At 62.8% G+C, this 115,343-nt stretch carries 99 protein-coding genes, 1 tRNA gene and 2 pseudogenes (1 of these 102 cut by a window edge); 86 read left to right on the top strand and 16 right to left on the bottom strand.

Going from position 1 to position 115,343, the window contains the following annotated elements; genetic code table 11:
• The 8 genes from leuS to XALGPE39_RS11440 form a co-directional block, all read left to right on the top strand.
• On the top strand, positions 1 to 1,433 hold the 3' portion of the coding sequence (gene leuS, locus XALGPE39_RS11475) for a leucine--tRNA ligase (RefSeq protein WP_045728299.1). It extends 1,210 nt beyond the left edge of the window; the window shows 1,433 of its 2,643 coding nt (coding positions 1,211-2,643); its start codon lies beyond the left edge, outside the window; the stop codon is at positions 1,431 to 1,433.
• A gap of 146 nt (positions 1,434 to 1,579) precedes the next feature.
• Positions 1,580 to 2,164 (top strand): LPS assembly lipoprotein LptE, encoded by a 585-nt coding sequence (lptE, locus tag XALGPE39_RS11470; protein WP_045728298.1) that lies wholly within the window; start codon positions 1,580 to 1,582, stop codon positions 2,162 to 2,164.
• A gap of 107 nt (positions 2,165 to 2,271) precedes the next feature.
• Complete coding sequence (holA, locus tag XALGPE39_RS11465; protein ID WP_045728297.1) at positions 2,272 to 3,306, top strand: DNA polymerase III subunit delta; 1,035 nt, start codon at positions 2,272 to 2,274, stop codon at positions 3,304 to 3,306.
• Positions 3,303 to 4,124: a nicotinate-nucleotide adenylyltransferase gene (gene nadD / locus XALGPE39_RS11460; protein WP_082061893.1), complete on the top strand. Its 822-nt coding sequence runs from the start codon at positions 3,303 to 3,305 to the stop codon at positions 4,122 to 4,124. Before holA ends, nadD begins: the two co-directional genes overlap by 4 nt.
• Before the next feature lie 55 nt (positions 4,125 to 4,179).
• Positions 4,180 to 4,596 carry a ribosome silencing factor gene (rsfS, locus tag XALGPE39_RS11455; protein WP_045729166.1) on the top strand — a complete coding sequence of 139 codons (417 nt, stop codon included), beginning with the start codon at positions 4,180 to 4,182 and terminating at the stop codon, positions 4,594 to 4,596.
• A complete protein-coding gene (locus tag XALGPE39_RS11450; protein ID WP_045729165.1) occupies positions 4,589 to 5,749 on the top strand; it encodes a molecular chaperone DnaJ in 1,161 nt (386 codons plus the stop codon). The genes rsfS and XALGPE39_RS11450 overlap by 8 nt, the downstream gene beginning before the upstream one ends.
• Before the next feature lie 25 nt (positions 5,750 to 5,774).
• Entirely contained in the window at positions 5,775 to 6,245 is a 471-nt protein-coding gene (gene rlmH, locus XALGPE39_RS11445) for a 23S rRNA (pseudouridine(1915)-N(3))-methyltransferase RlmH (protein ID WP_045728295.1), read from the top strand.
• Between the two features lie 502 nt (positions 6,246 to 6,747).
• Positions 6,748 to 9,777, top strand: a complete 3,030-nt coding sequence (locus XALGPE39_RS11440) for a TonB-dependent receptor plug domain-containing protein (protein ID WP_045728294.1) — start codon at positions 6,748 to 6,750, stop codon at positions 9,775 to 9,777.
• Positions 9,778 to 9,972: 195 nt separating this feature from the next.
• Here XALGPE39_RS11440 and XALGPE39_RS11435 read toward each other — a convergent pair whose 3' ends face one another.
• A complete protein-coding gene (locus XALGPE39_RS11435) occupies positions 9,973 to 10,713 on the bottom strand; it encodes an SIMPL domain-containing protein (RefSeq protein WP_045728293.1) in 741 nt (246 codons plus the stop codon).
• A gap of 132 nt (positions 10,714 to 10,845) precedes the next feature.
• Between XALGPE39_RS11435 and XALGPE39_RS11430 the strand changes: the two genes are divergently transcribed.
• From XALGPE39_RS11430 to tldD, 4 genes are all read left to right on the top strand, one after another.
• Positions 10,846 to 11,412, top strand: a complete 567-nt coding sequence (locus XALGPE39_RS11430) for a Maf family nucleotide pyrophosphatase (RefSeq protein ID WP_045728292.1) — start codon at positions 10,846 to 10,848, stop codon at positions 11,410 to 11,412.
• The gene (gene rng, locus XALGPE39_RS11425) at positions 11,412 to 12,902 is read left to right on the top strand and encodes a ribonuclease G (RefSeq protein WP_045728291.1); all 1,491 of its coding nucleotides are present in this window, start codon (positions 11,412 to 11,414) and stop codon (positions 12,900 to 12,902) included. Before XALGPE39_RS11430 ends, rng begins: the two co-directional genes overlap by 1 nt.
• 112 nt (positions 12,903 to 13,014) lie before the next feature.
• Entirely contained in the window at positions 13,015 to 16,881 is a 3,867-nt protein-coding gene (locus XALGPE39_RS11420; RefSeq protein WP_045728290.1) for a YhdP family protein, read from the top strand.
• Positions 16,882 to 16,935: 54 nt separating this feature from the next.
• Entirely contained in the window at positions 16,936 to 18,378 is a 1,443-nt protein-coding gene (gene tldD / locus XALGPE39_RS11415; RefSeq protein ID WP_045728289.1) for a metalloprotease TldD, read from the top strand.
• A gap of 161 nt (positions 18,379 to 18,539) precedes the next feature.
• Here tldD and yjgA read toward each other — a convergent pair whose 3' ends face one another.
• The gene (yjgA, locus tag XALGPE39_RS11410) at positions 18,540 to 19,127 is read right to left on the bottom strand and encodes a ribosome biogenesis factor YjgA (RefSeq protein WP_045728288.1); all 588 of its coding nucleotides are present in this window, start codon (positions 19,125 to 19,127) and stop codon (positions 18,540 to 18,542) included.
• Between the two features lie 97 nt (positions 19,128 to 19,224).
• Here yjgA and pmbA point away from each other — a divergent pair, with 97 nt between their 5' ends.
• On the top strand, positions 19,225 to 20,592 hold the full coding sequence (gene pmbA, locus XALGPE39_RS11405) for a metalloprotease PmbA (RefSeq protein ID WP_045728287.1): 1,368 nt from the start codon (positions 19,225 to 19,227) through the stop codon (positions 20,590 to 20,592).
• Positions 20,593 to 20,706: 114 nt separating this feature from the next.
• A complete protein-coding gene (locus XALGPE39_RS11400) occupies positions 20,707 to 21,087 on the top strand; it encodes a DUF4870 domain-containing protein (protein WP_045728286.1) in 381 nt (126 codons plus the stop codon).
• Between the two features lie 192 nt (positions 21,088 to 21,279).
• On the opposite strand, the gene XALGPE39_RS11395 is transcribed toward XALGPE39_RS11400, so the two are convergent.
• The 3 genes from XALGPE39_RS11395 to tilS are packed head-to-tail and all read right to left on the bottom strand — an operon-like array spanning position 21,280 to position 23,783.
• Positions 21,280 to 22,161: a farnesyl diphosphate synthase gene (locus XALGPE39_RS11395; protein ID WP_045728285.1), complete on the bottom strand. Its 882-nt coding sequence runs from the start codon at positions 22,159 to 22,161 to the stop codon at positions 21,280 to 21,282.
• On the bottom strand, positions 22,151 to 22,417 hold the full coding sequence (locus XALGPE39_RS11390; protein WP_045728284.1) for an exodeoxyribonuclease VII small subunit: 267 nt from the start codon (positions 22,415 to 22,417) through the stop codon (positions 22,151 to 22,153). Before XALGPE39_RS11390 ends, XALGPE39_RS11395 begins: the two co-directional genes overlap by 11 nt.
• 31 nt (positions 22,418 to 22,448) lie before the next feature.
• On the bottom strand, positions 22,449 to 23,783 hold the full coding sequence (gene tilS, locus XALGPE39_RS11385) for a tRNA lysidine(34) synthetase TilS (RefSeq protein ID WP_082061892.1): 1,335 nt from the start codon (positions 23,781 to 23,783) through the stop codon (positions 22,449 to 22,451).
• A gap of 193 nt (positions 23,784 to 23,976) precedes the next feature.
• Between tilS and XALGPE39_RS11380 the strand changes: the two genes are divergently transcribed.
• The gene (locus tag XALGPE39_RS11380; protein WP_045728283.1) at positions 23,977 to 25,308 is read left to right on the top strand and encodes a dicarboxylate/amino acid:cation symporter; all 1,332 of its coding nucleotides are present in this window, start codon (positions 23,977 to 23,979) and stop codon (positions 25,306 to 25,308) included.
• Positions 25,309 to 25,507: 199 nt separating this feature from the next.
• Positions 25,508 to 25,987, top strand: a complete 480-nt coding sequence (locus XALGPE39_RS11375) for an acyl-CoA thioesterase (RefSeq protein ID WP_045728282.1) — start codon at positions 25,508 to 25,510, stop codon at positions 25,985 to 25,987.
• 326 nt (positions 25,988 to 26,313) lie between these two features.
• Here the strand turns inward: XALGPE39_RS11375 and XALGPE39_RS11370 are convergent, their stop codons facing one another.
• Entirely contained in the window at positions 26,314 to 27,165 is an 852-nt protein-coding gene (locus XALGPE39_RS11370; protein WP_045728281.1) for a C40 family peptidase, read from the bottom strand.
• Positions 27,166 to 27,282: 117 nt separating this feature from the next.
• Positions 27,283 to 27,825, bottom strand: a complete 543-nt coding sequence (locus tag XALGPE39_RS11365) for a C40 family peptidase (RefSeq protein WP_045728280.1) — start codon at positions 27,823 to 27,825, stop codon at positions 27,283 to 27,285.
• A gap of 109 nt (positions 27,826 to 27,934) precedes the next feature.
• On the opposite strand from XALGPE39_RS11365, the gene XALGPE39_RS11360 reads away from it, so the two are divergent.
• The 4 genes from XALGPE39_RS11360 to XALGPE39_RS11345 all read left to right on the top strand — a co-directional run bounded on the left by XALGPE39_RS11360 (position 27,935) and on the right by XALGPE39_RS11345 (position 30,984).
• Positions 27,935 to 28,420, top strand: a complete 486-nt coding sequence (locus tag XALGPE39_RS11360) for a peptidylprolyl isomerase (RefSeq protein WP_045728279.1) — start codon at positions 27,935 to 27,937, stop codon at positions 28,418 to 28,420.
• A 157-nt stretch (positions 28,421 to 28,577) separates the two neighbouring features.
• Entirely contained in the window at positions 28,578 to 29,801 is a 1,224-nt protein-coding gene (locus tag XALGPE39_RS11355) for a DUF418 domain-containing protein (protein WP_045728278.1), read from the top strand.
• 114 nt (positions 29,802 to 29,915) lie between these two features.
• Positions 29,916 to 30,287 carry an MGMT family protein gene (locus tag XALGPE39_RS11350; protein WP_045728277.1) on the top strand — a complete coding sequence of 124 codons (372 nt, stop codon included), beginning with the start codon at positions 29,916 to 29,918 and terminating at the stop codon, positions 30,285 to 30,287.
• A gap of 40 nt (positions 30,288 to 30,327) precedes the next feature.
• Positions 30,328 to 30,984 carry a rhomboid family intramembrane serine protease gene (locus XALGPE39_RS11345; protein WP_045728276.1) on the top strand — a complete coding sequence of 219 codons (657 nt, stop codon included), beginning with the start codon at positions 30,328 to 30,330 and terminating at the stop codon, positions 30,982 to 30,984.
• Positions 30,985 to 31,130: 146 nt separating this feature from the next.
• On the opposite strand, the gene XALGPE39_RS11340 is transcribed toward XALGPE39_RS11345, so the two are convergent.
• A complete protein-coding gene (locus XALGPE39_RS11340; protein ID WP_045728275.1) occupies positions 31,131 to 33,521 on the bottom strand; it encodes a TonB-dependent receptor in 2,391 nt (796 codons plus the stop codon).
• 246 nt (positions 33,522 to 33,767) lie between these two features.
• Between XALGPE39_RS11340 and XALGPE39_RS11335 the strand changes: the two genes are divergently transcribed.
• The gene (locus XALGPE39_RS11335; RefSeq protein ID WP_045728274.1) at positions 33,768 to 35,627 is read left to right on the top strand and encodes an ABC-F family ATP-binding cassette domain-containing protein; all 1,860 of its coding nucleotides are present in this window, start codon (positions 33,768 to 33,770) and stop codon (positions 35,625 to 35,627) included.
• A 150-nt stretch (positions 35,628 to 35,777) separates the two neighbouring features.
• On the opposite strand, the gene XALGPE39_RS11330 is transcribed toward XALGPE39_RS11335, so the two are convergent.
• Positions 35,778 to 36,656 (bottom strand): LysR substrate-binding domain-containing protein, encoded by an 879-nt coding sequence (locus tag XALGPE39_RS11330; RefSeq protein ID WP_045728273.1) that lies wholly within the window; start codon positions 36,654 to 36,656, stop codon positions 35,778 to 35,780.
• A gap of 98 nt (positions 36,657 to 36,754) precedes the next feature.
• Between XALGPE39_RS11330 and bla the strand changes: the two genes are divergently transcribed.
• Positions 36,755 to 37,645, top strand: a complete 891-nt coding sequence (bla, locus tag XALGPE39_RS11325) for a class A beta-lactamase (RefSeq protein ID WP_045728272.1) — start codon at positions 36,755 to 36,757, stop codon at positions 37,643 to 37,645.
• A gap of 107 nt (positions 37,646 to 37,752) precedes the next feature.
• On the opposite strand, the gene XALGPE39_RS11320 is transcribed toward bla, so the two are convergent.
• Entirely contained in the window at positions 37,753 to 39,900 is a 2,148-nt protein-coding gene (locus XALGPE39_RS11320) for a phospholipase C, phosphocholine-specific (protein ID WP_045728271.1), read from the bottom strand.
• 438 nt (positions 39,901 to 40,338) lie between these two features.
• On the opposite strand from XALGPE39_RS11320, the gene XALGPE39_RS11310 reads away from it, so the two are divergent.
• From XALGPE39_RS11310 to XALGPE39_RS11175, 28 genes are all read left to right on the top strand, one after another.
• Positions 40,339 to 41,628: a cation:proton antiporter gene (locus XALGPE39_RS11310; protein WP_082061891.1), complete on the top strand. Its 1,290-nt coding sequence runs from the start codon at positions 40,339 to 40,341 to the stop codon at positions 41,626 to 41,628.
• A 70-nt stretch (positions 41,629 to 41,698) separates the two neighbouring features.
• The gene (locus XALGPE39_RS11305) at positions 41,699 to 42,028 is read left to right on the top strand and encodes a zinc ribbon domain-containing protein (protein ID WP_045728269.1); all 330 of its coding nucleotides are present in this window, start codon (positions 41,699 to 41,701) and stop codon (positions 42,026 to 42,028) included.
• Between the two features lie 195 nt (positions 42,029 to 42,223).
• Positions 42,224 to 43,975, top strand: a complete 1,752-nt coding sequence (gene aspS / locus XALGPE39_RS11300; protein WP_045728268.1) for an aspartate--tRNA ligase — start codon at positions 42,224 to 42,226, stop codon at positions 43,973 to 43,975.
• A 40-nt stretch (positions 43,976 to 44,015) separates the two neighbouring features.
• Positions 44,016 to 44,339: a hypothetical protein gene (locus tag XALGPE39_RS11295; protein ID WP_045728267.1), complete on the top strand. Its 324-nt coding sequence runs from the start codon at positions 44,016 to 44,018 to the stop codon at positions 44,337 to 44,339.
• A 3-nt stretch (positions 44,340 to 44,342) separates the two neighbouring features.
• Positions 44,343 to 44,861, top strand: a complete 519-nt coding sequence (locus XALGPE39_RS11290) for a GNAT family N-acetyltransferase (protein ID WP_045728266.1) — start codon at positions 44,343 to 44,345, stop codon at positions 44,859 to 44,861.
• A 157-nt stretch (positions 44,862 to 45,018) separates the two neighbouring features.
• Complete coding sequence (locus XALGPE39_RS11285) at positions 45,019 to 45,639, top strand: alpha/beta fold hydrolase (RefSeq protein ID WP_045728265.1); 621 nt, start codon at positions 45,019 to 45,021, stop codon at positions 45,637 to 45,639.
• A 78-nt stretch (positions 45,640 to 45,717) separates the two neighbouring features.
• Positions 45,718 to 46,452, top strand: a complete 735-nt coding sequence (locus XALGPE39_RS11280; RefSeq protein WP_045728264.1) for a YebC/PmpR family DNA-binding transcriptional regulator — start codon at positions 45,718 to 45,720, stop codon at positions 46,450 to 46,452.
• Between the two features lie 167 nt (positions 46,453 to 46,619).
• Positions 46,620 to 47,132 carry a crossover junction endodeoxyribonuclease RuvC gene (gene ruvC / locus XALGPE39_RS11275; protein WP_082061960.1) on the top strand — a complete coding sequence of 171 codons (513 nt, stop codon included), beginning with the start codon at positions 46,620 to 46,622 and terminating at the stop codon, positions 47,130 to 47,132.
• 163 nt (positions 47,133 to 47,295) lie between these two features.
• On the top strand, positions 47,296 to 47,880 hold the full coding sequence (gene ruvA / locus XALGPE39_RS11270) for a Holliday junction branch migration protein RuvA (RefSeq protein WP_045728262.1): 585 nt from the start codon (positions 47,296 to 47,298) through the stop codon (positions 47,878 to 47,880).
• 133 nt (positions 47,881 to 48,013) lie between these two features.
• Entirely contained in the window at positions 48,014 to 49,855 is a 1,842-nt protein-coding gene (locus tag XALGPE39_RS11265; RefSeq protein WP_235429904.1) for a potassium transporter Kup, read from the top strand.
• 160 nt (positions 49,856 to 50,015) lie between these two features.
• A complete protein-coding gene (gene ruvB, locus XALGPE39_RS11260; protein WP_045728260.1) occupies positions 50,016 to 51,050 on the top strand; it encodes a Holliday junction branch migration DNA helicase RuvB in 1,035 nt (344 codons plus the stop codon).
• A gap of 61 nt (positions 51,051 to 51,111) precedes the next feature.
• The gene (gene ybgC / locus XALGPE39_RS11255) at positions 51,112 to 51,585 is read left to right on the top strand and encodes a tol-pal system-associated acyl-CoA thioesterase (RefSeq protein WP_045728259.1); all 474 of its coding nucleotides are present in this window, start codon (positions 51,112 to 51,114) and stop codon (positions 51,583 to 51,585) included.
• On the top strand, positions 51,582 to 52,358 hold the full coding sequence (tolQ, locus tag XALGPE39_RS11250; protein WP_045728258.1) for a protein TolQ: 777 nt from the start codon (positions 51,582 to 51,584) through the stop codon (positions 52,356 to 52,358). The genes ybgC and tolQ overlap by 4 nt, the downstream gene beginning before the upstream one ends.
• A gap of 37 nt (positions 52,359 to 52,395) precedes the next feature.
• Positions 52,396 to 52,833 carry a protein TolR gene (tolR, locus tag XALGPE39_RS11245; protein WP_045728257.1) on the top strand — a complete coding sequence of 146 codons (438 nt, stop codon included), beginning with the start codon at positions 52,396 to 52,398 and terminating at the stop codon, positions 52,831 to 52,833.
• Positions 52,823 to 53,824, top strand: a complete 1,002-nt coding sequence (tolA, locus tag XALGPE39_RS11240) for a cell envelope integrity protein TolA (protein ID WP_045728256.1) — start codon at positions 52,823 to 52,825, stop codon at positions 53,822 to 53,824. Before tolR ends, tolA begins: the two co-directional genes overlap by 11 nt.
• A 178-nt stretch (positions 53,825 to 54,002) precedes the next feature.
• A complete protein-coding gene (gene tolB, locus XALGPE39_RS11235) occupies positions 54,003 to 55,322 on the top strand; it encodes a Tol-Pal system beta propeller repeat protein TolB (RefSeq protein ID WP_045728255.1) in 1,320 nt (439 codons plus the stop codon).
• Between the two features lie 69 nt (positions 55,323 to 55,391).
• Entirely contained in the window at positions 55,392 to 55,910 is a 519-nt protein-coding gene (pal, locus tag XALGPE39_RS11230; protein ID WP_045728254.1) for a peptidoglycan-associated lipoprotein Pal, read from the top strand.
• Between the two features lie 3 nt (positions 55,911 to 55,913).
• Complete coding sequence (gene ybgF / locus XALGPE39_RS11225; protein WP_045728253.1) at positions 55,914 to 56,726, top strand: tol-pal system protein YbgF; 813 nt, start codon at positions 55,914 to 55,916, stop codon at positions 56,724 to 56,726.
• A 49-nt stretch (positions 56,727 to 56,775) separates the two neighbouring features.
• A complete protein-coding gene (gene queE, locus XALGPE39_RS11220; RefSeq protein WP_045728252.1) occupies positions 56,776 to 57,453 on the top strand; it encodes a 7-carboxy-7-deazaguanine synthase QueE in 678 nt (225 codons plus the stop codon).
• A gap of 106 nt (positions 57,454 to 57,559) precedes the next feature.
• Positions 57,560 to 58,225: a 7-cyano-7-deazaguanine synthase QueC gene (gene queC / locus XALGPE39_RS11215; protein ID WP_045728251.1), complete on the top strand. Its 666-nt coding sequence runs from the start codon at positions 57,560 to 57,562 to the stop codon at positions 58,223 to 58,225.
• Between the two features lie 64 nt (positions 58,226 to 58,289).
• Positions 58,290 to 58,365, top strand: a tRNA-Lys gene (locus XALGPE39_RS11210).
• Between the two features lie 177 nt (positions 58,366 to 58,542).
• Positions 58,543 to 59,805, top strand: coding sequence for an integrase arm-type DNA-binding domain-containing protein (locus XALGPE39_RS11205; RefSeq protein ID WP_045728250.1), 1,263 nt, complete (start codon positions 58,543 to 58,545; stop codon positions 59,803 to 59,805).
• Between the two features lie 117 nt (positions 59,806 to 59,922).
• Entirely contained in the window at positions 59,923 to 60,261 is a 339-nt protein-coding gene (locus XALGPE39_RS11200; RefSeq protein ID WP_152624891.1) for a hypothetical protein, read from the top strand.
• A 562-nt stretch (positions 60,262 to 60,823) separates the two neighbouring features.
• Positions 60,824 to 61,411, top strand: coding sequence for a hypothetical protein (locus XALGPE39_RS11195; protein ID WP_045728248.1), 588 nt, complete (start codon positions 60,824 to 60,826; stop codon positions 61,409 to 61,411).
• A 25-nt stretch (positions 61,412 to 61,436) separates the two neighbouring features.
• Positions 61,437 to 63,938: a DUF2235 domain-containing protein gene (locus tag XALGPE39_RS15265; RefSeq protein WP_235429797.1), complete on the top strand. Its 2,502-nt coding sequence runs from the start codon at positions 61,437 to 61,439 to the stop codon at positions 63,936 to 63,938.
• A 143-nt stretch (positions 63,939 to 64,081) separates the two neighbouring features.
• Positions 64,082 to 65,791 carry a type IV secretory system conjugative DNA transfer family protein gene (locus XALGPE39_RS11185; RefSeq protein WP_045728247.1) on the top strand — a complete coding sequence of 570 codons (1,710 nt, stop codon included), beginning with the start codon at positions 64,082 to 64,084 and terminating at the stop codon, positions 65,789 to 65,791.
• 4 nt (positions 65,792 to 65,795) lie between these two features.
• Positions 65,796 to 66,164, top strand: coding sequence for a hypothetical protein (locus XALGPE39_RS11180; RefSeq protein ID WP_045728246.1), 369 nt, complete (start codon positions 65,796 to 65,798; stop codon positions 66,162 to 66,164).
• Between the two features lie 1,150 nt (positions 66,165 to 67,314).
• Complete coding sequence (locus XALGPE39_RS11175; protein ID WP_235429796.1) at positions 67,315 to 68,130, top strand: C1 family peptidase; 816 nt, start codon at positions 67,315 to 67,317, stop codon at positions 68,128 to 68,130.
• 401 nt (positions 68,131 to 68,531) lie between these two features.
• Here XALGPE39_RS11175 and XALGPE39_RS11170 read toward each other — a convergent pair whose 3' ends face one another.
• On the bottom strand, positions 68,532 to 69,464 hold the full coding sequence (locus XALGPE39_RS11170; RefSeq protein WP_045728245.1) for a carbohydrate kinase family protein: 933 nt from the start codon (positions 69,462 to 69,464) through the stop codon (positions 68,532 to 68,534).
• A 259-nt stretch (positions 69,465 to 69,723) separates the two neighbouring features.
• On the opposite strand from XALGPE39_RS11170, the gene XALGPE39_RS11165 reads away from it, so the two are divergent.
• From XALGPE39_RS11165 to XALGPE39_RS11100, 14 genes and pseudogenes are all read left to right on the top strand, one after another.
• Positions 69,724 to 70,770: a rod shape-determining protein gene (locus XALGPE39_RS11165; RefSeq protein WP_045728244.1), complete on the top strand. Its 1,047-nt coding sequence runs from the start codon at positions 69,724 to 69,726 to the stop codon at positions 70,768 to 70,770.
• 186 nt (positions 70,771 to 70,956) lie between these two features.
• Positions 70,957 to 72,111, top strand: a complete 1,155-nt coding sequence (gene mreC, locus XALGPE39_RS11160; RefSeq protein ID WP_045728243.1) for a rod shape-determining protein MreC — start codon at positions 70,957 to 70,959, stop codon at positions 72,109 to 72,111.
• The gene (mreD, locus tag XALGPE39_RS11155) at positions 72,108 to 72,593 is read left to right on the top strand and encodes a rod shape-determining protein MreD (protein ID WP_045728242.1); all 486 of its coding nucleotides are present in this window, start codon (positions 72,108 to 72,110) and stop codon (positions 72,591 to 72,593) included. Before mreC ends, mreD begins: the two co-directional genes overlap by 4 nt.
• A 1-nt stretch (position 72,594) precedes the next feature.
• Positions 72,595 to 74,655: a penicillin-binding protein 2 gene (gene mrdA, locus XALGPE39_RS11150; protein ID WP_045728241.1), complete on the top strand. Its 2,061-nt coding sequence runs from the start codon at positions 72,595 to 72,597 to the stop codon at positions 74,653 to 74,655.
• On the top strand, positions 74,652 to 75,758 hold the full coding sequence (gene rodA / locus XALGPE39_RS11145; protein ID WP_045728240.1) for a rod shape-determining protein RodA: 1,107 nt from the start codon (positions 74,652 to 74,654) through the stop codon (positions 75,756 to 75,758). Before mrdA ends, rodA begins: the two co-directional genes overlap by 4 nt.
• Positions 75,759 to 76,091: 333 nt before the next feature.
• Positions 76,092 to 77,426 carry an AcvB/VirJ family lysyl-phosphatidylglycerol hydrolase gene (locus XALGPE39_RS11140; protein WP_082061958.1) on the top strand — a complete coding sequence of 445 codons (1,335 nt, stop codon included), beginning with the start codon at positions 76,092 to 76,094 and terminating at the stop codon, positions 77,424 to 77,426.
• Positions 77,427 to 77,678: 252 nt separating this feature from the next.
• Positions 77,679 to 77,786: pseudogene (locus XALGPE39_RS16490) on the top strand (polygalacturonase); the annotation flags it as partial.
• A gap of 240 nt (positions 77,787 to 78,026) precedes the next feature.
• Positions 78,027 to 79,160: a lytic murein transglycosylase B gene (mltB, locus tag XALGPE39_RS11130; protein WP_045728238.1), complete on the top strand. Its 1,134-nt coding sequence runs from the start codon at positions 78,027 to 78,029 to the stop codon at positions 79,158 to 79,160.
• Complete coding sequence (locus tag XALGPE39_RS11125; RefSeq protein WP_045728237.1) at positions 79,157 to 80,584, top strand: septal ring lytic transglycosylase RlpA family protein; 1,428 nt, start codon at positions 79,157 to 79,159, stop codon at positions 80,582 to 80,584. The genes mltB and XALGPE39_RS11125 overlap by 4 nt, the downstream gene beginning before the upstream one ends.
• A 153-nt stretch (positions 80,585 to 80,737) precedes the next feature.
• Positions 80,738 to 81,946 (top strand): D-alanyl-D-alanine carboxypeptidase family protein, encoded by a 1,209-nt coding sequence (locus XALGPE39_RS11120; protein ID WP_045728236.1) that lies wholly within the window; start codon positions 80,738 to 80,740, stop codon positions 81,944 to 81,946.
• A 276-nt stretch (positions 81,947 to 82,222) separates the two neighbouring features.
• Complete coding sequence (locus XALGPE39_RS11115) at positions 82,223 to 82,498, top strand: DUF493 family protein (RefSeq protein WP_045729159.1); 276 nt, start codon at positions 82,223 to 82,225, stop codon at positions 82,496 to 82,498.
• A complete protein-coding gene (gene lipB / locus XALGPE39_RS11110) occupies positions 82,486 to 83,178 on the top strand; it encodes a lipoyl(octanoyl) transferase LipB (RefSeq protein WP_045728235.1) in 693 nt (230 codons plus the stop codon). The genes XALGPE39_RS11115 and lipB overlap by 13 nt, the downstream gene beginning before the upstream one ends.
• A gap of 14 nt (positions 83,179 to 83,192) precedes the next feature.
• The gene (gene lipA / locus XALGPE39_RS11105) at positions 83,193 to 84,203 is read left to right on the top strand and encodes a lipoyl synthase (RefSeq protein ID WP_045728234.1); all 1,011 of its coding nucleotides are present in this window, start codon (positions 83,193 to 83,195) and stop codon (positions 84,201 to 84,203) included.
• Between the two features lie 245 nt (positions 84,204 to 84,448).
• Positions 84,449 to 86,626, top strand: a complete 2,178-nt coding sequence (locus XALGPE39_RS11100; RefSeq protein ID WP_045728233.1) for a carboxy terminal-processing peptidase — start codon at positions 84,449 to 84,451, stop codon at positions 86,624 to 86,626.
• Between the two features lie 134 nt (positions 86,627 to 86,760).
• Here XALGPE39_RS11100 and XALGPE39_RS11095 read toward each other — a convergent pair whose 3' ends face one another.
• Positions 86,761 to 87,594 carry an endonuclease/exonuclease/phosphatase family protein gene (locus tag XALGPE39_RS11095; protein ID WP_235429903.1) on the bottom strand — a complete coding sequence of 278 codons (834 nt, stop codon included), beginning with the start codon at positions 87,592 to 87,594 and terminating at the stop codon, positions 86,761 to 86,763.
• Positions 87,485 to 87,811, bottom strand: coding sequence for a hypothetical protein (locus XALGPE39_RS16485; protein ID WP_235429925.1), 327 nt, complete (start codon positions 87,809 to 87,811; stop codon positions 87,485 to 87,487). Before XALGPE39_RS16485 ends, XALGPE39_RS11095 begins: the two co-directional genes overlap by 110 nt.
• Positions 87,812 to 87,872: 61 nt before the next feature.
• Between XALGPE39_RS16485 and XALGPE39_RS11090 the strand changes: the two genes are divergently transcribed.
• The 4 genes from XALGPE39_RS11090 (at position 87,873) to XALGPE39_RS11075 (ending at position 91,882) form a co-directional block, all read left to right on the top strand.
• Positions 87,873 to 88,928: a bifunctional nicotinamide-nucleotide adenylyltransferase/Nudix hydroxylase gene (locus XALGPE39_RS11090; RefSeq protein ID WP_045728231.1), complete on the top strand. Its 1,056-nt coding sequence runs from the start codon at positions 87,873 to 87,875 to the stop codon at positions 88,926 to 88,928.
• Between the two features lie 61 nt (positions 88,929 to 88,989).
• On the top strand, positions 88,990 to 90,414 hold the full coding sequence (locus tag XALGPE39_RS11085) for a nicotinate phosphoribosyltransferase (RefSeq protein WP_045728230.1): 1,425 nt from the start codon (positions 88,990 to 88,992) through the stop codon (positions 90,412 to 90,414).
• A 231-nt stretch (positions 90,415 to 90,645) separates the two neighbouring features.
• Complete coding sequence (locus tag XALGPE39_RS11080) at positions 90,646 to 91,365, top strand: DUF2242 domain-containing protein (RefSeq protein ID WP_045729158.1); 720 nt, start codon at positions 90,646 to 90,648, stop codon at positions 91,363 to 91,365.
• A 148-nt stretch (positions 91,366 to 91,513) separates the two neighbouring features.
• Positions 91,514 to 91,882 (top strand): glycine zipper 2TM domain-containing protein, encoded by a 369-nt coding sequence (locus XALGPE39_RS11075; protein WP_045728229.1) that lies wholly within the window; start codon positions 91,514 to 91,516, stop codon positions 91,880 to 91,882.
• A 109-nt stretch (positions 91,883 to 91,991) separates the two neighbouring features.
• Here XALGPE39_RS11075 and XALGPE39_RS11070 read toward each other — a convergent pair whose 3' ends face one another.
• Positions 91,992 to 92,879: a TIGR01777 family oxidoreductase gene (locus XALGPE39_RS11070; protein WP_045728228.1), complete on the bottom strand. Its 888-nt coding sequence runs from the start codon at positions 92,877 to 92,879 to the stop codon at positions 91,992 to 91,994.
• 185 nt (positions 92,880 to 93,064) lie between these two features.
• On the opposite strand from XALGPE39_RS11070, the gene XALGPE39_RS11065 reads away from it, so the two are divergent.
• Positions 93,065 to 94,363, top strand: coding sequence for a hypothetical protein (locus tag XALGPE39_RS11065; protein WP_235429795.1), 1,299 nt, complete (start codon positions 93,065 to 93,067; stop codon positions 94,361 to 94,363).
• Positions 94,364 to 94,492: 129 nt separating this feature from the next.
• On the top strand, positions 94,493 to 95,401 hold the full coding sequence (gnd, locus tag XALGPE39_RS11060; RefSeq protein WP_045728226.1) for a phosphogluconate dehydrogenase (NAD(+)-dependent, decarboxylating): 909 nt from the start codon (positions 94,493 to 94,495) through the stop codon (positions 95,399 to 95,401).
• Between the two features lie 47 nt (positions 95,402 to 95,448).
• On the opposite strand, the gene XALGPE39_RS11055 is transcribed toward gnd, so the two are convergent.
• Complete coding sequence (locus tag XALGPE39_RS11055) at positions 95,449 to 96,492, bottom strand: oxidoreductase (RefSeq protein WP_045728225.1); 1,044 nt, start codon at positions 96,490 to 96,492, stop codon at positions 95,449 to 95,451.
• A gap of 705 nt (positions 96,493 to 97,197) precedes the next feature.
• On the opposite strand from XALGPE39_RS11055, the gene XALGPE39_RS16480 reads away from it, so the two are divergent.
• The 5 genes from XALGPE39_RS16480 to folK all read left to right on the top strand — a co-directional run bounded on the left by XALGPE39_RS16480 (position 97,198) and on the right by folK (position 102,532).
• Positions 97,198 to 97,524, top strand: coding sequence for a hypothetical protein (locus XALGPE39_RS16480; RefSeq protein WP_045728224.1), 327 nt, complete (start codon positions 97,198 to 97,200; stop codon positions 97,522 to 97,524).
• A 215-nt stretch (positions 97,525 to 97,739) separates the two neighbouring features.
• On the top strand, positions 97,740 to 99,551 hold the full coding sequence (locus XALGPE39_RS11045; RefSeq protein WP_045728223.1) for an ATP-binding protein: 1,812 nt from the start codon (positions 97,740 to 97,742) through the stop codon (positions 99,549 to 99,551).
• On the top strand, positions 99,548 to 99,988 hold the full coding sequence (locus XALGPE39_RS11040; protein WP_012915358.1) for a response regulator: 441 nt from the start codon (positions 99,548 to 99,550) through the stop codon (positions 99,986 to 99,988). Before XALGPE39_RS11045 ends, XALGPE39_RS11040 begins: the two co-directional genes overlap by 4 nt.
• 6 nt (positions 99,989 to 99,994) lie before the next feature.
• Complete coding sequence (locus tag XALGPE39_RS11035; protein ID WP_045728222.1) at positions 99,995 to 101,509, top strand: hybrid sensor histidine kinase/response regulator; 1,515 nt, start codon at positions 99,995 to 99,997, stop codon at positions 101,507 to 101,509.
• A gap of 501 nt (positions 101,510 to 102,010) precedes the next feature.
• A complete protein-coding gene (gene folK, locus XALGPE39_RS11030; RefSeq protein ID WP_045729157.1) occupies positions 102,011 to 102,532 on the top strand; it encodes a 2-amino-4-hydroxy-6-hydroxymethyldihydropteridine diphosphokinase in 522 nt (173 codons plus the stop codon).
• Between the two features lie 206 nt (positions 102,533 to 102,738).
• Here folK and XALGPE39_RS11025 read toward each other — a convergent pair whose 3' ends face one another.
• Positions 102,739 to 103,473, bottom strand: coding sequence for a pteridine reductase (locus XALGPE39_RS11025; RefSeq protein ID WP_045728221.1), 735 nt, complete (start codon positions 103,471 to 103,473; stop codon positions 102,739 to 102,741).
• A 54-nt stretch (positions 103,474 to 103,527) separates the two neighbouring features.
• Between XALGPE39_RS11025 and XALGPE39_RS11020 the strand changes: the two genes are divergently transcribed.
• From XALGPE39_RS11020 to XALGPE39_RS15260, 11 genes and pseudogenes are all read left to right on the top strand, one after another.
• Positions 103,528 to 104,712: an SAM-dependent methyltransferase gene (locus XALGPE39_RS11020; protein WP_045729156.1), complete on the top strand. Its 1,185-nt coding sequence runs from the start codon at positions 103,528 to 103,530 to the stop codon at positions 104,710 to 104,712.
• On the top strand, positions 104,700 to 105,110 hold the full coding sequence (locus XALGPE39_RS11015; protein ID WP_200893879.1) for a VanZ family protein: 411 nt from the start codon (positions 104,700 to 104,702) through the stop codon (positions 105,108 to 105,110). The genes XALGPE39_RS11020 and XALGPE39_RS11015 overlap by 13 nt, the downstream gene beginning before the upstream one ends.
• Before the next feature lie 363 nt (positions 105,111 to 105,473).
• Positions 105,474 to 106,094: pseudogene (locus tag XALGPE39_RS11010) on the top strand (expansin EXLX1 family cellulose-binding protein); the annotation flags it as partial.
• Between the two features lie 554 nt (positions 106,095 to 106,648).
• The gene (locus XALGPE39_RS11005; protein ID WP_045729155.1) at positions 106,649 to 107,404 is read left to right on the top strand and encodes a GntR family transcriptional regulator; all 756 of its coding nucleotides are present in this window, start codon (positions 106,649 to 106,651) and stop codon (positions 107,402 to 107,404) included.
• Between the two features lie 35 nt (positions 107,405 to 107,439).
• Positions 107,440 to 108,720 carry a sugar MFS transporter gene (locus XALGPE39_RS11000; RefSeq protein WP_045728218.1) on the top strand — a complete coding sequence of 427 codons (1,281 nt, stop codon included), beginning with the start codon at positions 107,440 to 107,442 and terminating at the stop codon, positions 108,718 to 108,720.
• A 42-nt stretch (positions 108,721 to 108,762) separates the two neighbouring features.
• A complete protein-coding gene (locus XALGPE39_RS10995) occupies positions 108,763 to 109,830 on the top strand; it encodes a LacI family DNA-binding transcriptional regulator (RefSeq protein ID WP_045728217.1) in 1,068 nt (355 codons plus the stop codon).
• A gap of 8 nt (positions 109,831 to 109,838) precedes the next feature.
• The gene (locus XALGPE39_RS10990; RefSeq protein WP_045728216.1) at positions 109,839 to 110,867 is read left to right on the top strand and encodes an SIS domain-containing protein; all 1,029 of its coding nucleotides are present in this window, start codon (positions 109,839 to 109,841) and stop codon (positions 110,865 to 110,867) included.
• Positions 110,867 to 112,012, top strand: coding sequence for an N-acetylglucosamine-6-phosphate deacetylase (gene nagA, locus XALGPE39_RS10985; protein WP_045728215.1), 1,146 nt, complete (start codon positions 110,867 to 110,869; stop codon positions 112,010 to 112,012). The genes XALGPE39_RS10990 and nagA overlap by 1 nt, the downstream gene beginning before the upstream one ends.
• A 295-nt stretch (positions 112,013 to 112,307) precedes the next feature.
• Positions 112,308 to 114,101 carry a type IV secretory system conjugative DNA transfer family protein gene (locus XALGPE39_RS10980; RefSeq protein WP_045728214.1) on the top strand — a complete coding sequence of 598 codons (1,794 nt, stop codon included), beginning with the start codon at positions 112,308 to 112,310 and terminating at the stop codon, positions 114,099 to 114,101.
• A 24-nt stretch (positions 114,102 to 114,125) separates the two neighbouring features.
• On the top strand, positions 114,126 to 114,698 hold the full coding sequence (locus XALGPE39_RS15735; RefSeq protein ID WP_152624889.1) for a hypothetical protein: 573 nt from the start codon (positions 114,126 to 114,128) through the stop codon (positions 114,696 to 114,698).
• A gap of 57 nt (positions 114,699 to 114,755) precedes the next feature.
• A partial coding sequence (locus tag XALGPE39_RS15260) for a lysozyme inhibitor LprI family protein (RefSeq protein WP_161795342.1) occupies positions 114,756 to 115,343 on the top strand: 588 nt, incomplete at its 3' end.

The raw sequence follows: 115,343 nt of genomic DNA, 5'->3' as shown, positions 1-115,343 counted from the left end.
AGTTCGACGGGCTGGATTTCCAGGGCGCTTTCGAAGCCCTGGCAGAGCGCTTCGAGCGCAAGGGGCAAGGCCAGCGGCGCGTCAATTATCGCCTGCGCGACTGGGGCGTGAGCCGCCAGCGTTACTGGGGCTGCCCGATCCCGGTGATTTATTGCCCCAGTTGCGGCGCGGTGCCGGTGCCGGAGGATCAGTTGCCGGTGTTGTTGCCGGAGAACGTGGCCCTGAGCGGCACTGGTTCGCCTTTGAAGACCGACCCGCAATGGCGCAAGACCACCTGCCCGCAATGCGGCGGCGCGGCCGAGCGCGAGACCGATACGTTTGATACCTTCATGGAGTCGAGCTGGTACTACGCGCGTTACACCTCGCCCGGCGCCAAGGACATGGTCGATAAGCGCGGCAATTATTGGCTGCCGGTGGATCAGTACATCGGCGGCATCGAGCACGCGATTTTGCACCTGATGTACTTCCGTTTCTTCCACAAGCTGTTGCGCGATGCGCGCCTGGTGGACAGCGACGAGCCCGCGACCAATCTGCTGACCCAAGGCATGGTGATCGCCGAGACGTTCTATCGGCAGAATCCGGACGGTTCCAAGGACTGGATCAACCCCGCCGATGTGGAGGTGCAGCGCGACGACAAGGCGCGGATGATCGGTGCGATCCACAAGGGCGACGGTCTGCCGGTGTTGATCGGTGGTACCGAAAAGATGTCCAAGTCCAAGAACAACGGCGTGGACCCGCAGGCGATGGTCGGCAAGTACGGCGCCGATACGGTGCGCCTGTTCTCGATGTTCGCCGCGCCGCCGGAGCAGTCGTTGGAGTGGAACGAGGCCGGTGTGGACGGCATGGCGCGGTTCCTGCGCCGGCTGTGGGCGCAGGTACACAGGCATGCCGCCGATGGCGCGGCCCCTGCGTTGGACCCGGCCGCGCTGGGAGGCGAGCACAAGGCGCTGCGGCGCAAGACCCACGAGACCATCGACAAGGTCGCCGACGACTATGGTCGCCGCCACAGCTTCAACACCGCGATCGCGGCGGTGATGGAGCTGACCAATGCGCTGGCCAAGTTCGACGATGCCAGTGCGCAGGGCCGCGCAGTGCGTCAGGAGGCGTTGGAGGCGGCGGTGCTGCTGCTCAATCCGATCACTCCGCACACCAGCCATGCCTTGTGGCAGGTGCTGGGCCACGCGCCGACGTTGTTGGAAAATGTGCCGTTCCCCCACGCCGACCCGGCTGCGCTGGTGCGCGATGCGGTGACCTTGGCGGTCCAGGTCAACGGCAAGTTGCGCGGCACGATCGACGTGGCAGCGGACACCGCACGCGAGCAGATTGAGGCGCTGGCGCAAGCCGAGCCCAATACGGCCAAGTTTCTGCAAGGTCTGAGCATCCGCAAGATCATCATCGTGCCCGGCAAGATCGTGAATCTGGTGGTGGCATGAGTCCGCGCGGCGCGGGCGCTGTCGCGCTAGGTTTGCGTGCCTTGGCCGCATTCGCGTGGCGCGGCGTGTCTCAACCCGCGTTCACGCGCCATCGGGCAGGCTAGTCGCCTGTTGCCGCGCCCCATCAGCTCCTCCAGACTGTGTCCATGACCCGACTCCTGCTTGCCCTTGTCTTCGTAGTCTCCCTGGCGGCCTGCGGCTTCCACCTGCGCGACAAGCTGACCCTGCCGGCGGATACGCACGCAGTCAAAGTGGTGTCCTCGGCGCCCTACAGCGAGTTGGCCAAACTGCTCCAGCGCGGCCTGCGCGCAGCCGGTGCGCAGATCGCGCCGAAGGACGTCGACACGGACGTGGCGCGGTTGGAAGTGCTGTCCGAGCGCTGGGGCGACTTACCGATCGCGCTTGACGCCCAAGGCCGTGCGCAGGAGTTCAGTCTGCGCTATGCGGCGATCTTCCTGTTCCGTCGGGCCGACGGCAGCGTGCTGGTGCCGCAGCAGGTGATCGAGTTGTCGCGCGACTACGTGGCACCGCCTGCCGATGCCACCGGCACCACCACCGAGCGCGAGATCCTTGCCGACGAGTTGCGTCGGGAGATGTCGGCCTCGATGTTGCGCCGGATCGACAGCGTGGTGCGTGCGGAAGTGCGCGCGGGCAAGAACATCAACGCTGCGCCGCCAGCCGCCACCGGTACACCGGTCGAAGGCAAGCCGGCGCCTTCGCCGCAGCCTTGAGCGTCTGCCGGCTGTCGCCGCTGCGCGCGGTGCAGGCATTGTCTGGCGTCGTCGCCGTGCCGATGATCGGTTGCGTGCGCCACACCGCTACGGCGTAGGCTGTCGTCATGGAACTGCGTCCCGAACAACTGCTCACCCAGCCTGCCACGCAGCCGCTGCATCCGGTCTACCTGATCGCCGGCCCGGAGACCTTGCGCGTGCTGGAGGCCGCCGATGCGGTGCGTGCCCGTGCGCGCGCCGCCGGCATCGGCGAGCGCGAGGTGTTCGATGCCGATGGACGCGACTTCGACTGGGACCAACTCTATTCCAGCTTCAATTCTCCCAGCCTGTTCAGCCCGCGACGGCTGATCGAGTTGCGCTTGCCCAGCGGCAAGCCCGGCAAGGAGGGGAGCGAGGTGATCGCCGCGTTCTGCGCCGATCCGCCGCCGGACGTAGTGTTGCTGATCACCTGCAACGAGTGGAGCAAGGCGCACCAGGGTAAATGGGCTGACGCGGTCGGGCGCATCGGCGTGATCGCGGTGGCTTGGGCGATCAAACCGCACGAATTGGGCGATTGGATCGAGCGGCGCTTGCGCGGCAAGGGCCTGCGTGCCGATGCCGGCGCGGTGCAGCGGCTGGCCGAGCGGGTCGAGGGCAATCTGCTGGCGGCGGCGCAGGAAATCGACAAACTGGCTTTGTTGAGTGATGGACAGGGGCTGGACGTGGCGGCGATGGAGTTGCTGGTCGCCGATGCGGCGCGCTACGACGTATTCCGGCTGGCCGAGGCCACCTTGGGCGGTCAGGCGTCGGCGCTGCGGCGCATGCTCGCCGGTCTGCGCGCCGAAGGCGAGGCGGTGGCGGCGTTGCTACCGATTCTGATCAAGGAACTGCTGCGCACGGCGGTGCTGGCCAAGGTGCAGGCGGCCGGTGGCAATCTGGCGGCGGAGATGAAGGCGCAGGGCATTTGGGAAGCGCGGCAGGCGCCGTTCAAGCGCGCTTTGCAACGCCATGGCGCGCCGCGCCGCTGGGAGCGCTTCGTCGTCGAGGCTGGACGTATCGACCGCATCGCCAAGGGGCGTGCCGATGGCGATGCCTGGGTCGCGCTGGAACGCCTGTTGCTGGCGGTCGCCGAGGCGCCTGCGGTGCGGTTGTTGGTGGTATGAAAGCCGGGCCCCGGGACCCGGCACCGCAGACCCGGGAGAGCGGGACTCCCGAAAGCACGAACATCGCTGGCGCCGACACCACAGGTGCCGTGCCCCGCGCATCGCCGGGTCGCTGTGCGGAAGGCGTATCGGGCTCTGCCACGCAGGGGTTGCACCTCATCTATGGCGGCACGTTCGATCCGGTCCACAACGGACATTTGGCGATCGCCCGTGCGGCGCGCGATGCGCTTGGCGTCCCCGTGCGGATGATGCCGGCCGCCGATCCGCCACATCGCCCCGCGCCGGGCGCCACTGCGCAGCAACGCTGTGCGATGTTGGCACTGGCGATCGCCGATGAGCCGCAGGTGCTGCTGGATCTGCGCGAAGTGCGCCGCGCCTTGGCTCAGCCCGGCGTGGCGTCCTACAGTATCGAGACGGTGCGCGAACTACGTGCTCAACTCGGCGCCGACGCACCGCTGGCTTTGCTGATCGGTGCCGACAGCCTGGTCGGCTTCACCGGATGGCGCGAATGGCGCGTGCTGCTCGATGCGGCCCATCTGGTGGTTGCCGACCGTGCTGGTACTGGCTGGGAGCAGGCACTGCCGGCAGCGCTGACGCAGGCGTTGGCTGGGCGTTGGGCTGCTTCGCCGCAGGCGTTGGCCGCTGCGCCGGGTGGCCTGTTGTGGTGTCTGCGGCAGCCGCTGCGTAGCGAATCGGCCAGCCAAGTGCGCGCATGCCTGGCCGCTGGCGGTGATTGGCAGGCATTGCTGCCGGCGTCGGTTGCCGATTACATCCGCACTCACCGTTTGTATGCGGCAGATGCCGCCACAGTCGGCTGAATACGCTTCGTCGCAGGCTCCCCTATACTTTTCCCATTCCATCGAGTTCGCCGCTTTGTCCAGTCAAGCCCACGTTATCAAGACCCAAGTCCCGAACCCACCGCCACCGCTGCCGGTCCTGCTTGCCCACGTTCGCGAGGCAGTGGAGGAACTCAAAGCCAAAGACGTGGTGGAAATCGATGTGCGCGGCAAGTCCAGCGTCACCGATTACCTGGTGATCGTCTCCGGCACCTCCACGCGCCACGTCAAGTCGATCGCCGATGAAGTCGTCAAGTACGCCAAGCGTCTGGAGCTGATGCCGCTGGGCGTGGAAGGCGAGCGCGAAGCCGAATGGGTGTTGGTCGATCTCGGCGATGTGGTGGTACATGTGATGCTGCCGCGCGTGCGCGAATTCTATGCGTTGGAACGGCTATGGACGGTTGGCGACCAGCCGCCGAGCGATGCCGACGAGAATGCGGCCGGCGATGCCTAAACGCCAGGACGGCTTGCATGCCGCTGGCGGCCAGATACTGCCCGTTGTGCGGCTACGCGCGAGCGAGGGCGAGCCACGCTCGACCCCGGCGCGCAAGCGCTTCAATACGCTGGTCGAACGTCTTGAAAAAACCCGCCTGCAATTGCGTGCCTGGCACGAGGCGTTGCCGCGTTGGGAGCAGCGCTATCACGAACAGGTCGAGCCATTGCTGCAAGCGCGCGATGCGGCGCAGGCGCAACTGGTGCTGGAACTGGATGCAGCCCATGTCGCCTACAAGCTGAGCAAACGCGACCGGGCCGATCTGTCCGATGCGATCTGCGAACTCGCCGTTTTGCTCATCGAGGAAGGTGGTTTCGACGATCTGAAATCGGTCTATGACCGCCACAGTGAGGTGGCTTTCGATCAGCCAGTGGCCGAGTCCGATGCGAGGTTGAAGTCGTTGATCGGCGCACAGTTCGGCCTGACCGAGGAGGAGCTGGAGTATGTCCAGTCTCCCGAGGCTCTGTACGCGCAAATCCAGCAACGCGTTCAGGAGCAGCAGGCGCATGCGGCCGGGCGCGCGCAGCAGCGCGCCAAGGCACGTCGTGCCGGTGTGCGCAAGGCATCGGCGGCGGGCCCGCTGCTCGATCCGCAACAGACCCTGCGCGTGCTGTACCGCAATCTGGTCGCCGCGCTGCATCCGGATCGTGAGCCGGACCCGCAGCAGCGCGAACGCAAGACCGCGCTGATGCAGCGGCTCAACGGCGCCTATCGCGATGACGATCTGCTGGCCCTGCTGGAATTGCAACTGCAGATTGGTCAACTCGATCAAGCCGGAGTCGCTGCCATGGCTGAGCAACAGATTCGCGACTACAACAGCATGCTGGCCGCGCAGTTGAAGCAAATCGAACAGGAATTGGCGCAGTTGGTCGATGCCTTCATGGGCCGCTATGGCCTGGCCGAAGCGCTCCGACCACAACCGCAACGTCTGGACGCCTTGATGGCGCAGATCAAGCGCCAGTTGCAGCAGGAGTGCCGCGACTATGCCGACGAATGTGCCGCTGTTCGGCAGCCTGCCACGTTCAAGCAATGGCTCAAATGGCAGCGTGCGCACATGCAGGAACAGGCACGCGCCGCAGCCATGCTGGATGCGATGTTCGCGTGCGAACGCTGATGGTGTGCATGGTCGGCTTGCGGCGATGAAGGCGCGCCTCATCGCCACCGGTGAACGTGCCCCGGCCTGGGTAGCCCAGGGGTTTGCCGAATACCGCAAGCGTCTGTCGCACTGGCTGCCGCTGGAGTTGGTGGAAATCGAGCCAGGACTGCGCGGCAAGGGCCGCGATGCGCAACGCGCGATCGAGGACGAAGGGCGCCGTGTGCTCGCAGCATTGCCCAAGAGTGCGTTGGTGGTTGCTCTGGATGTGCCCGGCAAGCAGCACAGTTCCGAACAATTGGCGCAGCGGATGGAGCACTGGCGTGGGCAGGGCCGCGATCTGGCGTTGCTGATCGGTGGCCCCGAGGGCCATTGCAGCAAGGTGCTGGCGGCTGCCGATGAATCCTGGTCGCTGGGGCCGCTGACCCTGCCGCACATGCTGGTGCGGCTGATCGTGGCCGAGCAGTTGTACCGTGCCGCGGCGATGCTGGCCAACCATCCCTACCATCGCGCCTGAGCGCACCATCATGGTGAGTGTGTGTCTTGCCGCGAGCCATGCGCGGCAAAAATGCACGCGGCTTTCGTGTGCCCGGTTTCGTCAGCAGATTGTCCGCTCTGCCGGATTCCGCTAGCGCATGATCTAGGCGCTATCGCTACACCCTGTAGTGCTGCGTGCGTGCATCCGCGCTGCATCCTGTGTTGCTCACCTTGGGCTTGCCGTGGCCGTCGCTCCCATCCCATGGCCGAGCCCACTCCACGTATTCATCAATTAATGCTTCGCGGTGGTGCGAAATGTCGCTTGCTGCTGCGTTCTGCACCTTTATGGGTCTGGCTGATTTTTGTTCGGAAGTCATGAGATAGGAGTTGCAAATTTGTCTAGATTTTGCTCTAAATTAATCACCTATTAATGAAAGTTTTTCTTGAAACAAATTTGTCGGTAAAACGTCAGCTTCTTGCCCCTCGCTGCTGCGCGGCTGAGGTTTTTCTAGGTTTCCTTACTTACTCTGGGAGAGAGATAGATGTCCAAGCACCATCCGCGTTGTGTCGTGCGTCCAAGCGTATTGGCGGTGTTTCTGGCAGCGGCCCTGACGCAAGGGGTTGTTCATGCGCAGAGTACGACGGGTTCCATCTATGGCGCGGCGCCGTCGGGTGACACCATTACCGTCCAGAGTGATTCCGGACTCACGCGCACCGTCCCGGTGGATAGTGCCGGCCGCTTCAATATCGGCTCGCTGCCAGTAGGAACCTATACCGTCACCTTGAACAAGGATGGTCATGCCATCGATACGCGCAAGGGCATCGGTTTGCGGGTGAATTCGGGAACTGAAGTCTCCTTCGCTAAAGCAGATGGCACCTCCACGCTGGATGCGGTGACGGTCAACGCCAGCAACGTGGCGCCGGTGGACGTCACCACGGTCGACTCGCGCACGGTCATCACCGCTGAGCAGTTGCAGCGTCTGCCGTTGGCGCGCTCGGCAGAAGCGATTGCTTTGCTGGCACCCGGTGCCGTTTCTGGTAGCGGCTATTTTGGCAACGCCGTGTCCTTCGGTGGTGCTGGCGTGTCGGAGAACGCTTACTACGTCAACGGCTTCTCCACCGGCAATCCGCTCAATAACATCGGCGGCGTGAGTTTGCCCTATGGTGCGATCGACCAGCAGGAGGTCTATACCGGCGGCTATAGTGCGCGCTATGGTCGCTCCGATGGTGGCGTGATCAACCAGATCGGTAAGCGCGGTACCAATGAATGGCACTTTGGCGGGCAGGTGCTGTGGCGTCCACGCGGAACCTCCGAGTCGCCGAAGGACGTGTACTACCCCAATGACAACCTGCCCAGCGGCTATGCGTATCAGAAACCCGGATTGGCCGGTACGCTGTATCGCTCGGGCAAGGACAATCCGACCTGGAGCAACGTATACAGCGCCTACGCTGGCGGCCCGTTGATTGAGGATCGTCTGTTCCTGTTCGCTGCGGTCGAGCAGGAAAAGATCAATGGTGTCGGGACCAATTCGTCCGACAGTGGCGTCTTAGCCCGCAACCATTCCGACGAGAGCAAACCCAAGGTCTACACGAAGATCGACTGGAACATCAACGACAGTAACCTCCTCGAACTGACCGGGATCAAGAGTAACGACCGCACCGGCGGTTACTACAATGCCTTCGACTACGCCACGCTATCCGAGGGCGCGCGCAATTCGACGGTCGCGCCGAATATCGTCAAGCAGGACAGCACCTATTACATCGGCAAGTACACCAGCTATTTGACCGACGATCTGACCTTCAATGCGACCTACGGCAAGAGCACCTTCGAGAATAAGGATTATCCTGGCATCGTCAGTTCGGATCCCTATCTGAGCGGTCAGGTCTTCCAGGATTCCTCGATCACCGGCGGTCAGCCGATCTATAACAACCAGGGTTCGCGCAACAAGCGCGATGGTCAGGACAAGACCCGCGGTCTGCGTCTGGACTTCGATTACCGCTTGGGTAACCACGATCTTGCCTTCGGCCTCGACAATATCTACTACTCCGCCAAGAACGAAGGTCAGGCCATGACTGGCCCAGGGTATTCCTGGTATTACGCGAAATCGTCCCAGCCAGCCCTGCCGATCAATTCTGCGCTCGGCGTCGGTGCCCCCGGTGGTAACGGTTATTATGTGCGCAAGCTGATTTTCAGCACTGCTACATCGATGTCGGTCAAGCAAAAAGCCTACTTCCTCGAAGATCGCTGGCAGGTCAGTGACAAGGTGTTGTTGTCGCTGGGTTTGCGCAACGATAAGTTCGTCAACAGCAACAGCGACGCCAAACCCTACGTCGATAGCGGTAATCAGTGGGCGCCACGTCTCGGTGCCACCTGGGACGTGCATGGCGATTCCTCGTTGAAGGTCTATGCGAACCTGGGTCGCTATTTTCTGGCGTTGCCCAACAGCGTCGCGATCCGTGGCGCTTCGGCGTCGACCTACACCAGCGAGTACTTCGCCTATAGCGGCATCGATGCCAAGGGCAACCCGACCGGCCTGCGTGCGTTGGGGCCTGGCCCGGTTTCCTCAAACGGCGAGTACGGTGTTGCGCCGGATCCACGTACCTTCACCCCCACCGATTTGAAGTCGATGTACCAGGACGAGCTGATCGTGGGCTTCGATCAGGCGTTCGCCGAGAAGTGGGCTTTCGGTGCCAAGGCGACCTACCGCAAACTGGAGTCGGCCATCGACGACGTGTGTGATCCGGATCGCATGCGCACCAAGCTGCAATCGCTGGGTGTGGATCCCAGTACCGTCACGATCCCGGGCTGCATCCTGTTCAATCCGGGCAAGACGAACACCTACAGTCTTGCCAATAGCAATGGTGGACGCACCCAGTTCAGCATGAGCAAATCCGACTGGGGCTTCGATAGTTCGGCCAAGCGCAACTACGCCTCGGTCAACCTGTATCTGGAGCGTCCGTTCGATGGCAAGTGGAGCACGCGTGTCGACTACACCTGGTCGCGCAACTTCGGCAACACCGAAGGTCAGTTGAAGTCCAATATCGGTCAAACCGATGTGTCCAAGACCCAGGACTGGGACGCGGCGGCGTTGATGTCATGGGCTGGCGGTTATCTGGCGAATGATCGCCGTCATCAGTTGAAGGTCTACGGGGCATATCAGGTTGCACCGGAATGGATGGTGTCGGCCAACCTGCGTATCCAGTCCGGTACGCCGCGCGATTGCCTGGGTTACTTCAGTGCCAATGGCACCGACGAGAGCTCGACGGCGGGTGATCCGATCGGTTACGGCTCGGCTTATCACACCTGCGCCGGCAGCCCCTCGCGTCCTGGCGATGCGGGCCGCACACCATGGACCAAGCAGGTCGATCTGGGTCTGATCTACCGTCCGGCGTTCGCGGACCAGAAGCTGGCGTTCGGGTTGCAGGTGTTCAACCTGTTGAACGAGCGCAAGCCGACCCAGCAGTACGCCACATGGGAGTCTGGCCCGTACACGGTGCTCAATACGTATGGCATGGGCAATTACTTCCAGGCACCGCGTTACCTGCTGTTGTCGCTGTCCTACGACTATTGATCCAGGCATCGCGCCGTTCGCGGTTCGACGTCGATCTGTCAGGCCCGCTCCCAGTAATGGGGGCGGGCGTTTTCGTTTGCTCTATCTGCCATGGCGTGCATCCTGCGTTGCGACGGACTGCTCCCGGAGTGCTTGCAGACACGATGACGGCGCCCGCAGGCGCCGTCGCGATCTGGCATGCACTGAGTCAGTAGCTTACTTACCCAGTTCGAACACCACGTCCAGGTTGACCGAGACGCTGCTCTCGCCCGGCGCCACCGGCGTTTCGGTTCTCGCATTCATTGTCACAGCGCGCAGCATCGGCATTGGCAGGCGCACGCCGCCGCTGTTGCTTTCGGAGATGCTGACGATACGGCGCACGCGCAGCCCAAGCGTTTTGGCGTAGTTCTGCGCGCGGGTCTGGGCTTTCTTCAGCGCATCGCCGCGGGCCTGGTCGTAGAGCGGTTCCGGGTTGTCGATCTCGAAACTCGGACCGTTGAGCTGATTGGCACCCTGTGCGGCCAGGGCATCCAGTACTTTGCCCAGCTTGGCGATATCGTGCACCTTGAGGTTGACCGAGTTGTTCGCCTGGTAACCGATGATCTGCGGTGCCCGGTTCTCGGCGTACTTGTACTGCGGGTTGAGGCTGACGCCGCTGGTTTGCACGTCCTTGTCGGGGATGCCAGCGGCGTGGATCGCGGCCAGAACCTTGGTCATCTGTGCGGCGTTCTGGTGCATTGCGGTGCCGCTGTCGGCGGCCTGGCTGACCACACCGGCCGACAACGTGGCCATGTCCGGCGCGTGCTTGGCCTCGGCTTGCGAGGTGATGTTGAGTAAGGTGCCGTCGGCGGGCACGGCATAGCCGGGCGTAGCCGGTTGCGCATGGGCGGCGGTGATCGTGCCTGCAAGCGGCAGCGACAGAGCCAACAGCAGCGGGCGAAGGGGTAGGGGGCGCATCGGTGTTCTCCTTGAAGGATGGGCTGAGAGTGTTGCTGTGACGATGAACGCGTGATGATCTTCCATGGCGGTCAGGCGATGGCTCTGCAATCGTAGATCGTTCAGTCATGCCTGTCGGGTTATCCTTCAGACATGTTGTATCTCGCTTCCCGCTCTGCACGTAGAAACGAACTGCTGACCCGCCTCGGTGCGACATTCCGGATCCTCGACTTGGAGGTGCCGGAGGTGCGTGCGGTCGAGGAGTCGGCAGAAGCCTACGTGCGCCGGGTTGCGCTTGACAAGGCGCGTGCCGGGCTCAGGCAGACGGCGGGCGAGGTCGATGCCGTAGTGCTCGGTGCCGATACCGAAGTGGTGCTGGAGGATCGGGTGTTCGGCAAGCCTGCCGACGCCGATGACGCCGCCGCGATGCTGGCGGCGCTGTCCGGGCGCACCCACCATGCGTTGACCGTGGTGGCGCTGGTCGGCGCCGGCCGCGAGGAGTTGGTGTCGGTAACGACCGCAGTGACTTTCGCTCCGCTGTCGGCGCGCGACATCGCCGATTACGTCGCCAGTGGTGAGCCGATGGGGTGTGCCGGCGCATACGCGATCCAAGGCGGTGCCGAACGTTTTGTCAGTCGCCTGGACGGCAGTTACTCCGCCGTGATGGGCCTGCCGCTGCACCAAACCTTCCACCTGCTGCGCACCTTCGGAGTGCTCTGATGTCGCAAGAGATCCTGGTCAACGTCACGCCGCGCGAGACCCGGGTGGCCGTCATCGAGAACGGCATGCTGCAGGAGCTACACATCGAACGCGGTTGGCGGCGGGGTGTGGTGGGCAACATCTACAAGGGCCAGGTGCAGCGGGTCATGCCGGGGATGCAGGCGGCCTTCGTCGAGGTGGGGCTGGAGCGTGCGGCGTTTCTGCACGCCAACGACGTGGTACGACCGGCGCCAGTCTGCAATGGCGACACCGACGAGGCACCACCGTTGCCGGTCCCGGCGGCGGTACCGATCGTGGAGCTGCTGCGCGACGGTCAGGAGATCGTGGTGCAAGTGGTCAAGGATCCGATTGGCAGCAAGGGGGCGCGGCTGACCACGCAGATCAGCATTCCCTCGCGTTATCTGGTGTTGCTGCCGCAGTCGCGGGTGATCGGAGTATCGGCGCGGATTGAGGACGAGGCCGAACGGCTGCGGCTCAAGACGCTGGTCGCCGATCTGGCGGCCAGTCACGGCGGCTTCGGCTACATCATCCGCACCAATGCCGAGGGGCAGCCGGCCGAGGCGCTGGCCGAGGACATCGCCTATCTGTCGCGGGTCTGGAACGTGGTCGAGCGCCGTGGTCGCGACGGCAACCCGGCCAGCATCATCTACGAGGATCTCAGTCTGCCGCTACGTGCGGTACGCGATCTGATCCGCAAGGACGTGGAAAAGGTCAAGGTCGATTCGAACGAGACCTTCGAGCGTCTGCAGGCCTTCGTCGCCAAATACATGCCGGTGTTGGCCGAGCACATCGAGCTGTACACCGGCGACCGCCCGATCTTCGATCTGTACGGCGTCGAGGACGAGATCGCGCGTGCCTTGGACAAACAGGTGCCGTTGAAGTCCGGTGGTTACCTGGTCATCGACCAAACCGAGGCGATGACCACCATCGACGTCAATACCGGCTCGTTCTTGGGTCAGCGCAACCTCGAAGAGACGGTATTTCGCACCAACCTGGAGGCCGCGCAAGCAGTGGCGCGGCAATTACGTCTGCGCAATCTCGGTGGCATCATCATCATCGACTTCATCGACATGAGCGATGCCGAGCATCGCCGTCAGGTGCTGCGCACGTTGGAAAAGGCGCTGTCGCGTGATCATGCCAAGACCACGGTCTACGATTTCTCGCCGCTGGGGCTGGTGGAGATGACCCGCAAGCGCACGGTGGAAAGCCTGGAGCGGCAATTGTCCGAGCCATGTCCGCAATGCGGCGGGCGCGGCTCGATCAAGACCGCCGAGACCGTCACCTACGAAATCTTCCGCGAAATCACGCGCGCGGTGCGCCAGTTCGATGCTGCAAGGCTATTGGTGATCGCCTCGACCAAGGTGGTGGCGCGGATCACCGATGAGGAATCCTCGGCGGTGGCCGAACTGGAGGAGTTCCTCGGCAAGACGATTCGTTTCCAGGCCGACGAACAATATCTCCAAGAGCAATTCGACGTGGTGTTGCTGTGATGCAGGCCGGACCCGGGACTCGGGACCCGGGACCCGGTAAGCCAGAGCGCTGCTGGGTGTGCATCCATTGGCGTGGCCGTGGTGTAAGGGCGCTGACGGATTCCGGCTGCTGATGCACACACCGTTGCGTCGCCGCTTGCGTCTGGCATGCCGTTCCGCGTTCTACGCGATGGCGATCGGGCTGGTGTGTGTGGCTCTGGTGGTGGGCGCGTTGAGCCAGGCGTTACCGTTGGTGGAACAGCATCCGCAGCAGGTGGCCGCGTGGTTGAGCGCACGCGCCGGTCACCCCATCCGTTTTGATCGGCTGGAAACCGCTTGGACCCGGCGTGGTCCGTTGTTACGCCTGGATGGCTTGCGCATCGGGGGCGGCGACGGTGTGCGTATCGGTCAGGCAGAGATCCTGGTGTCGATGTATTCCGGCATGTTGCCCGGTCGCTCGTTCACCGAGTTGCGTCTGCGCGGTTTGACCTTGACCTTGCTGCGCGGCAGCGACGGCAACTGGTCGGTGCAGGGGTTGCCGACTTCCGGGCAGGGCGGCGATCCGCTGGATAGCGTGCAGGGCTTGGGCGAATTGCAGGTGATCGGTGGGCGCTTGGCAGTCAGTGCGCCGAGTCTGGGCGTGGCGGTGCAAGTGCCGAAGATCGACATGCGTCTGCGTGTCAACGGCGATCGCCTGCGCGTCGGTGTGCAGGGTTGGAGTGATCTGCGGCAGACGCCACTGACCGCAGTGCTGAACATCGACCGCCAGCGCGGCAGCGGTCGTCTTTATGTCGCCGTGAAGCCGACCGACCTTGCAGTTTGGTCGGGCCTGTTGCACGTTGCCGGGATCCAGGTACAAGGCGGCACTGGCGAGATCCAGGCATGGCTGCAACTGCAGCAGCATCGCGTCGCCGCTCTGACGGTACAGGCCGCCTTGCGCGACCTGCGCCTGCGTGGTGCCGCGTTGGCCGATGGGCGCACACGCCCGCAATTGGTGTTCGCCACCTTGCGGACAACGGCGCGGTGGCGCCAGATCGACGGTACCGACGGCTGGCGTTTGGATGTGCCGACATTGCAAATCGATCAAGCCGGCTTGCCGCCGCAGCGCCTGGATGGGTTCACCCTCGCCATCGGGCGGCGTTTCTCCGTGCTGGGCGATCATCTCGATGCCGCGCCGCTGATTGCCGTGGCGGCACTCAGCGACCGTCTCTCACCCGGCCTGCGGACCTGGCTGCAACTGGCGCGACCGCGCGTGCAACTGACCCAGCTCGCACTGACCGGAACTCCAGGCGGTGCGCTGTACGGACAGGGTCAACTGGCCGAGTTGGCGTTCGCACCGGCTGGGCAGTCTCCAGGCCTTAGCGGCCTGCGCGGTCGCTTCCAAGGCGACGCGCAGGGCGGCGAGCTGGTCCTCGATGCCAGCAGCCCGGTGCGTGTGGACTGGCCCAGTGGGTTCGGCGTGGTGCACCAAGTGCAATTGGCTGGTCGTATTGTCGCTTTCCGCGATCACGATGGCGTGCGCGTGGCGACTCCGGGCCTGCGCGTGCAGGGCAGCGACTACGGCGCCGATGTGCGCGGCGGGCTGTACTTTCAGAACGACGGCTCGCGACCGTGGATCGATCTGGCCGCCGACACCCAGGATGCCCCGGTGGTGGTGGCGAAGAAGTTCTGGATCCATTCGAAGATGCCCGCTGCCCTCACCGATTGGTTGGACGCCGCGCTGCAAGGCGGGCGCGTGCACGATGGACACGTGCTGATTTCTGGCGATCTCGACGATTGGCCCTTCGTCGAACACGATGGCCGTTTCGAGGCGACCGCGCGAGTGGAAGACGCCAAATTGCGCTTTCACCAGGACTGGCCGGCAGTGGAGCATGTGGACGCCAATGTCGCCTTCATCGGCAACGGCTTCCAGGTGCATGGTCGCGGCATGATGGGCGGCGTGGCGGTGGAGCAAATGTCGGCGACCCTGCCCGATTACAGGGAAGGCCAGCTCAGCGTGTTGGCCAGCACCCGCGCCGACACGGGCAAGCTGCTGGCGATGTTGCGGCAGAGTCCGCTGCGCACACATTACGGCGACACCTTGGACGCGCTCAGCGCGTCGGGGCCGGCCGATGTCACCTTCGATCTATTGCAACCGCTGCATGCCGATGTGGGCGGCTATCATCTGCGCGGTACGGTGGACCTGCTCGGCGCGCACATCGGCGACAAGCGCTGGGACGTGGCGTTCGACGACATGCACGGCAGTGCCACCTACAGCGATACCGGCTTCGCCGCGCAGAAGCTGAGCGTGGTCCACGAGGGCCGCCCAGCCGAACTTGCGCTGCGCGCCGGCGATGGTGTGCTGGACCGGCAACAGGCCTTCGAGGCTGCGCTGAGCGCATCGCTGGATGTGGACGAATTGCTCGATCGTGTGCCGGAGATGGCCTGGATCAAGGCCTATGTGCAAGGACGCTCGCGCTGGGATATCGCGGTCGGTTTGCCCAAGGCCGCCGATGGCGGTGTGCAGCCGCCGACCCGGCTACAACTGCATTCGGATCTGGTCGGCACGGATTTACTGATGCCGGCACCGATGGACAAGGATGCCTCGACACCACTGGCGACCTCGGTCAACGTGCCGTTGCCGGTCGGCAGCGGGCGTATCGAGGTGGCGTTCGGCAAGTTGATGGCGCTGGCCGCGCGTAGCGAGCGCGGCAAGACCGGGGTCAGGGTGGTGATGGGCAGCGACCACGTCACCGACGAGCCGCCCAGCAGCGGCCTGGTGGTGAGCGGGCATGCCGCGTCGCTGAACGCGATCGACTGGATCAGCCTGGTCAGCCGCCCCGATCCGAAGGCCACCGCCGTCGCGGGGGGCGAAGATCCCATGCCGCTGCGTCGGATCGACCTGCTTGCCGATCATCTGCTGCTGCTTGGCGGCGTGTTCGAGAACACGCGCCTGCATCTGCAGCCGCAGGCCGATAGCATCGACGTGCGCCTGGACGGCCCGGCGCTGTCGGGCGAGCTCAGCGTCCCCAGCAAGGAGGGCGGTGTCGTCGGTGGGCGTTTGGCGCGGGTGTATTGGCGTGCGGCGACCCCGCCTGCGCCGGAGGGCAGCGTGCCCGCAGCGCCGAGCGGGCCGCTTGCCGACAGCATGGATCCAGCGGCGATCCCGGCGCTGGCGTTGGATGTGGACGATCTCCGCTTCGGCGCGATGAATCTCGGTGCGGCCTCGCTGCGCACGCACAAGCTGGCCGATGGGATGCAGGTGGACCAATTACACCTGCGCTCGGACCAACAGCAGATCGACATCAGTGGCGATTGGCGTGGCAAGGGCGCGGCGGCGCAGACCCAACTCAGCGCCAGCGTGGAGAGCCAGGATCTGGGGGCGCTGATGCAGAGCCTGGATTTCGGCGGTCAGTTGCGCGGTGGCGAGGGGCGCCTGAATCTGCGTGCGGCCTGGCCGGGCAATCCGGAAGCGGTGCAGTTGTCTGCTATGCAGGGGCAGCTCGACGTGGCCGTGCGCAATGGCCAGTTGCTGGAGTTGAATCCCGGTGCCGGGCGCGTGCTCGGCTTGCTCAGCGTGGCGCAGTTGCCGCGCCGGCTGATGTTCGATTTTCGCGATTTCTTTTCCAAGGGGTTCGCGTTCAACCGTATCGACGGTCAGGTCCGCTTTGGCGATGGCCTCGCGCGCAGCGATGACTTGGTCATCGACGGACCCGCAGCGGAGATCAAGGTGCGTGGCCAGGCGGACCTGCGCGCGCAGCAGTTTGACCAGACCATCGACGTCAATCCCAAGTCCGGCAACTTGTTGGCCGTGGTCGGCGCGGTGGCCGGCGGCCCGCTCGGTGCGGCGGTTGGCGCTGCCGCCAATGCGGTGCTGAGCAAGCCGTTGGACATGATCGGGGCACGCACCTACCGCGTCACCGGGCCATGGAAAGACCCGAAGGTGGAGGTGATCGAGCGCGAATCCGCGCGTCCTCCCGCTCCGGCAAGCGTTCCGCCTGGGTCCTCTGCCACACCGTGACGCGCGGTACTTTTCGCCCTTGCACTCCGCACTTCTGTCCCTCATGTTGAGACTATGAACGATCACACCCTCCAGCTTGCCGAAACCCGCCTGTTGCTTCCCGCCGGCCTTGATGCCGCCAACCTGGAGCGTGCCTTCGGCACATTGCTCGGCCCCGGTGTGGATTTCGGCGATCTGTATTTCCAGCATTCGCGCCGCGAGAACTGGAGCGTGGAGGACGGTATCGTCAAGGATGGCGCGCACTCCATCGAGCAAGGGGTGGGCGTGCGCGCGATCTCCGGCGAGAAGACCGGCTTCGCCTATTCCGACGATATCCACCACGATGCGTTACTGGCCGCGGCACGGTCGGCGCGGGCTATTTCCCGCGATGGCGGTGCGCAAGCGACGCAGGCGCTGCAGCGCGGTGGCGCGCGCGCGCTGTACCCGGCGCTGGATCCGGTGGATAGCATGGACCATGCGCGTAAGCTCGAATTGTTGCGTCACCTGGACCAGTTCGTGCGCGCCGCCGATCCGCGCGTGCAGCAGGTCATGGTGAGCCTGACCGGCAGTGTGGACACCGTGTTGGTGGCGCGTAGCGACGGCGTGCTCGCTGCCGACGTGCGTCCGTTGGTGCGACTGAATGTGCAGGTGATCGTCGAGCAGCAAGGGCGCCGTGAATCCGGCTATGCCGGCGGCGGTGGTCGCTACGACTACGCGGTGCTGTTCGCCGATGGTCGCCCGGAAGCCTATGCCAAAGAAGCGCTGCGCCAGGCGTTGGTGAACCTGGAGGCGGTGCCGGCCCCGGCCGGGGTGATGCAGGTGGTGCTGGGGCCGGGATGGCCCGGCGTGCTGCTGCACGAGGCGGTCGGACACGGACTGGAGGGCGATTTCAACCGCAAAGGCACCAGCGTTTATGCCGGTCGCATCGGCCAGCGTGTGGCTTCGCCCGGGGTGAGCATCGTCGACGATGGCACCTTGGATGGCCGTCGCGGCTCGTTGAACGTGGACGACGAAGGCACCCAGACCCATTGCACCTCGTTGATCGAGGACGGCGTGTTGGTCGGCTATATGCAAGACACCTTGAATGCGCGGCTGATGGGCGTGGCCCCAACTGGCAATGGCCGCCGCGAATCGTTCGCCCATCTGCCGATGCCACGCATGACCAACACCTACATGCGCGCTGGCCAGCACGATCCGCAGGAGATGATCCGCTCGGTGAAGAAAGGCCTGTACGCGGTGAACTTCGGTGGCGGTCAGGTCGATATCACCAGCGGCAAATACGTGTTTTCGGCCACCGAGGCCTACTTGATCGAGGACGGCAAAATCACCGCGCCGGTCAAGGGCGCGACGCTGATCGGCAACGGCCCGGAGACCATGCAGAAGGTCAGCATGATCGGCAACGATTTAGCCTTGGACGAAGGCGTCGGCGTGTGCGGCAAGGATGGACAGAGCGTGCCGGTGGGCGTTGGCCAGCCGTCCTTGCTGATCGATGGCCTGACCGTGGGCGGGACGGCGTAAAGCACGTGATGCATGTTGCGCTGAACTGCGCTGTCGTAGGTGGTGCGTCGGGACCGACGGCGCTGTCGAGGCGCGCTGCGCTGGTCGCGCGTGGTGTTCAGGCGCACACGCGTGTGCGTCGCCGTCGGGCAGATCGGTGTCGTCTTGGCCGCCGCCGTGGTTCAGCGGTCTGCGTCGTCTTCGACGTCCTCGTCCGAGCCGGCGCTTTGCGCGTGCGCGGTGTCCGCTCCCACGCCAAGCACCAGTTCGCGCAGCTCCCGGAACAACTCGCGATACGCATGCGGCGGTTTGTTCTTCAGCCGTTCTTCCTTGGCGTTGCGCAGCAACTGGCGCAATCGCTGGCGGTCGGCGTCGGGGTGCTCGGCGAGCAGCGCGGACAGGGCTGCGTCACCGTCAGCGAGCAGGCGTGTGCGCCAGTCTTCGACCCGATGCAGGGCCGCTACCTCGCGGCGCGCGCCGTCGCTGTTCACGTCCATCGCTTCGCGGATCGCCTCCAGCGCCGCCTCATCCTCGCGGCGCATCTGCTTGGCCAGGAACGCCAGTTGGCGTTTATGCGCGATGTGCGAGGTGATGCGCTTGGCGTCGGCAATATGCGGCAGCAGCGATTCGGGAACCGGCAGCTTGGCCAGTTGCGCGGGGGTCAGTGCCACCAGTTTCTCGCCCAGGCTCAGCACTTCCAGCGCCTCGCGGCGCTGCTGGCTGCGGCTTTCGCCGCGGAATTCACCGGTGTCTTCGTCGCGTCCGCGCATGGTCGTGCTACTCGGTCAGTCTGCAACATCACATCTAAACGTCCGGCCATGGAGGCCAGGGCCGCTGCGAAAGGATTCGCATGACAAGGATAAAGCATTGAACGCGATCTCCCCCGACCTGCACCACGATGACAGCCAGCAGCGCCTGGAGCGTCTGTCCGACATTGCCGAGCGCTTGCTGGCGCGCGCACGCGCGCTTGGCGCGAGCCAGGCTGAAGTCAGTTGTAGCGAAGACCGTGGTATCGATGTCAACGTTCGCCTGGGCGCGGTGGAAACTGTGGAGTCCACACGCGACCGGGGCATTGGTGTCACCGTGTATTTTGGCCAGCGCAAGGGCAGTGCCAGCACGGCCGATCTGCACGACGCCAGCCTGGAGGCGACTGTCGCCCAGGCCTGCGCCATCGCCCGCTATACCGAGGACGATGCCGCCGCCGGTTTGGCCGATGCGGCACTGATGGCGCGGCAGATGCCTGATCTCGATCGTTGGCATCCGTGGGCGCTGCAGGCGGAGGAGGCGATCGAGCTGGCGCTGGCGTGCGAGGCCGCCGGACGCGATGCCGATGCGCGGATCAGCAATTCCGATGGCGCCTCGGTTGGCAGTAGCGAGAGCTTGTCGGTGTACGCCAATTCGCATGGTTTCGTCGGTTGCGAGCGCAGCACCCACCATGCGATCAGTTGCGCGTTGATTGCGGGGCAGGGCGATGGCATGCAGCGCGATGGTTGGTACAGCAGCGCGCTGGCGCGCGAGGAACTGGAGCGGCCGGCGGCGATCGGTCGCCGTGCCGCTGAGCGGACGGTAGCGCGCCTGCAGCCGCGTTCGCTACCCACCGGCGAGGTGCCGGTGCTGTTCGCGCCGGAGATGGCGCGCTCGCTGATTGGCTATCTGCTGGGGGCGGTGTCTGGTGGTGCGTTATACCGTCGCGCCAGCTTTCTGCTCGACAGTGCGGGGACGCGTTTGTTTCCGGAGTGGTTCGCGATCGACGAATTGCCGCACCTGCGTCGCGGCCTGCGCTCGGCGTCCTTCGATGGCGACGGTGTGGCCACCCGCGAGGCGCCGCTGGTGAGCGGCGGAGTGTTGCAGCGCTACGTGCTGGGCAGCTATTCGGCGCGCAGGCTCGGCCTGCAGACCACTGCCAACGCCGGTGGCGTCCATAACCTCAAGGTCGCAGCCAATGCGGCGGATCTGGCCACGATCATCGCGGGCATTCCGCGCGGCCTGTTGGTCACCGATTTGATGGGCAATGGCGTCAACCTGGTGACGGGCGACTATTCGCGCGGTGCGGGCGGTTTCTGGATCGAGAATGGCGCCATCGCCTATCCGGTGGATGAAGTCACCATTGCCGGCAATCTGCGGCAGATGTTCGAGCGCATCGAGGCGGTGGGAGCCGATATCGACGTGCGTTCGCACCTCCATATCGGTGCGACCTTGATCGGTGCGATGACGGTGGCCGGCGCGGCATCCTGATCGCGATGTATTCTCGGCATTCCAGACATGCCTCGACGGGCTTGCCGCCGCCGAGAGTGGCGTTTTGGTGTTTTGGTGTTTTGTCCGCTTCACAACCGACGGAAATGAAGACCGATGAACGAATTCGACAACATCACCGCTCCGCCACCGCCGCCACCGAGTTCGTCAGGCTCGCAGGAGGATCGCCCCATCGCCTTGATGATCCATCTGTCTGGCATCTTCTTCAGCTTCGTCGTCCCGCTGATCGTCTGGTTGATTTATAAGGACAACCCGAGCAAGGTGTTTCTCAACGACCAAGCCAAGGAAGCGTTGAATTTTCAGATCACCATCGCCATCGGTTACCTGATCTGCAGCGTGCTCATCATCATTTTGATCGGCATTGTGGGCATGAAGATCCTGTGGGCGCTGAATCTGGTGTTTTGCATCCTCGCCGCCATCAAGGCCTACGAGGGCGTCGCTTATCGTTATCCCTTCGCGCTGCGGTTGATCAAGTAACGCGCAATGTCTGCGCTCGCGAAAAGGCCCGGCGTTCGACGGGCCTTTTTGTTGCCTTCAGCAAAGATGGATGAGGTCGGCTGGCTTGTGTATCGACGTGCCTGGAGCAGCGGTGCATCCTGCATGGCCGTATCGATGCTTGCGTTTTGTCGTGCGCGTGCAGGCTGCCGAGCACGGGACGGCGCAGCTGAGTCAGTGCGCGCGATCCACCGCCAACTTCGCCAGTGTCGCCAGTGGGTCGGCGTGCGCGCCATAACCGTGTAGACCATCGCGCATGGTGTGCGCCAGTTCGGCGAGCTTGGCCTTGGCCCCGTCCATGCCCAGCAGCGCCGGGTAGGTCGATTTGGCCTGGGTCGCGTCTTTCCCGGCGGTCTTGCCGAGTTGTTCGGAGCTGGCTTCCACGTCGAGGATATCGTCGCGGATCTGGAACGCCAGGCCCAGGGCGCTGGCGAAGGCATCCAGGTGGTCCAATGCGGCGCGGTCGGCGCCGCCGCCCAATGCGCCCAGACGCACGCTAGCGCGGATCAGGGCACCGGTCTTCAAGGCGTGCATGCGCTGCAGATCCGCCAGTGGTTGCACACTGCCGGTGGCGTCGATGTCCAGGGCCTGGCCGCCGCACATGCCGGCCGCACCGGCGGCCTCGGCCAGGGTCTGCAACCACTGCACGCGCAGCGCCGCATCGGCGCCATCGGCCTTGGCCAGCAGTTCGAACGCCAGGCTTTGTAGCGCATCTCCGGCGAGGATCGCGGTGGCCTCGTCGAAGGCGATATGCACGGTGGGCTGGCCACGTCGCAGTGCATCGTCGTCCATGGCGGGTAGATCGTCGTGGACCAGCGAGTAGGCATGGATCAGTTCCACCGCCAACGCCGGCGCATCCAGGTGCGCCGCGTCGCTGCCGAACAGGGCACCGCTGGCGTAGACCAGCAGCGGACGCATGCGCTTGCCGCCGCCGAGCGTGGCGTGGCGCATCGCTGCGTGCAGGCGTTGTGGTGCCTGTGCGGTTGCAGGCAGGTGTGCATCCAGGCCAGCTTCAACCCGTTGCCGCCAGCGTGCGAAGAGGGCGTCAGCCGCCATGGAGTGGGGTGGGATCGAACGGTTCGGCGCGGTCGGGTTGCTCTGGGTCGCTGAGCAGGCGCACACGTAGCTCGGCCTGTTCCAGGGCCTGCTGGCATTGTCGGTACAGGCCGACGCCGCGTTCGTAGGCGCTGAGCGATTGTTCCAGACTCAGGTCGCCTGCTTCCATCTTCTCGACCAGCACTTCCAGTTCTTCGAGCGATTGCTCGAAGCGGGCGATCGGGGAGGCATCGTCGTGTTGTGGCTTCTTGGGCATCGCGAAAGTGTGCGCGGCGCCGGGGACACGGTCAATGTGCGGCGGCCGCGTGGTCGTCCAGCACCAGGCGTGCGTCACGCGCCTGCAGCCAGGCGTGTAGTGGCGCGGCGAGCAATGCCGGGCCTGCCGCCAGCAGTTGTTCTGCGTCGAACAGCAGGGGTAAGCGCGTGCGCTGCCACGGCGGCACCGCCTGAGCTTGCAGCAGATGTTTGAGTGCCTGCGAATGGTGGCGCCCGGGCAACTGCAGGCGCTCGCCGCCGCGGCGTTGTCGTACCAATAGTGGTGTGGCGAAGCCGAGTGGCGCGGTGGCCTGTAAGCGTAACTGGCGGCCATCGGGCAGGCATAGCGGCGCGCGTCCGTCCCAGTGGGTTTGCCAGTCGGCAGGCCATGCGGGTGGATCCCATTCGGCATACAGCGCTTCGCGCCAACTGCGCACGCGGGCGCCATGCCAGGCGAATTCGGCGGCGGCGTCGGCACGGGGATGCAGCAGCGTGCGTTCGATTGCCGTCAGGCCCGTCGCTGGCAGTGGCGGCAGGCCTGCGTCACTGATCCAGCGCCGCAGCACGCGTGCGCGGCGTGCGCTGGGGAGCGCGCGTAGTGGTGGTAGTGGCAGCGCGGTGCCTGGCGTGTACCGCCATGCGTCCAACGTTGCCTGATCGTCCGCATCCAGCAGGGTCACGGTTTCAGCGCACAGCTGTGCGCTGCGGGCGAGTGCGGCGTCGGCATGCGGCCAACGCTGGCGTAGCAATGGCAGCACCCGCAGGCGCAAGAAATTGCGGTCGAAGCCGGGATCGGCATTGCTGGGATCGTCGATCCAGTGCAGCGCGTGCTGTTGCGCGTAGGCGTGCAGCGCGCTACGCGGCAGTGTCAGCAACGGTCGCCACAGTTTGCCGTTGGCGAAATCGGACAGCGGCTGCATCGCGGTCAGGCCGTCCGGGCCGGAGGCACGCAGTGCGCGCAGTAGGAAGGTTTCGGCCTGGTCGTCGCGATGCTGCGCCAGTGCCAGCCATTCGCCATGCGCCATCACCTGAGCAAACGCCGCGCGTCGTACCTGCCGTGCCGCCGCTTCCAGGCCATCGCCGCGATTGCGTGGCACGTCTACGCGGAGTACCTGCAGTGGTACTTCCAGAGCCGCGCTGATCTGTTGGCAGTGCATCGCCCAGGCGTCGGCATCGGGGTGCAGGCCATGATGCACGTGCACGGCGCGTAGGCCGCGCTGGCGATAGTGTGGTTGTTGCGCCAAGGCGTGCAGTAGGACCGTCGAATCCAGGCCGCCACTGAAACCGAGCAGCACCGACGCTGGCGCTGGATTGGGTAAGGCGTCGGCGAGGGCGGATAGCGGTGGGGTGGGTATACGCGAACTCATCGCGCCACTGTAGACGCAAGCGAGCGTGCGGCGAAGTGCGTTGTGCGGATGGAGGCACGGCTAAAATGGTGCTGGGGCGCACGCTTCCAGTCGTGCTGATGCCGTCAGGGCGAGTTGTGTTCAAGCCATGCCATCGTCGGCAGCGCCGAGGTGCGCTATGGTGAGAAATCGTAGAACTCTCTGGATAGCGTCAATGAGATTGGTGACGGCCTGGTTACGCATCCCATTCTGGCAGCGTGTGTTGGCCGGTTTCGTGCTGGGCGCGTTGGCCGGCTGGGCACTGGGCCCGGCTGCGGAGACATGGTTCAAGCCGCTGGGTGATCTTTACGTCACCTTGATCAAGATGATTGCGGTGCCATTGGTGTTTTTTGCGGTCATCAACGCAATCGCGTCGCTGCATGGGCAGCAGTCGGTTGCCAAGCTGGGTGGGCGCACCTTCCTGTGGTTTATCGTTACTGCGGCCTTGGCGGTGGGCGTTGGCCTGACCGTGGGCACGTTGCTGCAGCCTGGCGCCGGTCACCTCGGCTTACGGGTGGACAGCGCCTGGGCGCCGCACGATGTGCCCAGCCCGATGCAGGTGCTGCTGGATGTGGTGCCATCCAATCCGTTCTATGCGCTGACTGGCATCGGTGCTCACATCAATGCCGCTGGGGAAAGCGTGCTGGTGGCCGGACGTGGCTCGATCCTGCCGGTCATCTTTTTCGCCGCATTGCTTGGTTTTGCGATGGTCAAACTCGGTGCCCGCGTGGCCGAGGCGCGCAAGCTCTGTACGCAAATGAGCGAGATCATGATCCAGGTCACGCGTCTTGTGCTGGAGATGACCCCGCTGGGCACCTTCGGCCTGATCGCTGGGCTGGTCGGAGGCTATGGTTTCCAGAAACTGCTGCCGTTTGGTCATTTCGTGTTGGCGCTGTATCTGGCCTGCGCACTCCACATCGTGGTGGTGTATAGCTGTCTGCTGTTGGCGCACGGGCTCAATCCGTGGAAGTTCTTTCGCGGTGCTGCGCCCGGGATGCAAGTCGCCTTCGTCAGTTCCTCCAGCTTTGCCGCCATGCCGGTGGCGTTGCGTTCGATCACCCACAATCTGGGCGTCAACAAGGACTATGCCGCGTTCGCGGTGCCGCTGGGCGCAAGCATCAAGATGGATGGCTGCGGCGCGATTTTCCCAGCGCTGTGCGCGGTGTTCATCGCGCAGTACACGGGGGTGCCGTTGACGGCCAATCAGTATTTCGTGGTGCTGATTGCCTCGGTGCTGGGCAGCTTCGGTACTGCCGGCGTGCCTGGTACCGCCGTGGTGATGGCCACCGTTGTGCTGAGTGCAGCCAATCTGCCGCTGGAGGTGATCGGTTATTTGTACGCGATCGACCGCGTGCTGGACATGATGCGGACCATGACCAACGTGACCGGGCAGATGCTGGTGCCGGTGCTGGTCGCCAAGGAAACTGGCCTGCTCGATCGTCAGGTGTACGAAGCCGCTTCCAGCAACGTCGGTTTGGAGTCGTCGCCTGGCGGCACATCGCAGTGAATGTCAGGTGCTGCGCTGACGGCAGCGGTATTTTCCGTGGCGGTGCATTCGCGCACGCGCGAACAGTCGGGTCGGCGTAATCGCGCATCGCGCTGGACAACTTGCTATTTGCTGTTGTCGATCGCCGCTGTGGCGCACTCTCGCATTGCAGCATCAGCCCATGGCAGACTGCGGACTCCTTTTCATTCATGGAGGTCCGATGAGCGGCACGCAACGCGACCTGACGTTTCGTTTTCTGGCCGAGCCGATCGACGTCAACTACGGCGGTAAGGTCCATGGCGGGGTGGTGATGAAGTGGATCGATCAGGTCGGCTACGCCGCTGCGGTTGGCTGGAGCGGGCACTACAGCGTGACTGTGGCGGTAGGCGGTATCCGCTTCGTCTCACCGATCCGGATCAGCGACATGGTCATGGTGAGCGCCAAGCTGGTTTATACCGGTACCACCAGCATGCATTTCGCGATTGAAGTGCGCGCTCGCGATCCGATGGGCGGCGAAGCGCGGTTGTGTACCCATTGCATCATCGTGTTCGTGGCTCTGGACGGCGTGGAAGGAAAACCGATCCCAGTGCCGTCCTGGCACCCAGACACGCCGGAAGATCATCGTCTGGCCGAGTACGCCCAGAAGGTGATGGAGTTGAGCAAAGGCATCGAGGACACCATCGCTCATTACCAGAGCTGAGGTTCTGGCAGTGTCGCTGCTGCATCCATTGCAGCGGGACAATTCCAAGGGTTTCTCCGTGTGGCGTTAGACCGGAGCGTGAAGAGTGGCTGGTAAAACGTCGCCACTCGCTGTCGGCAGGGTGGGGACAGCGCGCAGCAACCGCCGTGATGGGGTACGTGAGGATTCCGAGCACTGCCCGCGCCCGTCCGGCGGTGACGCAGTCGTTTTGTTAGTGACTCAACGTCGGCCTGCGCGCGTGGCCGGTTCCTGATGTTGCTGGCGCTGCGATAACGAAAAAAGCCGCTGTATCCAGCGGCTTTTCGTCTACCAGAATGTGCTGGGGCTTACATCGCCACGCGTCGTGCCTGCATGAACTTGGCGCTCCAGTACCCCGAGCTGAGGGTATCCACGCGCACATCTTTGCCACGGCTCGGGGCATGCAGGAAGCGGCCTTCGCCGACGTACAGGCCGACATGGTCAACCCGGCCCTTGCGACCGAAAAACACCAAATCGCCCGGTGCCAGTGCGTCGCGGTCCTTGATCAATTCGGCATTGGCCTCGTGCGCCATCTCGCGCGACACGCGGGGCAGTTCGATGCCCAGCGCGGTACGGAATACGTAACCGATCAGGCCACTGCAATCGAAGCCTTCGGTATCCTCGCCGCCCCAGCGGTAAGGCGTACCCAGCAGCGCCATGGCGCGCTTGAGTACCGATTGCACCTTGTCGCCGCCCGGAACGACGCCTTCATGCAGGGTCGGTTGGGAGATATCGTAGTTGGCCAACAGACGGCTGATGTCACCGGCGAACATCGCCGAGCGATCCATGAGCGGGATAGTGTCGTTGCCGGCCAAGTGCGGCAGCAGGGCGGCCAGAGTGGCGGTGGCGGCGATGTCGGCCTTGCTGCGTGCTGGAGCTGCTGCCTGCGGTGTCACTGTCGGTGTCGGCTTGGCGGCGATGGTCGCAGTCGTTGTCTGGTGTACGTTACCAGTAGCAGTGACTGCAATGGAGACAGTTGCGGCTGGTATCGGATTGGGAGCGAAGGGCGCGATCACTTCCCGGACGACGGTATCGGTGGATGGGGACTGCGCCAAGGCTGGGAGAGCCGTGAGACAGAGCGAGGCGGTGCAGAAAAGGCGGAGCGCGGTCCGATGGGGAACAGCAATCTTGCCTGTGCAGGTCTGGGCTTCAATCGTCACGCTTGGATCACAGAATCATAAAGATGGACGATCATCCTCTGGATGAGGCAAGGAGAGGTTTAAATAAAGTTAAATTTTTGTAATTGTGAATGGAATTTAAGTAATAAACGTCACATTTTAGTGCAAAACCCGTTTAGCACCAGTGTAATGATCGCGCCAGTAGGGTCCGTCGAGTGAGTCCAAACGCACTGTTCCACCAGTGTTGGGAGCATGCACGAAGCGGCCCTCTCCGACGTAGATGCCGACGTGGCTGACGCTGCCTGCGCTGCCGAAGAACACCAGATCGCCGGTGCTCAGGCGTTGCGGGTCGATCTTCGGCCCCTGGACGGCGGCCAGTTCGCGCGAGGTCCGCGGCAACCGCAGGTCGAGCATGTCGCGGTAAACGTAGGCAACCAGCCCACTACAGTCGAAGCCGGATTCTGGGGTGTTCCCACCATAGCTGTATGGCGTGCCGACCAGGCCCAGGGCGCGGATCAGCACCGCGTTGGCGGCGTCTGGGTTGGCCGGGACGACCTGCGGCCAGTCGCGCACCGCCACCCGCGCCGGCCGTGTCTGACGAGCAGCGTGGTGGCCGCAGGCGGCCAGCGCCCCCGCGCACAGCAGTACAGCGCATCTGAGAAGCGCGCGGCGTGCATGCGTGGAAACTGGCGTGTTGTGCATGGAGCCGGGATAATGCGCCACCTTTAGAAGGTCACCATCATGGCGGCCCTCCCGGCGGCCGACAAGTCGCCCATTCCATCTGCCCCGGCAGACCTAGCGCAGAGTGCACATGAAGATCGAAAAAGACCGCATCGTCCGTTTCCACTACACCGTTTCGGAAGTCGGTCAGGCGCCGATCGAAAGTTCCAGGGACCGCGATCCCCTGGCGATCCTGGTTGGGCACGGCAACATCATCCCGGGTTTGGAGAGCGCGATGCTGGACAAGACGGCCGGCGACAGCTTCGCCGTGGACGTGGCGGCCAAGGACGCTTACGGCGAGCGTCGCGAGGGCCTGACCCAGCGCGTACCGAAGAAGCATTTCGGCGCGACCAAGTTGCAGCCGGGTAGCCAGGTGATCCTGCAGACCAACTTCGGCCCGCGCGCGGTGACCGTCCAGAAGGTGGGCATGAGCGTTGTCGACGTCGACCTCAACCATCCGATGGCGGGCAAGGATTTGCATTTCGACGTGGAAATCCTCGAAGTGCGCGAGGCCAGCGCGCAAGAGCTCGAACATGGTCACGTGCACGATGAGGCCGATGGCGACCACCAGCATTGATTCCTGATCGTCGCGGCACCGGCTGATCCGGTGCCGTTGGCCGTCGCCGCAGTGCGCTGCGTGCACGGCGCTGTCAGTGTCGTCGCGGGCCTGTCGCGACGATGGATAATGACCGTTCTCCCGTCCGGTGCTCGCCTTGGTCGCCCCCACCGCTTCCGTGTTGCAGCCCATCGCGCCCGCCGAGCGTATCGTCGCCCTGGACGTGCTGCGTGGCTTTGCCTTGCTGGGCATCTTGCTGATGAACATCGAGGGTTTCGTTGGTCCGCTGGATGCCGCAATGAGCGGGCTGGACCCGGCACTGCGCGGTGTGGATCGTATTGTCGATGCGCTGGTGTACGTGTTGGTGCAAGGCAAGTTCTACACCTTGTTCTCGTTGTTGTTCGGCATGGGGTTTGCGGTCATGGCGCAGCGCGCCGAAACCGCGCGAGGTTCCTTCACGGGCTTTTTTTTGCGTCGTAGCGCGGCATTGCTGCTGATCGGTTTGCTGCATGCGCTCTTGCTATGGTCTGGCGACATCTTGGTCAGCTATGCCTTGCTGGCCGTGATGCTGCTGGCGTTCCGCGAGGCGCCCACGTCCTGGTTGCCGTGGATGGCGCTGGTGGTCTATCTGTTTACCCCGTTGTTGTGGTTGCTGATCGGTGCCATGGCATCGGTGGCGCAGGCCGACCCGCATGGCGCTGTCCGGTGGCGGCACGACATGGCCGAACACGTGCAGCGCAGCGCGATAGCCTTGGCGCAGCAGCGCGAGGCGTTCGGTCATGGCAGCTATATTCAGGCCACCGTGCAGCGCGGACGTGATTTACTCGATGCCCTTGGCGCGCTGCTGCTCAATGCTTCCAGTATCTTCGGCATGTTCCTGCTCGGCGCTTGGTGCGTGCGCAGCGGTTTGGCCGCGCAGCCGCAGCGGTTTGCGCGATTGCTGGCGGTACTGCGTTGTGGCGTGTTGCCGCTGGGGTTGGCGTTGATGCTGTGGAGTTTCTGGCTGGAGCCGTGGATGGATCCGGCGCGGTTGGACCTGCGCTTGAGTGGCGCGTTCGCCATGGCCAACGTCGCCAGTGGGCTCATGGCGTTAGGGTATGCGGCGTGGTTGTTGCGCGCGGTGCCAGCGTTGCAGTGGCTGGCGCCGGCCGGGCGAATGGCGTTGAGCAACTATCTGTTGCAGTCGCTGGTATGCACCACGCTTTTCTATGGCTATGGGCTGGGTTATTTCGAGCGTCTGCCGCGTGCCTGGCAGATCCCGTTTGCGTGCGCGCTGTTCGCACTGCAGATGGTGTTGTCGCACGTGTGGCTGCGTTGGTTTCGCTTCGGTCCGGTGGAGTGGCTGTGGCGCTCGGCCACGTATCTGCGCTGGCAGCCCTTGCGCCGCCTCGACACGGCCTAGCACGGTGCCGCCTGTGCGTAGTCCCTCGGCGCGTGCACCCTGGAATGGCGACATGTATCCACGCCGCTCGCGCCGCTGCATTGCCTGTCAAACGCCGCTGCTGGAACGGCGGGCATGAGCCCGCGCCGCTCGCCGTTGGCTGTGGTGGAGCCGGTCGTGGCCGATCCCCATGCGCGGATATTGGCGGTGATCCGCGCGATTCCTCCCGGCCAGGTGCGTAGCTATGGCGAGGTGGCGATGCTGGCTGGGCTGCCGGGACGGGCGCGGCTGGTCGCGCGCTTGCTCGGCGGGCATGTCGAGGCGACATTGCCCTGGCACCGGGTGCTGCGCAGCGACGGCAGTATCGCCTTCCCGCAGGGATCGGGTGGGTATCGCGCGCAATGCCAGCGCCTACGTGCCGAAGGCCTGGCGGTGCAGGGTGGGCGAGTGAAGAGGGGCCCGCTGCCAGTGCGGGATCTCGACGCGGCGTTATGGGGGCCGCAATAGCAAGCGGCTATGATGGGGAAACTTGCTACGGACATGATCCATGTTTCCCAGACTTCCGCCCGTCACCCAAGCGCTTCTGATCAGCAATGTCGTGGTGTTCCTGCTGCAGATATCGCTGGGCACTGCGACCTTCGCTCCCCTCATGCTATGGCCGATCGGCTTGTCCGATCTCTTCTCGTCGGGGCAGAGCTTCCAGATCTGGCAGTTGCTGACCTATGCCTTCCTGCATGGTGGTTTCTCGCACCTGCTGTTCAATATGTTGGCTTTGTACATGTTCGGTGGTCCGCTGGAGCAGACTTGGGGCAATAAACGTTTCTTGACCTATTACCTGGTCTGCGTCATTGGTGCCGGTCTTTGCCAGTTGCTGGTTGGCTGGTGGATGCTGAGCAATGGCAGTGCGCCGTATCCCACGCTGGGCGCTTCCGGTGGCATCTTCGGCCTGTTGTTGGCTTTCGGCATGCTGTTTCCCAATCAGCAGGTCATGTTGCTGTTTCCGCCGATCCCGATGAAGGCACGCACGTTCGTGATCGTGTTCGGTGCGCTCGAACTGGTCATGGGCTTCGCCGGTTGGGAGCCAGGCGTGGCGCATTTCGCGCACCTGGGCGGCATGCTGTTCGGTTGGTTGATGATCCGCTACTGGCGCGGGCAGCCGCCGTTTGGCAAGGGCAAACCGCCGCGTCCGCGAATCGTGCGCTGAGCAGGGCTGTCGGCGATCCACATCGGTAGGCTGCAAGCCTGCGTCAGCATCGGCGGCGCAGATGCAATTGCCGCGATGCGTTTGGGTCTGCGATGCCAATGCGCCCTTGGCCGCCGGTATGGGCAGCCAAGGGCGCAGGTGCCGGCTCAGAAGCGGTAGCCGATCTTTCCGTACCAGTAGCGGCCATTGAAGCCGAACGGCGATAGCGCGGAGTATTGCAAGCCGTTGGGGCGATCGTCGTAGATGTTGTTCAATGCCGTGCGCGTGGGGTATTGGTTGGTCAGGTTGTCCACGCCAACGGTGAAGGTGATGTCGCGCCAGGTATAGCTGGTGGACGCGTTCAACAGCCAGCGTGCGGCGAAGGTTTGATCCTGGCTGCCGTCGCTGTTATCGCCGCGGCGGGTGATCGCGCCGTAGCGGGTGGCGTCGCCGTGCAAGCTCCAGTTTGCAAGGTTCCATTCGGCGCTCAGGACATACTTGGTATGCGGCGTGGCGTCGGTGAGCAGGCCCTGGCTGGCGCGCCTGAAGTTGGGATTGGAGACTTCCAGGATCTCGGTCTTGTTGTAGTTGGCGCTGAAGCTCAGGTTGAGTTTGCCGGCTTGGTCGAGATCGAGCAGATAGTTGTTCACCCAATCGATGCCGCGGGTGCGGGTGGTGGCGCCGTTCACGAAGAACTGCGCCGCGGCGACCTGGCCGATCGGGACAGTCAGTGCCAACTGGTCCGTGTACAGGATTTGATCCCAGATGCGGACCTGGTACAGATCCAGCGTGGAGCTGAAATCCGTGCCGGATTGCCAGACCGCGCCCAGGCTGTAGTTGCTGGATTTTTCCGGTACAAGCGGTTTGGCGCCCAGTGCGATGGCCACGGGGTCGGAGGTACGGTAGGTGCCGATCTGATTCAACTTTCCATTTTGCAGCAGGGTCACCACCGAGGTGTAGTTCTGCTGTGCCAGCGACGGTGCGCGGAAGCCGTTGGAAGCGGTGCCGCGCAGGGCAAACGCGTCGTTGATCTGATAGCGTGCCGACAGCTTGCCGGAGCGTGTCGCGCCCGCGTCGCTGTAGTCCTCGTAGCGCGCGGCCAGGCCACCGGAAAGTTTCTCGGTCAGGTTGGTTTCCAGGTCGGCATACACGGCTTTGCTGTGCCGCTGGAAGTCGCCGGCCAATTCAGGTGCTAGCCCTGGGAACACCTGCGAGCCACCCGGATAGGGGCTGCCGGTATTCGGGTTGATGGTGTTCTGGTCGAAGAAATACGAATCCGGCGAACCGGCCACGACCATGTATTTGTCTTGCCGATATTCCGCACCGAAGGCGAGATTGACCGGATACGCCAGCCCCCAGTCGAAGGATTTGCTGGCGTCCGCGTTGAGTACGCCCTGTTTGGTGCGGAAGCCGCCGGCGTTGAAGCGCGTTGGCGAGGCGCCGGTGCTCCAGTACAGGTTGGTGTTGATGGTGTTGCGCAGGTCGAACGTCACGTCGTTCTCGCCGTAGTCGGCGGAGACGTCCCAGTTCCAGCCGCTGTCGGTGCTGCCCTTGATGCCCAGGACCGCGGCACGGTCGTTGGCCGGGTTGTAGATCTGCGGCAGGAAGCCGTTGGGGTAGACCGCCTGCACATTGCGGTTGGTGTTGTTCCAGGCACGGTAGTAGCCGTTGGACAGCACATCGCGGCGGCTAAAATTGGCATAGCCGTACAGGTTGATGTTGGACGTCAGTGCGTAGCCGAAGTTGAGCAGGCCTTGATAGGTTTTGACCGCCGGATCGCCGTAGCGTTCGTAAGGAATGCCGCTGGGATTGTTCGCGCCCGCCAGGGTGGTGGACTTGTCGGTGTTCTCGGCGCGATTGGTGTTCATCGCGTTCTGGTAGTTCCAGGACACACGTGCCCAGCCGGGGGCCTCGCCGCCTTGCGTGCCGCCGAAGGCCAGCCCATAAGAGCCATCCGCGCCGTTTTGCGCGCCGTCGCCCTTGTCCATGATGCCGCCGTTGACCGAGACGCTGTTGCTGCCGGGTTTGGCCCCGTGCTTGAGCACGATGTTGATGACGCCGGCGATGGCATCGGAGCCGTATTGCGCCGAGGCGCCGTCGCGCAGCACTTCGATCCGCGCGATCGCCGACATCGGGATCGAATTCAGGTCCGCCGGCGCCGAGCCGCGACCGACCGAAGGGTTGTAATTGACTAACGAACTTGTGTGGTAACGTTTGCCGTCGAGCAACACCAGCACCGCATCTGGCGACAGGCCGCGCAAGGTTGCCGGACGCAGTGCGTCGTTGCCGTCGTTGATCGCCGGGCGCGGGAAATTCAGCGATGGCAACAATTTGCCCAGGGCGCTGCCCAGGTCGCTGGCGCCGGATTCCTGGAGTGCCTCGGGACTGATGATGTCGATGGGCGACTGCGATTCGGCCACTGTTCGGTCAGTGATGCGGGTGCCGGTGACGATGACGTTGTCCAGGGTCTTAGGGGCCTGGTCTTCTTGAGCGAAGCTATTGCCTGAGGCGAGAACGAGCAGGATGGCGCTGAACAGGGGAGCGGGGCGATGCAACATCGGTCGTAGACTCCAATTGGCCGGGGGATGGCGGGGCTGAGGGATTCCCGTGAAGAGAGGGGCATGTTGCGCTGCAGTGGCAGCCTCCTGATTGAAATCTTTTTTTAACGTGAGTGTGTATACAAATTGCGCCGCTCGGTCGGATGGGCGCGCTGCCCCCCTCGTTTGGGCTGTCGCTCGACCGCGCTGGTGGGCCATCGCGAGCGAAGCGGATACACTGCCGCCTCGCTAGCCGAGTGCCCTGCCTTGATTTCGTTACGTAATTTCGCCTTGCGCCGCGGCGAGCGGCTGCTGTTGTCCAATGTCGATTTGACTCTCCATGCCGGTTATCGCGTGGGAGTGGTGGGCCGTAATGGTGCCGGCAAGTCCAGTTTGTTTGCCGCGGTGAAGGGCGAGCTGGAGGCCGATAAGGGTGATGTCGACCTGCCTGGCAAAGTGCGCATCGCCAGCGTCGCGCAAGAGACCCCGTCGTTGCCGGACCCCGCGTTGAGCTTCGTGCTCGGTGGCGATACCGTCGTCGCGGCGGTCCTGGCCGAAGAAGCGGCGGCGAGTGCGCGCGAAGATTGGGAAGCGGTGGCGGCCGCGCACACGAAAATGGCCGAATTAGGTGCTTACGATGCCGAAGCGCGGGCCGGTAAATTGCTGCATGGTCTGGGTTTCCCGGCGCAAACCCATCACCGCGCGGTGTCCTCGTTCTCCGGCGGTTGGCGGGTGCGCTTGAACCTGGCCCGCGCGCTGATGATGCCCAGCGACCTGTTGCTGCTCGACGAGCCGACCAATCACTTGGACCTGGACGCGGTGTATTGGTTGGAGCAGTGGTTGTTGAAGTATCCGGGGACGCTGCTGTTGATCTCGCACGACCGCGAGTTCCTCGACAACGTGGCCACCCACACCATGCACCTGCATGGCGGTGGTGCCAAGTTGTACACGGGCGGTTACACCGATTTCGAGCGCCAACGCGCCGAACAACTGCGCCAGCAGCAGATCGCCCACGAGAAGGAACAGACCGAGCGCGCCCATCTGCAAAGCTTCATCGACCGCTTCAAGGCCAAGGCATCCAAGGCCGCGCAGGCGCAGAGCCGGATGAAGCGTTTGGAGAAATTGGCCGGCACCGAGGCGGTGCGGGCCGAGCGCGAATTCCGCATCGAGCTGTCGCCGCCGGCCAAGTTGCCGTTTTCGTTGATCCGCCTGAATCATGTGCAGGCCGGTTATGGCCGTGATGCGGTGATTCTGCACAACGTGGGTTTTGGTCTGGAGGCTGGCCAGCGCATCGGCCTGCTCGGCCCCAACGGCGCCGGCAAGACCACGTTGGTGAAGACACTGGTTGGCGAACTGCAGCCGATTGCCGGCGAGCGTATGGCGCATCCGGATCTGCGCATCGGTTATTTCGCTCAGCACACGGTGGAGTCGCTGCACGAAGGCCAGTCGCCGATGGAACACTTTCGCGAGATCGACAAGGACGCGAGCAATCAGGCGTTTCGCGATTTTCTCGGCAAGTGGAATTTCCCTGGCGACCGCGCGTTCGAGCCGGTCGATGGTTTTTCCGGTGGTGAACGCGCGCGTCTGGCGCTTGCGTTGATCGCCTGGCAGCAGCCCAACGTGCTGTTGCTCGACGAACCGACCAATCACCTGGATTTGGAAATGCGCGAAGCGTTGGCCGAGGCGCTGAGCGACTTCGAGGGGGCGATCGTGATGGTCTCGCATGACCGTCACTTGATCGGCCTGGTCTGCGACAATTTCTGGCGCGTGGCCGATGGAGTGGTCGAGCCGTTCGACGGCGATCTTGACGAATACGCCGCCTGGCTGCGGACACGCCCTGCCGCGCAAGGCACCAAGCAGAAGCTGGCCGAGGCCGCGCCGACCCCGCCGCCAGTGGTCAAACCGTTGCCGACGAAGAAGCCACAAAATCCGCACAAGCTCGCGGCCGCCGAGAAGCGCGTGGGCGAGCTGGAGACGATGCTGGCCGAACTCGATCGCCAACTCGCCGATCCCCGCCACTACGCCGATCCGGAGAAAATGGCCGTGCTCGGTCGCGACCGCGAAGCCACTGCGCAACAACTGGCGCAGGCCGAGCAGGCATGGATGGAGTTGATCGACGGCGGTTAAATCGCTTCGCGCAGGCATCGTCATGGGCGGTGCTCGCACGCATCCGGCGCGATCCGGCTGCGCAGATCTCATGACGGCAGGCGGTCGCCATGAGCGGCGGCAGCATCGGCCAGCGGGCTGGTATCTGCGTGCGGTGAAGCGATCCCGGACTCAGTCTGTGGTCTTGGCTTGCTCGCGTTGCAACCACTCGCGCAAACGCCGGGCGGCGTCGCTCTCGGCGCGCGAACGCAAGCGGGTCAACCAGTAGCGGCCCAGGTCGATGGGGAGCGGGAACGGACACAGCAGGCGTCCGGCGTCCAGATCCGGCGTGAACAGTCGCAGCGGCAGCAGGGCCACGCCGTGACCCGCCACGGCCATGCTCGCCAGGGTCAGCGAGGCGTCGCAGATCGGCCCGTTAGCCTGCACCTCGGCTGCGCCGGCAGCGTGTAGCCAGCGCGGCCACTCGTCCTGTCGATAGGAGCGCAGCAGCGTCGTCTTGGCCAGGTCCGTCGGTGTGCGCAGGGTGTGTGCCAGGACCGGTGCGCAGACTGGCGCAAATGGCGCTTCCAGGATCGGCGTGGCGCATTGGCCCTGCCAATCGCCGTCGCCGAAACGGATCGCCAGATCCAGGCCCTCACCGGCCAGATCGACCCGGTTGTTGTGGGTGTACACGCGCAGTTCGATGTCCGGATGCGCGATGTGGAAGGCATCCAGGCGCGGCAGCAGCCAGCCCACCGCGAAGGTGCCGACGACGCCCACGCGCAATGTCTCGCGGTAGTGGCCGCCGGCAAAGCGTTGCAGGGTGGCGGCAATGCGGTCGAACGCCTCGGTCAGCACAGGGTGCAGGCGCTGCCCTTCGTCGGTCAGTGCCACGCCGCGCGGCAGGCGTTGGAACAGGACCACGCCCAGGCGTGCTTCCAGATGCTTGATCTGATGGCTCAGCGCGGCTTGGGTCACGCACAGTTCGGCCGCCGCACGGGTCAGGTTCTGGTGCCGCGCGGCGGCCTCGAAGGCACGCAGGGCATTCAACGGCAGATGCGGACGACTCATCGCAAGGCATCAATTTTTCTTATGGTAGTAATGGAATAACCTCGCTGGTCGGCCTGGGTCAAGCCGGCCATCATCCGGGCTGCTAACGGAGGTGGACGATGCTGAGCAGACGACGGTTTTTGCAGGGCGTGGGCGTGGGCGCAAGCGCGCTGGTGGTAGCCGCCGCGCAGGGGAAACCGCTTTCAAACAAGACGCTGGCGCTGCAGCAGCGGCTCGCCGAGATCGAGCGCCGCAGTGGCGGCCGGCTGGGCGTTTATCTGCTCGATAGTGGCACCGGCCAGCGCATCGGTCGGCGTGAGCAGGAGCGTTTTCCGTTATGCAGCACCTTCAAATTTCTATTGGTTGCCGCGGTGCTGCAGCGGGTCGATCGTGGTGAGATGGGGCTGGATCAGCGGGTGCGGGTTCGCGCTGTGGACGTGGTGTCCTACGCGCCGGTGACCAAGCCGCATGTCGGTGGCACGCTCAGCGTCGATGCGCTGTGTCGGGCGGCCATGATCTTCAGCGATGGTGGGGCGGCCAATCTGTTGTTGCGCTTGGTCGGCGATCCGCCGGGGCTGACCCGTTTCCTGCGCGCGCATGGCGACACCCAGACCCGTTCCGACCGCAACGAGCCATCGATGAACGGCTTCGCCCTGGACGACCCACGCGATACCACCACGCCCGCCGCGATGGCGACCACCATGCGCACGTTACTGTTGGGCGATGTGTTGCAGCCGGCTTCGCGCCAGCGCCTGATCGATTGGATGATCGACAATCGCACCGGTGACGGCTGTTTGCGCGCGGGCTTGCCGGCAGGTTGGAAGATTGGCGACAAGACGGGCAACAACGGCAGCGACAGCCGGAACGACATCGCCATCGTGTGGCCGCCGGGCAGGTCGGCTCCCTTGTTGCTGACCGCCTATCTGAACATGGCGACCGTCGACAGCGATGCACGCGACGCGGCGCTGAAAGCCGTGGCGCAAGCGGTGGTGGCGTGGTGGCCGGGGTGATCGATGCACGGTAGTCGTCAGCCCATTGGCGAGGTAGGCGCGGCTTCAATTGGCAGGCATCGAAGGCAAGTGTGATCGCGTCAGCCAGCAGGCAATACCCCTTGCAATCAGCCCGGTTGCTTACTCACCTCGGACTGGTACAGCCGCGCCGGACCGCCGAGCGCCGGATCGGTATGGCCCGGTCGTCCGCTTTCCACGCGGCCGGCTAGGCGTTGTGCGCCGCCGTCGTCGTGTAGCAACCAGACGTCGTACCAGCCGGCGCTCGGGGCGGCCGGCCAGTGCTGCTCGACGGTTTTTCCAGGCGCCAGTTCCAGTTCCAACGCTGGCATTGCGTCGGTGTAGGCACCGGGGCGCACGCGAATGCGTTGTGGGTGCGTCGCAGTGGAATGCAGGCGCAGGCGCAGCGTGTCGGCCGTGGGGGTGGCGGCTTCTACCTCGGCGATCAGCGCCGGTGTGGCGTGTGTGCCGCGGTAATGGCGATGGAAGCCGTTAGCGCCGAGCAGCCACAGATCGTAGTGACCATCGTGGAGTGTCCAGGTGCCTTCCAGCGTGGCGTCGCGTCCGAGTGTGTAGCGGCGTGGAATCGCGTCCAGGGCATGGCGGTCGTAGACGTGCAGCACGGTCGCCGCGCCGCTGTTGTGCATGCGCAGCCGCACCGTGCGGTGCGCGACGTCGGTCTGCAACTGCACGCTGGGGCGATACGGCACGGCACGCGCGCGGCGCACGCCGAAGGGTTGCTGTGGTGACGCTATCTGCGTTGGTGTCGGCGGCAGTGCGTGTTCGCGCAATGTGGCCGCGCGTGCCGCTGCGGCACGCACGTCGGGAAGGCTAGCGACGAATGGACGCGTGTCGGCCTGGCGGAAATCGAAGGCATCGACCAGGTCGCCGCAGACGGCGCGGCGCCATGGGGTCAGGCCGTGGGCGACGACGCCGAAGCGGCGTTCCAGCAGGCGCAATACCGAGGTGTGATCGTAGACCTGCGAATCGACCCAGCCGCCACGGCTCCACGGCGAAATCACGTACATCGGCACGCGCGGACCCAGGCCGTAGGGACGGCCGCGCAGTTCCGGCGGATCGACCTTGTCCTCGCCGGGCGCAGGATGCAGGTGGTATTCGCCATGGGTGTTCACGCTGGATGCGCCGGCCCAGCCGCCGGCCACGGACGGGTCGGGCGAGGGCGGTGCGGGTGGCGGGACGTGGTCGAAGAAACCGTCGTTCTCGTCGAACATCAGCAGCAGTGCGGTGCGCGCCCAGACCTCTGGAGCGGCGGTGAGCGCATCGAGCACGCGCGCAGTGTAGGCGGCACCTTGCGCAGGGCTGGAAGGTTCGGGGTGTTCGCTGCCGGCGGCGTCGGCGATGATGAAGCTCACCGACGGCAGGCGCGCGGTCAGCACGTCCTCGCGCAACTGCGCCAGGGTGCGGGTGCCGACGCCGCGTGTGCGCAGTTGCGGATCGTGCCCTGGCGCGCCGCGCCACGCCGCGCGAAACGCGGCGAATCCGGCCAGGGGGTTGTCGGTGAAGTTGTCGGCCATGTCCTGATAGATCTGCCAGGACACGCCGGCTTGCTGCAGTGCCTGGACGTAGCTGTGCCAGCGGTAGTCGTTGGGATCGCCGCCCAATTCCGGGAAATTGTCGTGCGAGTTGGCGATCACCGGCCCGCCAGCGCGTGCGTGCGGATCGTTTTGCCCGGTCCACAGGAACACCCGGTTCGGATTGGTGCCGGCCTGGATCGCGCAGTGGTAGGCGTCGCAGACGGTGAAGGCGTCGGCCAGGGCGAATTGGAATGGCAGGTCGGCACGTTCGTAGTGCGCCAGTGCGTGGTCGCGCTTGGCCGCTGGCCAGCGGCCCATGCGGCCGTGGTCCCAGGCCTGCTGCGCGTTGGGCCAGGTATGCGGCGTGCCCTGCACACGCATGGTGGCGAAGTCGCGCGCGGTGTGCAGGGGGAATGGTGCAAGCAGTCGTTGACCATCGGCGCTGGGCTGTAGCCACACGCTGCGCGGCGGCGTTCCCGGCAATGGCGGTGCGGGAATCGGAAAGCGGTCGCCGAAGCCGCGCACGCCGGTCAGGCTGCCGAAGTAGTGATCGAAGGCGCGGTTCTCCTGCATCAGGATCACCACGTGCTGCAGGTCGTTCAGGGTGCCGCTGCGCACATCCGGCGCGATCGCGGCGGCGCGCGCGATGCTTGGTGGTAGCAGGCTGGCGGCGCTGGCGGCAAGGCCCGCGCGGAGCAGGCGGCGGCGAGTGAGGTCGGTCATGGCAGGCATGAAACGAAAGCGGCACCGACCATGATAGGCCGCTGGCGGGAGCTTGGCATGTGGCCGGCGCTTGGTCGGCGATACAGTGCTGAAAGATCGACGATGAATGCGTCTTCGATGCGACTGGGCTGTACGATGAAGGGGCTGTCGCGGTTGTCCACGCCGGTGCGATGTTGCATGTCGATGCGCTGCTCGCTTCGCATGTTTGCCCTGGATTCTTTGATGTGGCGCGGCGATGGGATGGTGTGGCGAAAGCATGTGTCGGGTGTCTGCCGTCGACGCAGGCTTGCGCTGTCGGTCGCGATGCTGCGTGGCGATGGCACGGGCACGGATGCAGCGTCATCATCGCCATTGCCCCCGCAAACGAATCCGCGACATCACCTACGGCATCCTCATCGCCGAGCGCGACAAGGTATGCGCGACAGGACGGACTGCTCGATGTCTCACGAACTGATCTATCTGCTGTTGATCTTCGCGTTGTTGGTCATTCCGCGTGCGCTGCAGCGTTTCGCGATGCCCGCGCCGTTGAGTTGCCTGTTGTTCGGCATCGTGGCGATGCTAGCGATGGGGTCCAAAGCGCACGATCAAGTGGTGAGCCTGCTGGCGACGCTCGGCATTTCTTCACTGTTCCTGTTCGCGGGCCTGGAGGTGGAGTTGAAGGCGTTGCGCCGCGGATTGTGGCCGTTACTGCTGCACCTGCTGGTGCGCGGTGGCACCTTGTTCGGCACCGCTTGGTTGGGCTGGCGCTATGCCGGGCTGCCGTGGCAGGCCGCAGGTCTGTTGGCCCTGGCCCTGCTGACGCCGTCCACGGGGTTCATCATCGATTCGTTGGGGAGGCTGGGGCTCGACGAGGAGGAGCGGTTCTGGGTCACCAGCAAGGCCATCGCCGGTGAATTGCTGGCGCTGGCGGCCCTGTTCGCGATTTTGCAGGCCAGCGATCCGTGGCGGATGGGGCTTTCCACTTTGGCATTGGCGGCGATGCTGATCGGTCTGCCGTTGCTGTTCGTGGGGCTGGGCCGTTGGGTCGCGCCACAGGCGCCGGGATCGGAATTTTCGCTGCTGGTGATGGTGGGTTTGATCGCGGCCTACATCACTTACTGGCTGGGCGTGTACTACCTGGTCGGTGCGTTTATCGCGGGGTTGGTGGCGCGCCTGTTGCGCCAGCGCATGCCGTTGCTGGCTTCCGACGAGAATTTGCATGCGGTCAGGTTGTTCGCTTCGTTCTTCGTGCCGTTCTACTTCTTCAATGCGGGCACCAAGGTGCCGAGCGGGGCGCTGAGCTTGCATGCGCTGGGGTTGGGATTGGCAATGACTGTCTGCGTGCTGCCGCTACGCATCGGCATGGTCTGGTTGCAGCGGCGGATGCTGTTCGGCGAGGACGCGCGCAGCAGTCTGCGGGTCTCGTTGGCGCTGACACCGACACTGATTTTCACTCTGGTGCTGGCCGGCATTTTGCGTGATCGCTTCGCCATCGCCGATGCGCTGTTCGGCGGGTTGCTGTTGTATGCGGCATTGAGCACGTTGTTGCCTGCGCTGTTGTTGCGCATGCCCTTCGATGTGACGTTGGTCGAGGCCACGCCCGCCCCCGCAGCACCAGGGCATGCCAACGTCGCGCCGATGCCCGACCAGGCGCAGGCCGTCACCGCGGCCGCGCCATCGACGGCCGCAGCGGCCATGCCGTTGGCGGCCCCGGAGGAGTCGCCGCGGTCGTCATCCGGCTCCAGCTGAACCCTCGTGCTTGAAAGTGGGCGGCTGGCCCTCATACTCGCTTTCCCGTTCCTGTTGTGTTTTTGCCGCCATGCCGATTTATGCGTTCCAGTGTGCTGCGTGCGGTCACAGTTTCGATCGCCTGCAGAAGTTGTCCGATCCGGATCCTGAAGTCTGTCCAGCCTGCGCCGCGCCTGCGGTCAAACGTCAGCTCAGCGCCCCGGCGTTCCGTTTGTCCGGCAGTGGCTGGTACGAGACCGATTTCAAGAAGGAGGGGGACAAGAAGCGCAATCTGGTCGAATCCGACAGCGGCGGCGAGACAAAGCCGGCGGCACCCTCCGAGCCCGCGCCGAAGCCAGCGGCTGCGCCGTCGAGCCCAGCGTCGGCGCCTGCAGCCTCGACCAAGCCTGCCACGCCCTAGAACGCCGCACGGTTTCGCCGGGCGGCTCGTCAGTCAACGCGGCTCCACGCAGCGTGGGCGTGACCTTGCTGGCGATGTCGCTTGCGGCCAAGGCCGGCTGTGCCAGCGGCGATTTGCCCGGGCCGGCGCGCCGCCGCAGAATATCCGGCTTGCCGGTGCCTTCTGCGCCGGTCGCCCCCCTGCTTGGAGCTTGCGATGCGTACCCACTTTTGCGGCCTGGTCGATGAGACGCTGATCGGCCAAACCGTCACCCTGGCCGGCTGGACCGATGTCGCGCGCAATCTCGGCGGGGTGTGTTTCATCGATCTGCGCGATCACGAGGGCATCGTCCAGGTCATGGTGGAGCCAGAGAACGCCGAGGTGTTCAAGGTCGCCGCCAGTCTCGGTTACGAGGATGTCCTGCAGGTCGAAGGTGTGGTGCGCGCCCGCCACGCGGTCAACGACAAACTGCGCAGCGGCAAGGTTGAAGTGATCGCCAGCGCCATCACCGTCCTCAATAAAGCCGCGCCGCTGCCGTTCCATGCGCATGAGAACCCGGGCGAAGAGACCCGGCTGAAGTACCGCTATCTGGACCTGCGTCGCCCAGAGATGCAGCGCATGCAGCGCACGCGGATCAAGCTGGTGCAGGCGCTGCGCCGCTACCTGGATGAGCGTGGATTCCAGGACATCGAGACGCCGATTCTGACCAAGGCCACCCCGGAGGGCGCGCGTGACTTTCTGGTTCCGGCGCGCATGCATCCGGGCGAGTTCTATGCCTTGCCGCAGTCGCCGCAGTTGTTCAAGCAAATTCTGATGGTGGCCGGTTTCGACCGCTATTACCAGATTGCGCGCTGCTTCCGCGACGAGGCGTTGCGCGCCGACCGCCAGCTCGAATTCACTCAGCTCGATATGGAGTTCGCCTTCGTGCGCGAGCGCGACGTGCAGGATTTCGTTGAAGCGATGATCCGCGCCATTTTCAAGGATGTGGTGGATGTCGAACTGGATGCCAGCTTCCCGCGCATGACCTGGGCCGAGGCGATGCGCCGTTATGGCTCGGACAAGCCGGATCTGCGCATCGAGCTTGAGTTGGTGGACGTGGCCGAACAGGTCAAAGCGTGCGATTTCGCGGCGTTTGCCGGTGCGGCCAACGATCCGGATGGCCGCGTCGCCGCGCTGCGGATTCCAGGCGGCGCCAGCCTGTCGCGTAAGCAGATCGACGAGTACGCCGCGCATGCCGCCAAGTACGGTGCCAAGGGCCTGGCCTACGTCAAGATCGCCGACACTGGCGAGATCAGCTCGCCGATCCAGAAGTTTTTCAGCGAGGCCGTGTTCGCCGCGCTGCTTGCTCATGTCGGTGCGGTTCGCGGCGACATCGTGTTCTTTGGTGCTGGTGGCTATAACAAAGTGTCCGATTTCATGGGCGCATTGCGACTGAAGGCGGGTAAGGACTTCGGCCTGATCGCCGAGGGGTGGCGCCCGCTGTGGGTCACCGATTTCCCGATGTTCGAATGGGACGAGGAAGCGCAGCGTTACGTGGCCCTGCATCATCCCTTCACCGCGCCGGCGGTGGACGATATCGCCACGTTGCGCGCACATGCCAAGACCGCCGTGTCGCGTGGCTACGACATGGTGCTCAACGGCAACGAAATCGGCGGCGGTTCGATCCGTATCCATCGTCCGGACATGCAGAGCGCAGTGTTCGAGCTGCTGGGCATCGGGGTCGAGGAGGCGCGGGCCAAGTTCGGCTTTTTACTCGATGCGCTGAACTACGGCGCGCCGCCGCACGGTGGCATCGCCTTTGGCATCGACCGTATCGCGGCATTGATGGCGGGCACCGAGTCGATTCGCGACGTGATTCCGTTCCCCAAGACCACCGGCGCGCAGGACCTGATGACCGATGCGCCGTCGCCGATTGCCGATACGCAATTGGCCGAGGTGCACGTGCAGGTACGGCCACGCGCGCTGTAGTTTTCTTTATCTATCCACCTGTCTTAGCGAAGAGAGTCACATGAGCGAGAACGCATTCAATCTGGAGTGGGAAACCCTCGGTAATGACGGTGCAGTGGATGCCATCGTCACCCAGCGTGCGCGCGTATTCGGCGGGTGGCTGGTGCGTGTGGGTCAAGGCGCCAACGCACCGCTGGCCTTCGTAGAGGATCCGGAAGGCCGCTGGGATGGCGAGGATTTCGGCGAAGACGATTATGAATACGAGGACGACGAGGACGAGGAATACGACGAGGACGAAGAAGGCGAGGAAGAAGAAGGCGAGGAAGAAGAAGGCGAGGAGGAAAGCGACGACGAGGCCTCCGACGCAGAACACACGGCGCGCTGAGCGGTGCGGATTCGCCGCGCCGGGCTCGACGATGCCGAGGCGGTGACGCGGATCGCGACGGCGACGTTCAGCGAAACCTTCGGTCATCTCTATTCCGAATCGGACCTGCGTGCCTTTCTGGATGAGGCGTATTCGCTCGCGCGTGCGCAGCTCGTGTTGACGCATCCGGACTATGCGCTCTGGCTGGTCGAGCACGATGGCGCGGTGATCGGGCATGCCGCGGCTGGCCCGTGCGGGTTGCCGCATGTGCAGGTGCGGCCCGGCGATGGCGAATTGAAGCGGCTGTACCTGCTGCGCGCCTACCAGAACAGTGGCTGGGGCAGTCGTCTGTTCGAGACTGCATTGGCTTGGCTGGAGCGCGATGGTCCGCGCACGCTGTGGGTGGGCGTGTGGTCGGAGAATCTCGCTGCGCAGCGCTTCTATGCGCGCTACGGTTTCGAGAAGGTGGGGACCTACGAATTCCCGGTGGGGCAGGTCCGCGACCTGGAGTTCATTCTGCGCAGGCCGGCGCTGCGTGGTTAGTCGATACGCATGAAGCGGTTGTGCAATGACGGTCGCGCTTGGCGTGTACGCCAGATCGCCCTGGTTCAAGCCATGCCTCGCGACCTGCGCCAGGATCGTTGTGGTGTTTTTCTAGACGACGGCGCTTGCCTTGTTGGCGTCACTCGTGGCTGAGCGCATGTCTTCGCAGGTGCTGTTGCTGCATGGGCTCTGGAATGCGCGGCCATACCTGCTGCCATTGGCGCTGCGGCTGCGCCGTCAGGGGTTCCAGGTGACCTGTGTCGGCTATTCGACGGTCTTCGGTGGTGCCGATGCGGCGTTACCGCAGTTGCATGCGCACATCGCGCGTCTGGCGGTCTCGGGGCCAGTGGCCCTGGTCGGGCACAGCTTGGGGGGCCTGATCGCACTGCATGCCTTGCGCCAGATGCCCGCGCTGCCAGTGACCAGGGTGGTGTGTCTTGGCAGTCCATTGGCAGGCAGTGCTGTCGCTGGGGCCTTGGTTCAGCGCCGCCTTGGCGTGGTGTTGGGGCGCAGCGCCGCGTTGTTGCAACGTGGATTGTGCGGCTGGGATGGCGCAGCGCAGGTCGGCTCAATCGCCGGAACGTTGCCGCGTGGGTTGGGGATGCGTTTTGCTGCCTTGGGTCCGGCTTCCGACGGGACCGTGGCCCTCGCCGAGACCTGGGTGCCGGGGCTCAGCGACCATTGCCAGGTCCGGGCCAGTCATAGCGGCCTTTTGCTCTCCTCGCAGGCCGCGCGCCAGGTTGCCGCGTTCTTGCGCGACGGGCGCTTCGCCGGATGAATCGCGCACAGCGATGGGGCGTGGCAGTGCAATCGAGTAAGATTCGCCGTCTGTCCTTACAGATGTCCGGAACGCCCCATGGGTAGAGGCCCCTCGATCGAAGCCCGCAAGAACGCATCCGATGCGAAGCGTGGCAAGATTTTCACCAAGATCATCCGCGAGATCGGCGTTGCCGCGCGTGCAGGCGGCGGCGATCCGTCGAACAATCCGCGGCTGCGGGTGGCGATGGACAAGGGTCTGGCGTCTAACATGTCCAAGGACGTGATCGAGCGCGCGATCAAGAAAGCCACCGGCGAGCTGGAAGGGGTGGAGTACGAGGAAATCCGTTACGAGGGCTACGCACCGGGCGGAGTGGCGGTGATCGTGGACTGCCTGACCGACAACCGCGTCCGTACCGTGGCCGACGTGCGCCATGCCTTCAGCAAGTGCGGTGGCAACATGGGCACCGAAGGTTCCGTCGCCTTCATGTTCAAACGTCTGGGCGTGCTCAGCTTCGCCGCCGGTGCCGACGAGGAAAAAATCACCGAGGCGGCGATCGAGGCCGGTGCCGACGACATCGTGGTCTATCCAGAGGATGGGGCGATTGACGTGCTGACCGCGCCGGATACCTTCCAGGCGGTCAAGGACGCCATGGACGCGGCCGGATTGGTTGCCGACCATGCCGACATCACGTTTCGCGCCGACAACGATATCGCGGTGGACAGCGATACCGGCATGCAAGTGCGCAAGTTGTTGGACATGCTGGAAGACCTCGACGATGTGCAGAATGTTTACTCCAACGTGGATCAGGCTGCATTGAGTGGCGGGGGCTGATGGTGTGTTCGCCGGGATCCGGTGGGCTTGCCGGGAGCGCGACGCGATACAGCGCGTTGCCAGCGCCTGACGCGCCCTCGTCGTGGCGTGCCTTGCCACCATCCGGTCCTCGCGCGGCAAGCCCTTCGCGTCCTACGTCGCCGGCCTTCAGTCCTGGCGACGTTCGCATTCTCGGCATCGACCCCGGTTCGCAGCGCACAGGTGTGGGCATCATCGACGTGGACGCTGCTGGCCGTGCTCGGCACGTCTACCATGCGCCGTTGCGTTTGCTCGGTGAGGGCGATTTCTCGCAGCGGCTCAAGCGTCTGCTGCACGGACTCGATGCGCTGATCGAGGAGTATCGGCCGCAGGAAGTGGCGATCGAGCGGGTGTTCATGGGCAAGAGCGCCGATGCGGCGCTGAAACTTGGTCATGCCCGTGGCGCGGCGATTTGCGCGGTGGTGCTGCGCGACCTGCCGGTGCACGAGTACGCCGCCAAGGAAATCAAGCTGGCGCTTGTCGGTAAGGGCGCGGCGGAGAAACAACAGGTGCAGCACATGGTCGGGTTGATGTTGAGCTTGAGCGGGAAATTGCAGGCCGATGCCGCCGATGCGCTGGCGGTGGCGATCACCCATGCGCATGTGCGTGCCACTGCGCAACGCTTGGGCGTGGGCACGCAACAGGCATGGAGTAGAAAATGAGCGAGCATCGCGGGATCGGACGCATGGGGGGCAGGCGTACTGCGTGCCGCTCGGTCGGTGTGAGTGCGCATGATGCGGTGCTGGCCTTGCGATGCTTGCCTGTCGCACGGTTGGCTGTTGCGCATTTGTGTCCGCACCTCGCGCATTGCGTCGGGGGGCTGCGATGATCGGTCGTCTGCGCGGCATCCTCGCTTACAAACAGCCGCCATGGCTGGTGATCGACGTTGGTGGGGTTGGCTACGAACTGGAGGCGCCAATGAGCACCTTCTACGACCTGCCCGATGTCGGTCGCGAGGTGATCCTGTTTACCCACTATGCGCAAAAGGAGGATAGCGTCGCGCTGTACGGTTTCCTGCGCGAGAGCGAGCGGCGCCTGTTTCGTGATGTGCAACGGGTCACCGGTATCGGCGCGAAGATCGCCTTGGCGGTACTGTCCGGGGTCAGCGTGGACGAGTTCAGCCGGCTGATTACCGCCGCCGATGTCACCGCACTGACCCGCATCCCGGGCATCGGCAAGAAGACTGCCGAGCGAATGGTGGTGGAGCTGCGCGATCGTGCGGCGGACTTCAGTGGCGGCGTGCCGATCACCGGGCAACTGGGGGCCGACGCGATCTCCGAGGCCACGTCGGCGCTGCAGCAGCTCGGCTACAAACCGGCCGAAGCGGCGAAGATGGCGCGCGATGCCGCTGCCGATGGCGACGAGGTTGCCATGGTCATTCGTAAGGCTTTGCAGTCGGCGCTGCGCTGATCGGTCGGCAGCTCCGGCCTCCCCCTGCGTATTCTTCACGTCCTGGCGTTACTCTGTGACCATGTCCAGCTCTCCAAGTTCCACCTCCCGCCCAGGGAGTCACGATTCACATGCCAAACCGGGTTTCGGCCTGATGCTGACGGCGATTGGCGTGGTGTTCGGCGATATCGGCACCAGCCCGCTGTACACGCTCAAGGAGGCGTTCTCGCCGCACTATGGGCTCAGCCCAGATCACAACACGGTGTTGGGCATTCTCTCGCTGGTGTTCTGGGCGTTGATGCTGGTGGTCACGCTCAAGTACGTCACGGTGATTATGCGCGCCGACAACGACGGCGAGGGCGGCATCATGGCGTTGACCGCGCTGGCGCAGCGCACGTTGCCTGCCGGTTCGCGCTCGATGTACGTCGTGGGTATTCTCGGAATCTTCGGCGCGTCGCTGTTTTTCGGCGATGGTGTGATTACCCCGGCGATTTCGGTGCTATCAGCGGTGGAGGGCCTGCAAGTGGCCGCGCCGCGCCTGCAGCCGTTCGTCGTGCCGATCACCTTGCTGGTGCTGGTGGTGCTGTTTCTTGGGCAGCGCTTCGGTACCGAGCGCGTGGGTAAGGCGTTCGGCCCGATTACCCTGGTCTGGTTCGTGGCGTTGGGCGCGATCGGCGTCTACAACCTGGTGCAGGCGCCGGAAGTGCTGTACGCGCTCAATCCGTGGTGGGGCATGCGTTTCTTCGCCGAACATAATTGGCATGCGGTGTTCGTCCTCGGTGCGGTGGTGCTCGCGGTCACCGGTGGCGAAGCGCTTTACGCGGACATGGGGCATTTCGGTGCCAAGGCGATCCGACGCTCCTGGCAGTTCGTGGTGTTGCCGATGCTCACCCTGACCTATCTCGGGCAGGGTGCATTGATGTTGCGCCACCCCGCCGCCGTCAATAATCCGTTTTACGAGGCCGTGCCGGCGTGGGCGCTGTATCCGATGATCGTGCTGGCCACAGCGGCGACGGTGATCGCTTCGCAGGCCCTGATTACTGGTGCCTATTCGGTCGCCAGCCAGGCCATGCAGTTGGGCTACATCCCGCGCATGCACATTCGCCACACCTCCGATTCCACCATCGGCCAGATCTACGTGCCGGCGGTGAACTGGTGCCTGCTGGCATTGGTGGTGGTGGCGGTGATCGGTTTCGGCGACTCGGCGTCGCTGGCCACGGCCTACGGCGTGTCTGTGATCGGCACCATGTTGATCACGACGGTACTGATGATCATCTATGCGCGCGCCAATCCGCGTATGCCTGCACCCTTGTTGTGGCTGTTCGCGTTGGTGTTTTTGACAGTGGACGGCGCGTTTTTCTACGCCAACATCATCAAGTTCATGGACGGCGCCTGGTTCCCGCTGTTGCTCGGCCTGATCCTGTTCACCCTGATGCGCACCTGGCGTCGCGGCCGCAAGCTGCTGCATGACGAAATTCGCAAGGACGGCATCAAGCTCGATACCTTCCTGCCCGGGTTGATGCTGGCGCCACCGGTGCGTGTGCCGGGAACTGCAGTGTTCCTCACCGCCGACCCGATGGTGGTGCCGCATGCACTGATGCACAACCTCAAGCACAACAAGGTGCTGCACGAGCGCAACGTGTTCCTAACCGTGGAGACACTGCCGGTGCCATATGCGGCCGCCAAGCAGCGGTTGAAGATGGATGCCATCGGTGACGAGTTCTACCGTGTCTATGTGCGCTTCGGCTTCATGGAGACCCCGGATGTGCCGCTGGCGCTGATGCGTTCCTGCGACCAGGGCGGGACGTACTTCGACCCGATGGATACCACCTACTTCGCCAGTCGCGAGACGATCGTTGCCAGCGCCAATCGCGGCATGCCCATCTGGCGCGACAAGCTCTTTGCGCTCATGCACCGCAACGCCGCCCCCGCCACGGGTTTCTTCCGTATCCCCGGTAATCGGCTGGTGGAGTTGGGTGCGCAGGTGGAGATCTGAGTGGGCTGGGCGTGGGATGCGAAAACGCGGCAGCGCACGCACTCCTTGCCTACAATAGACGCATGCCGATCCGCGCCCTTGCCACCGTTCGTTCGTTGATGATCTGCCCGATGGGCGGAGCCTGTGTCAGCGACCATGGTCCACGTCGCGAGTGCCGCTGATGGAGCGCATCATCGGCAGCAACGCCACCGGCGAGGACGAGGCGGTCGAGGCCAGCATCCGACCCAAACGGCTGGACGATTATCTCGGCCAGCAGCCGGTGCGCGAGCAATTGTCGATCTACATCGAAGCGGCGAAGGCACGCGGCGAGGCGTTGGATCACGTGCTGATCTTCGGGCCGCCCGGTTTGGGCAAGACCACGCTCAGTCACGTCATCGCCAATGAGCTGGGTGTCAACCTGCGGGTGACCTCCGGCCCAGTCATCGAAAAAGCCGGCGATCTGGCCGCGCTGCTGACCAATCTGCAGCCGCACGATGTGTTGTTCGTTGACGAGATCCACCGTTTGTCGCCGGTGGTCGAAGAGGTGCTGTATCCGGCGATGGAGGACTTCCAGATCGACATCATGATCGGCGAGGGACCTGCCGCGCGCTCGATCAAGATCGACCTGCCGCCGTTCACGCTGATTGGCGCCACCACGCGCGCGGGTCTGCTGACCGCGCCGCTGCGTGATCGTTTCGGTATCGTGCAACGTCTGGCGTTCTACACGCCGGAAGAGCTGGCGCGGATCGTGCGCCGTTCCGCCGGCATCCTCGGGATTGCGTGCGACGCCGATGGCTGTGCCGAGATCGCGCGGCGCGCGCGTGGCACCCCGCGCATCGCCAATCGCCTGCTGCGGCGGGTGCGCGACTTTGCCCAGGTGCGCGCTGGCGGGCACATCGACCTGGCGGTTGCGCAGGCGGCCACGCAGATGCTCAAGGTGGATGCCGAAGGCTTCGACGAACTGGACCGGCGCCTGCTGCGCACGATCATCGACTATTTCGACGGTGGTCCGGTTGGAGTCGAGTCGCTGGCCGCTTCGCTGTCGGAGGAGCGTGGCACTCTGGAGGACGTGATCGAGCCTTATTTGATCCAACAGGGCTACCTGATCCGCACCGCGCGTGGGCGGATGGCCACCAACAAGGCGTATCTGCATCTGGGCATGCAGCCCAAGCGGGACCCGGGCACCGAGGCTCGGGACTTAGGGGAGTTGTCCTGATGCGAGCGAGGACTGCGATGAACACCGCCATCGGCGCTTCACCCTCGACCAGGAACCGCTCATGACCACCGAATCCCGTATCGCTGGCCCCGAGTCCCGCCCTCTATTCAGTTGGCCGACACGCGTCTACTGGGAAGATACCGACGCCGGTGGTGTGGTCTACCACGCGCGCTACGTTGCCTTTCTGGAACGTGCGCGCACGGAATGGCTGCGCGCGTTGGGATACGGTCAGGAGCGTTTGCGCCTGGAGCACGATCTGGTGTTCGCGGTGCGCGCGATGCAGCTCGACTTCTTGCGTCCGGCTCGCCTGGACGATTCCCTGCAAGTGGGTGTCGCGTTGTCGCAATGCAAGCGTGCCAGCCTGCTGTTCGCCCAGTCGATTCACCGCGACGGCGAATTGTTGTTGCATGCGCAGGTGAAGGTGGCGGCGCTGGGCGCTGGCAGCTTCCGTCCTCGCGGCATCGACGATGTGTTGTACGCCGCATTGAACGTTATTCAAATCACTCAAGCCGAATCACTGAGGAACGACGGATGATTGCATTGCTTCTGGCCCTGCAGGACACAGTGGTGGAGACCCTGCCGCAGGACGTGACCCAGACCGCCGCGCAGGCCGTCGCCAGTACTGCCGCTCACGGCGGCATCAACTACCTGGACCTGATGGTCAAGGCCAGTTTGCCGGTCAAGGTGATCGTGCTGCTGCTGCTGCTCGGCTCGCTGATCAGTTGGGTCATCATCTTTCGCAAGGGGCGGGTGTTCAAACAAGCCAATCGCGAGGCTGATGCGTTCGAGAACCGCTTCTGGTCCGGTGCCGACCTGAGCAAACTCTACGCTGGCGCGACCGACCGCAATCGCGTGATCGGCGGCCTGGAGGCAATCTTCGAAGCGGGGTTTCGCGAATTCGCCCGCCTGCGCGATAAGCGTCATCTCGATGCCCGGATCCAGTTGGAAGGTGCGCAGCGGGCGATGCGCGCCACCTATGCGCGCGAAGTGGATCGTTTGGAGCGCAATCTGGAACTGCTTGCCAATATCGGTTCCACCGCGCCCTACGTGGGCTTGGTCGGCACCGTGTTCGGCATCATGGTGACCATGCACGACATGATCAACAGCGGCCAGCAGGCAGGTATCGCGGCGGTGGCGCCGGGTATTTCCGAGGCGTTGTTCGCGACCGCAATCGGTTTGTTCGTGGCGATCCCGGCGGTGTGGGCGTACAACCGCTTCACTACCCGCGTCGAGCGTCTGGCCGTGCGCTTTGAGACCTTCTCAGAGGAGTTCAGCTCGATCCTGCAGCGCCAGGCCACCGGCGACTGAGCATCGCCCGCGTGTCCACGACTCACAGGATTTCCGCATGACTGCCGCCATCTCTCGCCGCAAGCGCCGCAAACTCAAATCCGAGATCAACGTCGTGCCGTACATCGACGTGATGCTGGTGTTGCTGATCATCTTCATGGTCACCGCGCCCTTGCTCAGTCTGAGCGTGGACGTGGATCTGCCCGATTCCACCGCACGCTCGGTGGAAAGCAAGAAAGACCCGGTCATCGTCACCGTCGATGCCGATGGCAAGTACACCTTGACCCTGCAGGACGGTAAACCGGAGAAGCTCGCCAAGGAGGAGTTGCAGGCGAAAGTGCGTGCATTCATCGGCCAGAATAAGAACGTGCCGGTGTTCGTTGCCGCGCCCGGCAGCTCCAACTACCAGTTGGTCATGGACACCATGGTCCTGTTGCAGCAGGCGGGCGTTCCCAAGGTCGGTCTGATGAGTCAGCCGGGACACAATGCACGCTGACGTCGATTCCCGACCGCCGCGTCTCCAGGACGACGGTGATGGTCTGATCTTCGGCATCGCCTTGGCCCTGGCGGTGCACGTACTGATCGCGCTGCTGTTTTTCCTTGCCTGGTGGTGGTCGCCGGTACGCGAGGTGGAGCCGGCGGCTGGCTCGCCGATGGTGGAGGCCGCGCTGGTGGTTTCGGCGTCGGACGTGCGCTCGGCGCAGAAAGCCGTGCAGGACGCGCCCAAGCCATTGCCGGAGCCGCTACCGGAGCCGGTCAAGCAGGTGGCCGAAGAAGACACCGTGCCGCCGCCGCAGCCGGTTCCCGTGCCGAAACCGCAGCAGGCACCGACGCCACAGCAGCAGAAGGCGCAGGATTTCATCCCGGTTCCGGACAAGGTGGACCAGGAGCGCGCCACCCGTGCCGCGATATCCCAAGAAAAAGAGAAGCAGGAGCAGGAGGCCAAACGCCGTCAGGAGCAGATCGATCTGACCGAGCAGAAACGGCAGCAGGAGGCCGAGCAGAAGCAGCGTCTGGCGGCGCAGCAGGAGGAGCAGCGCCAGCAGAAGATCGCCGAGATCCGCAAACAGCGCGAGAAGCTCGACCGCGAAGCGCAACTGACCCAGCAGAAGCTGCGCCAGATCGCCGACCTGAGCGCCAAGCAAGCTGCTGCGGCGGCCACCAACACTCCGCAAGCGGCGCCGGGCCAGAACGGCAACAACACCGATTTGCAGGCCAAGTATGCTGCCGCGATTCAACAGGCGGTGTTGAGCCAGTGGGTACGCCCGGATTCGGTGCCGCTGGGGCAGAAGTGCAAGATCGCGATCCGGCAGATTGTGGGTGGACAAGTAATCGAGGCCAAGGTCAGTCCCGACTGCCCCTACGACGAGGCCGGCCGGCGCTCGATCGAGGCGGCGGTGCTGCGCGCTCAGCCACTGCCATATCACGGGTTTGAATCGGTGTTCGCGCGCGATTTGACCTTCAACTTCACCGCGCAGGATCGTTGAGCGGACGCCGCTGTGCCTACGCGCGCGTAGGCGGCTAGCGGCGTTCAGTATCGCGCCTGATTAGCGAAACTGCGCCATCTGCTGCCATTGGCTTCACACATCGATGGTTCATGATTGCGAATACATTCACCTGCGCATTGCTATCTCTTGCCCCTTTCCGATCCCCGCTGAGCGACCTATGAAGAAATTGCCGCGCTGGTTTGCCGTTCTGACTGCCCTGTTGCTGCCCCTGACTGCCTCCGCCCAGGACAAGGGGTTGGAAATCGATATTGTGGGCGGTAATGCGTCGGCGACCCCGATTGCTGTCGTGCCGATGCCGTATCAAGGCTCGGCCGCCGCCCCTTCCACCGACGTGGCGGCGGTGGTGCGTGCCGACCTCGACCGCTCCGGTCAATTCCGCGACCTGCCTGAGTCGCAGATGGTCGAACGCCCGACCCGCGGTAGCGATGTGCAGTACGCCACCTGGCGTGCGCTCAAGCAGGACTATCTGGTGGTCGGTCGCGTGCTGGACGCGGGCGAGGGTGCCTACCGTGTCGAATACGAACTGTTCGACGTGGCCAAAGGCGAGCGTATCCTCGGCCTGGCGATGACCGCTCGCGCCAATGCGATGCGCGATGTCGCGCATCAAATGGCCGATGCGATCTACGAAAAGATCACCGGCGTGCGTGGTGCGTTCTGGACCCGCATCGCCTACGTCACCGCCAGCGGCAAGGGCGGAGCGATGCGCTATGCGCTGATGGTGGCCGATTCGGATGGCTACAACCCGCAGACCATCGTGCGCTCGGCCGAGCCGCTGCTATCGCCGAACTGGAGCCCGGACGGCAAGAAACTGGCCTACGTCAGCTTCGAACACGGCAATTCCTCGATCTATATCCAGGACATCGCCACGGGTGCGCGTCAGTTGGTGTCCAGCTTCCGTGGTATCAATGGTGCACCGTCGTTCTCCCCGGACGGCAGAAAGCTGGCCCTGGCACTGTCGCGCAGCGGCAACCCGGAGATCTACGTCATGGATCTGGGTAGCAAGCAATTGACCCAGTTGACCAATAACTTCGGCATCGATACCGAGCCGACTTGGGCACCGGATGGCAATAGCATCTATTTCACCTCCGACCGCGGCGGCCGCCCGCAGATTTATCAAGTGCCGGTGACCGGCGGTAGCGCCACGCGAATCACATTCCAAGGCAATTACAACGCCACCGCCAGCGTGTCCTACGACGGCAAAAAGATCGCCGTGGCCCAGGGCAGCGGCAACAGTTACAAGATCGCGATGATGGACCGCAGCCTCGGGTCGCCGCGTTGGAGCACCTTGTCCACCGGGTCGCTGGACGAGTCGCCGAGCTTTGCTCCCAATGCCAGCATGGTGCTGTATGCGGCACGTGAAGGGACTCGCGGAGTGCTGTACGCGGTCTCGGCTGACGCGCGCGTCCGCCAACGTTTGGTCCTGGCCGATGGCGATGTACGTGAACCGTCTTGGTCGCCGTATCGCACCGCGCGTTGACATGTAAGATTGATGTTAAGATTCCGCTGTTGAACCCCCTATCGGCCCAGGAGCCATCAAGGTATCGCCATGAACAAGACCACCCGCGTTCTGCTTGTTTCTCTGTTGTCCGTCGCAGCCCTGGCTGGCTGCTCGAAGAAGGTCAAGGAACACCCGCAGACCGACACCACCGGTACCACCGGGAGCACCACCCCGTCGGGTCCGTCGACCTCTGGCCTGTACGGCCCGGGCGATCTGAATACCGATGCTTGCCTGCGCCAGCGTGTGGTCTACTTCGATCTGGACAAGGACACCGTGAAGCCGGAGTTCCAGGCGATCATGGCTTGCCATGCCAAGTACCTGCGTGACCGTCCGTCCTCGCGCATCACCTTGCAGGGCAACACCGACGAGCGCGGCTCGCGCGAATACAACATGGGTCTGGGCGAGCGTCGTGCCAACTCCGTGTCGTCCGCGCTGCAGGCCAATGGTGGTTCCGCTGCCCAGCTGACCGTGGTGAGCTACGGCGAAGAGCGTCCGGTCTGCACCGAGTCGAACGAGTCCTGCTGGTCGCAGAACCGTCGCGTCGAGATCGTCTACACGGCGCAGTAAGACATGCGTATCGGTGTTCTGACATCGATGATCGTCGCGGCGACCCTGGTGGTCGCCGCGCCGGTTCATGCGCAACGTGCAAGCTTGGCCGACCGCGTCTCCGCGCTCGAGCAGCAGGCGATGAATTCCCAGGGCAACACCGACATGCTGAACCAGCTCAACCAGCTGCGGACGCAGATGCAGTCGATGCAGTCCACGATCGAACAACTGCAACACGAAAACGACCAACTCAAGCAGCAGACCAAGGACCAGTACCTGGATCTGGATGGCCGCTTGAACCAGGTCGAGAAGGGGGCTGGTGCCAGTCCGTCATCGCCTCCGGCCAATGCGGCGGCGCCTTCGGTCGCGCCGGCGACCAAGCCGGCGAGTATCTCCGAGTCGCCGCCATCGGTGCATGGCGATGCCGGCATACTGGCCGCCACTGGCGATGAGCGCACCAACTACAACCTCGCCTTCGATGCGTTGAAGGCCGGTAAATATGCCGATTCGGCCAACCTGTTTCAGAATTTTCTGCAGAAGTATCCCAACGGCGTCTATGCGCCCAACGCCCTTTACTGGCTGGGCGAGAGCTATTACGCCACCAAGAATTTCGATCTGGCCGAGGCTCAGTTTCGCGATCTGATCGGCCGTTATCCGACGCACGACAAGGCCGCTGGCGCGATGCTCAAGCTGGGCCTTGCGCAGTACGGCGAAGGTCGTGTGCATGATGCCGAGCAGACCCTGCAACAGGTGATCGGCAAATATCCCGGCTCCGATGCCGCGCGTACCGCGCAGGATCGTTTGCAGTCGATTCGTATCGGTCAGCAGTTGCGCTGATCACTTCCGACGCTGCCGCCACCGTCGCGGGAGCACCTTTGATGCTGCCATGGCCGCCGTTCCCAGCGAGATCGTCCAAAGCCCACTGCCACGACTGAAGTTGAGGGAAATCTTCCTGTCGCTTCAGGGCGAAGCCGACAGCGCCGGCTGGCCGACCGTGTTCGTGCGCCTGACCGGTTGCCCGTTACGCTGCAGCTACTGCGACACCGCTTACGCCTTTCATGGCGGACAGTGGTGGGACATCGATGCGATCCTAGCCGAAGTGGCGCGTCACGGCGTGCGCCATGTCTGCGTCACCGGCGGCGAGCCATTGGCGCAGAAGCGCTGTCTGCAGTTGTTGCAGAGCCTGTGCGATGCCGGCTACGACGTGTCGCTGGAGACGTCCGGCGCGCTGGACATCGCCGAGGTCGATCCGCGCGTTTCGCGCGTGCTCGACATCAAGACCCCAGCTTCTCAGGAAGCGCACCGCAACCGTTGGGAGAATCTGCCGTTGCTGACCGCACGCGACCAAATCAAGTTCGTGCTATGCGGTCGTGCCGACTACGAATGGGCATGTGCGCTGGTTGCCGAGCATCAACTGCAGGCGCGTTGCATGGTGTGGTTCTCGCCGAGCAAGAGCGACTTGGACGCACGCGAGCTGGCCGACTGGATCGTCGCCGATCGCCTGCCGGTCCGCTTCCAGATGCAGTTGCACAAGTTGCTGTGGAACGACGAGCCGGGGCGGTGAGCCGACTTGGGTGGCTCTTTGTTCGTGGGCCAGTGTTTGCTGGTGGTGCATCTGTATCCGTTCGCGTGTTCAGGCATTCCTTCTTTTCCCCCGGATCCGCGTGCCCATGAAAAACGCAGTTGTCCTTCTTTCCGGCGGCATGGATTCCGCCGTCGTCGTCGCCATCGCCCGCGCCCAGGGCTATGCCGTGCATGCGTTGAGCGTGCGCTATGGTCAACGCCACAGCTCGGAACTGGACGCGGCCGCACGCGTGGCGAGCGCCCTGAATGTGGTGGCGCACAAGACCGTTAACATCGATCTGCGCAGTATCGGTGGCTCCGCTCTGACTGACGACATCGAGGTGCCGGATGCCGGTGGCGTGGGTATCCCGGTGACCTATGTGCCCGCGCGCAATACCATCATGCTGTCCGTCGCATTGGGCTGGGCCGAGGTGTTGGGCGCGGCGGACATCTTCTGCGGCGTCAATGCGGTGGACTACTCCGGCTATCCCGACTGCCGTCCGGAATTCATCGATGCCTTCCAAACCCTTGCCAACATCGCCACAAAGGCTGGTGTGGAGGGCGCAGGGCTGCGCGTGCATGCACCGCTGCAGCAGATGAGCAAGGCCGACATCGTGCGCGAAGGTGTGCGTCTGGGCGTGGACTTCGGTCTGACCGTTTCGTGCTACCGCGCCGACGCCGCCGGTCGCGCCTGCGGTCATTGCGATGCTTGTCGCTTGCGTGCCGCCGGTTTCGCCGATGCTGGTATCCCCGATCCGACTCGTTACGTTTGATTTCGCGAAACGCTCCGTACTGAGGTAGACTACGTACCCCGGCGCAATGCCGGGGCGTTGTTTTGGGCCGTTAGCTCAGTTGGTAGAGCAGAAGACTTTTAATCTTTTGGTCGATGGTTCGAATCCATCACGGCCCACCATACAGACTTGCCGGAATATCCCGGAAGTTACCGAGAGTCGCGTATTTTCGGCATTTCCCTTTCTCTAATGCCCTGCAAGCTCCCGGAGCCTCACTGGATATCACGCAAGTTTGGCGGTAGGGTTGGCGGTATGCGGCGGCCTTCCTTGGTTCGTACCGCCAAACGGATGCCGCCAAGATGCCCAAGCGAATTGCCCCGCTGTCCCCGTCCCAAGTTCAGAATGCCAAGTCGCAGGCGAAGCCGTACAAGTTGCGCGATGGGGGTGGGCTGTTGCTGCTGGTAAATCCTGATGGAGCCAAGCTCTGGCGCTGGGATTACCGTCGACCTGTGACGGGCAAACAGAACACCATCGGTCTGGGTGCCTTCCCTGCAGTGAAGCTGGCGGAGGCTCGCGAGCTGGTCCGGCAGGGGCGAGAGCTGCTGGCGAAGGGGATTGACCCCAGCGGGCAGCGCAGAGCACAGCAAGCGGCGGCGAGGGTGCACGCAGCTAACACGTTTGCCGCGGTGGCCGCCGAGCTACTGGCCCAGCGTGCGAAGGAGTTAGCAATCGGTTCCGCTGTCCGGGAGCGCCGCCTGCTGGACAAGGATCTGGCTCCGTACATCGGCGAGCGTCCCATCGCCGAGGTGACTTCTCCGGAGTTGCTGGCGGCGCTACGGAAAATCGAGGCGCGTGGGGCTGTGGAGACGGCGCACCGCGCGCGGATGCTGGCCGGTCAGGTGTTCAAGTACGCCGCCGCCACAGGCCGAGTGCCCACCAACTACAACCCCGCCGCAGACCTGATGGGCGCGTTGGCGCAGCCGGAGGGTCGGAACTTCGCCACGGTTTACGATCCGCAGAAAGGGCGCGACGATCTAAGCAAGGTGGCCGAGTTGCTGCGCGCGCTGTACAGCTACCAGGGAACGCCTGTCGTGCAGGCCGCTCTACAGATGGCTTCGCTGACATTCGTTCGCCCTGGCGAGCTTCGGCAAGCCCTTTGGACCGATATCGACCTGGGCGCTGCGGAGTGGCGCTACATTGCCAGCAAGACGAAGCAACCGCATATCGTGCCGCTGTCCGTGCAGGCGGTGGCGATTCTGCGCGAGCTGCACCCGCTTACCGGGCGAGGGCAATATGTGTTCCCCAGTGTGCGTGGAAAGGGGCGGCCGATGAGCGAGAACGCGGTCAATGCCGCGCTGCGTTATATGGGCTTTGACGGGGAGACGATGACCGGTCACGGCTTCCGGGCACTGGCGCGTACTGTGCTGGACGAAGTGTTGGGATTCCGGCCCGATTACATTGAGCATCAATTAGCCCACGCCGTGAAAGATGCGAACGGCCGCGCCTACAATCGCACGGCACATCTAGCCGAGCGCCGCAAGATGATGCAGAAGTGGGCGGACTACCTGGATGGTCTGCGCACGGGGTCGAACGTGATTCCACTGCTTACCAAAACAGGGTGATTGTGGTTTACGGCGGTCTTTCAGCAAGGGGGCGAGGGGCGTGCGGCTGTTGGTCATCGACCCAATCGTCTTTGCCGTAGCCGGCGACTCGCACAAAACGCCGAGGTACGTCGTGGATTGCAACCGCTGGTCGATCTTGCCCAGAACCAACGCTGTGCCCTGTTGGGTATCACCCACTTCACCAAGGGCACGGCGGGCCGTGAGCCAGTGGAGCGCATTACCGGGTCGCTGGCTTTTGGTGCATTGGCCCGGTTGGTCATGGTGACGGCCATAACCCAAGCGAGAGACGGCGAGGCGGCCAAGCGGTTCCTGGCGCGAGCCAAGTCGAACATCGGCCCGGACGGTGGCGGCTACGTGTACGACTTGCAACAGGTGGAACTGCACGATTTCCAAGGCGTCATTGCATCATCAGTGCGATGGGGTACTCCCTTCAATAAAACTGGACAACTCGATTGATGGCATGCAGACCTGGGATCAATGAACGCCATCAGCTTGCCCGAACTACCCCCTCAGGCATCGTGTCGCCACGGTGCGGATGGGCTTTTCATGACGTTGCTACCTGTCTGCATGCAGGTAGATCGAACGTGACGCCGCCAATACAACACAGGCATCATTGCATCCCGCCAAACTGCGGAACCCATCGAGGTGGGTCAACTCTAAGTTGCTGGTCAGCGTTCAAGGTGGTGGGTCAGTTTGAGGTTGTTGTTGACACCGCTGACGCTGTAGGGAAATTCTGACGCCACGAAAGTCAGTTCCCTGATGTCCATCGGCTGCCACCTACGCGCATGCTGCGCATGCCGGACGCGGAGCCATGATGGTCGCTCATCCCGCGTGCCGCCTGAGCAGCGCCAAGCCGGCACCTCGCTATCGCGATCACGCCCTGGGTAGTAGGCTGTTTCTCTGCCTTCCCATAGGATGCTCCATGGCTGTGCGACCTCCGTTTGTCACGCCGTCCCGTGCAGCGCTCCCCCTGCTGCTGACCGCCGTCTTCGCCCACTCTCTGACTGGATGTTCGCGCATGAACACGCCGACCAACGCTCCGACCAATCTCCCGCCCGGCATCCACCTGATCGGCAATATTCCCGTCGATGCCCATAACACCGTGCATATCGATACCAGTAAGCCGATACCGTTCAGTACGCATACGTTCGGCGCACTATGCTTTGACACTTATGGCTGTAAGGTACTCTACAACGACAGATACGAGGCCCACGATCCCGAAGACGTAAAGCAGATATCTTCCGCCTCTCTTGGAGATATCTATCCTGGTAATTTGACTGCCCATACGATCGGCATCCGCAACTTTCCACATTTCCCGCCTCCTGCGGAGGTGACGTGGCGCTCCAAGGACGGCCAGCCGCACCATGCCCTGGTCGATCTCGAAGCCATCTTCAAAGACAAGGTGATTCTGCATCATGTGCCGCAGAATCAGTTGCCGCCGATCCTGCATGCGGATATTTCTCCGGACATTATCCTGGAAGTGAACGACCGCACCATCAATGTGTATATGCGGGCGTTTGTGGAGACTGCTGTGTTACAGAAGCCAAACAACCCAGACAGCGATTTCCGCAACGACCTGATCCTCGCTTACACCAAAACCTACTGATGGCATCCTTGCCAGGGAGCATGTAATGGGCAACGAGCATACCGATGCAAGGACATGGCCGGATGACGTGGAAACGTATCCGGCGACGGCTCAAGACTTGGCCGCATACGCACACAGCCGCCATACATTGGCGCAGTTCCAGGCGCCGCTGCTGGTCAGTCAACAGAACCCGCACACCCGTTTGTTTGTGGCTTGCTTCGATGGCACAGGCAACGACAAGCACAAGGATCCAAAACACATCACCAATATTGGGATATTGGACGACCAGGTGCACGCTGCTGAAAAGGCTGGTGTCCGCAACATTGCAGGCTACTACGTCCCCGGCATAGGCACGCAGGACGATGCCTTAACGCGTAATCTCGACGGTGCCCTGGGTTACAGCTACGGCCCACGAATGGAAGAGATGTACTTAAAGTTCATCCGCCAAGCCAAACAATGGCGTGATCAAGACCCGCAAGTCGAAATCAGCATTGTGTCCACCGGCTTCAGTCGTGGCGCAGTCACTGCGGCCATGTTCACACGCATGGTTCACGAGCGCGGGATCCAGAGCCCAGTCGGCATGAACATCGAACAGGGGCCACACGGCGAAATCCTCAAACTCACCCCCACGCATCCGCCGTTGGTGCCACCCGGTCGCACCGCGCAGACCGTCGGCTTGCTGGACCCGGTCGCCACCGGCGACATGAATCTGCATGATGTGCGCTTGCCGCCTTCGGTGGTGTCAGGTTTACAGCTCACCGCCCGCGACGAACGCCGGGATCTCTTCCCTGCCAAGGACATCCTGCATCCAGGCCATTCCCACGATGGGCGCTTCCTCAATCTGACCCATCCCGGCGCGCATTCGGATATCGGCGGTTCCTACCGACTCGATGGTTTGTCGGTACGCAACGGCAATCTGTTGACCGATTATGTGAACAGCCTCAGCGATAAACCGTTTCTGCAACCGCGCACCGTGCCAAGCGCGCCGGAAATGAACGTCATTCACCGCTCCGAACAGCACGGATCCTATTACACCACCACCATGGCGACGACGCTCGGGCATCGCGTACATGTGCATAACCTGGATGGCACGGGCATGACCCAGGCACCAAACGATGCGCAATCCTTAGATGCCGGGTTGCGCGCACACTTGCCCCTGCGCCCGGTGGCGGTGTCGCCTGAGCGCACCGATCCGGCGCTGCCGGCGTTCTTCCGGGAGGGACCGCATCCGCATCCGCATGCGTTAGCGGCACCACCGTTGCCGGCGTACTTGCAGCAAGGCGCAATGCCCCATGTGCCGGGTGCACCATCCACCCAAACCACACCGACGAACGCGGACGCGTCCTCTTCATCTTCATCCGCAGCCGCGTCCGCGTCCACACCGCCCCGGGCCATGGACAGGCAGCAGCAAGACCACGCCGCTCAACAGCACCACGAACAGATCCAACAGGCGCAGCAGCAGGCGGCGCACCTGGCACAGGCCCACCGACAGACACAGCCGCTGCCCTCTCACAGCGCACCTGTCCATGAAAAACCGGCCAGCGTGGACATGCAGGAACAGGCGCGGATCGCGCAATTGCAGCAGCAGGAACAGCAAGCGCAGGCAGCGCGCGAGCAGCAACATCAGCTTGCGCAGCAACACGCGCAGTTGCACCTTCAGACCATGGATGCGAGGCAACACGAACAGCGCCAAGCCGCCGAGCCGATGCTCTACACCCCGCCGACTCGCACACCACGTTCGGATGACCACCTCCAAGACTTCCGGCAACCAGACCACCCAATGCACTCGCGCTATACGCAGTTCAAGAATGCGCTGGAACAGTCCCATACATTGCCGATCAATGGCGATAAATTGCCCTACGGTCCCGCGCAGCAGGAGCGGCTGGCCGCCGGCTTCACCGACGCGCTCGGCATTGATCCGCACTACGAACACAGCATCAGAGGTTTCAAGCAGCATCAGGGCCAACTGCTGGCCTATGACCAGCCATGTTCGTTCACCGAAAAGAGCAATGTACTGAGGATCGATCCCGAACAGGCGTTAGCGAAATCGCCCGAGCAGCATGCCGCGAGCTGGAAGGCGCGGGAAGCATCCCACCCAGAGCCGCCAAGCCGTGTCATTGCCCCGATCACGGTCACCGCCGAGGACATGCGCCATCCCGCGCATCCGCGCCATGCGATGTTTGAACAGGCCCGCAGTGCCATCGCCAATGCCAATGAACGGTGGGGCCGACCGGCACCGGATCCGGAACAGTTGGACCGTCATGCGGCGCACGTTGTGGTGGAGTCGCGCAAATTCGGTCATACCGAAGTGGAGCGTGTCCACCTGGGGATGCCGCAGGGCCATGCGACCCAGACGCCGAATTACGCGGTGCAATCGGAGGGGAAGATCGTGGCGCGTATCTTTGCACCGGAACTGGCGCAAGCGCCGAGCGTGGCCCAGGCCAGCCAGCAATTGCAGACGGTGGAGCAGCAAAACCTTGCCGAGCAGGCCATGCAGGCCCAGCGCGCCGCGCAGATGCAAGGGCAGGGCATGGTCATGAAGATGTAGGCGGTAAAAGTACGCAATCCAGGCGCGCCGCATGGACCGCCATGCCCTGAACCACATCGCGCCCGACGATTCAAAGACCACAAGGCGTTGCAGCATCACTCCCGCTCGATTTACCCCGATTTCCCAAGGAAGAGTCCCCTCTAATGAATGCGCGTACCAAAAGCATTGCCGCCGTCATCGCGTTGCTACCCGTTGCCATCGCTGGGCTGTATCTGTCCGGCTTTTTGGTGCTGGCGCTGCTCGGAGAGCATGCACAGGTCCAACTGTTGACCTATTGGCGCTATTGGCAAGTGGTGGGTCAACCGGCGTGGCATCCGTATGCGCTGAAGATCAAGCTGGCCGGTATCGGCGGTTTTGGCCTGCCTGTTCTGCTCTACTTCATGATGTTGTATGCCATGCTGCGGACGAAGGCGCAGGATTTGTATGGCAATGCGCGCTTCGCGCGCAGCGGCGATCTGTCCCGGCACGATGTGCTCAAGGACGATCCTCATGGATTGATTGCCTGTCGCTTCGGTCGCCGTTTCATACGCATCGGCAAGTCCAAGCACTTGCTGTTGGCGGCCAGCACCCGTGGCGGCAAGGGCGTGAGTGTGGTCATTCCGAATTTGCTGGAGTGGCGGGAATCGGCGGTGATCCTGGACGTCAAGCGCGAGGCATGGGAAAAAACGGCTGGCCAGCGCGCCAAATACGGCCAGGTGTATCTGTTCGATCCGTTCAGCGACGACGGCAGCACCCATCGCTGGAATCCGCTGTGGTACGTGCGTCTTGATCCGAACCACCGCAACGGCGACATCGTTGCCATTGCCGCTACGCTGTACAAGGAAACGAGCGGCGAGAATCCGTTCTGGCCGGCAATGGGCCGCAAGACTTTTGTGGCCGCTTGCGAATACCTATTCGATCTGTATGTACACGACAAGGCGGTGGATTTGCCCAGCACGATGGCAGCAAGCTTCCCCACGCTGGGGAGTGTCTATCGGCTGCTCGCTGGCGCATACCTTAAACCTGGACAGTCGCTACAACAGTGCCTGAGTGAAATACTCAAGCAGCCCATGCTCGGATCGCATGCGCGGACCGGTCTGAACAACCTGGTCGGCCTGGCTCCTGAGACGTTCACCTCCGCCATCGAAACTGCGCTAGCACCGCTGAACATTTTCAGTAACCCGATTGTGGATGCGGCGACCAGTGCAAACGATTTCGACCTGAGCAAGTTGCGCAAGACCATCCAGTCGATCTACGTGGGCGTCAGTCCGGCCAAACTGATCGAAGCCAAAGGCGTGTTGAATCTGTTCTTCGAGCAGGCGATCAAACTCAATGGTCGCGAGTTGCCCGAACACAACACAGAGCTGAAATACCAGTGCATGTTCATGCTCGATGAGTTCACGGCGCTGGGTCGTGTGGAGATCGTCCCGGTAGCCGTGGGCTGGGTCGCTGGTTATGGCATCCGCATTGTGATCGTGATCCAGTCGATTGCGCAGTTGGAATCAGTCTATGGTGCCGACACAGCGCGCGGCCTGATTACCAATCTCGGCGTGCGGATCGTGTTTACTCCACGAGAACAGCGCGATGCTGAGGAATACTCGAAGATGCTGGGCGAGACCACGGTGCGCCGTCGGCAGCGCACGCAATCCTACGGCCAAGGCAACAGCCACAGCTATACCGAGGTGCTGGATCGGCGTCCGTTGATGAATCCGGATGAGGTCAAGGGACTGGCACCGGAGAAAGCCATCGTGTTCATCGAGGGGGTTGGCTATCCGATCCTGGCGGACAAGATTTTTTACTACAAGGACAGCTACTTCAAGCCGCTGTTGCTGAAAGCACCGCAGGTGCCCCGGCTCGCGCTGGGCGGGGCGTAATCGCGTGAGGTTTTTCGGTCGAGGGCGTGCTGAACTGAGCCAGCGCCTGGATGTACTGGAAAAGGCGCTGCTCGATCACAAGAAGAGCATCCACTTCCTGGAAGGCCAGCGCATCCGCACGGTGCGTCAGTTCGCAGCGATGCAATCGCTGGTGGAGTCGCTGATACGCACGCATCCGCGACCGGACATGATGCTGCGTTGGTGGAATCACGAAGTCCCAAAGTTGATCGATGAGGTCAGCGAGGTGCCGGAGGATATCCACGCCGAACATCAATTGGAGGCGCTTGCCTGGCAGGGGATGGTGAAGCGCTATACCTACCTGATCGAGGCGGCGGCGGATTTTTATGCGCAAAACCATGAAGGTGACGATTGAAACGGAGGCACCGCAATCGCTTGATGATTGCGATAGGATCGAGTTCACGGTCAGTCAGTTCATTCAGTGATGCCTGCTACGTAAGCAGGGTGGTCACGAACCAGGGTTGACTAATCTGACCGTTTTTTCTGAAAAGTTGCAACAAAGTTGTGTGCCATAACCGCTGCCAGATCCAGTTGCGGTGACCTGTCGCTTGTAGAGTTCGAATGGCGCCACGCGCAACGAGACTTATGAGTGTCTACGGAAGCCTGGGCGATTCACCTCGCTGTCCGCTGTGCCTTGCAGCGTGAAGTGGTCCTCCTCGCGCACTAGTGGGTTTCGACTTGGTGGCCGTTTTTCCATGAGTCGCTGCCATGCGGAATCCAGCGGCGACTTGCTGAGCGCCTGTCCACGCTCGAATCGACCTTGTTCGTACCGGCTTTCGCGCGTAGATACTGGAGCTGAAATTCTGCCTTGCCGATGCCGGCCGCGAGCCGTGTTTGGTCACGTCGATACCGGACGCGTCGCGACCGAAATGTTACCGCTCTCCGTCTAGGTTGGACCTGTTGCATCGGCGAGCATCGCAGGGCCTTGGTCAGTCGGCGTCAACGCATCGTCGCTGAGTGTGAGCGCTGATTTTAAAAATAACTTGTTGGTCACAAAACGTTGTAGGAGTCGCGGAGGCGCGCTATCGGGTGCGCGCTGGCGTCGCTCGGACAGACAGTGGCGTACAGCGGAAAGTCTGAAAGGCTTGCAACGATGGCTTCGTCATGCTGTGTGGTGGAATACCACTTATTAACGTTAATCGACGCCTGCGGCACAAAGCATAGTCTGCGTTGGTCAGATCTGCATTTCAGTCAGAAGGCTGCGCGATGCGTAGCAGGAAAGCTTTGCGACGCTCGCTGGCCTTGGTGAAAAAACGTCTGCCTGGAGAGCGAAAAATCGTTACGATCGGTTAGAACCGCAAATGAATTTCGGATCTAACCGTCTTGTCCTAATCTCGTTAGCAGTGTAATTTCAACTTGTCGAAACCAATGCATAAAGTCGGTATGCAGAGCATTCTTCAGAAAGTGTGAAGAATGAAGAGTCTGATGATACGGGTGCTGATCGCTGAACTCGTGGAAGATATTTCTAACCATTTTGCTTGCGTCGCCAACATGACGAGGAAATTGTGGAAAAACTCACCAGAAGAATAAAATCCCGGCTTGGGTATGTGGCTGACATTCCGGACATTCGTGACTTTCATTACAGTCCGGATGAAAATTTGATGCGTAAGCTACCGCCTGCTGTCGACCTGGCGCCGGATTTTCCAGTTTATGATCAAGGTCGGATTAGTTCCTGTACGGCAAATGCCCTGGCAGGTGCTGTGCAGTATGAGAGGGCTACTCATAATGAGTCGCCAGATTTTATTCCATCACGCCTGTTTATTTACTACAACGAGCGCGTCATTGAGGGCAGTGTGGATTGTGATTCCGGAGCTATGTTGCGCGACGGGATAAAAGTGCTGCATAAGCTCGGTGTCTGCCAGGAGACGGAATGGCCGTATAACGATACGCCGCCTGCGCATGACGGAGGCGTGTTCCCTCCAGGCGCTCCAGCAAGAGAAATGCCCAATGCGGCATGCTATAAGGAGGCGTTCAAGCATGTCATTACCCGCTATGAGCGCGTCCATCAAGATATTTCTCACCTGAAAGCCTGTATTGCCAGTGGTGCTCCCTTTGTGTTCGGATTCCAGCTCTACGACAACTGGCTGCATAGTGCTCTGCCTCCCGCCACGCAGATCCCAATGCCAACTAAGAAAGATAAGCTGGTCGGGGGGCATGCGGTCCTATGCGTCGGATATGACGACAGCACACAGCTGTTCCGTATCCGTAACTCATGGGGGGATACGCTTGGGGATAAGGGGTATTTTTTAATGCCCTATGATTATCTGCTTAATCCTCAGTTGGCAGCCGATTTCTGGGTGATCAGAATGGTCAAAAGCTGAGCTTGAATTGGCTAGGATTTGCTTGGCTGAAAATGAGGTTCTACCCAGTTGTCACTGTCATGGAGTGGCGCTGGATGTGATGTTGGGTGGCTCCGAATGGTGGTGAGTCACCTTCGGGGCGGCCAGGGTGGCTCGTGGTTCAGCACCCTGGCTCGCTAGATGTGTCAGCACTGACTATTGTGGATGTTTGATACATGTGTTGGCATCAAGTATCAAAGCATGCTGTGCCTTGTATTTTGAATTTCCATATCTAACAGGCGTAGCATGATCTGTTGCGCGAGCTATCTCTGATCGCCAGCATTGTCATGCTGGATTATTTGATAGCTCATGTAATGGCTCAGGGCACTCCGCCTTGGTTCGGTAGTCCTGGGTGGAGGGCCGCTGTCGCTGCCGTCGTGGGACTACAGCGTGTAGCCGAATTGCTGTTTGAATTGGTCGTTGAAATCGTTGAAGTCGAAGCGCTGGTTCTGTGTGCCTGGGTGTTCCACTTTCAACGCGCCCATCAGATTGCCAATGCGCCCGATGGTCAGCCAGTCGCAGCCGCGTTGCAGGCCGAAGATCATTCCTGCGCGGAAGGCGTCGCCGCAACCGGTCGGGTCGACCACGCGGCGTTCGTGTGCCGGTGGGATGTCGTAGGTTTTCTCTGGGGTGCGCACCAACGCACCCTGCGGGCCTTGCGTGGTGATGTAAGCATGCACGCGCGAGACGATGTCACGTTCGTTCCAGCCGGTGCGCTCCTGCAGGAGATTGGACTCGTAGTCGTTGACCACGACGTAGTCGGACTGTTCGATGAAGGTGCGCAGTTCCGCACCGTTGAACAGCGGCATGGCCTGGCCTGGGTCGAAGATGAAGGGGATGCCGCTAGCGGCGAACTCCTCGGCATTTTGGATCATGCCTTCGCGCCCATCGGGGCCGACCAGGCCCAGGGTTACCCCCGGCACGTCTTTGACGTGGTTTTCGTAGCTGCGCATCATCGCGCCTGGGTGGAATGCAGTGATCTGATTGTTGTCGTGGTCGGTGGTGATGAAGGCTTGCGGGGTGAACAGCCCGTCGATCACTTTGACCCGAGACAAGTCGATGCCCAGCGACTGGAAATGCTCCCGATAGGGGCCGAAATCCTCGCCTACCGTGCCCATCGGGATTGGGTGGCCGCCGAGCAGATGCAGGTTGTAGGCAATATTGCCGGCGCAGCCGCCGAACTCGCGTCGCATCCGGGGGACCAGAAACGACACATTCAGGATGTGTACCTTGTCCGGCAAAATGTGGTTCTTGAACTGGTCCGGGAACACCATGATGGTGTCGAAAGCAAGAGAGCCACAGATCAATACGGACATCGGGTAGGCCTTGGCGAAGGGGGTGAACCCGTATTCAGACGGGCGAGGCGCGGCATCGCCCCGGCGCAAAGGGTAACGGCTGCGGCTTGGCAGGGCCACCATCGCGAGGGGGTGGTCCTTGCAGGGCCTGCTAGGTATGCGGTTTGCCGCAGAATTTCCTTGCCCGGTCCGTGGGGGGTTGCTAGGCTAGCGGACTTCAGTTTTCTGCCCATTTTTTCGCCATTCGGCGACGGCGCGGGCCCCAGGACACAATTTCCAGATGTTCAAAAAACTCCGTGGCATGTTCTCCAACGACCTGTCCATCGACTTGGGCACGGCGAACACCCTCATCTACGTGCGTGGCCAGGGCATCGTGCTGAACGAGCCGTCGGTGGTGTCGGTGCGCCAGGATCGCGCGATCGGCGGGACCCGCTCGGTGGCGGCAGTCGGTGCCGAGGCCAAGCAGATGCTGGGCCGCACGCCGGGGCACATCACCACCATTCGCCCGATGAAAGATGGCGTTATCGCCGATTTCACCTATACCGAGGCGATGCTCAAGCATTTCATCAAGAAAGTGCACAAGTCGCGCTTCTTGCGTCCCAGCCCGCGCGTGCTGGTGTGTGTGCCTGCCGGTTCGACTCAGGTCGAGCGTCGTGCGATCAAGGAGTCGGCCGAGGAGGCCGGTGCCCGTGATGTGTATCTGATCGAGGAGCCGATGGCGGCGGCGATCGGTGCCGGTATGCCGGTCACCGAAGCGCGCGGTTCGATGGTCATCGATATCGGCGGCGGTACCACCGAAGTGGCGGTTATCTCGCTGAACGGGATCGTCTACTCGCAGTCGGTGCGCATTGGTGGGGACCGTTTCGACGAGTCGATCACCAACTACGTGCGCCGCAACCACGGCATGCTGATCGGCGAAGCCACTGCCGAACGCATCAAGCTGGAGATCGGCTGCGCCTACCCGCAGTCGGTGGTGCAGGAGATGGAAATCTCCGGCCGCAACCTCGCCGAGGGCGTGCCGAAGATGATCAAGATCAACTCCAACGAGGTGCTCGAGGCCTTGCACGAGCCGCTGTCGGGTATCGTCTCTGCGGTCAAGCTGGCGCTGGAACAGACCCCGCCGGAATTGTGTGCCGACGTCGCCGAACGCGGCATCGTGCTGACAGGCGGTGGCGCGCTGCTGCGCGATATGGATCGCCTAATTTCCGAAGAAACCGGATTGCACGTGCAGGTCGCCGACGATCCGCTCACCTGCGTCGCGCGTGGTGGTGGCCGGGCGCTGGAGTTGGTGGACATGCACGGCAACGAGTTCTTCGCCCCGGAGTGATGGCCGAGGCTGGAAATGGGCGATCGGCGAGGAAGGCATGGCGTGGGTGTCCTGGGTGCTCGCCCAGAGATGCCGCCGACTGTCCCGTGTCTGTGCGCACCTGATCCTGGCCGGGCCGGGTGCCCGCGTTGCGCTGACTTGGTGTGTTGTTCCGTTTTTCTTTTTTTCGACTTCCGGCTCTGATCCGTGCCTCCTTACGCCGGTCCTCCAGTCACTGCCCGTTCTGGCGAATCTCCGAGTACACCGCGTCTGTTGGCGTACTTGGCGATGGCGCTGGTGCTGATCGTGCTCGGCACGCGTGTCGATTGGTTGGCGCGTTTGCGGGGTCAGGCGACGCTGCTGGTACAGCCGATCTGGGCATTGGCCGGCCTGCCCGGGCGGTTAGGCACGCAGGTGCAGGAAAATGCCGCCAGTCATGCCCAGTTAGTCAGGGAGAATACTGCGCTGCGTAACCAGTTGTTGATCGCCAAGGCGCGTTTGACCCGTCTGCAGACCGCAGCGTTGGACAACGCGCAATTGCGCGAACTGCTCGGGGTGGCTGAACACCGCGGCCTGGACGTGCAACTGGCACCGATTCTGGACATCGACCTGGATCCGACCCGTCAACGCCTAGTGCTCGACGCTGGCAGCCGCGATGGCGTGCGCCTCGGTCAGTCGGTGATCGATGCTGGTGGCCTGATGGGGCAGGTGATCGCGGTGACGCCGTTGCATTCCACCGTGTTGTTATTGACCGATCCGGACCATGCGGTGCCGGTGACGGTGGCGCGCAACGGTGTGCGCCTGATCGTCTACGGCCGCGGTAATAGCTTGGAGCTGCGTGACATTCCGCTCAGTGCTGGGGTCGAAGTGGGCGATGAGATCGTGACTTCCGGCCTGGGTGGGCGCTTTCCGGCGGGTTTCCCGGTGGGCACCATCTCCGCGTTGCGTCCCGACGACACCCATGCCTTCTTGGTCGGTGAGTTGAAGCCTGCGGCGAAGCTTGATCGTGGGCGGGATGTGTTGTTGCTCAAGCCCGGACTGGTTGACAAGCCGAGGCTGGGAGCTGCGTTGATGCCGGCTGGGCAGCAGGACGCGGGGCGCGGCGCGGTGCCAGCGACGCATGCCTCTGATTCTCAATCCGCCGCTGCGGCGAATCCCCCGATTGAGGCCCAGGCCCATGTCTCGGCGAGCAGTGCTCCGCGAGCAGATTCCTCTCGTGCTCCGGCGCTGTCCCCGCCCTCCACGGGCAATCTGCAGTCCACAGGCTCAAGCAACGCTCCGCATCCCGTGGTCCCCGTTCGCACTCAACCTCCAACTCCCGCGGCAGTGCCAGTCCCTGCACAGCAGGAGTCGCAGCCATGAGCCGTCTACGCACCAGAGGCTGGGTTCTGCCGGTCAGCGTGATTGTGGCCCTGCTGCTGGGCCTGATGCCGCTGCCGCTGGCGTTACAGCCGCTACGGCCATACTGGTTGGCGTTGGCGCTGGCGTATTGGGTGATCGAGACACCGGACAAGATCGGCCTGGGTTTCGCGTTTGTGGTCGGTGTACTTGCCGATCTACTTGACGGTGGAGTGCTGGGCGAACAGGCCTTGCGGCTGGTGATCCTGAGTTTCATCCTGCAGCGGTTCCGCGCGCGTATCCGTTTCTTTCCGATGTCGCAGCAGGCACTGGTGATCGGCGGGTTGCTGCTCAACGATCGTATTGTCGCTGCGGCGGTGCATTTGTCGATCGGCGAGCCGATCCTGCCTTGGAACTATTGGTGGGCGCCGCTGTTGGGCATGCTGCTATGGCCGCCGTTGTTCGTGTTGCTGGATAGGCTGCGGCTGGGCCGTCGAGGCAAGTAGCATGGCTCTGAACACGCGCCACGCGCAAAAGAATCCACATGCCGAGGCCGAGCAGTTTCGGCGCCGTGCGGCTCTGGGTTTCCTGGGGGTGTTGTTCGCATTGCTGGGCTTGGGTGGTTGGTACTTCAAGCTGCAGGTGCTTGACCACGATGTCTACGCCACGCGTTCGGACTCCAACCGGATCAAGCCGCGGCCGGTGGTGCCTGGGCGCGGCATGATCTACGACCGCAACGGTCGCCTGTTGGCGGAGAATCTCCCCGCGTTCAGGCTCGACGTGACCCCGGACAAGGTCACGGACATGGACGCGCTGTTGGCTGCCTTGAGCAAGGTCATCGCACTGTCGCCCGAGGACATCGAGCACTTCAAGGCCGCGCGCAAGGTGAGCCGCAGCTTTCTTCCGATTACATTGAAACTGCGGGTCAGCGAAGAGGAGCGTGCGCGTTTCGCGGTGGATCGCTGGCGCTTCCCGGGCGTGGAGCTGGAGCCGTATCTGACGCGCCACTATCCCTATGGCGACCTGTTTGCGCACATCATCGGCTACGTCGGTCGTATCGATGAGAAGGATCTGGAGACGCTGGGCGAGGGCAATGCCGCGCTGACCCATATCGGTAAATCCGGATTGGAGCGGTATTACGAGGAGCAACTGCGCGGCAAGATCGGTTACGAGCAGGTCGAAACCAACGTGCAGGGCCGTGCGATTCGTACCGTCGGCCGGGTGCCGGCGCAGTCCGGTGCCGATCTGCGGCTTTCCATCGACGCCGATCTGCAGCGCGCCATGGTGGCTGCGTTCGGCGACTATCAGGGGTCGGCGATCGCCCTCGATCCGCGGACGGGTGAAATCCTGGCGATGGTCAGCCTGCCGGCTTACGACCCGAATCTATTCGTCAACGGCATTTCCCACGCGGATTTTCAGGCGCTCAACAGCGATCCGTCGCGGCCGCAATTCAACCGACTGGTGTTGGGGGGCGTGGCCCCGGGTTCGACGATCAAGCCGTTCATGGGCCTGGCCGGTCTGGATAGCGGTACCCGCCGCCCGGAGGACAAGATATTGTCCACCGGCATGTTCTATCTGCCAGGGGTCAGTCGTGGCTGGGGCGACTCGCATCGTGGCGGGCACGGTTGGACCGACCTGCGCAAGTCGATCGCCCAATCGGTGAATACCTACTACTACAAGCTGGCCGTCGACATGGGCATTACCAAGGTCGACCAGTACATGACCCGCTATGGTTTCGGTAGTCCGACCGGCATCGACCTGATCGGCGAGACCGGCGGCATCGTGCCGTCGCCGGCCTACAAGGCGAAGAGTCGCAAGGAAACATGGTATCCCGGTGATACGGTCAACATTGCCATCGGCCAGGGTGACTGGAAGGTGACACCGCTGCAATTGGCGCGCGGGGTGGCAGGGATCGCCGACGGTCGGTTGCGCGCGCCGCATCTGGTGATGGCGACGCGCGAGGTGTTCGATCAGCCATGGAAGCCGATACCGATCGGACCAGGCAAGCCGATCAGCGACAATCCTGGCAACCTGCAGGCGGTGCGCGAAGGCATGATGGACACCATGCGTCCAGGTGGTAGTGGTTATTCCATCAGCGTTGGTGCGCCCTACCAGATGGCGGGCAAGACCGGCACTGCGCAGGTGGTCAGCCGCAAGGGGATGGCTGCGGTGGACCCGCGCAACCTGCCGATGCACCTGCGTCACCGTTCGCTGTTTGAGGGCTTTGCCCCGGCAGACCATCCGACCATCGCTCTGGCCATCGCGGTGGAGGGCGGCGGTTACGGTGCCAGCACCGCTGCGCCGATTGCGCGCAAGATCTTCGATGCTTGGCTGCTCGGGCGCTTGCCTGCCGGTATCGAGCCGTTGGATAGTCTGCGCGGTGCCACCGCATTCGGCAGCCGGCTCTACTATGCCGAAGACCCGCGTTCGCGTGCCGCCGCCGATGCGGTTGCCTTGTCGGTGGGTGAGCGCCCGGTGCTGATCGGTCAGACCGAGGTGGATGCCGCAGCGGTGCCGTTGCCGTCGGCGCCGCCACCGATTCCAGACGAGATCCCGGACGAACGATGAAGGATTTCCTGCGCTGGCTTGTCGAGATCGGTGGCCGTTTCGCCCGCACCCTGGACTGGGTGATGTGCCTGGCCTTGGGAGCGCTGATGGTGATGGGGCTGGCCGTGCTCAAGAGCGCTGGCGGCAACCATCTGGTCATGGCGCAGGGGGCACGTTTTGCAATCGGAGCGGTGGCGATGTGGGCTCTGTCGCGGGTCTCGACGTTGCGTTTACGCGCATGGACGCCGCTGATCTATACGTTTTCGATGCTGCCGCTGCTGGCGGTGTTCGTGCTGGGCACTGGCAAATACGGTCGGCAGTGGCTGAATTTGAAGCTGTTCTATCTGCAGCCGGCCGAACTGCTGAAGATCAGCATGCCGATGATGGTGGCCTGGTACCTGCACCGCGTGCCGTTGCCGCCGCGGATTCCTACTGTACTGGTCAGTGCGACCATCATCGGCATCCCGACTGCGCTCATCATGCTGCAGCCGGATTTCGGTACGGGCGTGTTGATCGCCGCCAGTGGCGGTTTCGTCATGTTGCTGGCGGGGTTGCCGTGGTGGTGGGTGGGCATTGCCGTCGGCGGTGTTGCCGCGGCGGCGCCGGTGGCCTGGTACTGGCTGCTACGGCCTTACCAAAAAGACCGCATCATGATGTTCCTCAATCCGGAGAGCGACGCGCTCGGTGCCGGTTGGAACATCATCCAGTCCAAGATCGCGATCGGTTCCGGCGGCCTGCACGGCAAAGGCTGGGGCTTGGGCTCGCAGTCGCATCTGAACTTCATCCCGGAGCAGACCACCGATTTCGCCTTCTCCGTGCTCAGCGAGGAATTCGGCTGGATCGGCGTCGCCACCGTGCTGACCTTGTACATGGTGGTGATCGGGCGTTGTTTGTGGATCGCGACGCAGGCCCGCGATACCTTCTCGCGCCTGCTGGCCGGTGCCACCGGGCTGGCGTTCTTCGTGTATGTGTTGGTCAACGGCGGCATGATTTCCGGGGTGTTGCCGGTGGTCGGCGTGCCAATGCCGTTGATGAGCTACGGCGGTACCTCGGCGGTGTCGCTGTTGGCCGGGCTAGGCTTGGTCATGGCGGTGAAATCCTATCGTCCAGTGCATGGCTACTGAACGCCGTTCAGTGTGTTCTGCGTATCGGTTTTCATCATCGACTTGTTGACTTACTGCTGAACGATTGCAGCTCATTTCTGCTTCGTTCACGCTATGTGTCGGTGCGATGTGGTGATGCCGCCTCCCGCTGATTTGCGCATTAGCTTAGAAAGGTTATGTTGTCAGGCATGGCGGCGCGGCGCGGATTGGCTTTGTACTCGCGCGCATCCGTGGCATGACGTTGACCTAGCGCATCTGCCGATTGGAGTTTCGGGGAAGTCCAACTATGCGGATCTCGTAATTTCTCTCGCTTACCCCTAACTCGCTCTGTTGCGCCTGTATGGCTATCTGTTGATGAAATTGCTAAGAATCTTGCTGTTGACGTGCATCGTGTTGGGGCTGAGTGGCTATGCACTGTTTCGCTATTATTTTCCAGCGGGCACACAGCACAGTAAGGGTTACGGCCGTACGACACTGGTGTATCCGCCGGCAGTGCCGCAAGGATTGGTGATCCTGCTTGCCAACGGCAGTACCGAGCAACGCCATGACGCGGCGACGCGCATCGCCGCCGCCGGAGCGCTGGTCGCGGTGGTCGATGGCGAGCGTTATCTCAAGCACTTGGGGCGTGCTGGACATGGTTGCGATAAAGCCTGGCGCGATGCGGAGCACCTGAGCCGGCACCTGCAGCGTCAATTACACGGCGATAGCTATTTTTTGCCAATGTTGGCCGGGACTGGAAGCATGGCGACGCTGGCCGAGCGTATCGTCGGTGCCGCGCCCGGCGCGACCCTGGGCGGTGCCGTGAGCGTGGCGCCGATGCCTACCGAGGTGTGTGCTGGTCGCGGCGGTGCCATCCCAGTGCAGAGTTTCGTCGATAGCGTGGCCGCGCCGACCACCGGCACACTGGAGGCGGCACTAGCCACGCGTGTGGCCGCGCACTTGCATGCCTCTGGGCGTGGCGGTGCGCTGGATGATCTGCCGTTGGTCGAATTGTCTGTTCCAAAGGCGGGTGCGCCGCTGGCCATCGTGTTGTCCGGTGATGGCGGCTGGCGCGACATCGACAAGGGGATTGCCGAAGCCCTTCAACATCGCGGCATCGCCGTGGTCGGCTGGGATAGCCTGCGCTATTTTTGGCGGGTCAAGTCGCCCGCGCAGGCCAGCGCCGACCTTGGCCGGGTCATCGCCGATTATCAGCAGCGGTGGCGTCCGCAGAAGATTTTGTTGGTCGGTTATTCCTTCGGCGCGGCGACCTTACCCTTCATGTACAACCGTCTGCCACCCTCGCAGCAGTCCGAGGTCGGATTGTTGGCATTGCTGGGTCTTGCGGACAAGGCCGATTTCCAGATTCGCGTGCGCGGCTGGCTGCAGTTGGGCGAAACCGACGACGCGCTAGCGGTGTTGCCTGAAGTGGCACGCATCGCTCCGTCGCAGTTGCTGTGCGTCTACGGCGACAAGGAGAAGCGGACATTGTGTCCGTCCCTGCGCACGCGTGGTGTGCAGGTCGTGGAGTTGCATGGTGGCCATCATTTCGATGAGAGTCCTGCGGGCTTGGCCAGCATTGTCGAGAACCGCTGGCGGCAATTGTCCGTCGATGAGGAGGTTTCCTCGGTCGAACTCGATGCGTCGGTGTCGCCGTCTTTGGCGAGATCCGTTGCGCCATTGCATGTGCCAATCGTAGCCACGGAGTGATGTGATGGTCCCACCTGCAGACACTGTGCCTGATCGGGTGGCGCTGCTGGCCGCACGCCCGGCATGCGCGGTCGCAGGCGATAGTCGCGCGGTTGTCTAGCCGTCCATTCCCGAGACCTGCGCGTAGCCGCTGTTGGCCACACTGCAGCCGGAGCAGCGCGTCTTTGCCGATGTGTTGGATGGGCATGAGCCGGATACCACGCATATCCAGGCCGCATTCGATCGTTGCGCGTCCTTTGGACACGGACCTGGCACGGCCTGCGCATCAAGATTGGTCTGGCCAAGCGCGGCCCGGTGTGCGAGGTCACTTATCGCAATACCTGTCTGTTGGGTGTTGTTAAACCGTTGGTAATCAATCCGCTGTGCGGCGGCGACCGCAGTGCGATGGTGACGGCCTTCAGCAAGATCGTGGTCAACGGACGCAATGCGCAAGGCGTGCCGAAGGGCAAGGGCGGTGCGGTGCAGGGCGACACCTTGCTCCGGGATCGCGCCCGAGCGCCACCGGCATGAATGCTGCGGATGCACTTGACCTGGGGTAAAGTTCTTTTGTTTCATAGCATTATTGGCAAAAATTCATCTTGAGTCTGGTAGTCTGCCGCGATGATTCGAAGCTCGCTGATGTGCCTGCTTACGCTCGGCTTGGTCGCATGCGCGACCCAGCCCAAGCCGTCACCGTCCCCGCCACAGGCCAGCACGCCGCAGCCGGCCCTGCGTCAGGCAACGCCTGCTGAAGCCGCACCCGAAGTGCTGCAGGCGCCGTCGGTGGATCTGACCCCGGTGCCATTGGAGACTGCCCGCGCGAACTTCGTGCGCGATACCGCAGCCAAGTACGGCCTGAATCCTGCGCAGATCGAGGCGACTCTGGCGCAGGCGCAGTTCAAGGATGCGATCGTGGCGGCGATGTCGCGCCCGGCCGAGCGGGTCAAACCGTGGAGCGAATACCGGCCGATGTTCATCACCCAGGCGCGGATCGATGGCGGCCGTGCCTTCCTGGCCGATCATCGCGACGCACTCCTGCGTGTCCAGGCGCGTACTGGCGTGCCGGCCGAGATCATCGTTGCGATCATCGGCGTGGAGACCAGCTACGGTAAGAACGTCGGCAAGTACCGCGTGCTGGATGCTTTGTACACGCTAGCCTTCCGCTATCCGCGCAGCGGCGACCCGGCCAATCTCGAGCGCGAAGTGCGCCGCGAACTGTATTTCCGCGATGAACTCGGCCAATTGTTCGCGCTGGCCCACGAGGAACACCTTGATATCACCACGCTGATCGGTAGCTACGCAGGTGCCATGGGTTTTGGTCAGTTCATGCCCTCCAGCTACCGCCAGTACGCGGTCGATGGCGATGGCGATGGCCAGCGTAATTTGTTCAGCAGCTACAGCGACGCGTTCGCCTCCATTGCCAACTACTTCGTCAAGAAAGGTGGCTGGGTGCGCGGTGGGCTGGTCGCCGTGCCGGCCACGCTGCGCGCTGGCGCCGAGGAATTCAATCCGAGCGATTGGAAACCGATATACACCATGGCCGACCTGGCCGCGCGTGGCTACACGCCGAATGTGCCAGTCCCCACCGGTACCACCGCTACCCCGATCACACTCGACGGTAGTACCGGCAAGCAGTACTGGTTGGGCTTCCAGAATTACTACGCGATCACCCGCTACAACGCTTCCAAAATGTATGCGATGGCGGTTTACCAACTGTCCCAGGCCATCGCCGGGAAGGAATTACCGCCGGCATGAATCCGCACGCGCTGCTCCGCATCGCCCCTGTCGTCGCTTTCCTGGCGTTGGCCGCTTGCAGTAGCGCCCCGAAGAAGACCGTAGGCAGCAAGGTTCCCGGGATCAAAGTCGAAGGTCGCGGGCCGGTGCATATCGCTACTGGTTGTCCCGTGACCTCGCCCTACGCGCCGGCCAAGGAAGACCTATCCAAACGCGGCAACTACACCGCTGGCGGACTGTACGCGCCCGGTGTACGCGACAGCACGCCCGATGAGGTGCCCAACGTCGCCTGCATTCCCGAGCCGCTGGTCACTGACGAGCCACGCTCGGTGATCGGCAACCGCTCCCCCTACATGGTGCTGGGCCGCGCGTACACCGTCATCGACGATCCGCACAGTTATGTCGAACGGGGCACCGCCTCGTATTACGGCAACAAATTCCATGGCCGGTTGACCTCGAATCGGGAGGTCTACGACATGTATGCCTTCACCGCCGCGCACAAGACTCTGCCATTGCCCAGCTTCGCTCTGGTCACCAATATCGACAACGGTGCATCGGTGGTGGTGCGGATCAACGACCGCGGCCCCTTCCACGATGACCGCCTCATCGATCTGAGCTATGCGGCGGCGGTCAAGCTCGGCATCACCGGCAAGGGCACTGGTCGGGTGGAGGTACGTGGACTGACTCCGGCCGACAACGGCGACCTGCTTGCCAGACGTCACAGCGATCGGCCGGCCGCCACCGTGTTGGCTAGCGCCCGCCCTGCCGAGGCCGCTGCGGTGCGACGTGCGGCGGACATGGACAATCTAGTCAAGACCCTGCCGTCCAGGTCGAGCGTGGTTGCGGCCCCGCCTGCCGCTGCGGCCACCGCGGCGGCTGTCGCCGCGGTGCCAGAGGGCGAACGTTGGCGTTACCGGGTCAAGGCCGACGCCAACATCCCTGCCAATGCCGATCATTTCGATGACTGGATGAAGTCGCACGGCGTGCATGTCGCCACCGGTAAGCCGACCACGCTCCAACAATCCAGCGTGGCTGTCGCCGTTCCGGACCCGGCACGTAGGGCTCCAGCCGTGACGACTGCCAGTGCGCCCGCAGTTGTGGCTGCAGTGTCCAGCACCAGGACCGGCGCCGCCATCGCAACGCCTGCCGTTGCCGCGCCGGTCCATGCCGCTGAGTCGCACCCGTCTGCCCAAGCGACATCTTCGCGCGGGCCGCTCGGCATCCTGCTGCAGGTCGCCAGCTTCGCCAGCCGGGAGAATGCCAATCGCGCGCTGTCGCAGTTGGTGTCTGCGGGCATCGTCGGTGGCAGCATCAGCGACATCGTTTCCGGCGGGCGGACATTGTGGCGTCTGCGGGTCGCGGCCGGAGATCACAGCAGTGCTGCCGAGTTGGCCGCGCGTATCGCCGGACTCGGCTTCGAGCGGCCACAGATTGTGAAAGATTGAGGTGCGGCGCTGTGGCATCGGTCGCGGCGTCTTGGTGGCTGTTGCCATTGCCAATGGCTTAACGCCGCCTGGTGTCCGCGCTGCCACGGCGGTGCCTCGTCCTACAATGCACCGTTAACTATCGGCCTTCAGGCCTGCCAGGAGTCGTTCTAGATGAAATTCCGCTTCGCCGTCGCCGCCCTGGCGACCTTCGCCGTTGGCATGGTTTCCGCGCAGACCCCAGGCCCGGTGCCTGCGCCGCCTGCCGCCGCCATTGCGCCTGCCACTGTGGCGATCCCGCCCGCGCCCAAACCTGCCGTGTCCAAAGCCTGGGTATTGATGGACTACGCCACCGGCCAGGTGCTGGCCGGCGAAAACGAACACCTGCGCGTGGCCCCGGCCAGCATCACCAAGGTGATGACCTCCTATGTGGTGGCAGCGGAATTGAAGCAGGGCAAGATCAAGCGCGACGATCAGGTCATGCTGAGCGAGCGCGCCTGGCGCGAGGGCGGTGCCGGTACCGACGGCAGCTACAGCGGCTTCCCGGTCAACCAGACCGCGCGCCTGGAAGACATGGAAAAGGGCATGGCGGTGCAGTCCGGTAACGACGCGGCGATCGCGCTGGCCGAACATACCGCTGGCAGCGAAGAGGCGTTCGCCAATCTGATGAACAACTATGCCGCGAAGATCGGCATGACCGGTTCGCACTTCGTCAATGCGCACGGCTTATCGGCCGAGGGCCACTACACCACCGCCTACGATCTGGCCTTGCTGGGGCGTGCAATGGTGCGCGACTATCCGGAAACCTATGCCTACAACAAGATCAAGGAATTCCGCGTCGGCGACATCACCCAGCCCAACCGCAACCTGCTGTTGTGGCGCGACCCCAGCGTGGACGGTATCAAGACCGGTCACACCTCCGAAGCCGGCTATTGCCTGCTCAGCTCTGCCCAGCGTGGCGACCAGCGTCTGGTCGCGGTGGTGATGGGCGACAGCTCCGAGAAGCAACGTGCCGAGGACAGTCTGGCGTTGTTGAACTGGGGGTTCCGCTTCTTCGAAACGCACCGTCTATACGAACCGGGCAAGCAGGTTGCGCAGCAGCGGGTGTGGAAGGGGACCGAAAAACAGGTGCTGTTGGGTGTGGCGCAGCCGCTGTTGGTCAGCGTGCCGCGTGGCCGCTACAGCGAGTTGAAACCGTCGATCGATGTGCCCAAGACCCTGATGGCGCCGATCAAACAAGGTCAGGCGATCGGTACGGTCAGGGTGACGTTGGACGGCAAGGTGGTCGTACAGGCGCCACTGGTGGCGCTGAAAGCAGTCGACGAGGCGGGTTTCTTCAAGCGTCTGTGGGACAGCTTATGGATGTGGTGGGAATCGGCCTGAATGGGAAAAAGCCGGCGGTGACGCCGGCTTTTTCGTGATGGCCTGTGTGCCAAATAGGCGTCTGATTTGAGCGTTTGCGTGGCGTAAGCCGTTTTTGCAACGGAAATCGTTGCCGTTTCCAATCCCCACGCGCAGTGCGATGCCCGTGTTGAGATGCGTCTTCACAGGGCGAATGTGCCGTGGTGCGGCTCTGATGGTCCATCGAATCTCATCTTGCACCTGGTCATTGCGTGGCGTGGCCTTGGGTTTGCCAGCGCGCGGCCCGATAATGCGCAGATGGACACCGTTTCCGATCAACCTCATGGCTTCCAGTTTCCTGGCGTCTTCGAATTAAGCGCGATGGGAGCCGCCAGCGCTGGCTTGGAATCGGAGCTGCCGCGCCTGCTGGCCACTGCCGGTGTGGAGGTGCTGGACGAACGCATCAGTTGGCAATATTCCTCCAATGGCAAGTACGTCTCGGTGCGGATCGCGTTCCGCGCTATGGATCGTGCCCAATACGACGCGGCACACGCCCTGCTGCGCGGGCATCCGGAAGTGAAGTGGACGCTGTAACCACCCGCGCGCCCGCGCTCCTGCCATGTGCGGTGCGCGACCTCGGTCGCCAGCCCTACGAACCAGTGTGGCGGGCGATGCAGCGCTTCACCGATGCCCGCGACGCGTCCAGCGCCGATGAGTTATGGGTGGTCGAACACGAGCCGGTGTTCACGCTCGGCCAGGCCGGCAAGCCCGAACACGTGCTGGCACCGGGCGATATCCCGGTGTTGCATGTGGATCGCGGCGGCCAGGTCACTTATCACGGCCCCGGCCAGTTGGTGGTGTACCCGCTGCTCGACCTGCGCCGCCTGGGGCTTGGCGTGCGCGAGTATGTGTGCCGGATCGAGCAGGCCATCATCGATACGCTGGATACATGGAACATTCTGGGCGAACGCCGCGACGGCGCCCCAGGCGTCTACGTCGGTGACGCCAAGGTCGCCGCGCTCGGCATCCGCGTGCGCCGCGGCTGCAGCTTCCACGGCCTGTCGTTCAATGTGGCGATGGACCTGGAGCCGTTCCGCCGGATCAATCCCTGTGGCTATCAAGGCCTGCAGGTGACTGCGGTGTTAGACTTGGGCGGTCCTTCTGGCATGCAGGCGGTCACCCCGGTTCTGCTAGCTCACTTGGCTCGCCAATTCGGACTGATGCTGCAACCGCTCGACGCTTTGCCCGACCTCACGCTCACGCACGCGCCCTGATCGCCGACCACGCCATGACCCAGCCCAGCGCACGCAGCATTCCCTTGCAGGTTCTCTCCGGCGATAGCGCATCTGCGCCGTTGCAGGCCGGAGTCAAGCAATTGGGCGAAGACAAGATCGCCCGTTCGCCAGTGCAATTTGCCGATGCGCCGGTGTTGCGCAAGCCGTCGTGGATTCGCGTGCGCCTGCCTTCCGGCAATGCGGTGCAGACGCTCAAGGCCAAGCTGCGCGAGAACCGTCTGGTCACCGTCTGCGAAGAAGCCAGTTGTCCGAACATCCACGAATGCTTCAGTCACGGCACTGCTACGTTCATGATCCTGGGCGAGGTGTGCACGCGCCGGTGCTCGTTCTGCGACGTCGCCCACGGCCGGCCCAAGCCGCCGGATGCCGGCGAGCCGGCGAGTCTGGCGCAGACCGTGGCCGATATGGGGTTGAAGTACGTGGTGGTGACCAGCGTGGATCGCGACGACCTGCGCGATGGTGGTGCCCAGCACTTTGCCGATTGCATTGGCGCGATCCGCGCCGCAGCGCCGGCCACTCGTATCGAAATCCTCACCCCGGATTTTCGTGGCAAAGGCCGGATGGAACGTGCGCTGGAGATCCTGGCGACGCATCCGCCGGATGTGTTCAACCACAACATCGAGACGGTGCCGGAGCTGTATCCGAACGTGCGCCCCGGTGCCGATTACCAGTGGTCGCTGACCTTGTTGCAGAAGTTCAAAGCGCAACACCCGGCCATCGCCACCAAATCCGGCATCATGCTCGGCCTGGGCGAAACCCTGGAGCAGGTCCAGGCCACGCTGCGCGACTTGCGTGCGCACGACGTGGACATGGTCACCATCGGCCAGTATCTGCAACCGACCGCCCATCATCATCCGGTCATGCGCTACTGGACGCCGGAGGAGTACAAGGCGTTGGAGGACTACGGCAACGCGCTGGGTTTCAGTCACGTGGCGTCTGGTCCGATGGTGCGCTCCTCTTACCATGCCGATCGTCAGGCTGCCGGTGCCGGCGTCGCTGCTTGAGCACGGCGATCTGCTTTCCCTCCTTCGCGTGTCGGTGAAGCGGCGCGCGTTGTCGCCGTGTCCTTTCGTTCCCCGTTCCGACATCCGCATCCGCACGTCCTGCACCGGTGCCGTTCACATTTCTGCGCACACAGGCGGCTAGTCTGGTTCAGGAATAGGTGACACGGCCTGCAACTTGCTCCACTGTCGTGTTGTCTGACGCGATGTGCTGCCCCTCCTGACGGCCTGGTGCCGAGAGTCCCTAGATGAAATTCAAAGCTCCCGCCTTCCTGCTGGCGTTTGCGCTGACCGCACCGCTGGCGTTGTTCGCCCGTACCGAGGCACCGGCCTTGCCGGCCGCCGCCACTGCTGCCCAGTCCACCACGTCCAAGTTGGTCTATGGCTTGCTGTCTGATAGTCGCTATGCCTATCGCCCACGCGCGCTCGACGAGGCGACGTCGAAGGAAGTCTTCAAGAAATATCTGGAGTCCCTGGACGGCAGCAAGCAGTTCTTCACCCAGGCCGACGTCGATAAGTTCGCCGGGTTCCAGGACAATCTCGGTGCCAGCATCGCTTCCGGCGAGCTCGAACCGGCGTTCGATATCTTCGCCGTCTACCGGCAGCGCGTGGACCAGCGCATTGCCTACGCGCGCAAGTTGCTCAAACAGGATTTCAATTTCGAGGGCAACGAGAAATTCGATTACGACCGCAAGAACGCGCCGTGGGCCAAGGACGATCAAGAACTGGATGCGCTGTGGCGCAAATCGGTGATGAACGACTGGTTGCGGCTCAAACTTGCCGGCAAGAAGTCCGAGGACATCCGCAAGACCCTGGACAAGCGCTACGCGAACCTCGCCGATTCGGTCAAGGAACTGAAAAGCGAGGACGTGTTCCAGCTCTTCATGAACGCTTATACCAACACTGTCGATCCGCACACCGACTATTTCACTCCGCGCACCGCCGAGAATTTCAATCAGCAGATGTCGTTGTCGCTGGAAGGCATCGGCGCGCAGTTGCAGAAGCAGGACGACCTGGTGGTGATCCGCGAGGTCATCCCGGGTGGTCCGGTGGCGCTGGATGGCACGCTCAAGCCGGGTGATCGCATCGTCGGCGTTGGTCAAGGCAAGACTGGCCCGATCGAGGACGTGATCGGCTGGCGCATTGATGATGTCGTGGCCAAGATCCGTGGCAACAAAGACACGCAGGTGCGCCTGGAATACATTCCGGCCGAGGCCGGCGTGGACGGCAAGCATCGTCAGGTCGTGCTGACCCGGCGGAAGGTGCGTTTGGCCGAGCAAGCCGCCAAGGGCGAGACCATGACCCTGCCGGCGAAGGATGGCGAGCCGGCGCGGCGTATCGGTGTCATTAAGCTGCCGGCGTTCTACCAGGACTTCGAAGGCCGCCGTCGCAATGCCAAGGACTACGCCTCGGCGACCCGCGATGTGGCCAAGCTGTTGGCCGGCTTCAAGGCCGACAAGCTCGATGGGGTGGTGCTGGATTTACGCAATAACGGCGGCGGTTCGCTGGATGAGGCGATCGAACTGACCGGCTTGTTCATCGAGCAAGGCCCGGTGGTGCAGGTGCGCGAATCCGGTGGCCGCGTCACCGTCAACAGCGATCAGAATCCTGCCGTGGCCTGGGATGGTCCGCTGGCGGTCCTCATCAACCGCGGTTCGGCTTCGGCATCGGAGATCTTCGCCGGTGCCATCCAGGATTATGGGCGTGGCCTGGTGATTGGCGAGACCAGCTTCGGCAAGGGCACGGTGCAGAACATTGTCGATCTGGATCGCTGGCCAGCCAACCAGACCGACCGCTTCGGTCAGGTCAAATTGACCATCGCCCAGTTCTTCCGTATCAGTGGCAGCAGTACTCAGCATAAGGGCGTGGTGCCGGACATCGCCTTCCCGGCCAGCGTCGATGCCACCGAGTTCGGCGAGAGCACCTACGACAACGCCTTGCCGTGGAGTCGCATCGCTGCGGTGCCGCACACGCAGTACGGCAATTTCGCTGCGTTGTTGCCGAAGCTGGAGGCGTTGCACACCAGTCGCATCGCCAATGAAAAGGAATTCCAGTGGTGGGAAGAGGACGTGCGCCAGTTCCGTGCCGAGGCCGCCAAAAAGTACGTCGTGCTCAACGAGGCCGAGCGCCGCGCCGAACGCGAGAAGCAGGACGTGCAGCGCAAGCAACGCCAGCAGATCCGCAAGCAGCTCGGCCTGCCGCTGGATCCTCTGGCCGACGATAGCAGCGACGACGGCTTGACCGGCAACGAGCGCGACATCGTCAAGGATGCCGCGCGCGAGAAGCTGGTCGACAAGCGTCCAGACCCGTTGCTGCGCGAATCGGCATCGATCCTGGCCGATGCGGTGAACCTGCTGGAAAAGGATCATCCGTTGTCGGCGCAAGTGCTGCCGCAATCCACCGGCCCGGGACGCTGGGCTGACTGACGCGAGGCTTCATCGCCACGTCGGCACAAACGCGCCATTGCTCAGCGGTGGCGCGTTTTTTGTGGCTGTGTGCTGGTGCGAATGGATGCGCTTGCAATCCGATGCGATGCGCGCTGGCGCGCCAGCGACCTGGATCAGGGCGTCCAGGCGAACTCGGCAATCACCGGAAAATGATCCGACGGCCAATGTCCCTGCGGTCGCGCATCCAGCGTGGCGTAGTGGGTGGCATGCAGTCCGCGGGTGAAAATCCAGTCGATGCGGCGATCCGGGTGTCCGCTGAAGTCATGGAACGTGGCTTCCGGCCCCAGCGGCTGCGCTACCTGCGTCCGCGCGTCGGTCAGCGTTTGGGTCAGAGTGCGGTAGGTCGGCGAATCCTGCACCGTGTTGAAGTCGCCGGTCAGCACGACGGGCACGTTCGCCGGTAAGGCCCGCAGGCGCGACACGATCAGGGCCGCTCCCTTGGTACGCGCCGACTCGTCTTCCTCGCGGTAGGGCAGGTGAGTATCGAATAGATAAAAACGGCGGCCATCGGCGATGCGCTCGAACAGCCCCCAGTTCACCATGCGTGGCAGTGGATGTCCCCAACTGATGCTGCCTGGGATTTCCGGTGTGTCTGACAGCCAGAAGTCGCCGGATGCGAGCAGTTTCAGCCGATGGCGGTCGTAGAACACGCCCATGCGTTCGCCGTCTTCGTGACCGTCGCGGCTGCGGCCGAACCAGCGATAGTTCGGTAATTGTGCGGCCAGATAGTCCGCTTGGCGCTTGACCAGCTCCTGGGTGCCGACCACATCCGGATGTTGCGCACGGATCAGTGCGGCCATCGCGCTGCGGCGGACTTCCCAGCGCTTGTCGCCCTCGCTATCGATCGGCACGCGGACATTGAAGCTCATGACCTTGAGCGGCATCGGCGTAGACGTTGTGGCTGGCCGATGTGCCTGCGCCGGAGCGATGGCCGCAATCAGTAACAACAATAAACTGCACGAATGCGCGAATCGTCTGGGCATTGACATGAAGGATCTCGACAAGGAAAGGCGAGCGCGAGGGTGGCATGGCGATGATGACGGTCGTCACCGCGCGCTGGCGTGCGCCGAGCCGTCGAAAGTCGGTAACGCCAAGATCGGTTGTCCGTTGCTGTCCACTACTTGCTTGGCAATGTGACGTTTGACCTTTGACGCTCCAGGACATGGGCGTAGCATGCACGCTAGCCGAAGGACAGACCTGCGGCACTCTACTTCACCCGTGAGGGATGCTCATGGACTACGACTACCTCGTTTTTATCGGGCGCTTCGAGCCCTTCCACAACGGTCATGCGGCCGTCGCCCGCCACGCATTGGCGCGCTCACGCAAGCTTATTTTCCTGATCGGCTCGGCCGAGACGCCCCGCACCATTCGTAATCCCTGGACCGTGGCCGAGCGCGGCGTGATGATCCAGGCCGCGCTTGAGGGCGCGGGTGAGCGCCTGATCCTGCGTGCGCTGCGCGATCACCTCTATAACGAAAGCCAATGGATCCTCGCAGTGCAGTCGGCGGTGGCCGATGCGGTGGGCCACGATGGCGGTGGTACCGATGCGCGGATTGGTTTGATCGGCATGGACAAGGATGCCAGCAGCTATTACCTGCGCGAGTTTCCGCAGTGGCCGCTGGTCGATGTGCAGCACACCGAGACCTTGTCGGCGACCGAGCTGCGCCGTTATCTGTTCGAAGCCGGCAGCATCGATTTCCACGGTGCCTTGTTGATGCTGCGCGGTAATGTGCCAGCGCCGGTGTTCGAGATGCTTGAGGCGTTTCGTAAGAACTCGCCGTCCTACGCGGAATTGCTTGCCGAGTATCAGTTTATCGAACAATACCGCGCCGCCTGGAAAGAGGCGCCGTATCCGCCCACCTTCGTCACAGCCGACGCAGTGGTGGTGCATTCCGGGCATGTGCTGCTGGTGCGTCGTCGTGCCGCGCCGGGGAAGGGGCTGTGGGCGTTGCCCGGCGGTTTCGTCGGCCAGCACGAGAGTATTCTCGATGCCTGTCTGCGCGAACTACGCGAAGAAACCCGGCTCAAGATTCCGGTCCCGGTCTTGAAGGGATCGCTGAAAAATCGCCACGTCTTCGACCATCCCGAGCGTAGCCTGCGTGGACGCACCATCACCCACGCCTTCCACTTCGAGTTCGTATTAGGCGAACTGCCCGAGGTGCGTGGCGGCGACGATGCTGACAAGGCGCGTTGGGTGCCGGTCAGCGAGGTGCTCGGCATGGGGCCGAAACTGTTCGAAGATCACCTGCACCTGCTCGAATTCTTTCTGGGCCGCGGTTGACGCGGTTTTTCTGGTCGGCGGACAGACTGCCGGCCTTCTTGGACGCGAAGGAGCTTCCGTCATGCAATGCCTGAATAACCTGCTGCTCAACACCGATAGTTACAAGGCCAGCCACTGGTTGCAGTATCCCCCCGGAACCGACGCGACATTCTTCTACGTCGAATCGCGCGGTGGTGTCTACGATCGCACCGTGTTTTTCGGTCTGCAGTCGATTCTCAAAGAGGCGCTGGGCCGCGCCATCACCCATGCCGATATCGACGAGGCGCGCGATCTGTTCGCCGTGCACGGCGAGCCGTTCAACGAGGCCGGCTGGCGCGATATCGTCGACCGTCTCGGCGGCCACTTGCCGATCCGGATTCGTGCCGTGCCCGAGGGCAGTGTGGTGCCCACGCACAATGCGTTGATGACGATTGAATCCACCGATGCGCGGGCCTACTGGGTGCCTTCGTATCTGGAAACGCTGCTGTTGCGTATTTGGTATCCGGTCACCGTGGCAACGGTGAGTTGGCACGCCAAGCAGACTATCCGTCAATTCCTGGAGCGCACCAGCGACGATCCGGATGGGCAATTGCTATTCAAACTGCACGATTTCGGCGCGCGCGGCGTGTCCAGTCTGGAGTCGGCGGCGATCGGCGGTGCCGCGCATTTGGTCAATTTCCTCGGCACCGATACCGTCTCTGGGCTGTTGCTGGCCCGCGCGCATTATCACGAGCCAATGGCCGGTTATTCGATTCCTGCCGCCGAACACAGCACGATTACCAGTTGGGGGCGCGCGCACGAGGTCGATGCCTACCGCAATATGCTTGTCCAGTTCGGCAAGCCAGGCGCCGTGGTCGCGGTGGTGTCGGACAGTTACGACATTTTCCATGCCATCCGTGCGTATTGGGGCGGCGCCTTGCGCGAGCAGGTGATCGCTTGCGGGGCGACAGTGGTGATCCGTCCCGACTCCGGCGATCCGGTCGCGGTGGTGCACCAATGTCTGGAGTTGCTCGACGAAGCTTTCGGTCATCGCGTCAACGGCAAGGGCTATAAAGTGCTCAACCATGTGCGAGTGATTCAGGGCGATGGCGTCAACCCGGTCAGCATCCGTGCCATTCTGGAGCGCATCACCAGTGCCGGCTACGCCACCGACAATCTCGCCTTCGGCATGGGCGGCGCATTGCTGCAACGGCTGGACCGCGATACCCAGAAGTTCGCGCTCAAGTGCTCGGCCGCGCGCGTGAACGGCACCTGGATCGATGTCTACAAAGATCCGGTCACCGACAAGGGCAAGCTCAGCAAGCGTGGCCGCGTGCGTCTGCTGCGTCAGCCCGAACACGGTGGATATCGGACCGAGTCGATCCCGGCCACGGTGGCCTCGGCGCAGGCTGTTGTGGGCCGGGACGGCGACGAAGACGCAATGGTGACCGTGTGGGAAAACGGACGCTTGCTGCAGGACTGGACCTTCGCGCAGGTGCGCGAACGTGCCAACGCGGCGCGTCTGTAGCAACTGTAGGCAGCGTGGCGCCCACGTAATGGTCGCCATAGCGCCCGCCCTTCTCGCACCGGCAGGGCGGGCCGACCCGCTCGAGACGGGTACCGCCGCAGTGCGGTGCTCGCCAGCGGTGCTTGCCGCCGGGTTCGCTAACCGCGGGATGAGCGACGACGACGACATCACTGCCGCACCGGCATGCTTGCCGCTATCCTGTGGCGCGATGCTCCCTCTCGGTCAATGGCCATGTCCGATTCTTCCAAGGTTCTCGTTCTTCCTGCGTTCGTGCTGGTCGCGATCGGCCTGAGTGGCTGTTTCGGCTCCAAGCAGGAGGGGCTGGTGAAAGAGAGCTTCAATTCCGATAACACCTATTCGCGCAACTATCAGGTGCAGCCGGCGCAGGCATGCGAATCGGCGCGTCGTGCGTTGTTGAGTCAGGGTTACGTGGTTGCCAGGGCCAGCGCCGATGCGGTCGAAGGCACCAAGAATTTCCAGCCCAGCGAAGACTTGCACGAGCAACTGGAATTGCGCGTGTCGTGTGTGCCGCATGGGCAGGACGAATCCTGGGTATTTGTCAGCGCGTTGCAGGACCGCTATGCACTGAAAAAGAGCCCGACCTCGGCCAGTGTCGGTGTCGGCTTGCTGGGCTCGGTGTCGTTGCCGATCGGCAGCAGCGACGATTCGATGGTGCGTGTCGCCAGCAATACGGTGCAGGACAGCGATTTCTACAAGCATTTCTTCCAGTTGATGAACGAGTTCCTGCCGAAGGGTAAGCCTGCCGCGTCGGCCGCGCCCGCGCACCCGCCAGCAGCGGCTCCCGCGCCTGCTCCGGTGCCTGCCTCGACGCCATCTGCGGTGCCTGCCCTGCCTGCCCCGCCAGCTCCTGCCGTCGCTGCGCCGGCATCGGCACCCGTGCCCGTGGCGTCGCAGCCTGCCAGCCAATCCGGCAAGAGCGGTGGCAATTGATGGCACCCTCGGCAGGGCGTTTATTGGCGGCGAGCCAAGTCGACTGAGCTTCACCAAGCATTCGCAAATCCGATGCGAAGCTGGCCGCCATCGAGAGTGCGATGTGCGGTCGTGAGTGCATCGGCTCGACCACCCAGGAGCAATCAGCATGAACACCGTCAAATCCGCTTTCTGTCTCGCCGTGCTCGGCCTTGCCACAGCTGTGGTGCCGTTAGCGCAGGCGTATCGCCACTACGGTCCCGAGGATGATGGCCGCCGTTTCAACGATGGCACCCGCGTGCACTGCAATAAGGTCGCGGTGCGCGAGAACAGCACCGATCCCGATCGCATTGGCGGCACCCTGGCCGGTGCGGCAATCGGTGGCCTGATCGGCCACGAAATCGGCAAGGGCAAGGGCAACACGCTGGCGACGGTCGGTGGTGCGGTGGCAGGCGGTGCCGCTGGTCGTTACATCCAGGGCAAGCGCCAGGAAGCCAACGGCAATCGCGAAGTCGAGACCGTCTGCAAGCGCTACTGATCCACTGCTTTCAGGATGTGCCCTGCGCCTCGGCGGACACTGTTTCCGCCGGGGCGTTTTGTTGAGTGCCTGTGGCAATGCGTTGTTTGGTGTTGGCGTCTCGTGGCACTCAGGCGAGTAGGGCGCGCAAGGCGGCATCCAGTTGCGGATAGCGGAATACGTAGCCTTCCTGCTGCGCGCGTGCGGGCAGGACGCGTTGGCTGCTCAGCAGTAGTTCGGCCATCTCGCCGAAGGCCAGGCGCAAGGCGCTGGCCGGCATCGGCAACAGCGTTGGCCGGTGTAGCGCTGCGGCGAGTTGTCTGGCGAAATCGGCATTGGTTGCCGGTGCCGGCGCGCTGGCGTTGTAGGCACCTTCGCCGCCGTGTTGCAACAGCCATAGCAACAGTGCGACATGGTCGTCGCGATGGATCCAGCTCATCCATTGTCGTCCCTCGCCCATGCGCCCGCCTAGCCCGAGCTTGAACGGCGGTAGCATCCTGGCCAGTGCGCCGCCATCGCGACCCAGGACCACACCGGTGCGCACCAGGCTGGTTCGCACGCCCAGCGTCTGTGCACGCAGCGCTTCGGCTTCCCAATCGCGGCATAGCTGCGCGGAAAAGTCATCTCCAGGTGTTGCCTGTTCGTCGAGCACATCGTCGCGGCGATCGCCGTAGTAGCCGATTGCCGAGCCTGAGATCAGGCAGCTCGGGCGTTGCGTCGGGCCGAGCTGCTCCATCCAGTCGACCAGCGCGCGCGTGGTGCCGATGCGCGAGGTGCGGAAGCGGCGTTTGCGGGTCGCGTTCCAGCGGCCCTCGCTCAGCGGTTCGCCAGCCAGATTGATTACTGCGTCTGCCGACGTGAGGCGATGCAGCGCGTCCAGTGCGTGTACCTCTGGCAGCAAACGCTTAGCACGCAAAAGGTCGCGACTCAGCACGCTGACCTGGTGTCCTGCCTGCACCAGCGCAGGACAGAGTGCGCGGCCAATGAATCCGGTGCCTCCGGTAATGAGTACGTGCATGAGAGTGCTCAGTTCGGTCAATGGAACAGGCAGTGTAGGCGGGCAATACATTGCGCAGGAGTGAATCCAACGAGTATGTGCCGGGCGCAGTGGCTTCGCGCAGCATGCACGGCTTGGGCGGCACGCTTGCATGAGTGCCGCGTCTTGGCGGTGTCCGGACGTTCGCTGCCTGCCATGTCTGCGCCATGATGCGATCCCTTGCACCTACATGTCTGTGGTGGCGTCGTGGCCGTGCCAGTGTGCTGATTGTGTCGCTGCTGGCGAGCGCCGCGTCAGCGGCTGTGCCCGATCCTGCGGACAGCGCCAGTGCGGCGTGTCTGACGAGTGTCCTGGGTCAACTTGGCTGGCACGTCACCAGTACCGTTGCCACACAGCCTCAGGTTTCCCCCGGCATGCCGTGCGAGCGCGGATCGCTTGCCGAGGCGCAGGCGCATGGTGATTTGCAGGTGGCATTGCCGGACACATGGAGCCAGATGCAGCGGCGGCAGGCGCTACGCAATTTGCTGGAGACATCGGCGACGCAGTGCGGTTATTTTCTGCGGCTCGGTGCCGCCACCGAGCGTGCCGTTGCGCGTTTGCAGGGGAATCCCGGTTATCGGTTCTCGGCCTTGCAACTAGGATGGATCGGATTTGGCCCACGCGGCGCGCGGGCGCAGGGGTGGCAGGGTTTCCGTAGTTTCGGTCGCGGATACCGCCCGGTGCAGGGCAATGCGCATGCGTTGGACGCGTTTTACAGCGGCTATGTGCGCTCGGAATGCGGCGTCGGCCGACAGGTTGCACAATTGGCGGCGCAACGCGAGCTGTATGGCGATGCCGGGTTTGATCGCGCGTTCAGTGCCGACGAACTTTCGATTGGCACGTTCCTCACCTTGCATCGCACCGACAGCATTCTACTCGGCGCGCATGCCGGCTCCCTCTTGGCCGATGGCAAAGCGGAAAAAACCGCGCAGCGTGGCCGTGCGGCGTTCCTGGGTGTGCCGGGTTATCTGGTGCATGTGTTCGGGTCTGGTTACTTGGACGACATCAACAATCAGGCCGAAAACTTCGTTGTCGTCGCGGTCAGTGCCGATGCGGCGCAGGCGTTGCGTCAGCATGGCGGCTTCGCCTATTACGACCGCAGCAACCGGCGTATCTGGGAGTTGGCACAGGCGTTGCGTGGCCCGGGTCGTGCGCGTTTCGAACGTTTGCTGGTGATGCACGATGCGCGTTTGCGCAGTGGGTTGTCGTTGGCGCAACGCCAGGTGTTGGCGCAGCTCGACGCGTTACTCGACGATCCTGTCTACCGTGGCTTGGACATCTATGTGCATCCGAAGGGTGTCAAGCCGATCGGCTACCACGTGGTGCGCTTGCTGGATCGCAATCCGCGCACTCCGTTTGCGATCGAGTTGACCCTGCACAACCTGCACACCACGCTGTATCGCCGTTGGCGCGCGCAGCAGTTGCAAGATTGCGTGCAGGCGTCATCTGCACGTGTCGCCGAGTAGTTGCCTGCTTCGCTGTGGTTTTGTCGGTAAGTCAGCGCACCTCGCCATCACCGGCGATCGTAACGCTCATCGCGGCGCTGCTGCTTCGTGCGATCCTAGGTATTCCTTTTTTCCAAATGGGAGCGACGCATGGAACTTGGACTGGTGGGTCTGGGGCGGATGGGGGCGAACATGGCCGAACGCCTGGTGCGCGGCGGGCACCGTGTGGTCGGTTTCGATCTGGGCGAAGCGGCGCGTAGCGCAGCGCAGCAGCGCGCGGTGGAGACCGTGGAGACCATGGCCGCGCTGATCGCGGCATTGCCTGCGCCGCGCGCGATATGGCTGATGGTGCCGGCTGGGCAAGTCGTCGACGAGACTTTGGCCGTGCTGATGCCGCTCTTACAAAAGGGCGACGTGATCGTCGATGGTGGAAATTCTTATTACAAAGATTCGATGCGTCGCGCCGAGGCGGTCGCTGCGCATGGCATCGCTTATGTCGATTGCGGCACCAGTGGCGGGGTGTGGGGGCTGCGCGAGGGGTATAGCCTGATGATCGGTGGTGACGCTGCGGCGGTGCAGCGCCTGCATCCGGTGTTCGCCACGTTGGCGCCAGCGGCCGATGCCGGTTGGGGACGGGTCGGGCCGAGTGGTGCCGGCCACTTCACCAAGATGGTCCACAACGGCATCGAGTACGGAATGATGCAGGCGTATGCCGAAGGTTTTGCGTTGATGGCGCGCAAGCAGGCGTTCGAGCTGGATCTGCATCAGGTCGCCGAGGTCTGGCGTCAGGGCAGCGTGGTGCGTTCCTGGCTGCTGGATCTGTGCGCGGATGCGCTTGGCAACAATCCGCGCTTGGATGGGATCGCGCCGTTCGTGCAGGACTCTGGCGAGGGTCGCTGGACCGTGGCCGAGGCGATCGACCTGAATGTATCGGCTCCGGTCATCACCCTGTCGCTGTTGGAGCGGTTGCGTTCGCGCGAGGACGATTCGTTCGCCGACAAGCTGTTGGCGGCCATGCGCAATCAGTTCGGCGGTCATGCGATGAAACACGAGGGCTGACGTGGGTGCCCGGTGCGGTGCACGACTTGTTTGATGGCCGATAGCGTTCAGTCCAGGACGACGGTGTTGCCGGAGTCGGCGCTGCGCATGCCGGCATCAAGCAGGCGCATGACTGCCAGCGCCTGCGCCGGATCCACCGGTGCGGGCGCGTGACCGATCATCGCGTCGCGGAAGCCGGCGTAGCAGTGGCGATAGTCGCCCCGATGCGGCGGCACGGTGTGTGTGGAGATCGTGCCGGCCGCGTCGATCAGATGCATCTGGCCGGGTAGGGGATCCTCACCCCAGTGCGGCGCGGCGGGTGTCAGACCGGCGCGCAACTGTGCTTCCTGTGTATCCAGGCCATGTTTGAGATAACTGCCGCCGGTGCCGTGGAGCGCGAAGCGCAAGCTGTTCGCCGCGACCAGCGAGCCAGCATGCAGCACGACACGCAGCCGTGGATAGCGCAGCAGCGCATGGAAATAATCCACGGTTTGCGCCTCGGCGCGTTGCAGTGCGAGATCGACCTGAATCGTCTGTGGCATGCCGAACAGTTGCAGTGCTTGGTCGAGCAGGTGCGGTCCCAGGTCGAACCACAGTCCCGACCCAGGCAGCGCATGTTCGCGCCAGCGGTCGCCGACGTGCGGGCGATGGCGGTCGAAGTGCGAATGGAATTCGGCGATGTCGCCCAAGGCACCGGTTTCCAGCACCGCGCGCACGCCGAGGAAATCGCCGTCCCAACGCCGGTTCTGGAACACGCTGACGATGCGGTCGGCACGCTGTGCCTGCGCGATCACCTGCTGCGCCTGCTGTGCATTCAAGGTGAACGGTTTGTCCACCAGAACATGCTTGCCTTGCGTGAGCGCTGCCAGTGCCAGCGCTGCATGTGTCTGGTTCGGTGTGGCGATCACCACCGCATCGATCTGCGGGTCGGCGAATGCCTGCGCGGAGTCGGCGACGATGCGTGTGTGCGGGTAGGTTGCGGTCACGGCGTCCAGGTGGCGGGAAACGACCGTATGCAGGCACAGCCCAGGCGTGTGTGCGATCAACGGGGCGTGGAAGACGCGGCCGGCATAGCCATAGCCGATCAGGGCGAGATTGACGGTCTTGGGCATGGCATCAGCATCGCGGGACTCGATGCCGACAGTATCGCCGAGGTCATTTCGCGGCCGCACTCACGCTCTCTGGATGCGCCGGTCACGCTGTATGGACGAGCTGCTATGGAAACTACTTATCTCGTCAATGACGCCATGTCCTATGGCAACGTTCATTGCACGCACGGACTCGGCGCAATCCTGCGCCGGTCGATGTGCTGCCATGGACCAGGCTCATGTGTTCGCCGCCGATCCCCCGATCAGTGCTGGCAGAACCATGGCGGCATTGACGAGTCCGACAGCATGCGGCACGTCGGTGTGGCCGAGCACGATACCGAGGCGAAGGCGGATTGGCTCGCCAACAGGCAGGCGTGTGCGATTAGCTCAAGGTCGATAGCGTCAACGCGGCTGTCAAGTGTTTTGGCCCGGTCAAGGCCAAAAGCCAAGGCAATCAGGCTGTGTGGGAGGTCAAGAGGATCAGCGCAGGCAAAACAGTGAGCGCCTCCGGGCTCAAGATCGGTGCCGCCATGGCCTGATCCAGTACGGTCTGGCCGCAGCATGCGCAGTGACGCCGTTCACGGATAATGGTTGTTTATGTAACGCATCGTTCCATATACGTTCTCTTTGCTTTTTGCAAGGCGCAGGTTGCGATTCCTGTCCCATTTCGCGCGAAATTGACATCTGCTCAGACATCATGCGGTTACGTTTGTTAACCGATAAAGCAAGATGCTGGACACTAATACTCATCCAGGGGCAAGCCATGCGGCGGCGGCGGCGGCGGCGTTAGATGCTGCACTTTCCGGCCAGGGCGCGCGACCGTCCCCTCTGCTTGCGGCGGTACGCAAGCTCGAAGCGCAGCTTTGCATGCTATTGGCCAGCGTCCATGAAGACGCCATCTTCTGGCCGTCTTTCTCCGCGTTGATGATGGAGTTGGATCGAGACTTGAGCTACTCCGAATGTCGGCGTTTGCGTGGACATGCCGATTTCTTGCTGCTGCGTGCCGGGAGGACGTCTCAGACCATGAACGTGGTTCAAGCCGACGCCGTTCTGTAGAGCGATCCGCTTAACTGCCTGTGAAATATTGGATCCATTATCTGGGCGGTGTGCAAGCCGCCCATTTCTTTGTGTCCAGTGCTTGGGATAAAGTGCCTCAAGGTGCCGCGACCGGGGTGTTGCTGCATGTCTGAATAATTCATCATCGGTCGGGGGAGATGGGCGACAATGCGCGCCTGCGATGCCGTCACTGTTCTCTCTTCATAGTTTTGAGTATGCAGATCATCGCCAAACACGACGTCTGGGATCGCTGGCGACTGCCGGTGCTGGCGCTGGCTGTCGTTTTGATCGTGATTCTGCCGTCGTTGCTGCTGCGGCAGATGAACGCTGCGACCCTGCGTGCCGCCGACTGGATGAGTCATAGCCAGGAAGTCACGGCGGCCTTGAGCGAGTTGCAAGCGGATGTGCGCGATATGGAGTCCGCGGCGATGGCGATGTCGCACGACACCGACTCGCCGTCGCTCAAGACGCGCCTTAAGCAGACACGTGCATCACTGGTGTCCAACATCGCACGCTTGGCCCAATTGACCCGTGACAACCCGGAGCAGCAAATGCGCATCGGGCGACTGCAAAGCACGCTGGAACGGCGCAGTCTGCTGGCCGAGCGTATCGCGCAGAACCGCGATCCGAAGCGGATTGGTCCTCTGATCCAGGAGATGAGCGCAGACAATCCGATCGGCGGTTTGACCAATGAGTTGCGGCAGCGCGAAGACGAACTGCTGATGCGCCGAATCACCGATGCCGAGCGACGCCGTACGCTGGCGTCGCGAGTGAGCTGGGTGTGCCTGGCGGTGCAGTTGTTGTTGCTGGGTCTGGTGATCTGGCTGTTGCAGCGGCAGATCGGCCGGCGCCTGCATGCCGAGCGCGACATGCTGCGCGCCAATGGGCGTGCAGCAGCGGTGCTGCAAACCGTGCGCGAGCCGATTGTGTTGCTCGACGGCTCGCAGCGGATGCTGATGCACAACACCGCGTTCGCCGAACTGTACGGACTGCAACCGGACGATGCCTCGAAGATGTTGGCCGAGGTGGGCGATGGCGTCTGGCGGGATCCTGTCATCGGTCAGCGTCTTGCCGATATCTTGCTGCGCGGACGTGAACTTTGGGATTTCGAGCACGAACAAGTCGGCGCGGACGGTGTGTCGCGGATCATGCTGTTGAACGCGCGGCGCATGCCGTTGCCCGATAGCGAGGATGAGGTGGTGCTGATGACGGTCAGCGACATCACCCTGCAGAAGTCTGCGCAACAGCGGATTCAGGAATTGAATCGGCAGTTGGAGGGCAAGGTGGAGCAGGTGTCGGAGGTCAACCGCGAACTGGAAGCCTTCAGTTACTCGGTCTCGCATGACTTGCGTGCGCCACTGCGCCACGTTGCCGGGTTCGCCGACAAGCTGGTGCGCCATCTGGACGCAGCCGCCGACGAAAAGAGCCGGCATTACCTGGAGGTGATCGGCACTTCGGCGCGGCGCATGGCCTCGTTGATCGACGATCTACTGGTGTATTCGCGTCTGGGCCGTAGCGCGATGCGCTTGCAGTCGGTGGATATGCAGTCGCTGGTGGCGGAGACGCGCTCGGTGCTGGATGCCAATTATCAGTCCGACCATGCCGGTAACGGCCATCGCATCGAATGGCGCGTTGCGCCGCTGCCGATTCTGGTCGTCGACGAGAACATGATGCGCCAGTTGTGGTTGAATCTGCTCGATAACGCGGTCAAGTACAGTGCCAAACGCGAGGTCGCGCAGATTGAAGTCCACTACCAAATGGAGCCGGACGGTAGCCATCACTTCACTGTGCGCGACAACGGTGCCGGTTTTGACATGACCTATGCGGCCAAATTATTCGGCGTATTCCAGCGGCTGCACAAGGCGAGCGAATACTCCGGTACCGGCATTGGCCTCGCCAGCGTGCGTCGCGTCCTCGCCCGTCATGGTGGGCATATCTGGGCCGAGTCCGCGCCGGACGAGGGCGCTAGCTTCCACTTCGTTTTGCCACCGGCGCTTGAAGCGCCCACCACCGAGTTGATCGCATGACTGCCATTCGCACCATTTTGCTGGCCGAAGATAGTCCCGCCGATGCTGAAATGGCGATGGACGCATTACGCGATGCTCGCTTGGCCAATCCGATCGTGCACGTCGAGGACGGTGTGGAAGCGATGGATTACCTGCTGCGTCGCGGTGCCTACGCCAAGCGCGAGGAGGGGATGCCCGCAGTGCTGTTGTTGGACATCAAAATGCCGCGACTGGATGGCCTGGAAGTCCTCAGGATGGTGCGTAGCGATGAGTCGCTCAAGCGTCTGCCGGTGGTGATTCTGTCCTCCTCACGCGAGGAGAGCGATCTAGCCCGTAGTTGGGACCTTGGTGTCAACGCCTATGTGGTCAAACCGGTGGACGTGGATCAGTTCTTCACTGCGGTAAAGACCTTGGGAACGTTCTGGGCGCTGATCAATCAGGCTCCGGACGAAGAGTAAGCACGCATGCCCATGACCGGCTCCAAGTTCGGCCCAATCCGGATCCTGATGGTGGAGGACTCGCCAGAGGATGCCGAGTTGCTGTCCGACCAATTGCTGGACGCTGGTCTGGAGGCGACGTTCCATCGTGTGCAAAGCGAACCAGGGCTGCGCGAGGCGCTGCGCGAGTTCGCTCCCGACATCGTATTGTCCGATCTGAGTATGCCGGGGTTTTCCGGGCATCGCGCGTTGCGGGTGTTGCGCGAACATGACAGCGTCATGCCCTTCATATTCGTCTCCGGCACCATTGGCGAAGAGACTGCAGTTGAGGCGCTGCGCGATGGCGCCAACGACTACATCATCAAGCACAATCCCACCCGCTTGCCGTCGGCGGTGACACGTGCGATCCGTGAAGCGCGCTCGGAACGCGAGCGGCAGCGGGTGGAGCGAGAGTTGATGCGTGCGCAGAGGCTGGAGAGTCTGGCCCTGCTCGCTGCCGGCCTCAGTCACGATTTGCGGAATATTCTGCAGCCGTTACTGATCGTGCCGGAACTGATGATCGGACGCAGCGACGATCCACAACTGCGGCATCTGGCCGATGTCATTGCCGAGTGTGGTCGGCGTGGTCACGAGATGGCCGAGTCGATGCTGTCGTTCGTGCGTGGTTCGCGCACGCCCAGCCAGCGGGTTTGTATCGCCGAACTGTTCCAGGCTGTGCAGATGTTGCTCAAGAGCAGCCTGCCAGAGGGGGTGGCCTTGCAGGTGGATGTCGCCGATGCGTCCCTGTCGATTGAGGCCAACTACACCGAATTGCAGCAGTGTCTGCTCAACCTGGGATTGAACGCGATTCAGGCTATGCCCAACGGAGGGCGGCTGACGTTTTCGGCCATCCAGGCGATTGGCGCAGATGGTCGCGATCAGGTTCGTATCCTGGTGCGTGACAGCGGTATGGGGATGGATGCGCAGACGCAGGCGTTTCTGTTCAGTCCCTTCTTTACAACCAAACCGGATGGCACCGGCCTTGGCCTGATTTCATGCAAGCGCATCGTCGAAGGCTACGGTGGCAGCATCGGCGTGGACAGTACGCCGGGCGAGGGCACCTGTTTCGAATTGATGCTGCCATTGCGCGGTCAGACGCCTTCGGTCGAGCCAGAGTTGTCGTTGCCGATGGGCAAGGGCCAGAGCGTGATGTTGGTGGATGGCGAGGCGACGCGGTTGTCGCTGCTCGGTAACGCGCTGTCCAGCCAGGGCTACCGCCCGCAATTGGCGTCCGATGGCGCGGCAGCGCTGCGCGATGTGCAGGAACACGGTCTACCGGACCTGGTGATCGTGGACAGCGATATCATTCTGCTGTCGGCGGTCAGCCTGTTGATGGCGCTGCAGGAAATGCGTTACCAGGGCCCGGCGATCGTGCTCGAGGACGCTGGCGCGGTGCTGGAGCGCGATCATTTTCCCAGCGATATCGCCGTGCACGTGTTGCGCAAGCCGTTGGAAATGCAGCGCGTGTTCCGCGCCGTGGCACATGCGTTGGAGAGTGGCTGAGAATCCGCTCCCCGAGAAGCCAGTCAACCGATCTGCAACAACGCACATAGATACGATTGCATTGCGGTTTGAGCGGGGAAACCATGTGTTTCCCCGCTTGCGGATCCAGCGTCTGTGCTTATCGTGGCGAACACGGCGTCACCAGTTCCTGGCCGTTGGGCGCGGGTAGTGCGCAGGAACCGCAGTGTGCAAGTGATACCAGAGGATTCCGAGGACTGTCCACAACCGTCCGACAGCGACGCAGTCATTGTGTTGGCTAGTCGCCTAGCGCGATTGCGCTTCCAGCGTGGGGCGAGGGAGAGGTGCGCACGGTATTGGGTTCGGTCGCGCTTGCGATTGCCGGCTTCATGGGCGATGCATACACCTGCAAGCCGCGTTTTCCGGCCGGCAGGCGCAAGAGGGTAGTCACTGCCGCAAGCCCGGCGCGCCCGGATTCTATGCGGTGCGGCACCGACTTGGCTAGCTGTTGACGCTGGTGGCCGCAGCATGCGCGAATACCGCATGACCACCGTGCTCCTGAGCCTGGGCAGCAACCTGCGCCCGCAGCATCACCTTGCCGTTGCGCTCGAAGCATTGCGTGAGCGCTTCGGTCGTATCGTGGTGTCGCCCACCTACCGGACCGCTGCGGTGGGCTTCGACGGACCGGCATTCCTCAATAACGCGGTGGCGTTGCAGACCGATTGGGATCTGATACCGCTGGACGCCTGGTTACATGCGCTGGAAGACGCGCACGGGCGCGACCGCAATGGTCCGCGCTTTAGCGACCGCACGTTGGATATCGATATCGTGTTCTATGGCGACCGCATCGCTGAAGGTCCAGGGAATTTGCGGATTCCGCGTCCCGAGTTGCGCCATGCCTTCGTGCTGAAACCGCTGGCCGACATCGCCGCCGATTTTGTCGACCCGATCAGCGGCCTGACGTTGGAGGCATTGTGGCGTGCGCATGCCGAGCACGGAGCGGTGTTCGAGGTGGTGGCGCTGGATGGGGGCCGGACCCTGGGGCAGGAGCACGCGCCTCGGTAAGGTCGGCACTCGTGTGGAGGCGGGAGCGCCCGATGTCCTCGCCGAGTAACGGCTGTCTGCAAATCGAATCGGGCAAGGGCGCGCGCGTTGCTGTGTGTTCGGGACTGGCGCGGTTGCTGCGTGTGATCCATGTCGATGCCACAGACGCGGTGTTGTGGTGGCGATGCCCCGCCATCGCCGGCTGTCTCGAACGCATCGTCCCGGCCTCAGGACAGTCCTCGGCCACCATCCACTCGCAAAGTCTGACCGGTGACGAAGTGGGCGTCGTCGAGCAGCCAGCGTACCGCTTCGGCGATGTCGGCGACGTCGCCGGTGCGTGCCAGCGGGGTGCGCGCCAGCAGCGCCTGCTGCGCGGCGGGATCCTTGCCGGCGTCCGGCCACAGGATCGCGCCGGGGGCGATGGCGTTGACCCGCACTTGCGGCGCCAACTCCAACGCCAGTGAGCGAGTCAGCATCGCCAGGGCGGCTTTGGCGGCGCCGTACAGCGGATGCGCGCGCAACGGCTGCTCCGCATGCAGGTCGGTGAGGTTGACGATGGCGCCACCGTGTTCGCGTAGCTGCTCGGTAGCGGCCTGGGCGAGGAACAGCGGCGCACGCGCGTTGACGGCGAACAGGTCGTCCCATTGCGCCGGTGTGGCTTCGTGCAAGGGGGTGGGATAGAAGTTGGAGGCGTTGTTGATCAGCGCGTCGAGCCGGCCGAAGCGCTGTACGCACTGTCGCACCAATCCCGGCAATTGCGCGGTATCGCGCAAGTCGGCGTGCAGGGTCAGGGTGCTGTCCGCGCGCATGGTCTCCAGTTCCTGCGCCAGCGCTTGCAGCTCGGTTTGCGAGGTGTGCGCATGCAGCGCCACGCGATAGCCCGCAGCGTGCAGATGCCGGGCGATGCCGGCGCCGATGCGGCGTGCGCTGCCGGTGATCAGGGCGACTTTGAGGTGAGACATGTGCAGATTCCGTACTCGGCTATGCTGTGCATTGTCCACGCAATTCAGCACTGCATGCCGACCGATCTTCCCTTGCCCGATGCCGATGCGCTGGCGCACAGCAATCGTCTGGTCGCGCATCTGCGCGCCGAAATCGCCGCCAATGGTGGCGCCATTGCGTTTTCGCGCTTCATGGAGCTGGCTTTGTACGCGCCGGGACTCGGTTACTACAGCGCCGGCAGTAGCAAGTTCGGCGAGGCGGGCGATTTCGTGACCGCGCCGGAACTGGGGTCGTTGTTTGCCGCCACGGTGTCTAACGCGCTGGCTCCGGTGTTGCGGCAACTGGGCCCGCAGGCGCGCATGCTGGAAGTGGGTGGCGGCAGTGGCGCTTTCGCCGAAGTGATGCTCAAGCGCTTGTCGGCGCTGGATGCGTTGCCCCAACGCTATGCCATCCTGGAGCCCAGCGCGGACCTGCGCGTGCGCCAGCGCGAGCGTCTGGCGCGGGTGTTGATCCCGCCGGTGTTCGATCTGCTGGAATGGTTGGACCGTCCGTTCGACGACGACTGGAACGGCGTGCTGTTCGCCAACGAAGTGATCGACGCGTTGCCGACGCCGCGCTTTGTGCTGCGCGATGGCGAAGTTTTCGAGGAAACGGTGACGCTGGATCGCGATGGCGGCTTCCAGCGCGGTGAGCAGCCCGCCGATGCGCTGCTGACGGCGGCCGTGCGGCATGTGGAACGCGATCTGCAGCGGTCACTGGCCGATGGCTACCGCTCCGAACTGCTGCCGCAGTTGCCGTATTGGATTCAGGCGGTGGCCGGTGGCTTGCGCAGCGGCGCGATGCTGTTTGTGGATTACGGTTATCCGCGTCGCGAGTTCTATCTGCCCGAGCGCAATGAAGGTACCTTGCGCGCGTTTTACCGGCATCGCAGCCATGCCGATGTGTATCGCTGGCCTGGATTGCAGGACCTGACCGCATCGGTGGACTTCACCGCGTTGGCCGAGGCCGGTACCGGTGCCGGTTTCGATCTGGCGGGCTACTGCAACCAAGCCAGTTTCCTGCTGGGCAATGGCCTGGACACGTTGCTGGCCGAGGCCGAAGCACGCACCGACGACGCCGGCCGGCTGCGTCTGCGCCAGCAAGTGAAGCGGCTGACCCTGCCCAGCGAGATGGGCGAGCGTTTCCAGGTGATGGGGTTCGAGCGGGATGTCGCGCTGGCGCCGGCCTTTCTGGCTGGCGACCTGAGTTGGCGTCTGTGAGGGCAATGGTGCGCCCGTTCCGCTGGCCCTGGTTATGGCTGGGGTTGTGGTGGCTGGCCATTATCGTGCTGATTTATCTCTGCATGATTCCCCGTCCGCCGCAATTGTTGGACATGCCCGAGGGCGACAAGGTCGAGCATTTTCTCGCTTACCTGTTGCTGGCCGCCGGTGCCGTGCAGCTTTATGCCAGTCCGCGTGCCTGGACCGGGGCGGCGCTGGGCCTGTTGGCGTTGGGTGTGGGGATCGAATTCGCGCAGGGAGCCTGGACCAGTACACGTTCGGCCGATCCATTCGATGCGTTGGCCGACGCGCTGGGTGTCGCGCTCGGCATGGTGACGCTGTTCACTCCGCTGCGTGACGTACTTTGGCATCTGGAGCGTGGTTTTCTGCGCCGCTGAATCAATCGTTTTGTAATGTGTAGGCGAACTCACATAACCGGCATTAAATGCCTTGTTGTATAGATGCCTGAGTGGCCCCGGAATGTTTGCGGACACGCACAGACCGTGTCTACAAAATCGACCAAGAGTGTATTATCCAGCCGCGCGCAAAGTTGCTGCATACGTGCATCTTCCACATTCGGCTTGCAGGGCAACGGCCCTGTCGCCGCGCGGCGCATCGCGCCTATTAACTAGGAAACCATTATGCAAGCACGACATATTCGCGCCGCCCTACGCAGTGCCGGTTTGTTCGCCGTGCTGAGTCTGATTGCCATCGTCCCACCCGCTGCTGCCGATGACTGGAGCGGGGTCTGTAATGGCACTGCGACCTATACTTACTCTGGATACTCTGGTGGCGCGTTATTGCTCGATCCGATTCCGCCGGATGCAATGATCACTGCGCTCAACCCGACACAGCTCAATTATGGCGGGGTCAAGGCTGCGTTGGCCGGTGCGTATCTGCAGGTGCAAGGTCCCAATGGCACCGCCACCGTGTATGTCACCGACCTATATCAGGGAGGCGGCAATTGCTATTTGGATCTGTCGCCCAATGCATTTTCTGCCATTGGCGATACCAGCGCCGGTCGCATTCCGATCAGTTGGAAAGTGGTGCAAGCGCCGATCACCGGTAACCTTGTGTACCGAATCAAGGAGGGGAGTTCGCCGTACTGGGCCGCAATCCAGGTACGCAACCATCTCTACCCGGTGGTCAAGTTCGAGTACAAGAACGGCGATGACTGGATCAGTCTGCCGAAGACGGACTACAACCATTTCGTCGGCGAAAATGTTGGAGCGCAGATGTTGGAGGTGCGCATCACCGATATTCGCGGCATGGTGGTGACCGATACGATTCCGCCCATGCCGACCTCTGGGGATAAGGGAGCTTATCTCGTCGACGGGCATGTCCAGTTCCCGCGTGATCAGGATATCCAGTCCCTTCATTGAGAGGACATGATGTGAGCCAAGCCCCGGTGTCGTGACGCTGGGGCTTGCTCGTGTCAGCAGTCCGTTCGCGGCCAGTGAGGATGCGGCGTGGATTGGTCTTGGAGTGGCTAACGAAACATCCCCAGTGGCTCTCGGGTGGGCGCGGACAGTACATAGGATCCGAGGCGGTATGTGACCCCGAGCACTGCCCACGCCCCCTGTGGCGGCGACACAGGTGTCCTGTTAGCTGCTCTTATTCGTTGTAGATAAACCCGCTGTCGGGTTGACAGGTCCGTTGCATCGCGTCTGCTCTGAGGGGGGGGCGTCGATGACCGCTGCCAGGGCGATGACCCCTGGGGCATCGGCTAGCGGTAGCAGCCCGTCCGGGGCGCCGCATGCCCGCAACCGATGGTCGGGGCAGGGCAGCGTCGCCGGCCATGTCGCCACACGCCCTGCGATGCTGGCTGCCGGCGCGGCATTGCCCTCGTGCCGGCGCCGATTCGTCACGCAGCGTGCACATCGCATGGATTGGTACTATATTGGATATGATCTATCCATGCGGTCTGGAGAGCACGATGACCAAGTCCAAGCCGCCTGCCGACCCTAGGTTGCGGGGGCTGGCTGTGGATTCGGATGCGCCGACGCCCTTGTACTTGCAATTGGCGAGCAAGCTGGTGGGAGCGATCAAGGCTGGTCAGTGGAAACCGGGCGAGGCTTTGCCCGCCGAGCGCCAACTGTGTGAACACCTGAAGATATCGCGGGTGACCTTGCGCCAGGCCGTGGATGCCTTGGTCGAGCAGGGCCTGGTGTCGCGCCGGCAAGGTGCCGGTACGTTCGTCACCTCGCACATCCAGCATCAGCTTAGCGGTCTGGCCAGTTTCACCGAGACCGTGCGCATGGAAGGGCTGGAGCCAGGGACGCGCTGGCTGGAGCGGCGTACCCGTCCGGCCCACGGCGAGGAGATCCTGCGCCTGGGGTTATCGCCGGACACCGCCGTGACGGAGCTGACCCGTTTGCGCAGTGCCGATGGCCGGGTCATGGCCTACGAGGAAGCGGTGCTGCCGCAGTATGTCGTGCCCGATCCCAAGGCGATCGTCGATTCGCTCTATGCCTACCTGGACGAGCGCGGCACCCCGGTGGTGCGCGCACTGCAGCATTTCCGTGCCATCAATCTGCCGGCGCGGTTGGCCGGACACCTGGCCATGAAGGAAGGCGAGGCGATCCTGCACGTGGTGCGGGTCGGCTATGCCCGCGACGGCAGCGCGATCGAACTGACCGACACGTATTGCCATAACGACTACTACGATTTCGTCGCCGAACTGCGACGCTGATCGCCGATCCTCGCGCCACCACGGAGCCCCCGCCCATGACCAACGCTCGGCCTAACAATCCTTTGGTTTCGATTGCCATCGTCGGCTTGTTGTTCTTCATCATCGGCTTTTTTACCTGGATCAATGGGCCGTTGATCACCTTCGTGCGCTTGGCGTTCGATCTCAACGAGGTCAATGCCTTCCTGGTGCTGATGGTGTTCTACCTGTCGTACTTTTTCCTGGCGTTGCCATCGTCGTGGATTCTCAAGCGCACTGGTATGAAGAAGGGCCTGGCCTTGAGTCTGTTGGTCATGGCGCTTGGCGCAGCGCTATTCGGGCAGTTCGCCACGCAGCGTTTCTATACGGGTGCGTTGGTTGGGCTGTTCGTGATCGGCAGTGGTCTGGCGTTGTTGCAGACTGCGGTCAATCCCTACATCAGCATTCTTGGCCCGATCGAGAGTGCGGCGCGGCGCATCGCGGTGATGGGGATTTGCAACAAAATTGCCGGCATCATGGCCCCGTTCCTGATCGGTACGCTGGTGTTGCACGGCATCGGTGATTTGGCCACGCAGGTGCAGGCAGCCGATCCGGCGACCAAGGAAGTGCTGCTTGCCACCTTCGCCGCCAAAATCCATATGCCGTATATGGTGATGGCCGGTGTGCTGGTGGTGGTGGCGATTGGCGTGTTGTTTTCGCCGTTGCCGGAGTTGCAGGCCGAGCAAGCCAATGCCACGCCGGTGGCGGTTGGTGGTGCCGCGCAGAGGCACAGCATCTTCCAGTTCCCGCATCTGTGGTTGGGCGTACTGTGCCTGTTCGTGTACGTGGGGGTGGAGGTGATGGCTGGCGACGCGATCGGTACCTACGGCAACGGCTTCCACCTGCCACTGGACCAGACCAAGTTGTTTACGTCCTTTACCTTGGCGTTGATGCTTGCGGGGTATGTGGTCGGCCTGGTGGTGATCCCGACGTTGATTTCGCAGTCGCGTTACCTCAGCGTGTCGGCGCTGCTTGGCATGCTGTTCTCGGTTGGCGCGTATCTCACCCACGGCTATGTGTCGGTGGGGTTCGTCGCTGCGCTCGGCTTCGCCAATGCGATGATGTGGCCGGCAATCTTTCCGCTGGCGATCAAAGGCCTGGGGCGTTGCACCGAAATCGGCTCGGCATTGTTGGTGATGGGCATCGCCGGTGGTGCGGTCATTCCGCAGTTGTTCGCGGTGCTGAAGCAACATGTCGATTTTCAATTGGTGTTTTTGCTGTTGATGCTGCCCTGCTACCTGTACATCCTGTTCTATTCGCTGGTTGGCCACCGCGTCGGTCAGGCCATCGTCCGCACATGATCGCGCATCATGAGCGCACTTCCCGGCGCACAGGAACGTAGTATGCGTAGACCGACCATCAAAGACGTCGCCGAACGCGCGCTGGTGTCGTTGAAAACCGTCTCGCGGGTCATCAACAACGAACCGTCGGTGATGCAGGCCACGCGTTCGCGCGTTCTGCATGCCATCGCCGAACTGGACTACGAGCCGGATCCCTCGGCACGCAACCTGCGCAGCATCACCCCGTTCGTGATCGGGCTGGTATACGACAACCCCAATCCGTACCACATCATCGGCTTGCAGAATGGAGTACTTGCCGCCTGTCGCGAGACCGGCTTTGGTGTGCAGATCCATCCTTGCGACTCGACCGCGCCGATGTTGGCCGACGAATTGGCCGAATGGACCCAACGCTCGCGTCTAGCCGGGCTGGTCCTCACTGCGCCGATCTCCGAGCGCAAGGAACTGGTCGCGGCGTTGGCCGCGCGCGGCATCAAGAGCGTGCGCATCATCGCCGCCACCGAGGACCCGAAGGATGGTGGATGCGTTTATGTCGACGACCGTGCGGCCGCCTACGAGATCACCGAACACCTGATCCAGCTCGGTCATCAGCGCATCGGCTTTCTCTGGGGAGGCAGCGCGCATCGCTCCAGCGGCGAGCGCTACGCCGGCTACGAGGCCGCGCTGAAGGACTACGGTATTGCGTTGGACAAGCATCTGATTGTGCCGGGCGACTACACCTTCGACGATGGTTTTCGTGGCGCGCGGCGCTTGCTGGCGTTGCGCGAGCCGCCGACTGCGATCTTCGGTTCCAACGACGAAATCGCCGCTGGCGTGCTGGCTGCGGCCAAGTCGGCTTCGGTGAACGTGCCCTACGATCTGTCCATTGCCGGCTTCGAGGACAGCCCGTTCTCGCGCCAGTCGTGGCCAGCGCTGACGACCGCCAAACAAGCGACAGAAGACATCGCCCGCCATGCCGCGCGGCTGCTGATTGGCCAGTTGCGCAGCGATGCCTACGAAGATCATCCAGCGGCGTTGCATAACCAGGGGTTCGTGCCGCAACTGGTGGTGCGTGGCTCGACCGCGCCGATGCAACCCCATGCCCGCCCTTCTTCCTCTCCCGACCCGATGTGACTTTGCCCATGGTGCTGCCCTCCGAAACCGAAACCTTGATGTTCCGCGAAGCTGCCGAAGCCGCTGCGGTGATCGCCGCCCAGTTCGAGCGTAACCAGGCCACGGTGAGCGCGCTCGCCGCTGCACTGCGTGCCGATCCGCCACCGTTCGTGGTGACCTGTGCGCGTGGCAGCTCCGATCACGCCGCGACCTATGCCAAATATCTGTTCGAGACCCAGCTCGGCGCGGTGACCGCCTCGGCGTCGCCGTCGGTCGGCTCGGTCTATGCTGCGCCGCTGCGCTTGCGCGGCGCGCTGTACCTGGTGATCTCGCAATCGGGCAAGAGCCCAGACCTGTTGCGCAACGCCGAAGCGGCGAAGGCGGCCGGTGCGCGAGTGGTGGCGTTGGTCAACGTCGAAGATTCGCCGCTGGCGCAACTGGCCGATACCGTCCTGCCGCTATGCGCCGGCCCGGAGAAGAGCGTGGCAGCGACCAAGAGCTATCTGGCCTCGCTGGCGGCGATTCTGCAACTCGGCGCGCACTGGAAAAACGATCCGACGTTGTTGGCGGCGCTGCAGGCGCTGCCGCAGGCGCTGGGTTCGGCTTGGCAGGCCGATTGGCGTCCGCTCACCGATGGCTTGGTCGATGCCCGCAATTTGTTCGTGATCGACCGCGGCCTGGGTCTGGCGGCGGCGCAGGAGGCCGCGCTGAAATTCAAGGAAACTTGCGGTTTGCACGCCGAGGCGTACAGTTCGGCGGAAGTGAAGCACGGCCCGATGGCTCTGGTCGGCCCGGGTTTTCCAGTGCTGGCGTTCGATCAACCCGACGAGGCGGGCGAGGGAACCCGGCGTCTGGCTGGGGAATTCCGTAGCCGTGGCGCGCAGGTTTGGCTTGCCAGTGCCTCCGGTGATCTGCCGTTGGTCGCGGCGCCGCATCCTGCCTGTGCGCCGTTGCTGGCGATCCAGAGTTTTTACCGTGCGATCAATGCACTGGCGCTGCGCCGCGGCTACAACCCGGATCTGCCGCCGCATCTGAACAAAGTGACGGAGACGGTGTGATGACCAAAACGGCGCTGCGCAACGCGCGTGTGCTTGGCGAAGATGGTTTCCTCGACGGCCTCAGTGTGCTGCTCGATGGCGAACGCATCCTCGCGCTGCTCGACGATGCCGATCCACGTATCGCTGCGGCGCCGGTGCAGCACGATTTGGGCGGCGGCACGCTGCTGCCTGGCTTTATCGATCTGCAAGTCAATGGCGGCGGCGGGGTGTTGTTCAATAACCGCACCGACGTGGACGCGCTGCGCCGCATCGGTCAAGCGCACCGCCGCTACGGCACCACCGGCTATCTGCCGACCTTGATCAGCGACGATGTGGAAGTGATGCGCGCGGCCATCGCCGCCACTCGTCAGGCCATCGCCGATGGCGTGCCGGGTGTGCTCGGTATCCATCTGGAAGGCCCGTATCTGGCCCCAGCGCGCAAGGGAACCCACAATGCCGACAAGTTCCGCGTGCCCGACGCCGAGGAGCTGGCTCTGGTGAGTTCGCTGGATAACGGCGTCACTCTCATCACCTTGGCACCGGAGCGTTTACCGACCGAGAGCATCCGTCGCTTGGTCGCGACCGGTGCGCGCGTGTTCGCTGGGCACACTGCCGGCAGCTATGAAGAAATCCGTGCGGGCTTGGACGCGGGTGTGTGTGGTTTCACCCATCTGTACAACGCGATGTCGCCGTTGCAAGGACGTGATCCTGGAGCGGTTGGCGCCGCATTGGAAGACCGTGACGCTTGGTGCGGGGTGATTGTCGATGGTGTGCATGTGCATCCGGCCAGCCTGCGTGTGGCGCTGGCGGCCAAGCCGCGCGGCTCGCTGTTCCTGGTGACTGACGCGATGCCGATGGTGGGCGCGGATAGCCCAGCGTTCGACTTGTATGGCGAAACCATCACCGCGATCGACGGCGTGGTACGTAATGCTGCCGGTGCCCTGGCCGGTTCGGCCTTGGACATGGTCAGCGCGGTGCGCAATACCGTGCGCTGGCTGGGTCTGCCGTTGGAGGAAGCCGCGCGGATGGCCTCGCTGTATCCGGCGCAATGCCTGGGCCTGGATCATCGTTACGGCCACATCGCACCCGGTTACCAAGCGGACTTGGTCCTGCTCGATGCCGCGTTGCAGGTGCGGCATACCTGGATCGGCGGGGAGATGGAATAGTTCGGTCGAGCGCCATCGTCGAGGCGATGGGTGCTTTGCCAGGATGCCATTGTGGTTGCCGTACCCGTGCCGAGTGTGCGCCGCGATGCGCGTTCGTACATCGCTGGCGCATACGGGTAACCCTGCCTATGCCAACACGCAGCGGACGTGGAGTACAGCGGTAAGGGCACGGTGTGCATCTCTCTGTGCTCGGGGGCAAGCTCAGCATTGCGGTGACTGCCACCTGGGACATCATTGACATCAGTCATGCTGGCTTGCAGCATCAAGGCTCATCGGATGAATTGGATGGAGTCAGATGCCAGTGAAATCGCTTTTCGTAACGATCTTGCTGGTTGCGGGCTTTGCAGGGGGCTTGCACTTCGCCGACTGGTTGGTTCTGAAACTGTTGCATGTCCAGGCACCGCTGGCCTGGGGCACATGGTGGCAATACGTCAAAGTATTGCGTCTCCCACAATATGCGCCTTATGCCGTCAAAGTGAAAATGGCGGGCGTCATCGGTTTTGGCGTGCCGCTCTTTGTCTGGCTCATCGTGCTGATTCGGCTGTTCAAGCCGAAGCCCGAATCGTTACACGGCGACGCCAGCTTCGCCAAGCTGAGCGATCTGAAAAAAGCCGGCCTGTTGGAACGGACTCCGCAGAGCATCCTGATCGGCAAGTACAAGGGGCGCCTGTTGTGGCTGAACGGTGCACTGCATCTCATCATGATCGCCGCGACCCGAACCGGCAAGACCACCAGCGTCGCCATCCCGACCTTGCTGACGTATCAGCAGTCTGTGGTCGTTTCAGATCTGAAAGGCGAGCTGCGTAAGCTCACTAGCGGCCAGCGTGTGGCAATGGGGCAGCGCGTCTACGTGTGGGCACCCTACGATGTCGAAGGCCGCACCCACCGCTTCAATCCTCTCAGCTTGTTGGCCAATCGCGATGCGCGCACGCGGATTGGCGAAATCCAGACGATTGCCGCCATTTTGTATCCGGACGAACAGGGTAAGGATCCTTTCTGGACATCGCAGAGTCGAGCTGCATTCACCGCCTTCGCGTCCTATATGTTTGAGCGATGGGATCACAACCTGAAAGCATCGCAGGAGCGCAATTTGCCTGTGGATTTGTGGCCCCAACCGAACACCTCGGAGAACTTTCCCAGCTTCGAGCGCATTTTGCGGTGGTCGTCGGGTGAAGGCCGCACGAACATCAAAACGATGCTGCTGGCAATCGCCAGCGATCCGGACAAGCGCTATGCCTACGTCAGCCCGCAGACCCGCGCCGTCTTCAATAATCTTTCCGGTATGGCTGAGCAGACGTTTTCCAGTGTACTGGCCGTCATGCAGGCGCCGCTTCAGCAGTTCCTGAATCCTACGCTGGCGGCAGCCACCAATGCGACCGATTTTGATATCACCACAATCCGCAAACGGCCGACGACAGTCTATGTGGATATTCCAACCAATAAGCTGGACGAAAGCAGCAAGTTGCTCAACATATTTTATAGCACCGTGATAGGTCACAATCTGGACAAGCAACTGGGTGATGAGCCGGACTTGAAATACCAAATGCTCATGCTCCTTGACGAATTCACCGCCATGGGCAGGTTGGACGTATGGGCCAAGCGCATTTCCATTTCGGCCAGTTACGGCGTGCGCAGTCTGGTGATCGTACAGAGCCGCGCTCAGTTGCGCGGTACCTATGGCGATCACGATGCACAGAACCTGATTACCAACCACGGCTGCCAGATCATGTTGACACCGCGCGAGCAGAGCGACGCCAACGCATACAGCGAGATGATGGGTTACAAGACCATCCGCAGACAAAACCGTAGCCAGAGCAGTGGAGGCGCTGGTGGTCGTCAGGTATCGATCAACTACACCGAGGAAAAGCGCGCCTTGATGTTGCCGCAGGAGATCAAAGAGTTGCCGCAGGACGACGAACTGATCTTCAAGGAGGGCTGTAAAGTGATACGGGCCAAGAAGAACTGGTTCTTCAAGGACAAGCAGCTCAAACAGTTGACACAGTTACCACCGGTGGTGATGGAGCCGCTGGAAAAGCGACTGGCAGCGGCACGGAATGGGAAGCTGAAGAGGGTTTTTGTGTTCAACTGAACATTCAACAGGAGATGGCGGCGCATGCGCAGTTTGATTGTGATGGGTGTTGCCGTAGCGGCGGGTTTCACGTCGCTGACCTGTGTGGCAGGGAATAAAGCGGTTCCAGCGCTCGATGCGTCTGTGTATGTTGAAGGGTCGCTGTGTAAAAAGCCGGATCAGATTGTTTTTTCGTGTCCTTTGGTCAATAGCAAGAAAATCGTCTCGATGTGTGCAGCAGGAAGTGTCGTGCCGCACCGTTTCTACTATGCGTTTGGTAAGCCTCAGAAAATTGAGATGAATTATTCATTAAATTCTTCAAGTCCGAGCGGTGGCCTTACACATTCATTTCTTGGCTACGCGGGTGGTACAGGGGGGTATGCTTATTCGTTTGTGAATGGCAATGTTAAATACATTATTTATTCAGTTTCGGGTAAGTATGGCTTTAATGCTGGCGGTGTACTTGTTCAAGAAGTTGGTGATATTAAGGCTTTGGTTGAGATGAAATGCGCAAAAGGAGATATTAAGGAGGATTTGGATGAATCTTTGTTGAAAGAAACTTTAAATTTTAAAATTGACGAAGATATAAGTGGGCGTGCGTTGCTAGGTATTAATTGAAGGGTGGTTTAATTGCTTCGCGCGGTTTGACGGGGTGTATTTTTTATGATTATTTTCATGGAAATTACGAAGCCACATTTTGATGTGATTATTTATGAATATTCTAATTGCGATAAATGGGATGAATCTATGAATGCTTGCTCGATGTATTTGATGAGGTTTATTTTTTTGCCATTTTTGATGGTGCATGTAAGTCACGTTTTTGCCGCCAGCTTCGATTGTGGGAAGGTAGTTGGTGTCACGGAAAAGATGATTTGCAACGATGCAAAGACATCTGCGCTGGACGAAAAATTACAGCAAGCCTACCGTGCGGCAATGGCATCCGTTTCAGAGTCTGTCGATAAGAATGCATTGGCTAAAGAGCAGCGCAATTGGATTCAATATGCGCGTGCAAATTGCCAGAGTGCAGCTTGCCTGCAAAGAATATATACCGCACGCATTGCCATGTTGGAGCGAAATGAAAGAAATATTCAAAACGATGAATCCTACTGTGTAACACCCAGTGGAGATAAGGCTGATGTTCATGATTGTAGTATCAGTGCACAGGATTACAGGGATCCTAACGACCATGTTCTGATACGCCCAGGGTTCCGTAGACACTCAAGACCCTCGTTGCGCGTAGCGCCGTTCAAACTCTACAGGAGA

The organism is Xanthomonas sp. GPE 39 (assembly GCF_000963005.1).
GTDB lineage: Bacteria > Pseudomonadota > Gammaproteobacteria > Xanthomonadales > Xanthomonadaceae > Xanthomonas_A.
This window is presented reverse-complemented; position numbering and strand designations above follow the sequence as displayed.

Bases quoted from the DNA above. Each gene is read 5' to 3' on its own strand.
- XALGPE39_RS10990 (WP_045728216.1), top strand. From the start codon at position 109,839: ATGGTGCTGCCCTCCGAAACCGAAACCTTGATGTTCCGCGAAGCTGCC.
- XALGPE39_RS11100 (WP_045728233.1), top strand. From the start codon at position 84,449: ATGAAATTCAAAGCTCCCGCCTTCCTGCTGGCGTTTGCGCTGACCGCA.
- tolQ (WP_045728258.1), top strand. From the start codon at position 51,582: ATGATTGCATTGCTTCTGGCCCTGCAGGACACAGTGGTGGAGACCCTG.
- tolA (WP_045728256.1), top strand. From the start codon at position 52,823: ATGCACGCTGACGTCGATTCCCGACCGCCGCGTCTCCAGGACGACGGT.
- XALGPE39_RS11075 (WP_045728229.1), top strand. From the start codon at position 91,514: ATGAACACCGTCAAATCCGCTTTCTGTCTCGCCGTGCTCGGCCTTGCC.
- XALGPE39_RS11450 (WP_045729165.1), top strand. From the start codon at position 4,589: ATGCCTAAACGCCAGGACGGCTTGCATGCCGCTGGCGGCCAGATACTG.
- XALGPE39_RS11430 (WP_045728292.1), top strand. From the start codon at position 10,846: ATGTTGTATCTCGCTTCCCGCTCTGCACGTAGAAACGAACTGCTGACC.
- mrdA (WP_045728241.1), top strand. From the start codon at position 72,595: ATGGCTCTGAACACGCGCCACGCGCAAAAGAATCCACATGCCGAGGCC.
- XALGPE39_RS11115 (WP_045729159.1), top strand. From the start codon at position 82,223: ATGGACACCGTTTCCGATCAACCTCATGGCTTCCAGTTTCCTGGCGTC.
- XALGPE39_RS11170 (WP_045728245.1), bottom strand. From the start codon at position 69,464: ATGTCCGTATTGATCTGTGGCTCTCTTGCTTTCGACACCATCATGGTG.
- holA (WP_045728297.1), top strand. From the start codon at position 2,272: ATGGAACTGCGTCCCGAACAACTGCTCACCCAGCCTGCCACGCAGCCG.
- XALGPE39_RS11195 (WP_045728248.1), top strand. From the start codon at position 60,824: ATGAACACGCCGACCAACGCTCCGACCAATCTCCCGCCCGGCATCCAC.
- folK (WP_045729157.1), top strand. From the start codon at position 102,011: ATGACCACCGTGCTCCTGAGCCTGGGCAGCAACCTGCGCCCGCAGCAT.
- XALGPE39_RS11375 (WP_045728282.1), top strand. From the start codon at position 25,508: ATGAGCGGCACGCAACGCGACCTGACGTTTCGTTTTCTGGCCGAGCCG.
- mltB (WP_045728238.1), top strand. From the start codon at position 78,027: ATGATTCGAAGCTCGCTGATGTGCCTGCTTACGCTCGGCTTGGTCGCA.
- XALGPE39_RS15735 (WP_152624889.1), top strand. From the start codon at position 114,126: ATGCGCAGTTTGATTGTGATGGGTGTTGCCGTAGCGGCGGGTTTCACG.
- XALGPE39_RS11125 (WP_045728237.1), top strand. From the start codon at position 79,157: ATGAATCCGCACGCGCTGCTCCGCATCGCCCCTGTCGTCGCTTTCCTG.
- XALGPE39_RS11390 (WP_045728284.1), bottom strand. From the start codon at position 22,417: ATGCCCAAGAAGCCACAACACGACGATGCCTCCCCGATCGCCCGCTTC.
- rng (WP_045728291.1), top strand. From the start codon at position 11,412: ATGTCGCAAGAGATCCTGGTCAACGTCACGCCGCGCGAGACCCGGGTG.
- XALGPE39_RS11365 (WP_045728280.1), bottom strand. From the start codon at position 27,825: ATGCACAACACGCCAGTTTCCACGCATGCACGCCGCGCGCTTCTCAGA.
- tolB (WP_045728255.1), top strand. From the start codon at position 54,003: ATGAAGAAATTGCCGCGCTGGTTTGCCGTTCTGACTGCCCTGTTGCTG.
- aspS (WP_045728268.1), top strand. From the start codon at position 42,224: ATGCGTACCCACTTTTGCGGCCTGGTCGATGAGACGCTGATCGGCCAA.
- XALGPE39_RS11005 (WP_045729155.1), top strand. From the start codon at position 106,649: ATGACCAAGTCCAAGCCGCCTGCCGACCCTAGGTTGCGGGGGCTGGCT.
- XALGPE39_RS11440 (WP_045728294.1), top strand. From the start codon at position 6,748: ATGTCCAAGCACCATCCGCGTTGTGTCGTGCGTCCAAGCGTATTGGCG.
- XALGPE39_RS16485 (WP_235429925.1), bottom strand. From the start codon at position 87,811: ATGTCCTGGAGCGTCAAAGGTCAAACGTCACATTGCCAAGCAAGTAGT.
- XALGPE39_RS11035 (WP_045728222.1), top strand. From the start codon at position 99,995: ATGCCCATGACCGGCTCCAAGTTCGGCCCAATCCGGATCCTGATGGTG.
- yjgA (WP_045728288.1), bottom strand. From the start codon at position 19,127: ATGCGCGGACGCGACGAAGACACCGGTGAATTCCGCGGCGAAAGCCGC.
- XALGPE39_RS11395 (WP_045728285.1), bottom strand. From the start codon at position 22,161: ATGGCGGCTGACGCCCTCTTCGCACGCTGGCGGCAACGGGTTGAAGCT.
- XALGPE39_RS11360 (WP_045728279.1), top strand. From the start codon at position 27,935: ATGAAGATCGAAAAAGACCGCATCGTCCGTTTCCACTACACCGTTTCG.
- tilS (WP_082061892.1), bottom strand. From the start codon at position 23,783: ATGAGTTCGCGTATACCCACCCCACCGCTATCCGCCCTCGCCGACGCC.
- ybgC (WP_045728259.1), top strand. From the start codon at position 51,112: ATGACCACCGAATCCCGTATCGCTGGCCCCGAGTCCCGCCCTCTATTC.
- queE (WP_045728252.1), top strand. From the start codon at position 56,776: ATGGCCGCCGTTCCCAGCGAGATCGTCCAAAGCCCACTGCCACGACTG.
- XALGPE39_RS11435 (WP_045728293.1), bottom strand. From the start codon at position 10,713: ATGCGCCCCCTACCCCTTCGCCCGCTGCTGTTGGCTCTGTCGCTGCCG.
- XALGPE39_RS11330 (WP_045728273.1), bottom strand. From the start codon at position 36,656: ATGAGTCGTCCGCATCTGCCGTTGAATGCCCTGCGTGCCTTCGAGGCC.
- ybgF (WP_045728253.1), top strand. From the start codon at position 55,914: ATGCGTATCGGTGTTCTGACATCGATGATCGTCGCGGCGACCCTGGTG.
- XALGPE39_RS11020 (WP_045729156.1), top strand. From the start codon at position 103,528: ATGCCGACCGATCTTCCCTTGCCCGATGCCGATGCGCTGGCGCACAGC.
- rodA (WP_045728240.1), top strand. From the start codon at position 74,652: ATGAAGGATTTCCTGCGCTGGCTTGTCGAGATCGGTGGCCGTTTCGCC.
- bla (WP_045728272.1), top strand. From the start codon at position 36,755: ATGCTGAGCAGACGACGGTTTTTGCAGGGCGTGGGCGTGGGCGCAAGC.
- XALGPE39_RS11065 (WP_235429795.1), top strand. From the start codon at position 93,065: ATGATGCGATCCCTTGCACCTACATGTCTGTGGTGGCGTCGTGGCCGT.
- XALGPE39_RS15265 (WP_235429797.1), top strand. From the start codon at position 61,437: ATGGGCAACGAGCATACCGATGCAAGGACATGGCCGGATGACGTGGAA.
- XALGPE39_RS11295 (WP_045728267.1), top strand. From the start codon at position 44,016: ATGAGCGAGAACGCATTCAATCTGGAGTGGGAAACCCTCGGTAATGAC.
- XALGPE39_RS11310 (WP_082061891.1), top strand. From the start codon at position 40,339: ATGTCTCACGAACTGATCTATCTGCTGTTGATCTTCGCGTTGTTGGTC.
- queC (WP_045728251.1), top strand. From the start codon at position 57,560: ATGAAAAACGCAGTTGTCCTTCTTTCCGGCGGCATGGATTCCGCCGTC.
- nadD (WP_082061893.1), top strand. From the start codon at position 3,303: ATGAAAGCCGGGCCCCGGGACCCGGCACCGCAGACCCGGGAGAGCGGG.
- XALGPE39_RS16480 (WP_045728224.1), top strand. From the start codon at position 97,198: ATGCTGGACACTAATACTCATCCAGGGGCAAGCCATGCGGCGGCGGCG.
- XALGPE39_RS11055 (WP_045728225.1), bottom strand. From the start codon at position 96,492: ATGCCCAAGACCGTCAATCTCGCCCTGATCGGCTATGGCTATGCCGGC.
- XALGPE39_RS11380 (WP_045728283.1), top strand. From the start codon at position 23,977: ATGAGATTGGTGACGGCCTGGTTACGCATCCCATTCTGGCAGCGTGTG.
- ruvB (WP_045728260.1), top strand. From the start codon at position 50,016: ATGGAGCGCATCATCGGCAGCAACGCCACCGGCGAGGACGAGGCGGTC.
- XALGPE39_RS11185 (WP_045728247.1), top strand. From the start codon at position 64,082: ATGAATGCGCGTACCAAAAGCATTGCCGCCGTCATCGCGTTGCTACCC.
- XALGPE39_RS11320 (WP_045728271.1), bottom strand. From the start codon at position 39,900: ATGACCGACCTCACTCGCCGCCGCCTGCTCCGCGCGGGCCTTGCCGCC.
- lptE (WP_045728298.1), top strand. From the start codon at position 1,580: ATGACCCGACTCCTGCTTGCCCTTGTCTTCGTAGTCTCCCTGGCGGCC.
- XALGPE39_RS11345 (WP_045728276.1), top strand. From the start codon at position 30,328: ATGTTTCCCAGACTTCCGCCCGTCACCCAAGCGCTTCTGATCAGCAAT.
- pal (WP_045728254.1), top strand. From the start codon at position 55,392: ATGAACAAGACCACCCGCGTTCTGCTTGTTTCTCTGTTGTCCGTCGCA.
- rlmH (WP_045728295.1), top strand. From the start codon at position 5,775: ATGAAGGCGCGCCTCATCGCCACCGGTGAACGTGCCCCGGCCTGGGTA.
- XALGPE39_RS11340 (WP_045728275.1), bottom strand. From the start codon at position 33,521: ATGTTGCATCGCCCCGCTCCCCTGTTCAGCGCCATCCTGCTCGTTCTC.
- XALGPE39_RS11165 (WP_045728244.1), top strand. From the start codon at position 69,724: ATGTTCAAAAAACTCCGTGGCATGTTCTCCAACGACCTGTCCATCGAC.
- XALGPE39_RS11070 (WP_045728228.1), bottom strand. From the start codon at position 92,879: ATGCACGTACTCATTACCGGAGGCACCGGATTCATTGGCCGCGCACTC.
- XALGPE39_RS11090 (WP_045728231.1), top strand. From the start codon at position 87,873: ATGCTCATGGACTACGACTACCTCGTTTTTATCGGGCGCTTCGAGCCC.
- XALGPE39_RS11420 (WP_045728290.1), top strand. From the start codon at position 13,015: ATGCACACACCGTTGCGTCGCCGCTTGCGTCTGGCATGCCGTTCCGCG.
- mreD (WP_045728242.1), top strand. From the start codon at position 72,108: ATGAGCCGTCTACGCACCAGAGGCTGGGTTCTGCCGGTCAGCGTGATT.
- gnd (WP_045728226.1), top strand. From the start codon at position 94,493: ATGGAACTTGGACTGGTGGGTCTGGGGCGGATGGGGGCGAACATGGCC.
- XALGPE39_RS10995 (WP_045728217.1), top strand. From the start codon at position 108,763: ATGCGTAGACCGACCATCAAAGACGTCGCCGAACGCGCGCTGGTGTCG.
- ruvA (WP_045728262.1), top strand. From the start codon at position 47,296: ATGATCGGTCGTCTGCGCGGCATCCTCGCTTACAAACAGCCGCCATGG.
- XALGPE39_RS11350 (WP_045728277.1), top strand. From the start codon at position 29,916: ATGAGCCCGCGCCGCTCGCCGTTGGCTGTGGTGGAGCCGGTCGTGGCC.
- XALGPE39_RS11140 (WP_082061958.1), top strand. From the start codon at position 76,092: ATGAAATTGCTAAGAATCTTGCTGTTGACGTGCATCGTGTTGGGGCTG.
- XALGPE39_RS11400 (WP_045728286.1), top strand. From the start codon at position 20,707: ATGAACGAATTCGACAACATCACCGCTCCGCCACCGCCGCCACCGAGT.
- XALGPE39_RS11265 (WP_235429904.1), top strand. From the start codon at position 48,014: ATGCTGACGGCGATTGGCGTGGTGTTCGGCGATATCGGCACCAGCCCG.
- XALGPE39_RS11120 (WP_045728236.1), top strand. From the start codon at position 80,738: ATGAAATTCCGCTTCGCCGTCGCCGCCCTGGCGACCTTCGCCGTTGGC.
- XALGPE39_RS11205 (WP_045728250.1), top strand. From the start codon at position 58,543: ATGCCCAAGCGAATTGCCCCGCTGTCCCCGTCCCAAGTTCAGAATGCC.
- XALGPE39_RS11025 (WP_045728221.1), bottom strand. From the start codon at position 103,473: ATGTCTCACCTCAAAGTCGCCCTGATCACCGGCAGCGCACGCCGCATC.
- XALGPE39_RS10980 (WP_045728214.1), top strand. From the start codon at position 112,308: ATGCCAGTGAAATCGCTTTTCGTAACGATCTTGCTGGTTGCGGGCTTT.
- XALGPE39_RS11280 (WP_045728264.1), top strand. From the start codon at position 45,718: ATGGGTAGAGGCCCCTCGATCGAAGCCCGCAAGAACGCATCCGATGCG.
- tldD (WP_045728289.1), top strand. From the start codon at position 16,936: ATGAACGATCACACCCTCCAGCTTGCCGAAACCCGCCTGTTGCTTCCC.
- tolR (WP_045728257.1), top strand. From the start codon at position 52,396: ATGACTGCCGCCATCTCTCGCCGCAAGCGCCGCAAACTCAAATCCGAG.
- XALGPE39_RS11045 (WP_045728223.1), top strand. From the start codon at position 97,740: ATGCAGATCATCGCCAAACACGACGTCTGGGATCGCTGGCGACTGCCG.
- nagA (WP_045728215.1), top strand. From the start codon at position 110,867: ATGACCAAAACGGCGCTGCGCAACGCGCGTGTGCTTGGCGAAGATGGT.
- lipA (WP_045728234.1), top strand. From the start codon at position 83,193: ATGACCCAGCCCAGCGCACGCAGCATTCCCTTGCAGGTTCTCTCCGGC.
- XALGPE39_RS11305 (WP_045728269.1), top strand. From the start codon at position 41,699: ATGCCGATTTATGCGTTCCAGTGTGCTGCGTGCGGTCACAGTTTCGAT.
- XALGPE39_RS11000 (WP_045728218.1), top strand. From the start codon at position 107,440: ATGACCAACGCTCGGCCTAACAATCCTTTGGTTTCGATTGCCATCGTC.
- XALGPE39_RS11285 (WP_045728265.1), top strand. From the start codon at position 45,019: ATGTCTTCGCAGGTGCTGTTGCTGCATGGGCTCTGGAATGCGCGGCCA.
- XALGPE39_RS11080 (WP_045729158.1), top strand. From the start codon at position 90,646: ATGTCCGATTCTTCCAAGGTTCTCGTTCTTCCTGCGTTCGTGCTGGTC.
- XALGPE39_RS11085 (WP_045728230.1), top strand. From the start codon at position 88,990: ATGCAATGCCTGAATAACCTGCTGCTCAACACCGATAGTTACAAGGCC.
- XALGPE39_RS11040 (WP_012915358.1), top strand. From the start codon at position 99,548: ATGACTGCCATTCGCACCATTTTGCTGGCCGAAGATAGTCCCGCCGAT.